Source organism: Terriglobus albidus, from assembly GCF_025685425.1.
Taxonomy (GTDB): domain Bacteria; phylum Acidobacteriota; class Terriglobia; order Terriglobales; family Acidobacteriaceae; genus Terriglobus; species Terriglobus albidus.
The window spans coordinates 1-87287 of record NZ_JAGTAS010000027.1 but is presented as its reverse complement, the minus strand read 5'-3'; the positions used below and the strand labels follow the sequence as shown (position 1 = coordinate 87287).

Genomic DNA, 87287 nt, shown 5'->3' with positions numbered 1-87287 from the left:
ACACCTCAGACCATGGATCCATCAGTACAACTGGCACCGACCTCATGCTAGCCTCAATCAAGCTCCACCCATCAGCAGATCCGGCCTCAAAGACAACAACCTGTTGAGACACCACAGCTAAAGCCGCGTCTTTGCCGGACTTGGTACGGCATGGCTAAAGCCATGCCCTTAAGCAAGGCATTCGCGCGTTGCGCGAATCGAGAAACAAAGTCGACGGAGTGAGCTTGTGATGGAAATTGCGATGTTTCGTTCCACCATGAGCTCTAAGAGATGAGGAGGCTCTTTGTCTTGCTTAAGGGCACGGCTTCAGCCGTGCCGTAATAACGGGCCCAAAAGTCGCGGCTTTAGCCGCTGAGGTACTTGCTTGACATCTTCGCTCAGCGAAATAGCTCACGTTACTGCCCTACGAGATGACAAAACAAAAATGTACTTCACCCTTATGCACGCAGCTTGTCCTGCAACTCCGTGAACGCTACCTTCACCTGCTCACCCGTCGCGAAGGTCTTCACCGTCGCCGTGCCGCTGGCCACCTCGTCCTCACCAAGGATGAGAATCGTCCGCGCCACGCGATCCGCTGCTTCAAAGCTCTTCTTCAGACGGAAGCTTCCATCGCCGATCTCAACCGTCAGCCCAGCACGGCGCAGATTGCGCGCCAGCTTCAGCGCAGCCGCATTTTGCCCCTCGCCCATCGGAGCGATGTAGGTATCCATCTTCTTTTCCGGAGCCGCATTGCCGGCAGCAGCTTCCGCCTCTGCCTGAGCCTGCAGCGTCAACACCAGTCGATCTTCGCCGATGGCAAAGCCAATGCCGGGAGCTTTTGGTCCACCGATAATCTCGCTCAGGCCGTCATACCGGCCGCCGCCCAGCAGCGCATTCTGCGTTCCCAGGCCGGTCTCCGTCACGAACTCGAAGGTCGTACGTGTGTAGTAGTCCAGACCACGAACCAGCCGGGGATTCACCGTATAGGGCACACCGCAGGCATCCAGTGCCGCCAGCACTTGCTCGAAGTGCGACTTCGAGCTCGCGTCCAGATAATCAGCAATCTTCGGCAGGCCGTTGATCAGCTCCTGATCGGCCTCTTCCTTCGAATCCAGAACGCGCAGTGGATTGGTCTCCGCGCGGCGCTGATTGTCCGGCGACATCTTGTCCTTGATCGGCGCCAGCGCATCACGCAGCGCGGTCAAATAGCGCGGACGATCGGTGGAGCTGCCCACCGAGTTGATCATCAGCTTCCAATCCTTCACTCCCAACTCATCGAGGAAGGTTGCAAGCATCTCCACGATCTCCGCATCGCGAACCGGCGACTCCGATCCCGATGACGATGGTCCGATGACCTCCGCTCCAATCTGGAAGAACTGGCGATAACGGCCCTTCTGTGGACGCTCACGGCGGAACTGAGGACCGATGTAATACAGCTTCTGCAACTGTCCGGTCTCACCCAGTTTGTGCTCAATATAGGCGCGCACAACTCCCGCGGTATTCTCCGGGCGCAACGTCAGCGACTGCGACTTCTCGCTCGCTGCACGCGCGCGGTCCTCCCAGGTGAACATCTCCTTGGAAACGATATCGGTCTCTTCACCAACACCACGGGCAAAGAGCTCCGTCGCTTCAAAGATCGGCGTGCGGATCTCACCGAAGCCGTAACGTGCGAAGACAGAGCGTGCGACCGAATCGATATGGTTCCAGAGCGCAGTATCAGGCGGCAGCAGATCGCGCGTGCCGCGGGGTGCTTTAAGCGTAGCCATCAAGGATTAAGTCTACCGGAATGTCTCACACGAGCCACCGAAGCAGTGGCCCATGTCCGGGGTCCCCAACGAACTTGTTCGTTGGGGTGGTGTCCCTCGGGACATGGGGCATTCGAGCTACACTCGAACCGTCTTTTCGCAGGATCGTAAAAAATTTGCGTTGCCCGCCCTTTTGCCGAGTACGAGGCAGATTTCTCCGCTATCGCTTAGTTTAGGCTCTCCCTTTCAGTAGAAGTTAAGGTCAACCCGCTACCTTTCATAGAGCACTCCTGTGCCGTTGGATTAGAGCCGTATGCCCCCTGCACTTCGTATCGTTATTCGCCTGCTCACACCATTGTTCCTGCTCTCCGCCGCATGGGCGCAGACCAGCTCGACCGTCAGCGGCAATGCCCTTGACACCACCGGAGCTCTGATTCCGCATGCTCACGTCACCCTGCAACGAGCCGATGGCGCCGCCCTCGAAACAGAATCCGACTCGTCAGGTCAGTTCCATATCGCGAACGTAAAACCGGGCAACTACACGCTGCGTATCGCTGCCGATGGCTTTCAGACATTGGAGAAGCCGCTCGCCATTCCATCGCAGACTCGCACACCGCTCCGCCTTACGCTGGCCGTGATGGGCGCCGTTGCCGACGTCAATGTAAATGCCGAGGAGCAAACGCTGCAGGTCAACACAGACACCAGCAATAATCAGAGCGCAACCGACGTCGATCGCGATGCCCTGGATCGTCTTCCCGTCTTCGACGGCGACTACATCACGACGCTCTCACGCTTTCTCAGCACCGATGCCGTTGGCACCTCCGGCGTCACGCTGGTCGTCAATGGAGCCGAAGCCAACGGAGCCGGCGTCACCGCCTCCGGAGTGCAGAGTGTCAGGATCAACCAGAATCCATACACCGCGCTCTACGCCTCGCCTGGGCGCGCGCGTATCGAGATCACCACCAAGGGCGGTACCGACCACTTCCACGGCTCGTTGAACGCGCTGGGACGCAAATCCATCTTCGACGCCCGCAATCCATTCGCCCGTACCAAGCCCGCAGAGAGCAGGCTCTTCTTCGAAGGCGCTGTCACCGGTCCTCTGCGCGTCGGTCGCAAGTCCACTTTCCTGGTCACCGGTAACCACGACAAGAACCACCAGCAGGCAGTCGTGCTGGCCGCAACACCTTCGGGGCAGGTACAGACCAACGTTCCTAATCCCACGACACACGACTTTTACTCCGCGCGCGCCTTTCACAACTTTCGCGAGGCCGACCAGTTCTGGATTGGCTACTCCTACGAGCGCCGGGCCGTACAGAACGCCGGGATCGGCGGCACTGTTCTCCCGGAGGCCGGCACCGATACCCGCATGTTCGAACACGAGATCAACCTGGGGTATACCCGCGTCATCTCACCGCAGCTGGTCAATCAGCTCCGCTTTCTCGTAGGCAAGAATGAAAACCGGGTGGACAGCATCACCTCCGCACCACAGGTGCTGGTCTCCGGCGCCTTTACCGGAGGCGGAGCACAGGCCGACTTCCGTCGCACAGAGAACCACGTCGATGGCGCCGATATCGTCACCTACACCAAGGGCAAGCACGAGCTGAAAGTCGGCATCGACATTCCGGATATCAGCCGCCGCGGCTTCGTCGACAAGACCAACGGGCTCGGCACCTACACCTTTGCCAGCCTCTCCAGCTACGCCGCGGGAACACCCTCTCTGTATGTCACCCAGCGCGGACAACCGCGGGTTGTCTTCTGGGAGACGATCTTCGGCGGCATCGTGGAAGACACCGTACGCCTGCGCCCCAACCTCTCCATTTCGGCCGGCTTCCGCTACTACTTCCAGAACTACTTCCACAACGTTCCCTTCAACGTCGCGCCGCGGTTGAGCTTCGCGTATGCGCCTTCCACGAAGGGCCGCACTGTGATTCGTGGAGGAGCGGGCCTCTTCTATGACCGCTCTGGGCCATCGCCTATCTCGGACCTGCTGCACTTCGACGGCGTAACGCTGCGCAAATACATCGTCTCGCGCCCCGCATATCCCTTCCCGGGTTCAGCGGTCGCCGCTCTTCCCACCAGCCTGGCTACGCTTGACCCGCGCGTTCGTATGCCGTCGACACTGCAGTTCAGCATCGGTCTCGAAGAGCAGATCACCAGGAGCAGCACGCTCAGCGTGACCTACGTCGGCATGCGCGGCATGAATCTCTTCCGCTCCATCGATGCGAATGCTCCTCTGGAGGGCACAAACATTCGTCCGAACCCAACGTTCGGTCAGATCCGCCTGGTGCAACCCGAAGGCTACGCCAAAGGCAATTCGCTGGAGATCAGTTTCCGCGGACGCCCGACTTCCTACTTCGCCGGTCAGGTGCAGTACATCCTGAGCAAGAGCTACAACAACACGCAGGGCATCACCTGGTTCCCTGCGGACAGCCATACTCCCTTGAATGACTGGGCCCGCTCCGACAACGATCGCCGGCAGAAATTCGACCTGCTCGGCACCTTCACCGCGAAGAAATGGTTCAGCCTGGGCACGGCACTCTCCCTATACTCCGGCCTTCCGGTCAATATCGTGACCGGCAGTGATACCAATGGTGATGGAGTGGCCAACGACCGCCCAACGGGCATCCGGCGCAATGCATTGCATGGCCCCGGCTATGTGAACGTCGACTTCAACCTGGCACATGACTTCGTCCTGACCAAGGACAAGAAGTCTGCGAAGACGTTGACCGTCTCAATCAACTCCTTCAATGTAGTGAACCGTGTAAACCCAACGACCTACGTGGGTGTGATCACCTCACCGTTCTTCGGCAAGCCGGTAGCAGCCCAACCCCCACGCCGTATGCAATTCAACCTGCAGTACAAGTTCTAGGGGCTCCATACCGTTATCAAGTTCGGCCAGAAACTGGTGGGAGCAGCGGGCTTCAGCCCGCTGATTAACAAGCATAAAAACGGGCTTTTAGCCCTGGGCCTTTTCTCCATATGGAAACAAAGGCCCAGGGCTAAAAGCCCAACATTCTTGATGCCCGTAAACCGTGGGCTAAAAAGCCCACGGCTCCCACCTATTCGAGCTTCGCTCGAATAGTTCACCCCCGCGAACCAAGTTCGCCCGGGACCCCGAATCTTCCATCCATTGCTAGCCAATGGATGGAGTACCCGGAGTATTGGTGCCCGAATTTGTTTGACACGCCCTAGGTTCGTCGATTCACCCAAGGCCCATCCATCCCGCTATCATGACAATCGATGGCAGCCCCAACCCTCTCTCTCGCCAACAAGGTCGCTCTCATCACCGGCGGATCCCGCGGCATCGGCGCGGCCACCGTCCGCATGTTTCGCCAGGCCGGAGCGCAGGTTGTCTTCAACTACCGTGCCGCCGCCACCCGCGCCACCCAACTCGTCGAAGAGTGCGGTACCGACGATACCTGCCCGGTCCAGCAGGAGCTCAGCACCATTGAGGACGGCCGCGCCCTGGTCGATGCTGCTGTCCGTGCCTTCGGCCGGCTCGACATCCTGGTCGCCAATCACGGCATCTGGCCACCACACGACCAGCCCATTGGCTCCATGGCCGAAGAACAATGGCGCACGACACTCGGCGTGAATCTCGACTCCATCTTCGGCCTGGTCTCCGCAGCTGCTGCACAGATGCAGAGCCAGCAGCCTGACGCCAACGGAACCCGCGGACATATTGTCCTGGTCGCCTCTACCGCCGCACAGCGCGGCGAAGCCTTCCACGCCGACTACGCCGCCAGCAAAGGCGCGCTGCTCTCGCTGACCAAAAGCCTCTCTTCCGAACTGGCGCCTCAAGGCATTCTGGCCAACTGCGTCGCCCCCGGATGGGTGCAGACCGAGATGAGTGCTGAAGCCCTGAACGGCCCTTCGGCGTCCAAGTATTTGGCGACGATTCCCCTGGGCCGTGCCGCACGGCCGGAGGAGATCGCCGGCCCGATCCTGTTTCTCTGCACGCCGCTGGCCGGCTTCGTCTCCGGCGAGATCTTCAACGTCAACGGCGGAGCAGTACTTGTCGGTTAACCTTTTCCGGGAGTTTGAATGCGCCTGAAGACCTGGTTCTCCACTGCCTTGCTCGCCATCGCCATCGCCCCTTGCGCCTCGGTCGCATTGGCGCAGTCCGCGTCTACCACCGAGGCCTCCGGCGAACAGAAGGCACGCGATCTGCTCGACAAGATGGTCATCGCGCTCGGCGGCGACGGCTGGCTTAACCGCCACGACTGGCTGCTGGAAGGTCAGGTCGGCTACTTCTTCCGTGGACAGCCCACCGGCGCCGTCACTGTCTTCTGGGACTTCCACCGTCAGACCGGCGGCCCCGAAACTGAAGTCGAACGCATCGAGTACACCAAGAAACGCGACATCGTGCAGATGTTCACCGCCAACTCCGCCGACGAGATCACCTTCCGCGGCAAGGTCGCTCTGCCGGAAGACGTCTCGCAGGACTATTTCCGTCGCCGGACCCACTCGATCGAAGTCGTACTTCACGACTGGCTGAAGAAACCCGGGACCATGGTCGTCTTCGAAGGCACCACCATGGTGCAGCGCCGCGTCGCCGACAAAGTGACCGTCATCTCGCCGACCAACGATGCCGTCACCATCGAGCTGGACGCCAACAGCCATCTTCCACTCGCCCGTACCTTCCAGTACCGGAATGAAAAGTACAAGGACTTCGATACTGATCGCGAAGAATACGATGGCTACCACAGTGTGCAGGGCATCCAGACGGCCTATACCGTCACCCGCTTCCGCAACGGAGACATGGTGAACCAGAAGTTCTACACCGACGTGAAGTACAACCAGAACCTCTCCCCGGAGCTCTTCGACATCCAGGCCACCATCGCCGCCAAACAAAAGGTCGGAAAGAAATAGCCCTCGCGGCGGGCCTGAAAACGAAATTCGGTAGAATCGGGGATGTTATGGAGACCGTAGCCACCCCGGAAGCGCAGGCAGTTGCCACGGCGAAGCGCACCATGGACATCAACGAAGTGATGTCCATCCTGCCGCACCGCTATCCTTTCCTGCTGATCGACCGCGTACTCGACCTTCAGGCGCGCGAACGCATCCTTTGCCTGAAGAACGTCACCCGCAACGAAGAGTTCTTCCAGGGCCATTTTCCCGGCCAGCCCATGATGCCTGGCGTGCTGATGGTAGAAGCCATGGCGCAGGCCGGCTGCATCCTGATGCTGAGCGAGTTTGAAGATCACAGCGATAAGCTGCTGGTCTTTACCGGCATTGATGAAGCCAAGTTCCGCCGCCCTGTCACTCCTGGCGACCAGCTCCATATCGAGGCAAAGGTTCTGAACTGGCGCAGCCGCGCCGTCAAAATGCAGGGCACCGTCCATGTCGACGGCAAGCTGGTCTGCGAAGCCGTCATAACCTCGCAGATGATCCCCCGCAACAAGAAGCAAGAGGGCGCGGAGTGAGTATTCATCCCACGGCGATCGTCGCCGAAGGCGCCGTTGTTCCAGCAAGCTGCAGCGTAGGTCCCTATTCCACGATCGGTCCGAATGTCGTTCTCGGCGAGAGCTGCACCCTGGTCTCCCATGTAGTTCTGGATGGCCATACGACCATCGGCTCCGGCAATCGCATTGCCCCCTTCGCCTGCATCGGCATCCCTCCGCAGGACCTCAAATACCGCGGCGAAGCGACGCAGGTGATCATCGGTGACAACAATGACTTCCGCGAGAGCGTGAACGTCTCCCGTGGCACCGCAGGTGGCGGCGGTCTGACCCGCATCGGATCCAACAACCTGTTCATGTGCTTCACCCACATCGGACACGACTCCCAGGTCGGCGACCACTGCATCTTTGCCAACAACGCCACGCTCGCCGGCCATGTCGTCGTGGAAGACTTCGCCACAGTTGGTGCCTTCAGCGCCGTGCATCAGTTCTGCTCCGTGGGCAAATACGCCTACATCGGCGGCGGCACCATGGCCACGCAGGACGTGATGCCCTATTCGCTGACCAGCGCTACCCGCGAGAACCATGCCTATTCGATCAATAAAGTAGGTCTGGAGAGACGCGGATTCACTCCGGAAGAGATCAAACAACTCCGTGCTGCATACCGCCTGATCGTCGGCTCCAGGCTGAATATGAGCGATGCCCTCGCGGCGATCCGCGAGAAGGTCGCTGCGGGCGAGTTCGGAGACAAGGTCGCCTACTTGTCGGAGTTCATCGGCCGCAGCCATCGCGGAGTCATTCGGTGAGCAAAAGCGGCAACGGGAAACTTGGATTGATCGCGGGGAACGGCAGGTTCCCCTTTCTCTTGCTCGATGCCGCGCGTTCGCACGGCCTGACGGTCGTTGTGGCTGCGATCAAGGAAGAGACCGAACCTGAGATAGACGAGATCGCCGCCCGCGACCCCGATGTGCGCGTGCACTGGCTCTCACTCGGTGAGCTCTCGAAACTGATCGAGACCTTTCAGAAAGAGGGTGTCTCCCGCGCTGTCATGGCCGGGCAGGTGAAGCACAAACAGATCTTCTCCTCCATCCGTCCTGACTGGCGGCTGGCGAAGCTGCTGCTGAACCTGCGTACCCGCAACACCGACATGCTTCTGGGCGCCGTCGCCAAGGTACTGAGCGACGAAGGCATCGAGCTCATCTCCTCCACCGCCTACCTGGAACCTCTTCTCGCCAAACCGGGTGTGCTCACCAGCCGGCATCCCGACGAGCAGGAGCTTGCCGATATCGAGTACGGCAGGAAGATCGCTCTCGGCATCGCCGGCTTCGACCTCGGCCAGACAGTCGTTGTTGCGGCCCAGGCCTGCGTTGCGATCGAGGCCATGGAAGGCACCGACGCCACCATTGCCCGCGCCGGGGAGATTTTTCGTACGCTCGAGGATGAGTCTTCTACGCTGGCCCGCCGTCTAACAGTCATCAAGGTAGCCAAGCCCCGTCAGGACATGCGCTTCGACGTGCCTGTGATCGGCCTGAAGACGATTCAGACCATGATCGCCGCGGGAGCAACATGTCTTTCCATCGAGGCCGGGCGCACCCTGATATTCGATCAGACCGCGATTGTTGCCGCGGCCAACGCCGCGAACATTACCATTTCGGTGACATCCGTCTGATAGGTCCAGGAATACACTGGTGACGCTTCACCCAAGGAGAATTGCAGCATGCGTAAAGGTTTGTTTGCCGCAGTCGTCATCGCAGGTCTCGCCCTGTCCGGAACCTTCGCTCTGAAGGCAAAGGCCGCAGGCGACTACCTTCCGGTCGGCTCGAAGGCGCCGGACTTCTCAGCCATCTCGCAGGAAGACAAAGCTGTCCACCTGAGCGATTACAAGGGCAAGTGGGTCGTCCTGTACTTCTACCCCAAGGATCAGACCACGGGCTGCACAATTGAGGCCCACAACTTTCAGCGCGATATCAAGAAGTACGAAGCCGCCAAGGCAGTCGTTCTGGGCGTAAGCCTCGACACCGTGGAGAGCCACAAGACCTGGTGCAGCAAAGACACCTTCGACTTCAAGCTCCTCGCCGACCCGGATCACAAGGTCATCGATGCCTATAACGTCCCCATCTCCGAGCGCGGCACCATGAAGTTTGCCGCCCGTACCACCTACCTGATCGATCCCAAAGGCAAGGTGGTTAAGGTGTGGGAGGTAAAAGACATCCCCAACCACTCCGAACAGGTGCTGGCCGAGATCGCAGCAGCACAGAAGTAGATCTCGTCGCTTTCCCAAAGAGGCCCGCTTCGGCGGGCCTCTTTTGCTGCTCGATACACCAGACATATTCGTTCGTGTTTTGTTCGAACCTAGACGACCTCCTTACCCAAGCTAGCGTTGGGAGGATGGGCACCCAGGCGGGTCATTGAGAGCAATGCTTATCTCACCCGGGTGCCCCACTCTCACGGAGTTAGGGTGGGTTAGGAAGCCCCATATTCCTCACGAATACAGACCCAACTCTGCCGACTCACCGTCGTACAGACGCAAAAAAGCCCGGGCCTCATTCGAGGAACCGGGCTTTTTTGCTTGCCTTAGGTTACAGAGTTACTTGGTGGCCTTCTTGGCGGACTTCTTAGCAGCCTTCTTGACGGCCTTCTTCGCAGTCTTCTTGGCGGCCTTCTTCGCCGGAGCCTTCTTCACAGCCTTCTTTACAGCTTTCTTTGCAGCTTTCTTCGTTGCCAAGGTATTACCTCTCTTCAATGATTTTTGAGCGCCCTTTTTAGCGGCGGCCTTTTGGGGGGTCGCCTTTCCGCCGCGTAGAGCGCTCGACTTCTTCGCGGCAGATTTCGTAGAAACTTTCTTCGCAGCCTTCTTCGCGACGACCTTCTTCGCGGCCTTCTTTGCGACAACCTTCTTGGCTGCTTTTTTCGCTACAGCCTTCTTAACGGATTTAGCGGCGGTTTTCTTTACCGCCTTCTTGGCTGCAGCCTTCTTCGGCGCGGCTTTCTTAGCGGAAGCCTTCTTCGCCGGAGCCTTCACTGCCCGCTGGGGAGCAGCAACAGGAAGCTCGGCCTCCTCCTCCGCGGGCTCATAGGTATGAACCGCGTCGGCTGGCGCCGCCGGAATGCTTGCCTCTTCGGCATGTGGGGCCTCGTGCAGCAGAGGCTCGGCGTCATCATCATCAGAGGTCACCTCGACCTCCTCTTCTTCATCGACTTCGTCGGGGTCGTCTTCGAGCTCGTCGTCGTAGTTGTCTTCTACAGCCGATGCGTGAAGCTTGATGATCTCGTCGTCGTAGGCCATATATCTCCTCCACCCTCTCCTGCAGTTATATAGATTGCAGCTCCGGCGGAACGAATTCTAGCTAAAGAATGCAACGATGAGGAAGCGTTGGCAAGAAGAAGTTGCGTTAGAGGAACTCTTTTTGCTTACCGGCGTCTCCTGGCGGTCGAGCTGGAAGGCCTCTTTGATGCCGTCGCACTCTTCTTCGAAGAGCTCTTTGCGGATGCTGATGACTTCGCACCCGATGCTTTCTTGCGAGTGCCACGCCCCTGTGGCGCAAGCCTTACCGGCTCACTCACGATGAGCGATTTGCCTGCGCTTACCTGGCTTGAACGCAGCATATTCCAGCGCCGCAACTGCTCCACGCTGACACCGAAGCGGTCTGCAACGGTGATCAGCGTATCGCCCCTGCGCATGGTGTAACGCTGAATATGGACGCTCGATGCGCTGGTGGTGCTCACCGGAGCCACTGGAATCACGAGCTCATCGCCCAGATCGAGCGCGCTTCCATCGGCGATGTCATTCACGCTGGCGATGTCGGATGCATGGACGTGGAAGCTCTCCGCGATGGAACTCAACGTTTCGCCGCCGCGCACCTCATGGAAGCGCCAGCTTACGCGCTTAGCTTCCGGAATGGCGCTGATGCGTTTCTGGAACTCATCCTTCGTCCCCGCCGGGATGTGGAGATCGAAGGTCATATCGCGCGGCGTAACCAGCCGCAACAGGCTCGGGTTCAGACCCACCAGCGTCGCGACCGATGAGTTCGTCACGTCCGCCACCAGGCGAAGGTCCACTTGTGAGCTCACCGTCACCGTGTCATAGACTGCGGGAGGCTCCGGATTGATCTCCGTCAGGTTGTACTGTTGCGGGTTCTTCGCCATGATGATGGCCGCGATGATGCCCGGCACATAATTTTTCGTCTCGCCCGGAAGATTGCCGCGCCGGTACAGCTCCCAGAAGTCTGCATAGCCTGTGTGCATGACTGCACGCTGCACATTGCCCGGACCCCAGTCATAGGCAGCAAGCGCCAGGTACCAGTCACCAAACTGGTTATAGAGCTCTTTGATGTACCGCGCATAAGCGCGCGAGGACTTCTCCGGGTCAAACCGTTCGTCCACCCAGCCGTTACGCGTAAGCCCATATGCGCCGGCAAATGGCATGAACTGCCACATGCCTCCCGCGCCGCTCTTCCCATTCAATGCCTGCGGCTGAAAGCCGGACTCGGCGACCGCAAGATAAATCAGGTCCTGCGGTACACCTTCCTCGCGCAGGATCTTCTGAATCATGTCCTTGTACTTGCCGGCACGCTCCAGCGATCGCAGCAGGTGCACGTGACCGCTGGGAGACTTGGTGAAGTAATTGATAAAACCGGCGACGTAATCATTCACCGCCAGCGGAAAGTCTGACGTCGTGGTGCGCAGTTCGGCATTCAATCTTGCGGTCAGCTCGGGATCGGGAGAGAAGGTCACTTCATTGGCCGCGTCCAGAGGTGCGGCCTCCAGCTTCGGAGAGAAACCGGTGCCCTGCTTCAATGCGTCCAGCTCCAGCGCATTCACGGCGGTGACCACGCGCTCGAACTCGTCATTGAGCTGCTGGATCGACCGGATATCCAGACCGCTGGTCAGCATCATGTCGACCGATGCATCGAAATCCATGCGCGCCGCGTCGAGTCTTCCGGCACGATAGTTCTGCAGACCGGAGTTATAGCTGCGATCTACCTGGTTGATGAGCTGCTGTACCCGCGTTGCCTGCGCGCGGGCAGCGTAGTCGGGAACCTGAGGAGCTGCGGCCGGCGCCGGCGTGGCCGTAATCGTCGGAGGAGCCTGCGGTGTGGGCGCCTTGACCGGCTGCTGCTGGGGACACCCCGTAAGAAACACCACGGGGGTGCAGGCCAGGCCCAAAAGTACTTTGCCGAATCGGGTCGGCATGGAGTTAGATCGACGCACGCAGTTCCTGCTCATTGTATGACGCCGGCTTCTCCCAATGGTTGCGGTCCTTCCAGCCCACGCGGATGTTAAGATGGAGGTTGAGGCTGTTCCCACCCGAGATGGATCCTAAATACATCCGAAACTTCGCGATCATCGCGCACATCGACCACGGCAAGTCCACACTCTCAGATCGTCTGCTGGAGATGACTGGCTCTTTGACCGCGCGCGAGATGCAGGCTCAGGTGCTGGATGCCATGGACCTGGAGCGCGAGCGCGGCATCACCATCAAGGCCCACTCGGTCCGCATGATGTACACCGCGCGCGATGGACAGACCTACCAGTTGAATCTCATCGATACACCCGGCCACGTGGACTTCAGCTACGAGGTCTCGCGCTCGCTTGCCTCCTGCGAGGGAGCGCTGCTGGTCGTCGATGCCTCGCAGGGCGTCGAGGCCCAGACCCTGGCCAACGCCTATCTCGCCATCAACAACGGTCTCGAGATCATCCCGGTCATTAATAAGATCGATCTTCCCAGCGCCGATATCCCGCGTACCAAGGAGATGATCGAGCAGGCGGTCGGCCTGCCCGCGGACCACGCGGTCCCGGTCTCCGCGAAGACCGGCCTCGGTGTCGACGAGATTTTGGAGTCTATCGTTCATCTGCTGCCATCTCCAAAAGGCGATAGCAACGCTCCCCTGCAGGCGCTGATCTTCGACTCCTGGTTCGATGCCTACCGCGGCGTAATCGTACTTGCCCGTATCATCAACGGCCGCATGTACAAGGGCCAGAAGATCAAGCTGATGTCGAACGGCAAGGTCTTCGACATTGAGAACCTCGGCGTCCTCACCCCCAAGCCGGTTGAGATCGAATCTCTCAGCGCCGGAGAGGTCGGCTTCTTCGTCGCCACCATCAAGAACGTCGCCGATACCAAGATCGGCGATACCGTTACCGACGCCAGCCATCCCGCATCGGAGATGCTGCCCGGCTTCGAAGACATCAAGAGCATGGTCTTCGCCGGACTCTACACCGTAGACTCCCATGAGCACACCCTACTGCGCGACGCTCTCGAGAAGTTGCGTCTGAACGACTCCAGCTTCTTCTTTGAACCGGAAAGCTCGGCCGCACTTGGCTTCGGGTTCCGCTGCGGCTTCCTCGGTCTTCTCCACATGGAGATCATCCAGGAGCGCCTGGAGCGCGAATTCAATCTCGATCTCATCACCACCGCCCCCGGCGTGCGCTACAAGATCACCATGACCGACGGCTCGGTCCTCGAGGTGGACAATCCATCGCGCTGGCCGGAGGTCACCTCAATCGAAAAGATCGAAGAACCGATCATCACCGCGATGATCATGACCAACGAAGAATATGTCGGCGGCATTCTGAAGCTGGTGGAAGAGAAGCGCGGTAAGCAGAAGAACTTCGAGTACGTCACACCGACACGCGTCATGCTGACCTACGAGCTGCCGTTGAACGAGATCGTGCTCGACTTCTATGACCGCCTGAAGTCCGTCTCGCGCGGTTACGCCTCGCTGGACTATCACCTCACCGGCACGTGGGTCTCGCCGATGGTGAAGATGGATATCCTCGTCTCCGGCGAACCGGTTGATGCACTCTCCATCATCGTTCACCGTGATGTCGCCTATGAACGCGGTAAGGCACTCGTCCACAAGATGAAGGAGCTGATCCCCCGGCAGATGTTCGAGGTCGCGATCCAGGCTGCGATCGGTTCAAAGATTGTCGCCCGCGAAACGGTCTCTGCTATCCGCAAGAACGTAATCGCCAAGTGCTACGGCGGCGACATCAGCCGTAAGCGCAAACTGCTGGAAAAGCAGAAGGAAGGCAAGAAGCGGATGAAGCGTATCGGCAAAGTCGACATTCCGCAGGAGGCCTTTCTCGCCGTCCTCAAGATCGGGGAAGACTAGGCTTGCACTGCCGTCCCGGACGATTGTCTCTTTAGATTCAGCAGGATCATTAACGGTGGTGTAACACGATCTGTGGAAAGCCTGCTCCCGGTCCGTAATGGGAAAAAGCCCAAAACCATCTCTGCCCCGCTGTCAAACAATTCCTTTAAATCAATGAAAACAAGTCCCTTACACGCCTACTCCGAACCATAGATAGTGCATTCTTCAACAACGGATCCGCGTTTTCCCGCCGATACCCAAAAGTGATCCACAGAATTTTCCACAGGAATACGCAAAGGGCCGGAGGATATCCTCCGGCCCTTTTGGTTTGGTTTCGCGGAATCTGTTTTACTTCTTCGGCGTCGTCGACGGATGCGGCGTCGTCGACGGACGCGGCGTTGCCGGCTTGGTGGCCGACGGAGCGGACGGCGGAGGAGCAGCAACACCGGACTGCGTGTTGTAGGCATCCACAACGGCCTGCGAGATATCGGTGTTCGGAGTCGCCCACATGACATTGCTCTGCTGGCTGCCGATGTCGATCAGGAGCGTGTAGCCATTCTTGGCAACATACTGCTGGGCTACCTGGCTTACCTTGCCGGCGATCTTGCTGATAGCTTCCTGCAGATCCTGGTTGTAAGCAGCCTGTGCATCCTCGGCATCGCGGTTGAGCTGCTTTTCCTTCGTGTCGATGGTGCGGGCGCGGCTGGCCTTCTCATCGTCCGAGAGGTTGGTACCGCTCTGGAGCTGCTTCTTCAGTGAATCGACCTCGCTACCCGCAGCTTCGATCTTGGCCTTGGTGGGCTCGTACTTCTTCTGGATAGTGGCGACTGCCTGCTGGCCCTCGTTGGTGGCCAGAACCACCTGCTCGAAGGCGATCAGAGCGATCTTCGCGGGAACGGCTTCGGGCTTCACCTGCTGCGGCGCCGCAGCGGGAGCAGCGGCCTGCGGAGCGGCGGTCTGTGCCAGAGCGGGAGCCGCGATGCCGGCGGCGATCGCGGAAATGAGAAGAACGTTACGATTCATGCGGATGGTGAAACTCCTTGATGGTCGATGTGACCCGTATACCTCTACACCTTGGTTCCTGCGTGCATGCGATGCGGCGACTCGACCGCTCTCCATCGTTCAGCCGGTTGTCGCGGGGGTGAAACGAGATGGCGCTGCTCTCAGGGAACTGACGAAATTATAGGCGGGCCGTTAGCACCGTGCAAGATAACGGGCACGCCTATGGAGCTATTTCACCGCTCGTCAAAGATCCCGCTGAACCCCGCCAAATCCGTTTAATCTCAGACTTCGCCGAGGAACTCCCTATGATTCGCTCCAGGAGTCTGGTGATGTTATTGATTGCGCTGGTCATCGACCAGAGCCGCAGAAACTGCCTCTCGACCAGTTCTTATCCCGGAGGAAGAGCGTCCATGGATGGTGCCGGCGGTGGAGATCAAGCTGATTGAAGCGGAGGGGAACGTTTGAAAGGAATCTTCCTGGCATAAAAGTTTGGTACCTCAGCGGCTGAAGCCGTGTCTTTGCCGGACTTGGTACGCATGGCTGAAGCCATGCCCTTAAGCAAGACGATCACGCATTGCGCGATCGATCACTCGGATGAACAAGTTCATTCGAGTGATTGGCGACGACTCTTAGAAAGTCTGCCTCACAATCTAAGAGATCGCTTCTATGTTCCCGCAACGCGCGAATGTCTTGCTTAAGGGGACGGCTTTCAGCGTCCCGTACCGGGAGGTAATAGGAAAGCGGCTTCAGCCGCTGAGGTACCAAACCTTTTATGCAGAGCTATTAGAAAGCAGATTCTCCGCTACGCTTTACCCCAAGCCAGCAAAGGCCAGGATCCCGCAGCTCCGAAAATGACAAACAAAGGGCTCTGCAAGGTTGGAAGAGCAGTGTGTTCCTTCGCCGTTTTTCTATCGATACAGTTCTAAGCCTGTGCGATCGGCGTGCTGGAGGGATCTGGTACCGCAATTACGGCGGCTACCGGGCGCTTCTGCTGGAAACACTGACGGCAGAGGACGGGGCGTCCTTGCGTCGGTTTGAAGGGCACGGTCGTCTCTACGCCACACTCGCTGCACTGCGTGCGCGTCTCAGTTCGAGTGTTAGGAGCAGAACCGGTTCCCCGCGCTGCCCGCTTCGCCTTGCAGGGCTTGCAGCGCTTGGGATCGTTCTTGAACTGTTTGTCGAAGAAAAATAGCTGTTCCCCGGCAGTGAAGACGAACTCACTGCCACAGTCGGAGCACTTCAGAATACGGTCCACAAACTCCATGGGGGCTTCTTTCGTTACTAACGTAAAAGAAGGCATCACGCCAGACAGCGCGTAGAAACCATAAACCTATTTCTTTGTCAGTGCTTGGGCCCGGAGAGCCGTGGAACCGGCTCCGTATCTTCCATTAGACGGCTTACTTACGCCGAAAGTCGCCGGGGACAAGAGAAGACCTCGACGGAGAAGTTCATCATCTTTCGATGGCAGGACCGCCGGCATCCGTGCCGCGGTCCTGCCGGTACTGCGGTTAGTCCTGCTCCTTGCGCGACTTCTTGCGGTTGCGCTTGCGGGCCAGGGCTTCCTTTACACGCCGCTTTTCACCCGGCTTCAGGTAGAAGGAATGACGCTTTACTTCCTTGATAATGTCTTCCTGCTGCACCTTGCGCTTAAAACGGCGCAGGGCATTTTCAAGGGGTTCGCCTTCTTGAACTCGAACCTCTGCCAATGGAGATACACCTCACTCCCGTCCCGATAAGGGATCATCTAAGAATATCTGATTTTCGGCCAATTGCCAGGAAATCCAGCGTTCTGCACCGGAAATGGTGCAACCGGATCATGCCATTCGCCGGGAGAAAAGCCACAGGGTCAGCAACGCCAGTTCGCCCACAAAAATTGCCTCCGCCAGGGTGAAGTTCGATGGCCTGGATGTAGCCACCACCAGCAGAACCATAGCCAATAATGCTACGCACACCATGGCCAGCCGCCGTGAGTAGGTGTAGCGAAAGACCGGCATCATCGAGCGGGCCGGCGCCTGCTCCGGCAGACGAGATGCGAGACGCGCCGCGAACCCCTCAGGCACGATGACATGCGGTCCACGGTCAAGGGCCTCCGCGATGCGGAGATCGAGATTCTGATTCCGGTCGAGATCTTCAGTCATGCCCTTACCCTTTCGTTGATCCTAACAGCGGATTTCGCTGTTTCCGGCTCCATCGCCTGCTCTACTCTCTGCTTCAGACGTGTGCGAGCACGGTGCAGATGCGTCCGCACGGTATTAATCGGGAGATTCAGCGTCAGCGCGATCTGTTCGTAGGTCTGCTCTTCCTGATGGAAGAGGATCAGCACGGTCCGCTCTACTGGAGTCAGCGTCATCATCTGCTGCTGCACCATCGACCAGAACTCTTCAGAGAGAAGCTGCTGCTCCGCCCCCGGATCCCGATGCGCCAGCCGATCTTCAAGCGTTGGACCGCCGTCCTCTTCTCCTGCCGACATGGGAAGCAGCGGGTCGTCGACACGGCGGCGGCGCTTCCACTCATCCTGCGCTACGTTCACCGTAATGCGATACAGATAGGTCGACAGCATCGCCTCACCTCGAAATGTGGGCAGCGCCCGGTACAGCCGCAGAAACACCTCCTGCGCCAGATCCTCCAGATTTTCCCGGCGGTTCACCAGCCGGGCAAGGGTGCGGAAGACCTGCTGCTGGTGTTCTTGCACGATCTGTTCGAATTGGGCGCTGGTCTGCAAAGTCGGTAGGACTGAGATTGTCGCCGAAAGTTTCACCCATATCGCCTGAAACTTTCTCATCGCCTTACAGTCTTACGCCCGCAGAACACAAGGAGGTACAGCAGATGGAAGTACTACACACCCCATTCGTTATTCCGGTAGCAGCCTTCGCCATGATCGTCATCCTCGGCGTCGGCGGTATGGTCTCGGGCTATCACGAAAAGAAACTCAAAGTGGAGCAACGGATGGCTGCGCTGCAGCGAGGCATTCCCCTCGAGCAAATCGAGAAGGTCTTCGGCGCGGTAGAACGTGCCGAGCAGGAACGTGGGGACCCTCTGCGCGGTATGAAGAATGCGCGCCGTGCAGCCCTGATTCTGATGGCCGTCGGCGTCGGCATCATCGCCACATGTCTTATGCTGACCCTGATTCTCCAGGTCCGGGAGATCCTGGCAGGCGCGGCCGGTGGTTTGATTCCGGTAGCAATCGGCATCGGATTCTGGATCGACTACAAGATTCAGGCGCGTGAGATGGAGCGCCTGGGTCTTGTCGTCGGCGAAGAGTGAGTAGAATCGAGCGCATGATCCGCTCCTATCAGGGAAAGACGCCCATTGTTGGCCAGGGCTGCTATATCGATCAATCCGCGCAGGTGATCGGCGATGTCACCTTCGGCGATCACAGCTCCGTCTGGATGAATGCCGTTGTCCGCGGCGACGTCAATGCGATCCGCATCGCATCGAAGACCAATATCCAGGACTGCGCCGTGCTGCACGGCATGCGCTATGTCCACCCGGTCCATATCGGTGAGTTGGTCACCATCGGCCACTCAGCCGTTGTCCATGGATGCACGGTCGAGGACGCTGTCCTGGTCGGCATGCACGCCACTATCCTTAACGGCGCACGGATTGGCGAAGGCTCCATCATTGCGGCAGGAGCCCTGATTCCGGAGGGCACCGTCATTCCGCCGCGTTCCCTGGTGGCCGGTCTGCCGGGCAAGGTCCGCCGCCAGCTCGACGACAAAGACCGCGAGATGATTCTGCAATACGCCAACAACTATCTCGACTACACGAAGATCTATCTGGAAGAAACCAAATAGTTGCTGGTTGCTAGTTCCTGGTTGCTAGTTGCGTTTCACAAGCCGGGTGCCCCACCCTCGCAACGCTAGGGTGGGTAAGGAAGCCCTGAAATTCCGATCAAAATAGAACTTCTTGTCGCCGACCCAATTTACGCCAGCGAGTTCCACAAGGCCAGACGGGCCTGTAGTGCTGCCTCCGCTGCATCCGCCGCTTCCTGCCAACGTACCGGATCATTTCCACACAGCTTGGCCACCATCTTCAGGGCCATTGGTCCGTGCTCGCCGCCATCGACTTCAATGTGCCGGTTCAGATACCAGAGGAAGGTTTCAAGCTTTGGCTGCAGCTCCGGTGCAAGCCGGTCGAGAAAGCCCTGGAACATATCCGGGATCAGGTCTTCGCGTCCGAAGGTAAACGCCGACGCGATGGTATGCAGCTTACCGGTCTCAATCAACGCAAAGGTTTGCCGCACGAACGCCGCCGCCCCCATGGGAGCAACAGCAGCGACCAGAGCTCTCTGTACGCCCGTGCCGCTACGAAGCAGTGCGAGGAAGGCATCGATGGACTGGGTCGAAGCTCCGGCCGAACGCATGGCGAGCAGATAAAGCTCGAAGTGCGACATGTGCTGATGGGCGTAAACATCGCTCTCCTCACCCAGAACGATCTGGTTCACCAGATGGCAGGAGACGGGATCCGGCGACGGCAGCCAGGGAACGTCGACACACGTCAGACCGCGCTGCAGAGCCTTCAGCAGCGACATGAAATCCCACACCGCATAGACGTGCGTCTCCATGAAGCGATGCAGATCGCCCATCGTGTGGAAGGAGGAGAAGAGAGGATGCGCAGCCAGCTCATTGTGCAGCGGCTGAATCCGTTGCTGAAGTTGCGCCAACTGGCCGGTGGCAAAGTCTACATTCACGTCGTTAAGCATCGCATGCTGGAGCATTTCCTGTAGGTGTACTGTAGGGTTTTCTCATCTATGGGCATTTTCCGCAATGAAAACGCCGCTGCACTCCTCTTCCGGGATACCCAGCAACAGGGAAAAGGCTCTATCTCAATTTCTTCTCTGCCACTTTCACTGCTTCCTCTACTACCTTGCGAGCGCGCTTCTCGCGGCTCTCCGGCGTGCGGTAATAGAAGATGGCCAGCAGGCTATTACGCCGCTGAACCTTTGTCATCAGTTCCCAGCCTCTCTCCGCCAGCGGATTCTCACGGAAGAGCATGACCAGGATAGGCGGCGTGATCTGCTCGCCCTCCATGGTGAGCATCACGCGCTCAAGGAACCGCTCCGTACGCTCTTTCAGGGCCTCCGGAGTTTTGGGCTCTGCCATATAACGCCCAATGTCATGTTTGGTCGAATCAGAAAACTCGTCATAAAACTTCTTGAGCGCGCGGTCTTTCTTCAGGTAGGGCACGAGCGTAGGCGGCACACCGAAGTCACGCTCCTCCAGATCGGGCTCCATGGTGATGGTGACCACGGAACCCGGCGCCGCTTTTGCCCCCTTCTGCATCGTCTTGTTCACCAGAAGAAAGAAACCGCCACCACCGCTTTTAGGAAAGAGCGAGCTGCGAAAGGCATGACCGTTGACATCCCCTCGCACCCGCAGCCGCTTCCGCTCCGGCCAGGCCTTCGCCGGATCAAAAGGAAGATACGCAACGACCCATCCCAGATTTCCCTGGAGATGCTCCAGCGTGGCTTTGAAGGTCTTGGGTTTGTTCTTCGACGGCGGCATGGAGGCCATTATATGAACGCCTTACTGAAACGGCGAGAAAGAATCTGTACCTCAGCGGCTAAAGCCGCATCTTTTCTAGCCCCAATATGGGACGGCTGAAGCCGTCCCCTTAAGCAAGACATTCGCGCGTTGCGCGAACCAAAAGGCAAGGTCGCGGAGTGAATGACAGAGCACGTGTTGGGAAATCAGCGTACGGTTCGCGAAAGTCTAAGAGTTGAGAATAGAGTTTCTTTTGTTTTGCTTAAGGGCACGGCTTCAGCCGTGCCGAAATAGCTGCAAAATGACCTCGGCTTTAGCCGCTGAGGTACCACTTTTCTTTCCAGCCTGAGCGAAGATTGGAACAACAAACGCAGATCTCTATCCGCGAGCGACGACGAATCGGGCCCAGCGCTACGTACTCAGCGACAGCCCATGCGCGACTGAAGTGAACTCGTTGCCTGTGCGCAGCTTGCCCTCACCGATCATGCGATGGAAGATAGCCCGCACCGCGGGGACAAAACTGGTGCCTCCCGTCAGGAACACACGATCAATCTGATGCGGCTGTACTCCAGTAGTGTCGAGCAGGCGGGCAACGGCTTGCTCAATCGCCTCTAACTCCTCGGCGATCCATCCTTCGAACTCACTGCGCTTCACCGTTGCCCGTAACTCGAGGTCGTCGTCCCGGAAGAAGAACTCGGCCGCCTCCTCAATCGACAACTGCACCTTCGTCCGCTGTACGGCCTGGTGTAATTGATACCCAAGATCGCGATCGATAAGCGTAATGAGTGCCGTGATCTTCTCCGGCTCCAGGGCGGAGCGTTCTGCTCGCGACAGGATCTCCATTACATTGCGTGTCCGCAGGAACGAGAGATAGTGCCACCGCTCCAGGTTGGCGAAGATCCAGTTCGGCACGGCGGGCAGCAGCTTCTTCAACGAGCGCGAAAGCGTATCCGCCCCCAGCGCCGGAGAGACCAGCTTGCGCACGATCTTTGCATCGAAGGCATCGCCCGCAAGTCCCAGGCCCGACGTTCCGAGCATCGATTTGCCGCGGTCTGCCTGCGAGCGGAACGATGGCCCCACATGCAAGAGTGAAAAGTCCGAGGTCCCGCCACCGAAGTCGCCGATCAAAATCAACTCGTCATGGTCCAGTGAGGACTCATAGCTGTAAGCCGCGCCGATCGGCTCCAGTTGAAAGCGCACCTCTTCGTATCCAGCAAGTTCAAAGGCATGGCGCAGACGTGACTCGGCAAAGGCATCATCCTCCTCCGATTCCGATCCCACAAAACGAACCGGGCGGCCCGCCGTGACGCTGCGCACAGGATGGCCAAACTGGCGCTCCGCGGCGACACGCACGTCCATCAGGATGCGCGCGATCAGATCTTCGAGGGTGTACCTGCGGCCAAAGACTTCCGTTCCCGTAAGCGACCGCGAAGGCAAATAAGACTTGAGCGACTGGATCAGCCGTCCCTGCGTCCCCGACGACTCATGATCGGCAGCAAGATAATGCTCGATGCCGCGCGGCCCGGTGTACGAGTGCACCACCGGACGCCCCTTCTCCCGCACCTGCTCCAGGTACAGCAGCGATCGGTACGACGGCGTCTCTCCCGTCGGCGCGACGAAGTGCGCGAGCGTCACTTCGCTGCCGTCTGCGCGGGCGATAGAGGTATTGGTTGTGCCGAAGTCGATACCGATGCGAAACGGACGCATCCGATCATTATTTCGCAGATTCGATATTTGTTTGGAGAGGACCCAAGGTGTATCGATCTATTCGAGATAGCCCATGCACCGGTGCCCATGTCCGGGGCACTCATATTGATCCTTTCTGAAGGATCATTGAGATGCAAAAACGGTCGCGCGTCGCGCGATACCCCACCCTTTGCGACGCTGTCGCAAAGAATGGGGCAACGAGTGCGTACCCGAGTTACGCCTTTAAGCCTGCCACCAGCTTTTCCATGTGGGCCACGTGGTGCAGGTCATGGCCGGCGATGGTCGCGACCTGCACGGAGAACGGTGTGAACCCGCGCTCCGGATGCGACGCTCCGCGCTGCTTCTGCTCGTCGGTCACCGTCGACAGGAATCTCAGGTTCCAGTCACGGAATGCCTCGTAGAACGCCACCGCGGTGGCATAGTCGTACGCCGCATAGTGCTCGGCCCACTTGTCCTGATCGAAGGGCTGCAGCACGGGGTTATCAACGGCCAATGTCTGGCGCAGACGGAAGCCGAAGGCCATCTCGCAGTCGGCCAGATGCGCAAAGATCTCGCGGATACTCCACTTACCCGGGGCGGGCGATGTATTCACCTGTTCCGCGGTCAGGCCCGCGACCAGAGCCTTCAGTTTCGCCGGCGTGGTGGCCAGCACGGTTGCGGGATCGTTGTCTCCGAGGGCGGCAGCATAAGGATTAGGAGTCATGGGGGAAGCATAGAGCAAACGATGATTGAATAAGAAATATGGCCAACATCGCCGGCAGCGAACAACAGGAACCGATTCGTCTGCCATGGAAGATCTTCTGGGTCGCCTTTGCTATACGCGTCCTCTACATGACCCTCGCGCATACGTACCGATTTCGTCCTGGGGAAGACCACTTTCAGTTCGGATGGGAGGCCGGCCGCATCGCGCGTGCACTGGTCAACGGGTATGGCTACGCTGACCCATTCTTCGGCCACACCGGACCCACGGCATGGCTGCCGCCTTTGTACACCTTCATCATCGCTGCCGCGTTCAAGATCTTTGGCGTTTATTCCCCTATGGCCGCCTGGTCGATTCTGACGCTCAATAGTGTCTTTTCGGCGCTTACTGCCCTGGCGATCTTTGAGATCGCCTATCGTTGCTTCAATCCGAAGGTTGCGATCTGGTCTGCCTGGTTGTGGGCGCTGTATCCAGCGGCGATGCAGTTTGCGGTTCGCTGGGTGTGGGAGATGACGCTCACCTGCCTCCTGTTTTCATGGTTGATCGTCATGACACTGCGCATGGCGGAGAACGGTGGAGGAAGCTGGCGACAATGGACAGTCTTCGGCGCGCTGGGTGGGCTGATCGCTCTCACGCAACCAACACCGCTGATGATGTTGCCTGTCTGTGTAATCTGGGTCTACCTGAAGGCAAAGGCACGATTCTTCCCTGCGCTGCAAAAGGCGGTCGCCGCAACGCTGATCGTCATCGCGTTTACGATGCCCTGGGTCGTACGCAACTACAGGATCTTTCACACCTTTATTCCCATGCGTGACAACTTCGGCGCCGAGAACTACATGGGCAACTCTGACTGGTCTGTAGGGTTTCCGTGGGGCGGCCTGATCTGGTATGGCCAGAACAAGCTGCAGCAGGAGTATGCCACCGCCGGTGAGATCGCCTTCGTGAAGGTACGCGGTGATGCCGCAAAGCAATGGATTGCTACCCATCGCTCTCGCTACTTCCAACTGGCTGCGCTTCGGACCTACATGTTCTGGGCCGGTGTGCCGCAGCCAATTGTTCCCCACAAGGAGTATGTCGAGTACGGACGCGAGATCAACTTCGCCTTCGGCAGCGTCGCCGGTCTGCTTGGCCTGGCTTTGGCATTAAAACGAAAAATCAAGGGAGCCTGGCTCTTTGCAGCAGCCTTCCTGCTACTGCCGCTGCCCTACTACTTTGTCACCGTACAGGCGCGGTTCCGGCATGTCTTCGAACCGCTCATCATGATTCTGGGAGTGTATCTGTTCCAGAGCGCTGAGAAGCGCCGGAAGGCGCCGACCGAAACCATGCCCTAGTGCACCATTTCCAGTGCAGCTTTTATGTGCTTAACGCAGAAAGCCCGGCAAGCTGCGCGCTTGCCGGGCGACTGAGAAGTTGTTCTTATAAAAAGGCTTAGGCCTTAACGACCTTACCGGACTTGATGCAGCTGGTGCAGACGCGGATGCGCTTGCTGGCGCCGTTCACAACGGCCTTCACGGCCTGCAGGTTTACGTTCCAGCGGCGGCGGGTAACGTTGTGCGCGTGCGAAATGTTGTTGCCGAACTGCGGTCCCTTGCCGCAAAACTCACAGGTCTGTGCCATGACAAATCTCCAGGTCGTCTCCCGACAATCAGGTTGGACGAAGGTGTTTTCGCGCAGTGGGAGGGCGTTTTCGCCTCGCTTTGGGCCGCCAGGCCTCCAGAACGGGGCCGCGGGCTTGCTGCGGAAGTTAAAGAATACCGTACTTCCGGTCTCCCGGCAATCAAGAGGACAGGCATACGGAGCACCCCGTATGCTTATCCCCAACAGGAGAAAGCACAACGCATGAAAGCCCTAATGCTTGAGGCGTATGAACATCTGCAGGTCATCGACATGCCCGTCCCGGCCGTTGCCGCCGACGAGGTTCTGATCAAGGTTGCGGCCTGCGGCATCTGCGGAAGCGACGTTCACGGCTACGATGGCGGTTCCGGCCGCCGCATTCCCCCCATCGTCATGGGTCACGAGGCTGCCGGCATTATCGCCGCAGTCGGCTCCGAGGTGCAGGGCTATAAGGCAGGCGACCGCGTCACCTTCGACTCCACCGTCTACTGCGGCAAGTGCGAGTTCTGCAAACGGGGCGAGGTCAACCTCTGCGACAACCGCCAGGTGATGGGCGTCTCCTGCGGCGACTACCGCCGTCACGGCGCCTTTGCCGAGTTCGTTGCCGTGCCCGAACGCATCCTGTACAAGCTGCCGGAAAACTTTCCCTTCGAAGAAGCCGCCATGCTGGAAGCCGTCGCCGTTGCACTGCACGGTGTCCGCGTCTCCCAACTGAAGCCCGGCAATTCTGCCCTGGTGATTGGCGCGGGGATGATCGGCCTGCTGACCGCCCAGGCCGCACGCGCTGCCGGAGCACGCTCCGTCACCATCGCCGACGTCGATGCTGCTCGCCTGCAGATGGCGGTTGATGTCGGGATTCCGGACACGCTGCATCTTTCGGGCAACGACCTGGTCGCCGAGATCCTGCGCCGTACCGGCAACCTTGGTGTGGACGTCGTCCTCGAGGCAGTTGGCCGGGCGGAGACCGTCGTTGCTTCGATCGAATGTGTACGCCGTGGCGGCACGGTCGGCCTGATCGGCAATATTCAGCCCGAGGTTCCACTGCCGCTGCAGCGCGTGGTCACCCGCGAGGTCCGCCTGCAGGGCTCTTGCTCCTCTGCCGGAGAGTACGTCGAAGCAATTCGCCTGATGTCAGAAGGAGCCATCACCGTAAAGCCGCTGATCTCAGCGGTCAGCACTCTGGAAGAGGCTGCTAACTGGTTTTCTCGTCTGCATGCGCGCGAGGCAGGCTTGCTCAAGGTCGTTGTTGCACCCGGGAAGGAGAATTAGCGTTGAGCGAGAACCTCTTCGATCTGACAGGACAGGTAGCCGTTGTTACCGGAGCATCGCGCGGCCTGGGACAGTACTTCTCTCGCGCACTCGGCCGTGCGGGCGCAAAACTGATCGTCACCAGCCGCAAGGCCGGCGACTGCGACGCTTTCGTGGAAGAGCTCGCCGGCATGGGCATCACCGCTCATGCGTTGACGCTCGATGTGCGCGACGAGAAGAGCATCACAGCCTTCGGTCCGGCTGCCGATGCCGTCTACGGCAAGGTCGACATCCTGGTAAACAACGCCGGATGCAATATCCGTAAGCCTGCACTCGAGGTCACGTGGGAGGACTGGAACACCATCCTCGACACCAATCTGCGCGGAGCCTTCTTCGTCGCACAGACCATCGCGCGCGGCATGATCACCCGCGGCTACGGCCGCATCATTAACGTCGGTTCAGTCACCAGCGTGCGCGGGTCTGCAGGGTTGGGGCCGTATGGGGCCAGCCGCGGTGGCATTAAGCAGCTGACGATGAGCCTTGCGGATGACTGGGGACCACATGGCGTGACGGTCAACGTGCTTGCTCCTGGATGGTTCAAGACCAACCAGAACCGCGTGATGTACGAAGACGAGGGCTGGGTACAGTATCTGGTCGAGCGCATCCCGCTGAAGCGGCCGGGAGCTCCTAACGATCTGGACGGCGCTGTAGTCTTTCTGGCAAGCGAAGCTTCCCGCTACGTCACGGGGCAGACGATTTTGATCGACGGCGGTATCTCAGTTGGCGCAACGAGAGCGCTGGTGAAGAAGAGCTAGGACGTACCCCCATCCATCGTGAAGCGCTGGACGGGATCTCCGAGCGGAGCTCGAATCGGTGGGAGCCGTGGGCTTTTAGCCCACGGTCTATCAGCTGAAAAAAATAATGGGCTTCAGCCCTGGGTTTTCTCTGTCTGTCAGGAAAAGGCCCAGGGCTGAAGCCCATTATTTTTTGATCCCTTGTCAGCGGGCTGAAGCCCGCTGCTCCCACCAGTCTCAGATCGAATGCATCGACGCGCTAGTCTCTAACGCCCGCCGCACATCAATCGGCTGAATCCGTCCAAGCAGGAAGGCATACGACAACACACCGATTACCAGATACGCCGCAGCGATACCAAACGCCCAGGTAAAGTTGTGTGTCGCCTGCACCGTATAGCCAGTCAGGATCGGCGCCGCGATGGCGGAGAGCTGGTTGGAGAAGTTCATGATGCCGCCCACCTTGCCGGTGCTGGTATTCGGCACCAGCAGCGAGGGCAGACTCCAGCAGATGGGCGATGCCGCGGAGAGACCACCGATCGCAATTGAGATCGGCACCAGCGCCGAAACAACATCATGCGCAAAGGCCGCACCCACCAACCCCAGGCCGCAGGTGGTCCCAATGAGCAGCACCGAACGTCGCACCGTGCTCGCATCTTTGCCGCGACGAATTAGAAAGTCGACCAGCACGCCACCGATGAAGAAGCCGCAGGCAGTTGCCACCAGCCACGGCATAGAGGTAAAGAGAAACGACTGCCGCAGCGAGATGTGCAGTGTCTCTGCAAGATAGGTCGGCAGCCACGTCAATAGCAGATAGAAGACGTAGTTGTATGCTCCTGCACCGATCGCCAGACCGATCACCTTGCGCTCGCGTAATAGCCGGGCCAGCGGAATCGGCGGAGCCAGGATCGCAGCCGCATCCTCTGTCGTCTCTGAGGTTGGATGGATTACGTTGCGCATGGTGAAGCGATCGGGCTCGCGATAGAGCAACGCAAATAGACCGAGATACGCAAACGAAAGGGCAGCCGTGAAGCCAAAAGACATCCGCCACCCGACGCGCAACAGCAACAGCCCGAGCAACGGCACACCGATTCCATTGGCTAATTTCGCCGCACTGTCAAAGATCGCCGTCGCCAGCGACCGTTCATGTTGTGGGAACCATGCGCCGACAGCCTTCGCATTCGCCGGAAAGGTCGGAGCTTCTCCGATACCAAGCAGCAGCCGTGCCGCAAAGAACAGCAGCACGCCGGGTGCAAACGCTGCGGCAATCGACGCAATGCCCCAGATCGCAATCGAGTAGAGCGAGACCTTACGCACACCGAAAGCATCGAGCACGACACCGGTTGGTAGCTGACACGCTGCATAGGTCCACGAATACGCCGCGGAGAGCTGGCCAAAGACCGAGGGTGTAATTCCGAAGGTCTGCACCAGCGCGTCGTGCGAGACCGAAAGATTGACGCGGTCAAAGTAGTTCACCAGGACGCCGACGCCAAGCAGCACTCCAACGGTCCAGCGATACGACGCAGCATTGCTGTTTTCAGTTTTCATCGGGCATCGCGACTCTATCACGCCAAAGCTACAGCTTGCTTACTACCCTCCACGGCAGCTCTGCGGTGTAATGCCTTCTTCGGCCATGCGTTCTCCCATGCATCACCCCATGCGGCGGGACGTCGCATAATCGAGGAGATGGCGATGGAGCACGAACACCACAGCAGCAGTCACCAGGGCGCGAAGCCTTCCCTTTTCAACATCGTCAGCCGGCCTCCGCAGAAAGATCCCGTCTGCGGCATGATGGTGAATCCGGAAACCGCTCCTGCGAAAGCCGAATATCAGGGCAAGACCTATTACTTCTGCTGCGCTGGCTGCGCAACTAAGTTCAAGGCCAATCCGGAAAAGTATCTGAACCCAAAACCTGCAGCGCCACCGACCGCAGCAGAAGCTGCCGCCGAATACACCTGCCCCATGGATCCCGAAGTCCGTCAGAAGGGACCCGGAAATTGCCCGAAGTGCGGCATGGCGCTTGAGCCTGCAGCCCCACCAGCTCTCACACGCACCGAATACACCTGCCCGATGCACCCGGAGGTTGTCAGCGATGATCCCGGGAACTGCCCCAAGTGCGGTATGGCGTTAGAACCCCGGACGGTCGACGTTGCAGAGCAGGAGAACCCCGAACTGACCGACATGCGCCGTCGCTTCTGGATCTGCGCCATCCTCACGGCTCCAGTCTTTATCGCCGCCATGAGCGGCATGTGGGCGGAACATCTCCTCGGCGGGCGCACGCTTCACTGGCTGGAGATGGCGCTCAGCACGCCGGTCGTGCTGTGGGGAGGATGGCCCTTCTTCGAGCGTGCCGTACAGTCCGTCCGCACACGCAACCTGAACATGTTTACTCTCATCGGCCTCGGTGTTGCCGCCGCTTATGGTTACAGCGTGGCCGCGCTCTTCTTTCCTGGCCTCTTCCCTGCTGCCTTTCGCGATGAGATGGGAGAGGCTCCGGTGTACTTCGAGGCTGCCGCCGTCATCGTGGTCCTGGTGCTGCTGGGTCAGGTGCTCGAGCTGAAGGCGCGCGCTCGCACCGGAGGGGCGATCCGCAGCCTGCTTGGTCTCGCGGCGAAATCGGCGCGGCGCATTAAGGCAGATGGAACCGAAGAGGATATTCCCCTCGAGCTGGTTCATGCCGGCGATCTCCTCCGCGTTCGCCCCGGCGAAAAGATTCCTGCCGATGGCGTGGTCACAGAAGGCGCCAGCTCTGTCGACGAGTCGATGATGACCGGCGAGCCCATCCCGGTCGAAAAACATGCCGGAGACCGCGTGACCGGAGCGACAGTCAACGGCACGGGAACGCTGGTGCTGCGTGCCGACCGTGTCGGCCGCGAGAGCCTGCTCTCCCAGATTGTGCAGATGGTCGCCCAGGCACAGCGCAGCCGCGCACCGATTCAGCGCCTTGCCGATCAGGTTGCAGGCTACTTTGTTCCCGCAGTTATCCTTGCGGCCGCACTCGCTGCCATCGCGTGGGCTCTCGTCGGACCACAACCGCGGCTGGCGCATGCCCTCGTCTCGGCCGTCGCTGTTGTGATGATCGCCTGCCCCTGCGCCCTGGGTCTGGCAACACCGATGTCGATTATGGTCTCCAGCGGTAAGGCTGCACACATCGGTGTGCTCTTTCGCAATGCTGAAGCCATTGAGACATTGCGTAAGGTCGACACCCTGGTTCTCGACAAGACCGGCACACTCACTGAAGGCAAACCTCGCATTACAGCCATCAAGTCCTATGGCATTGAGGAAGCTCACCTGCTGCGGCTGGCAGCCAGTCTGGAGAACGCCAGCGAGCATCCGCTTGCCGCCGCGATTGTTGCTGCGGCCAAGGAACGTAGCCTGGGCCTGATGCCGGTCACGAACTTCTCCTCCATCACGGGCAAAGGTGTCCGCGGCCAAATCGACGGTGCCACCATCGCACTCGGTAACAACGCTCTGATGCAGGAGCTGGGAATCGATACCTCCTCCACAGAAGCCGACAAGCTACGCCACGAAGGACAGACCGTCGTCTTCCTGGCGCAGGACAACGCCCTGCTTGGCATTCTCGCTGTCGCCGATCCCATCAAAGCCACAGCTCGCGAAGCCTTACGCAAACTCCACAACCAGGGTCTTGCAATTGTGATGCTGACCGGTGACAGCCGCACGACAGCGGAAGCTGTGGCCTCGCAGCTCGCAATCGATCAGGTCATCGCCGAGGTCCTGCCGGACGGCAAACGTCAAGCAATCGAGAAGCTGCAGCAGGCTGGACATGTCGTCGCCATGGCAGGCGACGGCGTGAATGATGCCATTGCTCTGGCAAAGGCCAATGTCGGCATCGCCATGGGGACCGGCACTGACGTGGCCATGCAGACCGCAGGAGTCACACTGGTGAAGGGCGACCTCAACGGTATTCTGCGCGCCTACCGGCTCAGCGAAGCGACCATGAGCAATATCAAGCAGAACCTCTTCTTCGCCTTTATCTACAACGCACTGGGCGTGCCGGTTGCCGCGGGAGCGCTGTATCCCGTCTTCGGCATCGTACTCAGCCCGATGATCGCCGCGGCCGCTATGAGCTTCAGTTCGGTGTCGGTGATTGCGAATGCGTTGCGGCTTAGAGCGACGAAGATTTAGAGGCTTATCGACAGGTTAAGAACCCATACACTGGGTGCCCCATCCATTGCGAAGCAATGGGTGGGAGATTCGCGCGTTGCGCGAATCCGTTTGGTGTTTGCTCGAACATCCCATCCATCGCGTATCGGAGTCCCCGGCGAACTTCGCTGGGGTGAGTGGCGATGGATGGGACACCCAGTGTATGGGTTGCGAAGGCGTTCGTGGCGTCGTAGATCACAGAGCTGCTTTCACCTTCTTTGGCAGCTTCTCGAAGACGCGGGTATGCGCCTGGCGCAGCAGTTCTTCCAATTCCGCTTTGCGGAAGATATTCCAACCCGTCAGCGCAATCCATTTCGCCCGCGCCAGGTAAGGCGCGGGCAACACACCTTCTATCTCCAGCAGCTCGTGAAACCGCTCCGGATCGGCCGCGAAGCTGAAGACCACCGGCTGGCGCCCCAGGCGGGACTCGTCGTCCAGATTGATGAGGGCGAACATCTTGCCGCCTTTGGCCTTATCGCCTACCCAGAAGACCAGGTTGTCGCCCCACTGGCGGGTCTCCGCCACATGAGGCAGGGAGCGCAGGAACTTGCGAACACCTTCGACATCCATGCCCGCAAGTATCCCACGCCCGCCTTCTATACTTGAAGGTGCGACATCATGACCTTTCCATCACTGCAGGAACAGCTTGACCTCATCACCAAGGGCGCGGCGGAGATCATTCCGCTGGAGGACCTCGCCAAACGCATCGAGAAGTCGATCGCGACCGGCACCCCCATGCGCATCAAAGCCGGCTTCGATCCCACGGCGCCCGATCTGCACCTTGGCCACACCGTGCTGATGCGTAAACTGAAGCACTTCCAGACCCTGGGCCACACCGTTATCTTCCTGATCGGCGACTCGACTGCCCTGATCGGTGACCCCACCGGCAAGAGCCAGACACGCAAGCCGCTCACGCGTGAAGAGATCGACGTCAACGCCGAGACCTATAAAGAACAGGTCTTCAGGATTCTCGATCCGGAAAAAACCGAGGTCCGCTACAACTCCGAATGGCTCGATCAGCTCGGCTACGCCGGCATCATCAAGCTGACGGCACAATTCACCGTCTCGCAGATGCTGGAGCGGGAAGACTTCCACAAACGCTTCCAGGAAGAGCAGCCCATCCATGTCCACGAGCTGCTGTACCCCATGGCGCAGGGCTACGACTCCGTCGCGCTGAAGTGCGATGTGGAGCTGGGAGGCACGGATCAGAAGTTCAACCTGATGCGGGGCCGTGACCTGCAGCGTACTCACGGACAGGCTCCGCAGATCATCCTGATGACGCCCATCCTCGAAGGTCTCGACGGCGTGCAGAAGATGTCGAAGTCGCTGGGCAATGCCATCGGCATCAAGGAGCCGCCGGGAGAGATGTACGGCAAGCTGATGAGCATCTCCGATGAGCTGATGTGGCGTTACTGGGTCTTCCTCACCGACCTGCCTCAGTCTGCCATCGACCAGATGCGGACCGATGTTGCCTCAGGGGCGCTGCATCCCATGCAGGCAAAGAAGAACCTCGCGCGCACCATTACAGCCGGCTTCCACTCCGAAGCGGAAGCGGCGCACGCCGAGGAGAACTGGGCCCGCACCTTCCAGCAGAAGGCCATCTCCGATGACCTGGAGGAGGTGGCGATCTCTCAGGAGGCGCTCGCCATCACGGATTCCAGCGTGCGTGTCGCAAAGCTTCTCGTCGCTCTCGGTCTCGCTGCCTCCGCAGGAGAAGCGACGCGAAAAGTAGCTGAGGGCGCCGTGCGGATCGACGGCAATGTCCATAAGGATGCCTTCCTGACGGTCGCCCAATTGCCTGCTCGCATTCCCGTGCGCCTCGGAAAACGCGCGAAGCTCGCAGTGATCGCCTGAGTGTGGCTATTCAGCAACTCGGGATGCCTGCTTTGACGGATCCCGGGTTGCTTTGCCGCCCCTACAATTATCAATCAAATCAATCACTTACTACAATGCCGTAAACCAGCCGCGACAAAGATGCATCCAACCGGGTCAGGAAGTCCAAGGAGGAACCCGTACTGATGGGGACCCGATCGATCGCCGCCGTTGCAGCACTGATTGTTTTTGCTCTTCCTGCTCTTTCACAACAGGACACCGCCGCCCAGAACCTGGCGCGCAAGGTCATGCAGACGGAGCTCGAGGCCGACCGCAACGACCAGACCCGGTGGCAATACCGCTCGCACTATCAGAAGCCCGGCGAGGATGCGCTCTTCTACGTCATTGAGACGGACGGCGGAGCAGTGAAGAAGAAGATTCGTACCGATGGCCGCCCCCTTACCCCTGCGGAACTCGCCGAAGAAGATCGTAAGATCACCGAATTCGTCGCCAGCCCCAGTGAACAGGAGAAGCAGCGCAAAAGCAGCCGCGAAGATGACAAACGTGCCGCGGACATGCTGCGCATGATGCCGGATGCCTTCTACTGGTCGATCAAGTCCGAAGGCCCGGAGACGGTCACCCTGGCTTTTGCTCCCAACCCCAACTTCACTCCACCCTCGATGGAAGCCCGCGTCTTCGCCGCCATGTCCGGCGAGATTGTCGTGGATAAAGCCCAGCATCGTCTGAAACTGATGCATGGGAGCCTCACCAATGACGTCACCTTCGGATGGGGTCTTTTCGGCCGCATGCGGAAAGGCGGCACCTTCTCGGTAGAGCGTAAGGAGGTCAAGCCCGGCGTATGGCTCATCGTCGAGACTCACATCCACATTGAAGGGAAGGCGCTGCTCTTCAAGACCATCTCTGAGCAGGAAGACGAGGTTAAGTCCGGCTTCCGTCTTACGCCCGACGCCATGACACTGCAGGAGGCTGCCGCTGAACTGAAATCGCAGCCACCAGATACGCTCGCGCGGCGGTAAGAAAAAAACACCGCTCACTCGACAAGGGCGCGGTCACCTCCGCGCCCTTTATGCTTGAGGGGACGATGGCAGGCCGAAACTATCCCCAGACCGACCGCGAGCTCCTTCGGCTGATTGAACGTTCTCCCGGCGGACGCGCAGGCTACAAACAACTCATCCGCGAGCTCGGCCTCGGCGGAGGTCGCGAGCGACGGTTGCTGCTCGAGCACCTTGCCCGCATGACTGCCAGCGGGGCGCTACAAAAAGTCAATCACGATCAGTGGGCGGTACCGAAGCCAAATGACCGTGGGCAACAGGGTAAGACGAGCTCCACCAGGCGTGGCAGATACCCCACGGCGGCATCGTTCAATCGCGACAACCTCGTCTCCGGCAAACTCGACCTGCATCGTGACGGCTTCGGTTTTGTTCGCGTTCCGGGCGAGGATGACATCTTCATTCCTCCGCCGGACATCAACGGAGCCATGCAGGGCGACCAGGTGCTGGTGGAGGTTGGCCCACCGCAGCGCGACGGCCGCCGGTCCGGACGCATCGCCCGTGTACTCAACCACAAGAACCCGACGGTCGTCGGCATCTTTCACTACGCCCGTCCGCAGAAGCGGAATGACTCGCCGTTGGTGCGCGGCAACTACGTCACACCGCTCGACGAGCGCATGACGCAGCCAATCCTCATCCCCGAAGGGTTGGAGGTCCCTCTACAGAGGGAGGGTTCCCCACATCGTGTACTGGGCGAGGAGGCCCGGGCACAGCTTGAGGAGGACTGGCGCAACCTCGAAGGCATGGCCGTCGATGTTGAGATCACCGACTTCCCCACCACTGCCCGTCCGGCAACAGGGCGGGTCATCGAGGTTCTGGGCGACAAAGACGCCTTCGGTGTCGACGTCGAGATCATTATCCGCAAGCATCATCTGCCGCACATTTTCCCGGACAACGTACTCGAAGAGGCTCGCGCGCAGGCGGCGGAGCTCAACGGAGAGTACATCCACGAGCTCGAATCGACGCCGTGGAATGGATTCGGAACACGTCCCGGTGAGAGCGGCCGCATCGACTTCCGTAGCTTCCCGATCGTCACCATCGACGGCGAAACCGCCAAGGACTTCGACGATGCCGTCCACGCCCGCCTTCTGCCCAGCGGCAACTGGGAGCTGCAGGTTCACATCGCTGATGTCGCTGAGTATGTCCTGCCTGGAAGCGCACTCGATCTGGAAGCTCGGCTACGCGGCACCAGCGTTTACTTCCCCGACCGCGCCATTCCGATGCTGCCGCAGGAGCTTTCCAGCGATATGTGCTCGCTGCGTCCGCACGAGAACCGGTTGGTCCTCTCCTGCGTGATGGAGATTGACCAGCGCGGCGAAGTGCTGCGCTACCAGGTAATGGAAGGCATCATCCGCTCCACGCAGCGCATGACCTACACCAACGTGCAGCGTGTGCTCGATGATGACGCCAACGCACTGCGGGAGTTCGCCGACCTGGTACCCGAGTTCAAGCGCATGGAGGCACTCTCACGGCTGCTGAATCGCAAGCGCGTACGGCGCGGCTCTATCGACTTCGATCTCCCCGAACCCGTCGTGCAGTTCAACGAGGCCGGTGAGATGCAGGGCATCGTGCGGTCTGAACGCATCTGGGCGCATCGCCTGATCGAAGAATTTATGCTCTCTGCCAATGAATGCGTGGCTACCTGGATTGAGTCGCAGGGCGTTCCCGGCATCTATCGTATCCACGAACCTCCTGATGCACGGCGCGTTGTCGAGTTCGAAGAGACGGCGGCCGGCTTCGGCTACTCGCTCGGGATCGGCAATCTGCCGGTGCGCAAGGTCCAGACACGCGGTGACCGTCGCGATGCGCGCGGCAGCGGACGCGCGGCAAAGACACATGAGGTCACGGAAGAGATTCCGGTGACGCCCCGCATGTATCAGAAGCTGACCGAGCGCATCGCGGGCAAGCCGGAGGAGCGCATCCTCGCCTACCTCATGCTGCGCTCTCTGAAACAGGCGGTATATTCCGAACAGAACGAAGGCCACTTCGCTCTGGCGTCACCGACCTATACGCACTTCACCTCGCCGATCCGCCGTTATCCGGACCTGATCGTGCATCGCATCGTCAAAGACCTGCTGCACAGCGGAGCCAATCCGATGGGTGGCGCCGTCCTGAGCGATAAGCCGTCGCCGTGGGCGAATCCCCGCTTTACGAAGCAAGCAACCGATCTGGAAGGCCCAATCATGGCCAGCGAGCTGGCCGCCATTGCACAGGAGTCGAGCGAGCGCGAACGCGGCTCCGAAGATGCCGAGCGCGAGCTGATCGAGTGGAAGAAGATCAAGTTCATGCAGGACCGCGTGGGCGAAGACTTCGACGCGATGATCCTGTCGGCTACAAAATACGGACTCTTCGTCGAGCTCGATGGTCTTTTCGTGGAAGGCCTGGTCCCGATCGACTCGCTGCGCGACGATCGCTACTACTTCAACGAAAGCTCACGCCGCATCTGCGGCGACCGCAACGGGCGCTGCTATGCCATGGGACAGAAGGTGCGGGTCCTACTCGATCGCGTCGATCGCGTGAATCGCCGGCTGCAGTTTGCCATTTTGGAAGAAGAGAGCGGCCCCGTCACGCCAGCGGACGGAGAGCGTCCGGCGAAGCGCGGAGCCCATTCGTACAAGCCTCCGAAGGGCGCCGGGAAGAAGCGCTCGAAGAAGTCGATTCAGCGAGAGAAGAAGGCAAAGCGGGGTAAGAAGAAGTAAGCAGCGTGCCATGACTCTGAGCGCTGAAGGGCGTTCTATATCAGCCTGGGGCAACGTCCCAGGTCTCTCCGGCCCATTGAAACCAAAGGGCTGAAGGCCCGCTCTATAACTCCGCGATTCGAGCTTCGCTCGAATATCCTACCCATCGCAAGGCGATGGATAGGATACCCGGTGCATGGGTTGATGAACCATGAATAGTTTGGCATTTCGTAGCACAGCGGAGAAATCTGCTTCTTGTACATCAATCTCCCTGGTAGAAGCAGATTCTCCACTCCCTTCGGTCGTTACGAAATGACAAACCAAATAAGTGCGCTTCGCGCACCTGAGACGCCCCACCTTCAGGGTTATCGCATATGCCGATGAATGCCATCGTAAAAATGGCGGATTCATCCCCTTGTAACGTGCTCCGCTGCACCTGATAATGGGCTCAGCCGTTCTCCGTTTTACAGTCCAGACGTAAGAAAGAGCCCATTGCCATGAGCCTTACCCGTCGTGTCTTTATCCAACGGATGGCGCAGCTCGGAGGCTACTCCGCTGCTTATTCCACAATGCATCTTCTCGGCCTGATGCCTGCCTCCGGCGCTTCCGCGCTGCCGGAGCTCCCCGCGGACTTCGGCAAAGGCAAAAAGGTCGTCATCCTCGGCGCCGGAATCTCGGGGCTGGTGACGGCGTATGAGCTGCGCAAAGCTGGCTTCAGCGTCACGGTGCTGGAGGCTCGTCATCGCCCCGGCGGACGCTCATGGTCTGTCCGCAAAGGCACCACCGTTGAGTTCCTCGACGGCACGAAGCAGGAGTGTACCTGGGAAGAAGGCCATTACCTCAATGCCGGGCCTGCACGTATTCCCTCGCACCACACGCACATCCTCGACTACTGCCACGAACTCGATGTGCCGCTCGAAGTGGAAATCAACTTTTCCCGTTCTGCGCTGATGCAGTCGGATGTATTGAACGGCGGGAAGGCAGTGGAAGAACGGCAAGTGGTGCATGATACCCGCGGCTACATTGCCGAGCTGCTCTCGAAGGCCATCAACAGGCATGCACTCGACCAGGAGCTGACGAAGGATGAAGCCGAGCGCATGTGTTATTTCCTGCGCGGCTTCGGCGACCTCGACAGGCAAAGCAAGTACACCGGCACGACCCGCGCCGGCTTTGTCACACCGCGCGGCGCCGGACCTGCTGTTGCGAAGCTGCACGATCCTCTCAAGCTCAGCGAGCTGCTCGCCGCCGATCTCTCCAAGGGCGTTTTGTACGAAGAGCAGATCGACTGGCAGGCGACCATGTTCCAGCCGGTCGGCGGTATGGACCGCATCGGCTATGGGTTTGCGAAGGCACTCGGAGACATCATCGTCTACGAAGCTCCAGTGACGGAGATCACGACCGGCGCGAACTCCGTCACCGTGGCCTACACCAGGAACGGTGCAGCGCAGACCCTCACGGCCGATTGGTGTGTCTGCACCATGCCTCTCCCTGTGCTGGCGAAGACGAAGAATAACTTCACCGCCGCCACGCAGAAGGCCTTCACGGGCATTCCCATGACATCCAACTACAAGATTGCCTGGGAGTCGCCGCGTTTCTGGGAGAAAGAAAACCGCATTTACGGCGGCATCAGTTTCCCCCGCCAGACAGTTGACCTGGTGTGGTATCCCTCCGACAAACTCTTCTCGAAGACCGGCATCATCATCGGCGGCTTCAACGTAGAACGCGACGATGTCACGCGCCAGTTTACGCCCTTTGGTGCGCTCTCACGCCAGGGCAAGCTCGATGCCTCCCGTGCCGCCGTGGAAAAGCTGCATCCGGGCAGGTCTTCTCTACTTACGAAACCGATCTATGTGAGCTGGGAGAACATTCCGCACTCGCTTGGCTGCTTCGCCAACAATCATCTCGATGGGACTGAGGCTGCCTACAGCCAGCTTGATAAACCGGAGGGCCGCACGATCTTCGCGGGAGATTATCTGTCGCATCTCGTGGGATGGCAGGAGGGCGCGGCGCTTTCGGGGCATCGCGCAATCGCGAGGATTGCTGCGGGATGAAGAGGTAGGTAATTTGTTATCCCGAAGGGATCTGCTTCTTGTATGGCAGAAAACGGTTCCTCGCGACCCCGGAAAGCAGGTCCTTCGCTACGCTCAGGATGACAAAACAAAAACCGGTTCGCGCGTTGCGCAGGTCCCTTTAGGGACCCGGGGCACCCAATGTGGTAGCTAGTCGCAGCCGGCGCCGAGGGCTTCCAGTGTTGGCTCTTCGGCGACGTCTTCCGTGACCGGCTTCATCTTGCCGTCAAAGAAATCCTCGACCGCGATCATCACGTCTTCGCCCACCTTGGCCTCGTAGATCGCTCTGCGCAGTGCGGCTCCGCCGGCTACGCCATGCGTGAACCAGCTTGCGAACTGCTTCATCTTGCCGATGGCGTCGCGGCGCGCTGACTCGCGGTCGCGCTTGCGGCGCTTCTCTTCGTCAGTCTCGGCACGGCCGGGCGTTGCGAACTCGATCTCCGGATGCTCCTGCTCGATCTCTTCGAGCAGCATCTCGAAGTAGGTCCGGATCATGCGGTAGCGATCCATCTCGGTCGGCTGATCGTAGCGGCCGGTCGCGGTGTACTGTGCGATCTGGCGGAAGAGCCATGGATTGGCCGGAGCGGCCCGGCCGATCATCACCGCATCGCAGCCAGTTGCCGCCACCATGGCGGCAGCATCCTCGGGCGTACGGATATCACCGTTGCCGATGACAGGAATCTTCACCGCGTCCTTCACCTGCGCGATCCACTCCCAGCGCGCCTGTCCGCTGTAACCCTGCTCGCGCGTGCGGGCGTGAAGTGCGACGGCATTTAGACCGCAGTCTTCGGCCATCTTCGCCAGCGGAACACACACGATATTGGCGTCGTTCCACCCCATCCGGAACTTCACTGTGAACGGAATGGTGACCGCGGAACGGATCGCCTGGAAGATCTCACCGATCAACGGCAGATCGCGCAGCAAGCCGCTGCCACCGTTGCAGGAGGTTACACGCTTCGCCGGGCAACCCAGGTTGAGGTCGACGATGTCGAAGCCGGCGTCTTCCACGATGCGGGCAGACTCGGCCAGCGTAACTGGATTCGATCCGAAGAGCTGCGCTGAGATCGGGTGCTCGTCCTCGTAGTAGGTCAGATAGCGCTTGCGTTTGGTTTCGCGCATGCGGGCCAGACCGTCCGCCGAGGTGAATTCGGTCATGATCAGGCCACAGCCCGACTGCTGGTTGGTGACCGTCTGGTTCACGTCGCCGGAGGAGTCCGGCGTAAACATGCTGGCGTTGCGGATGAAGCGGCGGAAGACCGTATCGGTCACCCCGGCCATAGGGGCAAGCACCGTCGCCGGAGCCACCCGGACCTTACCGATGGCGAACTCGGCAGGAACGGCGACGCCATTGTCGGGCATGACGTACTCGGTCGGGTTGTCCCAGTTCTTCTTCATCGTTGTTCGCGCAAAACCAAAGGCCCTCGCCGTAGCAAGGGCCTCGGCCTTGATGCTCGTTTGTACTTACTTGGCGGCCGCGCCGGACTTCTCGAACTTGCGGCGGAAGCGCTCCACGCGTCCGGCCGTGTCGATCAGCTTCTGCTTGCCGGTGAAGAAGGGGTGGCAGTTGGCGCAGATTTCGACCGTCAGGTCGCCCTTGTGCGTCGAGCGGGTCACGAAGGTGTTTCCGCAGGCGCACTTTACGTTCATGTCAGTGTAGTTGGGGTGAATTCCCTGCTTGGGCATTGCTAATAATCCTTTTCTTGTGTGGCCGGGCTGTATTGCGATAAACCGGCTTGTTTTTGTCCAGCTCCCGGGGGCGGTTCGCTTGCTGCGGCAAAGATCACGCAACATCGATGTGCCTGTCGACTACGGGCGCTTTGTTAAGTATAACCCGGGCAAAACCGGGGCTGCACCACGGGTGGTGCAGTGGGAACAAAGCCTTTTCGAATCTGGAACATCTCGCTGTTCGGAAGTTTTCCTAGATCGATGGGGGTTTTCCTAAGCCCGGCGGACAAGCATACTCATCTCATAGGTATGAGTGTCGTTTGCCCCATCTGCGAAGGAGCCGGTCTCCGCATCCTTACCCGGCCGGACGGGGAGCAGTACGCCACCGCCTGCAGTTGCCAGACGCAGCGCCGCGCCTTTGCGAATCTCGAACGTGCCCGTATCCCCCGCCGTTACGAGCACTGCACACTCGACAACTACGAAACCAGCTTTCCCAGCTCACACCGGTCGTTGCTCAAGGCTCACCTCGCGGCCAAAAAGTTCGTCGAGGGATATCCGATCGAAACTGACGGTTCCGGCCTTCTGATCACCGGGGCAATCGGTGTGGGGAAAACCCATCTGGCCGTCGGCATTCTGCAGTCGCTCATCATGGAGCGCGGAGCGACCGGACTCTTCTACGACTACCGTGAGCTGCTGAAGGAAGTGCAGCACAGTTACAACCCGAAGGTTGCAGCCACGGAGCTGGAGATCCTGAAGCCGGTCTTCGACGCCGAGATCCTGGTTCTGGACGAGCTTGGCGCCTCCAAGCCCACGGACTGGGTCTGGGATACGGTCGCGCACATCCTGAACACGCGCTACAACGACAAGCGCACCACCATCATCACGACCAACTACGCCAATCAGGCTCCGCTCGGCGTAGAGGCAAGTAACCCACGCAACGTAATGCGCGACGAGACTCTGGGCGACCGCATCGGCGAACGCATGCGCAGCCGCTTGCAGGAGATGTGCGTCATCGTGGAGATGCAGGGCGAAGACTTCCGCCAGAAGATCAAGCGGGCCACGCTGGCTTAACAATTGTTCGGGCGTGCTCAAAAGAGTGTCCAGCTTGCTGTGGGGACACAAGGCGGTTAGGACGGCTAGGCTACCAGAACTCCAATCACAATCAATACCGCGGCCGCGATGGCGACGGTGCGATAAATCGCCTCGTCCACGCGCTGTCTGCGGGTCGTCTCGGTCTGCATCTCTGCGCTCCTGAAAAAATTGCAAATGGGGGAAAGCTGAACGTGCGCTCTCTATATTTCTTTGAACGCAATCTTCCCTCTTTTAGATGCGCTTGCTTTGCAAAAATTTCGTGAGAATTTCCGAAGGTACCCAGGGCGCGTCTCACGCGCGTGACCGCGTGACCAAACCATGGGTCATCGCGAATTTGTCGATATGCCCCAAACGAATAACCAAGCGAATAACCTGGAGCGTTTTCCCTGTAGATGTAGTCCAGAGCCCTCCGCATCCTATGGGCGTTTTCCGCAATGAAAACGCCGCTGTACGCTCCTTCCGGGATACCCAGTAACAGGGAAAACGCTCTAAAATCGGTGCCATGGCTGACGACGCGCTCTTCACACCTCCGACCGAACCTCGCAGCTCCATGCGTACGCCGCTGCTGATCGGTGGCGGTGTCGTGCTGTTGGCCGTTGTGCTGATGCTCATCTTCGGCCACCACAAGGTGCAGGCGCCGACCACAGTAGCTCCGTTGGACAGCTACGCTGCCAATCTTCCGCTAAGCGGGATCGAGATGTCTGAGGCGACGTCGCCCTTCGCCGGCGGACGCTCAACTTATATCGATGGCAAGATCACCAACACGGGCACCCGGACCATCACCGGAGTAACGGTGCAGACGATCTTCCGCTCGGACGACGGGCAGACGGTCTCACTCCAGACCCTCCCCCTGATGCTGATCCGCACCCGGATTCCCTATGTGGACACGCAGCCCATCTCGGTCGCACCCATTGTTCCCGGCGCGACGGCCGAATTCCGGCTGATCTTCGAGGGACTCCCCCAAAGCTGGAACCAGCAGCAGCCGGAGCTGCACATTACGGGTGTGCAATCCAGGTAAACCCCGTGAATTTACTGCAGCATAGGGAATATTTTTCCCATCGTAATTGTTCGCGGCGCGGACAAATTGGCGTCATTTTCCCGTAAATTATAGATTCTAAAAAGGCCACCATTTTGGCACGATAGCTGCTCTAAGAAGTGTACGAAAGCGTTGTGACGGTGTTTGTTTTAGTAGAACCGCCGCGACTCTAAAAGGAGCTATCGATATGAAATACGCTCGTGCCTTTTCCGGTTTGTCTGCCGTCGTTTTGACCGGCGCTCTTGCTTTTCCGGCTTACGCTCAGCAGAACAGCGCCGCTTCCCCAGCTCAAGGTCAAAAGCAGGATGCAACGGATAACACAACGTACGCCACCGGTCAGCCGCTGCAGACAGAGTCGAAAGAGGGCTTTTGGGGACATATGAATCCCTTCGCCCGCAAGAAGTGGGTACATCGCCAGGTTGACCCGGTTAAGGACCGTGTCAATGAGCTTGATCAGCTCCAGGCCAAGAACGCCAATGACATCCGAGACGTAGATGCCCGCGCAACAGCAGGCATCAACAAGGCCCAGTCTGCTGCCGACCTGGCCGACCAGCACGCGCAGGACGCCGGCAACCGTGCCGATAAGGCCAACCAGATTGCCTCCAACGCCAGCACCCGTACGGATGCACTGCATGGCACGGTCCAGAATCTGGACCAGTTCAACAAGGTAAGCGACTCCGCCATTCCATTCGCCAAGGGCAGCACGAAGCTCGGACCGAAGGGCAAGGCAGAACTTGACGCGATGGCCGAGAAACTCGCTACCGAGAAGGGCTACATCATAGAAGTGCAGGGTTACAGCGGTTCTGGCGTAGCCAACTCGCAGGCAATGGCTGATTCGGTCGTCCGTTATCTGGTCACCGAGCATCAGGTCCCGGTTTACCGCATCTATAGAAGTGGCCTCGGCCGCAACACCGCCAAGGCTGAAGAGGGTCAGGAGAAGCCCATCCGCAACGGCGTGTACGTATCGCTGCTGCACAACAGCATCGCCAGCATGGATTCGAAGTCGGCGACCGCCGCTCCCGCAGCACCGGTTACGGGATCCTCGACGCCGGACACTTCGAACCGCTAAGTCTCTCCCCCAGAGCGCGGCGGGGCTCCTAAAGCCCGCCGCGAACCATCAGGATCGTTGGAACGCTGCCAATCAAGAGCGCGTCCACACCAAGCTCTCCTAACCAGAGAGAACCAAGGCAGATTGGCCCTCCTCCCGGAGGGCCGTTTTTTTGCTCAAAATGACTTCGCGACGGCTGCCTGGGCGACAGGAAAGCACAGCAGGCGCGTGGGTGTACTCCAGGCAGCCGTTTAGAGCATTTTCTCTGTTGCTGGTATCCGAGAAGGGGCGTGCAGCGGCGTTTCATCGCGCCCTATAGATGCGGAAGCCCCTATTTTCGTCATTTCGGAGCGTAGCGGAGAAATGACAAACAAAAAACGAACCCTATATGTCGATATGCCTAGGTGACCACTCCGAGGCAGCCCCTAAGGACGACCCAAAACCCGATCGTAGACATAACGGTCGCTGGTAGTTCCCAAGGCTTCGTTGTACAGCACCAGGGCGCCCATCGCCTCCTTCAGCTCCTCGCTGAAGCGGTGCAGATCGCGCAGATTGTCAGCCGTAGCAGGAATCTCGGCATGGCCGGCCTTCAGGAACTTCTGGTAGCCCTTGTCGACCAGGCGGGCGATATCGCCCTTGAGCAGCCAGCCCGGACGAACCGTAATCTCGGCTGTTCCGTCGGCTGCCGCACGGATCTCGGCCGCGCAACCGTACTTGGAGATCCGCTTTGCACCGTTGGCGCCGGCGGAAACATCAAACTTGTGGTTCCCCAGCGTGGACAACACGGTGTCGAACCTGGGCTGCTGCTGTGTCTTTCTGGCCATAAGCGGATAAACTCAACAATAGTGTCGCATATTGCTGCCCGCCTCGAGGCCGCCCGCGACAGGAACGGAAATCACAGTTTTGCTGACGGAAACCCAAATCTCCGGCGCCAACGCCTCTACCCTTGGCACCTCAGTGCTCGATCGGGTTGGAAATACACCGCTCGTCCGTCTGGACCGCCTGACAGCCAAGCTGCCCGGCATCGTCCTGTTGGGCAAAGCGGAGTGGGCGAATCCCGGCGGCAGCGTGAAGGATCGTCCCGCCTCGCACATCGTTCTCGCCGCGCAGCGCGAAGGCAAGCTGACACCCGGAAAGCACCTGCTTGACGCTACCAGCGGTAACACCGGTATCGCCTATGCCATGCTGGGCGCGGCCATGGGCTTCCCGGTCACGCTCTGCCTCCCGTCAAATGCCTCGCCGGAGCGTAAGAAGATCCTCGCTGCGTATGGCGCAAACATTGTTCTGACCGATCCGGCAGATGGCTCCGACGGTGCTATCCGCAAGGCGCGTGAGCTGGCCGCCGCTGAGCCTGACAAGTACTTCTACGCCGATCAGTACTCGAACAATAACAACTGGCTGGCACACTACAAGACCACCGCCAACGAGATCTGGCAGCAGACCGATGGGCGCCTGACGCACTTTGTCGCGGGCCTTGGCACCTCCGGCACCTTCATGGGCACCACGCGCCGCCTCCGCGAGCTGAACCCAAAGATCCAGTGCATCTCGATGCAGCCGGACTCGCCCTTCAACGGACTCGAAGGCCTGAAGCACATGCCGACGGCGATCGTGCCGCCGATCTACGATCCCAAGCTTGCGGACCGTCTGGTTGAGGCCTCCACCGAAGAGGCTTACGTGATGGCAAAGCGCATTGCCCGCGAAGAGGGCATCCTGATGGGCATCTCCTCAGCCGCCAACGTCGCCACGGCGCTGCACATTGCCGAGGAAGAGGTTTCCGCCGGACGCGAGGCCATCATCGTTACTATCTTCTGCGACTCCGCAGACAAATATCTCAGCGAACGGTTCTGGCAGGAATGAAACTCCACATCACACAAGCCGATTACGATGCCCTCCGCGCCCATGGCGAGGAGACGTATCCCCATGAGTGCTGCGGCGTCATGCTGGGCCACGCCAAAGACGACGGCAATCACGTCGCCGCGATCGTCCGCGCCGGCAATACCCGTACCGACAGCGCGCACAATCGTTACAACATCAGCCCGATAGAACTCATTAAGATTCAGCGCGAAGGCCGCAAACAGGGCCTGGACATCGTGGGCTTCTACCACTCGCATCCGGACCATCCGGCGATGTGGTCTTCGACCGACTTCGCCGAGGCTCACTGGTTCGGCTGCTGTTACGTCATCACCAGCGTCGACAAGGGTAAGGCCAACCTGACCAATGCCTTTCACCTCAGCGGCACCACCGAAGATGACAAAGCTTTTCAGCAGGAAGAGATTCTGATCACAGAAGCAGTTGGAGAAAACGCATGAAGATCAACATCCCGACACCGCTCCGGGCGTTCACGGACAAGCAAGCCACCGTGGAGGTAAACGGCGCCACGGTTCAGGCCGGGCTCGATGCACTGGTCGCCGCCCACCCCGAGCTGAAGAACCACCTCTTCACCCCGGACGGCAAGCTGCGCAGCTTCGTCAACGTCTACCTGAACGATGACGACGTCCGCTATCTGCCCGCCGCCGAGGCCTCCGCAGTCAGCGCCGATGACGAGCTCACCATTATTCCTTCCATCGCCGGCGGCAGGACTGGCCGTCCAGGCGTAAGCGCTTCGCGCGCTCTTTGTTGTCGCTAGACAGCATCCCTTCTGACATTTCCTTTTTTTGTCATCCTGAGCGAAGCGAAGGATCTGCTTCTTCGCCTTACGGCTCAGTCAGCCGAAGGACCACACCATGCCTACCATGCCTGATTTGAAAGAAGTCGCACTCCCGGAACTGTCGAACGATGAAATCTCGCGCTACTCGCGCCACCTGATCCTGCCCGAGGTGGGCTTTGAAGGCCAGCAGAAGCTGAAGGCCGCCAAGGTCCTGTGCGTCGGCACCGGCGGCCTGGGCGCTCCGCTTGCCTACTACCTCGCCGCTGCCGGCATCGGCACGCTTGGTCTGGTGGACTTCGACGTCGTCGACGCCAGCAATCTACAGCGCCAGATCATCCATTCGACCTCGACCGTCGGCCAGCTGAAGGTCGACTCCGCCGAGAAGAAGCTCAAAGATCTGAACCCGTACATGAACGTGGTGAAGCACAACGTCATGCTGCGCAGCGACAACGCCCTTGAGATCTTCAAGGACTACGACATCATCGCTGACGGCACCGACAACTTCCAGACCCGCTACCTGGTCAACGATGCCTGCGTGCTGCTGAACAAGCCCAACGCCTACGGCTCCATCTTCCGCTTCGAGGGCCAGGCTTCGGTCTTCGCCACGGAGGAAGGCCCCTGCTACCGTTGCCTCTATCCGGAGCCGCCACCGCCGGGACTGGTTCCGTCCTGCGCCGAGGGCGGCGTGCTGGGCATTCTGCCCGGTCTGGTCGGCGTGATTCAGGCCACCGAGGTCATCAAGCTGATCCTCGGTATTGGCGAGCCCCTCGTCGGCCGCCTGCTGCTCGTGGATTCTCTGTCAATGAGCTTCCGCACGCTGAAGCTGCGCAAGAATCCGAAGTGCCCGATGTGCGGAACGCACGAGATCAAAGAGCTGATCGATTACGACCAGTTCTGCGGCATTGCTCCGCCGACTACCACCGGCCCGCTGGAGGTAGCGCAGCACGCAGCCGTAGGTGACGTTCCTGTCCAGGACGGCATTCCGCAGATCACCGTGGAAGAGCTGAAGGCCAAGCGCGACCGCGGTGACGATTTTGTGCTGATCGACGTTCGTGAGCCGCACGAGTACCGCATCGCCAACCTCGGAGCTCCGCTGTATCCGCTGGGCGAGATCGGTTCCAAACTCAACGAGCTGGCGCAGTACAAGGACAAGGAAGTGTTGCTCCACTGCCGTTCCGGCGCGCGCAGCCAGAAGGCCGCACTCGAGCTGAAGGCTGCAGGCTTCTCCAACGTGAAGAACGTAGCCGGGGGCATCCTGGCCTGGGCCGAGAAGATCGACCCGACCATGCCGAAGTACTAAGTCCTGCTCATAGAAGCTCCCGATTCAGAGCCTTATGTATCCCGGGCTCTGTATCGGGAGTTTTTTCTTGCGCGAGTTCTGTTCTCTGAACCTTTGTTCTTTGAACCATTATTCTTCTTTGGTTGTGCTCGTAATCGGACCCACCGTGAAGTGGTCAAAGGTCACCTCAAACTCCTGCTTACCCGGAGCAGCCGCGACCATGCCAATTTTGACCGGTACGCGCGGAGGGAAGTACGCCATGCGCAGCATGGACCAGTTTTTGTCATCCAGGGAGAACTCGATCTTCACTGCATCATTCTGACGCTGCAACCGGAGCCATAAAAACGCGGGGCTATCCCGCCTGGGGATCACAGACCAGTCGGAAAAGTCTCGCGTCACCACCGCGCTGATGTTCTGCTTTCCGTTCACGAACTCGATGCCGGTTTTGATCCAGTTCTTTTCATCGATCCGGATCATGAGGCCCGCCTGGTGGTAGAGCTCATGATAGTGCCCCCTAACCCGTACCTTTGCCTCGAAATCCCCTGACTGTTCCTGGTACCGAAACGGCCCGTTATCCCGGATAAAGCCATAGTGGACGATGCGCCAGTAGTCGGTGCCCGCCGGTACAGTCTCCACTAACCGGCCGTCATACTCTTTCCAGGTCTTCGGCTCATTCTGCCAGGCACGCTGTTGAGCAAATAGGCTCAAGCCGGTAAAACACAATACGATCAACAAACCAGTGACGTTTTTCGCCATACGCTCCAAGCCTGAATCTTCAGCAAAGTAACAGCCCAAGGGTCGACATACCTTCATCAGCCCCACACGATGCGCGTATGGATTTCTCCTTCTACAACAATGTTTTATAGCGAGATCGTTCCTCCGGGACAACCCGAAGGAAACCTGGAAGCATCCAGAGCAACCAAGCATTAGTCGATGGATACCGCGCCGCGCGCACACTGAGCATCAGCGACGGGATCACCACGCAGCGGAGGATCTTCCGGTGAATCGCATCATGCGCAGCCCGTCTGTGCGAACGACACTTTCGTCGTTATTTCACGCCCTTCAGAGCGGTCTGCACGTTAGCATCACTCCCTCACACTTCTACTTCCCCGTGCCGGACCTGAACTCCTTTCGAGGCAAGGACTGGAAGGAACGCCGTCCCTGTAGCGGCATCGACTTCCATTTCGACGAGCAGATATACCGGTTGCAGCACGATCTGGCGCCCTATCTCGCCGAATGTAAGTTCCCCGAAAGCCCGATCTCCAACAATGGGCATCGCACGTTCCACTTCAACAATGGCTTCTTCGAGCATGTGGATGCAGAGATCGCGTACGCCTTCGTGCGTCGCAATAAGCCCCGCCGCATTATCGAGATCGGCAGTGGAAACACCACCATGGTGCTGGCCGCCGCATTGGGTGCCAACAAAAAAGAGGGCTTCCCGGGCGAGTTGATCAGCATTGAGCCACACCCGGCGCCGTACCTCAAACATGGCATCGATGGCCTGAATCAGTTGATCGAAAAACCGGTACAACAGGTTCCGCTTGAGTTCTTTCATCAGCTCGAAGCCAACGACATCCTCTTTATCGATTCCACCCATGTCGTCTCGGTCGATAGCGATGTGCTCTACGAGTGCCTGCGCATCCTGCCGGAGCTCCGCGAAGGTGTCCTGGTTCACCTTCATGACATCTTTACGCCCCTGGACTATCCGCAGAAGTTCGTGATGACCAATCTCTGCTTCTGGGGGGAACAGTACATGCTGGAGGCATTTCTCGCCTTCAACCAGGCCTTCCGCGTCGTGTGGTCCGCAAGCGCACTTCAAGACGGCTACTGGAACGAGCTTGAAACCGCCATTCCGGGATGGAAAGACAGCTACACCCGCATGCCGGCGCAGCTGAAGATCTACGCGCCTACGCTCGATGGAAAGAATGTGTGGCCGAACAGCTTCTGGATAGAGCGCGTTGCGCTGAAGCCGTAGATGGCGCCGCAAATGGCGTTACCTGATCTGGTACCTCGCGTAGACAGTCGTGATCGGGGTCCAATATTCTTTCAATCGATTTACTAATTCGTTGCTTCCCCCGTCCTGTCTTGCCCAAAAGAAATTGATTCGTGCAGATGTGCAGTAAGCACACGATTTCGAACCCCCTCTAATCCCCAAAATTGAGGCCCAAATTTGATGAATACCCAAAAGCTCTTAAGGCTTTTGTTCTGCGTGCTCGCGTTGTGCTTTGCCATGTCGTCGAGCGTGTACGCACAAGGCGGAAGTGCCGTACTGAGCGGGACCGTTACGGATCCCTCAGGCGCCGCCGTTCCCAATGCACGTGTAACTGCTACAAACACTGAGACCAACCTGGTGCTCACCTCAGAGAGCAATTCCTCCGGTCTCTATCGTTTCCCCACAATCCCGCCGGGCCACTACACCATCGCGGCTGAGGTCTCCGGCTTCCAGAAGTTTCAGCAGACCGGCGTGCTGCTCACCGTCAGCCAACAGGCTACGCTCGATATCGGTCTGCAGGTCGGCAGCGAGAGCGAAACCGTCAACGTCACCGCCGGCGCTGCCCTGATCAACACCACCAACGCCGAGGTCAGCAATACCGTCGGCGAACAGGCGATCCGCGAGCTTCCGCTCAACGGACGCGATCCTTCCAGCCTGGTACTGCTTTCGCCCGGAACCGTGAACGTGCTCAACACCGGCGCAGGCACCCTGCAGGGCGAGACCACCTTCCCCAATGAAACCGGCGCCTCCGCCGGCGGCGGACGCCAGGGCAGCACGCTCTATCTGCTGGATGGCGTGCCCAACATGGACACCTATATGGCGCTTGCGGCGCCTTCACCGAACGCGGACGCCACTGCCGAGTTCCGTGTCATCTCCAACAACTTCGACGCCCACTATGGCTTCTCTCCGGGGGCAGTCGTCAGCATCGAAACCAAGAGCGGCACGAATGCCTTCCACGGCGGGGCCTTCGAGTTCCTGCGCAACAGCGCGCTGAACGCAGCCGACTACTTCTCAAAGAAGGTCGATCCGCTGCGCCGCAACCAGTTCGGCGGATTCCTCGGCGGCCCGATCAAGAAGAACAAGCTCTTCTTCTTCGCGAACTACCAGGGCACGCGCCAGTCCACCACCGCCACCTCGAACAGCACCAACACGCCCACCGCCGCCATGTTGAACGGCGACTTCTCGGCGTATCCGAAGACACTCGGCGGCGGCTTCGTCAACAACCGCATCGATCCCAGCCTGTATAACCCAGCAGCCGTACGTATCGCCAACACGGCGCTGCCGCGCGGACAGGACCCGGCCAGCGGCCTGGTTTACTACACTGCCCCCGCGTCGGTGGAGAAGTTCGACGAAGGCACCGGCCGTCTGGACTACTCCATCAATGACAGACAGCGCCTCACCTTGCGCAGCTTTATCCAGTACTACAACCGCGCCGAGGCATCCACGCCCGGCAACATCCTGGCCATCGTTCCTGGCAAGCAGGGCAAGCTCTTTAACGAGGTGCTCAACCACAACTGGACCATCTCGCCCAGCATGGTCAACGCTCTGTCGCTCTTCTGGAACCAGGAGCACGTCTACAACGCAGGCACGCAGCGCGACAGCTCCGGCAACGCCTTCTGTCTTTCGAAGTACATCAACGTCAACGATCCCGCAGGCGCCTGCTACTCCGAAGGCCTGAACGCCAACGGCGGCTTCGGTACGCCGTACTCCGAGTACACGGGAGAGATGCGCCGGTCGTGGGGCTTCTCCGACTCCGTCACCAAGATCATCGGCAACCACACCGTCTCGTTCGGTGTAGACCTGTGGCATCAGCGCGCGCGTGAGTTCACCTACTATCCTGCTGCCCCGATCATCGGCTTCAACGGATACTCCACCGGCTCCGGCCTGGCGGACTTTCTGCTCGGCCGCGTCGGCACCTTTACTCAGGGCGCCGGCGAGATCGCCGATGTCTCCGGCAACCTGCTGGGAGCATTCGGACAGGACCAGTTCCGTCTGCGTCCGAACCTGACGGTCACACTCGGCCTGCGCTGGGATCCGAACCTCGCCCCCGCCTCCAAGGATGGCCGTGGCGCCGTCTACAACCCGGGGCAGCAGAGCACCGTCTTCCCCAACGCTCCGAATGGCCTTGTCTTCCCAGGCGACCGTGGCGTGCCCAACAGCTTGGCGCAGAACACCTACGGCTACTGGGAGCCTCGCATCGCGTTCGCCTACCAGGCCAGCTCGAAGACAGCCTTCCGTGCCGGCTTCGGTATGTTCACCGCGCCGCTGCCTTACTCGGCCTACAACCACGTGGCTGACGTAAGCCCGTTCAGCCCGACGTTCACACTGAACGGCAGCGCTTCAAACCCCATCAACTTCTCCAACCCGTGGGCGAACTTCTCGTCGACGAACTTCACCAGCCCCTTCCCGCCCTTCGCCTATGACAACGTGCGGCCTTCGTCGAACTATGTCTTCCCGGCGCAGACCACGGTACCGGCGGCCTTCCGTCCGAACTTCAAACTCGGCATGACGCAGAGCTGGAACGCGTCGGTCGAGCAGCAATTCAGCGGAGATCTGGTGATGCACCTCGCCTACGTGGGCAGCCAGTCGTATCACCAGACGCTGATCATCGAGGCCAACCCCGGCCAGACTGCGGCAGCCGTACGTGGAACACGCGCGCTGACGAACTACGGCCAGCTCCTCACCATCAACAGCAACGGCACCAGCAGCTATCACTCGCTGCAGGCGCAGTTTGAGAAGCGCTTCTCGCACAGCTTCCAGGCGCAGAGCAGCTTCACCTGGTCGAAGAACATCGACATCGCCGCCACCGGCAATGCATCGTTCACCGGCGGACTGGCGAACCCATATGACCTGCGCTTCAACCGTGGGCTCTCCGACCTGAACTTCCCGTTCGTCTCGGTGACTAACCTGGTCTACTCCACCCCGAAGCTGAAGGGATGGAACCCGATCGCCCGCAATGTGCTGGGCGAGTGGGAGATCAGCGGTATCTACACCATGCAGTCCGGCCGCCCGTTCAGCGTGAGTGGAGGCAACGGCAACAACAACTCCGGCGCGCTGGTCTATGGCGACCGGGCAGACCGCGTTCCGGGCGTTGTCGTACAGACGCACCAGGGCAGCAAGCAGGACTGGGTGCGGCAGTACTTCACCACAGCCGGCTTTACGCAAAATGCGGTAGGCACCTTCGGCAACTCCGGACGCAACATCCTGAAGGGGCCGGGCACCAACTACAGCGATGCGGCGGTGATGAAGAACTGGACGATCCAGGAGCGGTACAAGATCCAGTTCCGCTGGGAGCTCTTCAACGCCTTCAACCGCATCACCTTCGGCCAGCCCGACGCCAATCCGTCCAGCGGTACCTACGGACGTATCACGGCAACCGGACCGGTCAAGCCGCGCGTGATGCAGGGCGGCCTGAAGGTTACCTTCTAACAACAATCCTGAACCAAAAAGCGGATGTGCTTACCGGCACATCCGCTTTTTATTTAAGAAGACGCCGGGTAAGAAGGTCCGGTGAGACGACACTGGGTGCCCCAAATCTCGGCGACGCCGAGATTTGGGCATTCGCGCTCCGCGCGAACCGTCCTTCGCTTGTCATCCTGAACAAAGTGAAGGACCTGCTTTTATCGTCCCGCCAGAGATCTTCGGTAGAGAAGCAGATTTCTCCGCTCCCTTCGGTCGCTACGAAATGACAAACAAAAAGACAATTCGAGCTTCGCTCGAACAACCCACATAAGCGTCGCGTATCTACCCCAACGAACAGAGTTCGTTGGGGACCCCGGTATGTGGGGCACCCAGATCACTTTCCCTCCCATCCGTTTGACCACTCCAAACGCCTCCCCGTAGAGCATTTTCCCTGTAGGTGTAGAGTAGGGCTTCCGCATCTATGGGCGTTTTCCGCAATGAAAACGCCGCTGCACATCCCTTCCGGGATACCCAACAACAGGGAAAATGCTCTACCATGGCGCGGAAGCGTTCCATACTCCACTTCGTGAGCCGACACTCGCATGCCGTGGCCGCAGGACTATCTGCTCTATCACCTGGGACTCGGCTGGTCGGCCGCTCTCGCTGCTCTCCCGATCTTCACCTTGTTGCTTCTGCTGGGCGTTCTGCGCAAACCATCGTGGATGGCGGGTCTGTCGGGACTGACCGTGACCTTCGTGCTGGCCATCGGGGGATATCACATGCCCGCGCTGCAAGCCCTCAGCGCCGCGGCACACGGAGCGGCCTTCGGCCTCTTCCCCATCTCGTGGATCATCTTCTGGGCGATTGCCCTCTTTCGCATTACGGAGTCGACCGGCAAGTTCGACATCATTAAGGATTCCATCAGCCGCCTGACCCCTGACCTGCGGCTGCAGGCCCTGCTGATCGCCTTCGCCTTCGGAGCCTTTCTCGAAGGCGCCGCCGGCTTTGGAGCCCCGGTAGCCATCGCGGCGACCATGTTGACCGGCCTGGGCTTCTCCGCCTTCACCGCAGCCGCCATCTGCCTGCTGGCCAATACGGGACCGGTCGCCTTCGGATCGATTGGCATTCCGGTGGTCACGCTTGCCGGCATCACCGGCCTGCCCCTCGACAAGCTCAGCGGAGCGGTCGGCAGCTTCTGCGCACCTGTCTCGTTCATCCTGCCCGCCTACCTGATCCTCTCCATGTGGGGCCGCGTCGGTTTTGCAGGAGTCTGGCTGCCATGCCTCGCCGGTGGAGTCGCGTTCGCATCAGTGCAATGGAGCGTCTCGCACTACATCGGACCGCAGCTCACCGACATCCTCGCGTCGCTGACGGCGATCCTTGCCCTTATCGTTGTGATTCGCTTCCGCCGCACGGAGCAGGACACCTCCTATCTGCACCCTGGTGACATCGCGGATACGACGACCACAAACGGCTACACCGCCAGCCAGATCTTCGTTGCCTGGATGCCCTACGGCCTGCTGGTGCTCTGCGTGCTGCTCTGGGGCTATCAGCCCTTTCAGAAGCTGCTGAACCGCGGCAGCATCCTGATCCCCTGGCCCTATCTGCACAACATGGTGCTACGCATGCCGCCGCTGGTTGCGAAGGCCGCACCGTATCCGGCGGTCTTCAACCTGAACTGGTTCTCCGCCTCCGGCACCTCCTGCATGACGGCAACGGTGCTCTCTGCCCTGCTGCTGCGGGTGCGGCCGATGGAGTTCCTCCGCATTATCGTCTCGGTCGTACGCACACTTGCGCTGCCTACCGTAACCGTCACCTCAGTGCTGGCGATGGCCTTTCTGATGAACTACTGCGGAGCCACCGCCACATTGGGCCTGGCCTTCGCAGCAACCGGAGTGTTGTTCCCCTTCTTCAGCGCACTGCTGGGCTGGCTCGGCGTCTTCCTTACGGGTTCGGACACCTCAGCCAACGCCCTCTTCGGCAGCCTGCAGGAGGTCACAGCCAACCGCCTCGGCCTCGACGCCGTGCTGATGGCCGCAGCCAACTCCGCCGGCGGCGTGATGGGCAAGATGATCAGCCTGCAGACCATCGCCGTCGCTGCCGCGGCAACGAATATGTCGCTGCACGACCAGTCAAAGCTCTTCCGGTTTACGTTGAGGCATAGCGTCCTGCTCGCGGCTGTCATCGGCTTGCTGGCTCTGTTGTATGTGTATGTCTTTCACGTGCGGTGGCTGTAGTGGTTTCCAACTAGAACCATACTGTGGTATTCGGAGCTACCGATGATCCGCGACTTCCGTTTCGTTTATTCCCTTTTATTCGCATTCCTCTGTTGCACTCTCACTCCGGCGATGGATCGGCTGCCCTCTCCACCGCCTCTCGGTCGTCTCGTAGATGTCGGAGGATATCGCGTGCACGTCTACTGCACCGGCAAAGGCTCACCTGCAGTCATCATCACCGGAGCTGGCTACTCGTCCGATTGGGGCCTGGTACAGCCCGCCATTGCCTCGTTTACGCAGGTCTGCACCTACGATCACGCAGGCATCGCATGGAGTGATCATTTACCTGCAGGGGGGCCTGTCGATAGCTGTGCAACACGGGTGAACGAAGTCCACGAGGCGCTCAAGGCGCTCCACATTCACGGGCCTTACGTTATGGTCGGGCAATCACTGGGGGCACTGGTATCCCGTTACTTCGAGCGGACATACCCTCAGGAGGTCGCCGGGATCGTCACGGTGGACCATGCATTTTTTATCGTTCATAGATCCCTTCCTCCAGGTCCCCCATCTCTCTTTGGACCGCCGCAGAACGCACCAGCGCCTCATGTGATCCCGGAGGGTGCCACCATAGGGAGAGGGCATTTCGAGAAGCTCGACAGGAAAGACTATGAACTGCATCAATGGGCTGCAAGCCTTGGCGGAGCAGAGATCGCCACCAAATCTATGGAAATCGTCCAGGCCTGCACCTCAGAGATACAGGCAATGGCCGGGAACGATCCTCTCCCGATGAAAGCGCAGCCCATCATCGTTCTGCGAACACCACGCCCACTCATTACTCCAGAAGAGCAACTGCTTGCAATGTCTTCCAATAGCCAAGCCCGAGTCGCGCCTGAGAGTGGACACTACATCATGATCGATCGACCCGATCTTGTAATTCAGGCGATCAAAGACGTTGTAAATGCTGTTCGAAATCACACGCCCCTGGAGACGCAATAGGGCCGTTATATGGATGCCCCAACGAAGGCTGACCGTTGGAGCATGCAGGTTGTTCACATCGCCGCCACAGCCTTCGGCCGATACGCGCTTCCCCATTGTGATGGCTTCGGCCCCATCACGAACTTCACCGTCGCACCTGCCTGAATCTGTTCCCACGTCAGCACCGGTTCGGTCAGCGGCTTGCCGTCGATCGTCGCGGACTGGATGTACTGGTTCTCTGCCGAGTTGTTTTCTGCCTGTACCGTGAAGGTCTTTCCATTGGCCAGCTTCAGGCTCATCTGGCGGTAGAGCGGTGAGCCGATCATGTACTCTCCGCTGGCGGCGTTGACGGGGTAGAACCCCATGGCGGTGAAGATGAACCAGGCGGACATCTGGCCACAGTCGTCATCGCCGATCAGGCCCGCGGGCCCGGTCTTGTAGTGGGCAGCGGCAATCTGGCGGACGCGCTCCTGCGTCTTCCAGGGCTGGCCGGCGAAGTCGTAAAGATAGCCGTAGTGGTGGCTGGGCTCGTTGTTATGGTCGTTGTGGCCGCCGGCGAAGTGCTGGTCGAGATACTTTGCGTAGTTCTCGGCGCCGCCCATCAGGTCCATCAGGCCTGCCTGGTCGTGGAAGGCTCCCCAGGTGTAGACCCAGGCATCGCCCTCAGTCCAGCCGGCGATGGAACGATTCGCATTCGTGTCGCCGCCTTCGCCGCCGTTGATCGGCGCCCAGCTTCCGTCGCTGCGCTTGCCATTCATCAGGTGACGGGCAGGGTTGTAGAGATGGCGCGCATTGAGGGAGCGCTGCATCAGTTCCTTGTACTCGGCGTCTTTGCCGAGCATCTTGGCGATCTGCGCGACGCACCAGTCGTCGTAGCTGTCTTCAATGGTGCGGCTGGCGGCTTCGTCGATCTTGTCGACCGGGATATAGCCGAGCGTCTTGTAGTAGGTCAGGCCGGCACGCGCCTCATACGGAGTCTTGACTTCGCGGTCGAGCCAGCGGCGGGTCGTGTCTCCATCCGGAGGCACGGTCGCGTCTTTCCATGCGGCCTGCCACGCGGTCTGCTTGTCGAAGCCGTGGAAGCCTTTGCGCATCGCCTCGGCGACGAGCGAGTCAGCGTGGGTGCCGATCATGATGTTGGTGTAGCTGGGATTGGGCCACTTGGGCATCCAGCCGCCCTCTTTGTAGTCGTTCAGCAAGGCTGTGACCATACCGTCGATATGTTCCGGAGAGGTGAGGGTGAGCCAGCTCCACTCGGCGCGGAAGGTATCCCAGATCGAATAGGCCGTGTAACTGGTGCCTTCGTGCACTTTGTCATCAAAACCGGAGTAGTAGCGGCCACCCTCCGTCATGTTGCGCGGGAAGAGCTGCGAGCGATAGAAGGCAGTGTAGAGACGGATCTTGTCGGAGTCCGTCGCGCCCGTCACCTGTAGATGTCCCAGCTTCTCCTGCCAGGTGGCGTGCAGCTTCCGCTGCAGTGCTTCGAAGTTCCAATCCGGCATCTCGGCCTTCAGGTTGGCACGCGCCTGATCCAGGCTGATGAACGAGGTGCCTACGCGCAGCTCGACCAACTCGCCGGGAGCGAACTCAACGTAAGCGCCGCGATAGTCCTTCGCATCCTTACCGTAGGTCTCGCCCGCCTTGGGCAGCTTGCGGAACTGCACCACGAAGTAGCCTTTGAAGTTGGGCAGCGCGGCAGCGCCGGCATTGGGCATGCTGCCCGGCCCCAGGTGGGCGTCCATGCGGTGGGGGTTCCAGCCCGTGATCTCGCCCTTCGCGACATCCACCGCAGCCCAGCCGTTGATGTTGGGCCGTGAAGCCTCGACCAGGATGCGGGCTGCACCTTTCGCCGGGAAACGGAAGTGCATCATGCCGCAGTGTTCTGTCGCGGTCATCTCGGCCTTGAGGGTCTGGCCTTCGCCGGCATCGAGGGTGACGCGATAGATATCCGGATGCGACTGCTCGTCCTCATGGCGGAACTTCATGGCACGCGCTTCGGGCGTGGTGCGCAGCTCGCCGCCTACTTGCGGAATGACCGTGACATAGCCGAAGTCGCCCATCCACATCGCCGGCTGATGTGTCCCCATGAAGCCCGACATGGTGGTGTCATGCCATTCATATGAGAGCACACTGATCTTGTTCTGCCGCGTCTGCGGAATCCAGCCGGTCATGGCGAAGGGAGGCTCCACCAGCGGCAGCGTACGGCCATAGCCCTCCGGAGTCTTCTCACTACCGATCAACGGATCGACGTATTGCACCACGTCGGTTGGGGAGGGCTTGGCCTGAGCGAACAAGAGAGGGGAGACGGCAAGAAGAGCGACTGCGAGGTATTTCATGGCAGGGAAAGGATAGTTGAATGGTGGAATGGTTGAATAGTTGAATGGTTTCGGTTGGTTGAATTGTTTGATTGGCCCCGGTGAGTTTCACGGCTTGCTGAAAGAGAAACGCAGATTCCTCCGCGATGCGACGGGATGACAGAGGAAACACAAATGTGGCCCTCGTTTTTTTGTCATCCCGAAGGGATCTGCTTCTCTACCCAGGCCTTCGATAGAGAAACCGATGGTTGCGGTCGAGCAATTCAATCAGGGTCTCGGCTACACTCGGGGCACACGAATTTTGATCATTGAGGGAAATTGCCATGACACGCCGTAGCTGGATCGTCCGTCTCTCTTCGCTGTTGCTCGTTCCCGCAGGTCTCATCGCACAGCAACCCGCCACGCCTCAGAACCAGCCGACACAGCGTGTTCTGATCCATGTGCACTCCGACAAGCATGAGGACTGGCAGGCTGCTCTGAAGAAGGCTAACGATCTAATGGCTTCGAGCCCCAAGCCCTATGACACGCGCGTCGAGATTCTGGCTACCGGTGATGGGCTGAAGCTGGTGGATAAGAAGAGTGCGCTGGGCAATGACGTGACCAGCGCCGTTGGGAAAGATGTCAGCTTCGTGGCCTGCCATGCGTCGATGCGCTCCAACAAGATGGCGGATGATCAGTTGCAAACAGGTGTTGGCACCGTTCCCTCCGGCGGACGCGAGATTGCAGCGCGCAAGGCTGAGGGTTGGACGGTGATGGATGATAAGTCGTTGAAGTAGGGTCTCTGTCGTCCCACTTGGGTGGGAGCAGCGGGCTTCAGCCCGCTGGTATGCGATAGATAAACCTTCGGGCTTTAGCCCTGGGCTTTCCTGTAAACAAAACAGAAGGCCCAGGGCTGAAGCCCAATTCTTTTAAGCCCTATAAATCCGCAGGCTGAAGCCTGCGGCTCCCACCGATTCGTGCGTTGCGCGAATGCCCACATCTCGGCTCAGCCGAGATATGGGGCACCCGGAACATCGGCACATTTACCGATTCCCTACGCCTAGGTCGTTAGTCTTCCGCTTTGTCTTCGATGCGAAGCATCTGCAGGCAGAGCGGCTTTTCGAGCATGCAGTCCATCTTGGCAATAGAACGCAGCGCTCTCTCAACCACCGACGTCAGGCAGGGCTCGGTGGTTACAACAAAGGGCAGACGATCTTTCGGATAACCCGGGCGTTGCAGGATGGAGTCGATGTTCGCGCCTACCTTGGCCAGAGCTCCGGCAATCGCGGAGACAATGCCTGGCTTATCGCTCACCACGAAGCGCAGGTAGTGCGGGGCCAGGAACTCGCCTACCACTGCGCGCTTCCGCACCGGCTGATGCACCACATCGCACTGCTGCGCGACAGCAAGCAGATCACTGACGACAGCAACCGCCGTAGGATGCGCTCCGGCGCCATGGCCGCTGAAGACCACATCGCCACCGAAGCGGCCGCTGGTCACCACCATATTCTGGGTGCCGTGGCTCCACGCAATCGGCGACTCGGTCGGAACCACCATGGGGCCGACACGCGCGTGCACCACGCCATCCTGGACCTGGGCACGGCTTACCTGGCGGATGGTGCAGCCAAGCTCCTTCGCATAGTGGAAGTCGACCGCCGAGACCTTGCTGATGGACTGCGTCGGCACCTCATCGGGATTCAGTTCGGCATGCATCGCAACGCGCGACAGAATGCAAAGCTTGGCGCGAGCGTCATAGCCGTCCACATCGGCCGACGGATTCGCTTCGGCATAACCAAGCTTCTGCGCCTGGGCCAGCACCTCGGCGTACTCGGCGCCCTGCTCCATGTGACTGAGGATGAAGTTGCAGGTGCCGTTCACAATGCCGCTGATCCTGACGATCTCATCACCGCCAATGCCCTGCAGCGCGCCCGGGATAACAGGCACGCCACCGGCTACGGCAGCGCCATACAACAAGGAGACGCCCTTCTTCGCCGCCAGCTTCTCCAACGCAGCGCCGCGATAGGCGATCAACTGCTTATTGGCCGTCACCACGCTCTTACCGGCAGCGATGGCCTTCTTCAGCCAGCCTTCGATCGGTTCCAGACCGCCGATCAGCTCCACAACGACATCGACATCGCTCTTCAGGATGACATTGATGTCGTCAGTCCAGATCACAGTCTTGGGCAGCTTCTTCGCCTGCGGACGCGAGAGCTTGCGCGCGTAGTCGCGGTTGTAGACGTGCGTGACTTCAACGTCCGAGAACCGCCGCGCCGCCAGAACATCGGCTACACCGCCGCCCACCGTACCGAATCCCAGAATTGCTACCTTCGTCTTCGCCATACTCTCTCGTCAGTCTGTCACTAGTAGTCGATCTTCTTTTCACTTGCGGTCCAGGCGCGGAAGCTTTCTAGCGCCTCATGGTGCAGCAGTTGACGGATGGGAATAGCGCGCTGGTCGAGCGGCTTCTTCACCTCGTCGTACAGAAAACTGTCGTCAAATCCGACTGCGGCCGCATCGGCCGCGGTGTTGCCGTAGTAGATCGCCGAGCATCGCGACCAGTAGAGCGCCGCCAGGCACATGGGGCAGGGCTCGCAACTGGTGTAGACCTCGCAGCCTTCGAGCGAGAACGTCCCCAGCTTCTCGCAGGCGCGGCGAATGGCTACCACCTCGCCGTGCGCTGTGGGATCGTTGGTGCTGGTGACGAGATTCATGCCCTCGGCGACGATCTCACCATCCTTCACCACCACACATCCGAATGGACCGCCGCGCCCAGTGCGAACGTTCTCGGTTGCCAGCGCGATCGCGCGCTGCATGAATCTTTCGTGACCGTTCATGTCGTTTACAAATGCTTGAAAATGCACGATTGACGCGCAAAATCACGGCATAATCTGATTATGGCACAGGCCTTCCGATCGAACCGCGTTCTGCTCCCTCAACCGCAGCCGGCGACGTTGATTGTGGACGATGGCATCATCACTCGGATCGTCGCTCACGACGCCGTTCCGCCAGAGATTGAGGTCGTCGACTTTGGCGACCACGCTCTACTTCCCGGCCTGGTCGATGTGCACACGCATATCAACCAGCCAGGGCGCACCGAGTGGGAAGGCTTTGAGACGGCTACACGCGCCGCAGCCGCAGGCGGCTTTGTCACGATCGTCGATATGCCGCTGAACTGCCTGCCCGAAACCACCTCCGTCGAGGCCCTGGAACAGAAGCGCATCGCGGCAAAAGGGCTGGCCTACATCGACTGGCTTCCCTGGGGAGGCCTGGTCGGCCCGGGGGACGACTCCACCTCAAACCTCGATGACCTGGAGCCGCTGGTTGATGCCGGCGCCGCAGGCTTCAAGTGCTTCCTGATCTATCCCGGATGCGAGGGGCTGACGCATCTCTCGCTGGCGCAGCTTCGCCGAGCTGCCCCGACACTCGCGCGTCTGGGCAAGCCGTTGCTCGTGCACGCTGAGTTGGAAGGTCCGATCCTGGAAGCGAGCAAGGCTCTCTATGCCGAGCACGCCGACTGGTCGAAGTATGCGACCTATCTTGCGTCACGGCCGGATCAGGCAGAGCTCACCGCCATCCGCGCACTGATTGAGCTGGTGCGCGAGTTCCGCTTCCGGCTACACATTGTTCATCTCGCCACCGCACAGGCAGTGCCAATGCTTGCCGCAGCCAAGGCCGAAGGTCTGCCCATCACGGTAGAGACCTGTCCGCATTATCTCTGCATCAGCGCGGAAGAGATTGCCGATGGAGCCACCCAGTACAAGTGCGCCCCGCCCATCCGCAGTAAGGCCAACCAGGAGGGGCTATGGGAGGCGTTGCGCGACGGTGTCATCGACCTGATCGCCACCGACCATTCGCCGTGTCCGCCGGAGATGAAGCCTGCCGGACCGTTCGATAAGGCATGGGGCGGCATCGCATCGCTCTCCACGGCGTTTCCTGTCATCTGGAATGAAGCTCACAAACGCGGCTTTGGGCTGCAGGATCTGGCGCGGTGGTTTTCTACCGAACCTGCAAAGCTGTGCGGACTTAGCGCGACGCATGGAGAGTTGACGGCGGGACGGCCGGCAAACTTTACAGTCTTTGCACCGGAGAGTATCTGGACGGTGACCGAGCACCGCCTGCACTATCGCCATCCGATCTCACCCTATCTGGGACGTACGTTGAAGGGTGAAGTGATTGCGACGTATCTGCGTGGGGAGCCTGTATTTGCGGCAAACGAATTTTCGTTTGTGGCCCGGGGACGGGATCTGTCGGCATAGCCAGGTTTTCTGCTGTCATCCTGAGCGCAGCGAAGGACCTGCTTTCAGCTTACTGGGCAACAACAAGCGGGTCCTTCGCGTTGCTCAGGATGACAGACTCAAAAACAATTCGAGCTCCGCTCGAATCTCCCACATCTCGGCTGCGCCGAGATATGGGGCACCCAGTTCCCACCACAGCGTTAACGCTTTAACTTTTAACTTTCAACTTTTAACTCTTATCGAAGCGATATCTTCCGCCCCACACACTCGATCTCTGCGAAAATGACTTCCACCAATGAATCCTGTTCTTGATCACTGGAACACGCTGCCCGCAGACCAGGCCAAGGCGGAAATTCTGCCCGCTAATGGTTCACACGAATGGGCTGAACAGATGGCCTCGCACCGCCCGTATCCGAATGAGCAGACGCTCTTCGAGGTCGCTGATCATGTCTGGTATCACCTCGATGCCAATGCCCGGCAGCAGGCCTTCGACTCGCATCCACGCATCGGTCAGCGGCACGCCGCCAGAGAGGCGACAGAGAAGTCCTTGGCGTGGTCTTCGCAGGAACAGACACTTACCGACGATGAGCGCCTGAAGCAGGAACTGGCCGAGGCCAATCAACAGTACGAAGAGAAGTTCGGCCGCATCTTCATCGTCTGTGCCACTGGCAAGACGCAGCAGCAGATGCTCGACATCCTGCGTCAGCGTCTTGACAATGACGACGAGACCGAGTTCGACGAAGCCTCCGAGCAACAGCGCCAGATCACCCAGCTTCGCCTGCGCAAATGGCTCGCAGGCAATTGAAGAGTTCCATCACCATGTCTATCTCGACCCACATCCTCGATACATCGGCAGGCCGTCCGGCCATTCACGTTGCCGTCAGCCTGCTTCGCTTTGAAAACAACACCTGGAAGCCCCTCTCTGACGCGTGCACCGACAATGATGGCCGCGTCCGCGCTCTGCTTCCGCCCGAGACGCAGCTTACCGCTGGTCTCTACCGTGTCACCTTTTCTACCGGTGAGTACTTCGCCGCCCGCGGACAGCAGACGCTCTATCCCGTGATCGAGATTACCTTTGAAGTTCGCCCCGGCGAGCAGCACTACCACATTCCTCTGCTGCTGGCTGCGAACGGCTTCACCACCTACCGCGGCACATAATTTTTGTCATTTCTTAGCTCCCAAAGAAGCGGAGAAATCGCTTCTCTACCGTGTCATCACCGGGAGGATTATTTACTACCTACCGCAGCGGACTGTAAGGCTGTACCTTAGATGCCTATGGTCAAGCTCGCTGAAAACCGTTATGGCAAATCCCGCGTCCGCCTGTTGAAGGTCACGCGGCATGAAGGGCATCACCACATCGATGAGTGGACGGTGGAGGTGCTGCTACAGGGGGATTTCGTCAGCGCACACGTTGAAGGCGACAACTCGAAGATTCTGCCGACGGACACGATGAAGAACACCGTCTACTACATGGCGCATCGGTCCAACGCCACCTCCATGGAGCAGTTCGCCGAAGAGCTGATCGACTTCCTGCTCTCGCGCAATCCGCAAGTCCTTGCCGCTGAGGTTACGGTTCACTCCGCGCTGTGGAAGCATATGAAGGTTGATGGCAGCCTGCATCCCACGGCCTTCATCCGCGGCAGTGATGAGCAACAGACCACCCACGTCGTCCGTCATGAGCCTGGTGGATTCCAGATCACCTCCGGCCTTAGCAACCTGGTCATCATGAAGACGGCAAAGTCGGGATTTGAAGATTACATCGTCGATGAGCTCACGACGCTGAAGCCAACCAGCGACCGCATCTTCGCCACGGCCTGCACGGCGACCTGGAAGTACACCCACGCCGCTCCACTGCATTTCAACCAGTTGCGCGAGCGCGCCCGCGAGACCATGCTGCACACCTTTGCCGCCCATCACTCGAAATCAGTGCAGCAGACGCTCTATGCCATGGGTGAAGCGGTACTGGAAGCGGTGCCGGAGATCAGAGAGATCACACTCACCATGCCCAATAAGCACGCTCTGCTGGTGGATCTCGATCGCTTCGGCGTGAAGAACAATAACGAAATCTTCGTCCCGACAGACGAACCCCATGGGACGATACAGGCTACGCTTGTTCGCGTTTAGCGCGAACAAGCTCTAGTTGCTAGTTGCTGGTTCCTGGGTTGCTAGTTGATGTCGGCAGATCGACTGTGGTGGTTATCCTCCCACCCCAGCGTTGCGAGGCTTCACCCCAGCGAACAAAGTTCGCCGGGGACCCCGAGGGTGGGGCACCCGGGAAAAGCGGACTTCTAGACTTCAATGATGGCTCGAACAACTAGCAACCAGGAACCAGCAACTAGCAACTGCAATGAACGCTGATCGCATCCTTTCCCGCTGCCGCGAACTCGCCGCCATCACCGATATTCCCGGTGAGACCACGCGCACGTATCTTTCGCCGGCGATGCGGCGTGCGAATGAACAGTTGATGGCCTGGGCTGCGGCGAAAAGCTTCGCCACACGCTATGACGCTGCGGGGAATCTGCGTATTGTGCGTGCTGCCGCCATCGAAACCGAACGCACCTTCATCCTTGCATCGCATCTCGATACCGTTCCCAATGCCGGAGCCTTCGATGGTCCGCTCGGTATCGTGCTTGGCCTTGCGCTGTTGGAAGAGGCTCCGCCGTTACCCTTTCACCTAGAGCTCATTGCCTTCAGTGAAGAGGAAGGCGTTCGCTTCGGTTTCCCTTTTATCGGCAGCAGGGCGCTGGCTGGCGAACTCACGGACGATCTGCTGAAGCGCATCGATGGCAAGGGCACATCCGTGCGCCAGGCCATTACCGCCTATGGCCTGAACCCAGACGAGCGCAGCAAGGCGCGATTACACAGCGGGCACTTCGGCTATCTGGAATTTCATATTGAGCAGGGTCCTGTTCTCGAACACGAGGACCACTCGCTTGGGATTGTTACGGCCATCATCGGCCAGTCGCGGCTTCAGCTTGTCTTTACCGGCAAAGCCAACCATGCGGGCACAACGCCGATGCATCTGCGTCACGATGCCTTGGCGGCCGCTGCCGAATTTGTCCTTGCCGCCGAGAAGCTGGCCCGCGGAACTCCGGGCCTGGTGGCAACCGTCGGTCAGCTCTCGCCGCATCCGGGTGTGGGCAACGTCATTCCCGGCGAGGCAGTGCTCTCGCTCGATGTACGCCATGCAAACGATGCCATACGCCATGACAGTGTGGAGAATCTGCTGAAAACCGCCCACGCCATCGCCCAGGCACGCGGCATCGTCGTCTCCTTCGCGGCAAACCTCGATCAGCCGGCTGTTCCCATGGACGCGAAGCTGACCACCCTGCTCACCGAAGCGGCCGCGCCATGCCATCCGCTTTTCATGACCAGCGGAGCCGGGCACGATGCCATGATCGTCGCTCCCCACCTGCCGGCAGCTATGCTTTTTTTACGGACACCAAACGGTCTTTCCCACCATCCTGATGAAACCGTGCGCCCGGACGATGTACAGTTAGCCTTTGAAACCGGACTCCGGTTTCTGGAGCGCATCGCTGATGTTTAACCTGGGACACTCCCGCAGCCGCACCGCCGGCGACCACTTCCTGCTCACGCCGGACACCTTCATCCGCTCCCCCTTTCCGGGAATGCGCAATGCGGTCGCCATCGTGCACGTCTCACCGGCAGCAGGCGCCGGGTTTACCCAGTACACAGCGGAGCTGGCCGCCAACGGCGTACTTGGTCACGCAGCCGCACAACGCTTTCTGTACGTCCTCGGAGGCAGCATCTCTCTGACAGCCGAAGGCCAACGGTACACACTGAATGCGAACGGATACGCCTACATTCCCGAAGATCTGGAACACAGCATTACCAGCGCACAGCCGGCAAGGCTCGCCGTCATCGAGAAGAAGTATCAGGTACTCGACGGTGTGGAAGCACCCGCGCTTCTGATCGGCGATGAGACCAAAGTTGCCTCCGCTGCGCTGAACGGCGATGAAGATCTGCAGGTGCGGCCGCTGCTGCCCAGCGATACGGCCTTCGACTTCGCCGTCAATACCATGAGCTACAAGCCGGGCGCGGCGCTTTCGCAGACTGAGATTCATGTCATGGAACACGGCCTGCTGATGCTGACCGGCGGAGGCATCTATAAACTTGCCGATCAGTGGTATCCGGTGACTGCGGGCGACTTCATCTATATGGCTCCGTACTGCCCGCAGTGGTTCGGAGCGCTTGGCAAAGAACCAGCGAAATACCTCATCTACAAAGACTGGAACCGGCACCCGCTCGCATGAAGATCGCCGTTAACCTCGACCGTCTCTCGTCGGAGCTGGAAGATCTCGCCAGCTTCTCCGATGCTCCACCTTCCGACGATGGCACTGCAGTCACGCGCGTCGTCTTTACCAGCACCGATCTGGAAGCGCGCACCTTCTTGGAGACACTGGCTGAGAAGGCCGGCCTTAGCCTTCGTCGCGACGCGGTCGGCAATCTCTTCTTCCGCTGGGAAGGCTCTGACCCGTCACTCGCTCCCATCGGTACCGGCTCGCATACGGACGCGATTCCTCATGCCGGCATGTATGACGGCACGGTCGGCGTGCTCGGCGGTTTGGAAGCGATCCGCGCACTGAAGGAGACGGGCTTCCAGCCCAAACGCTCCATCGAGCTGCTGATGTTTACCTCCGAGGAGCCGACACGTTTCGGCATCGGCTGCCTTGGCTCTCGTCTGCTCTCAGGCACTCTGGCACCAGAGAAGGCCGATGCCTTCATCGACAAACATGAGCGGACGCTGGCGGAGGTTCGCACGGCTGCCGGATTCTCCGGCGGTCTCGATACCGTGAAGCTGCCCGCCGGCTACTACAGCCACTGGCTGGAGCTACATATCGAACAAGGCCCGCTGCTCGAGCGAGAGGGCCTGCCCATCGGCATCGTCACCGCCATTGCTGCGCCTGCGAGCTATAAGTTTCACCTGGAAGGCTTCGGCGGCCATGCCGGAGCTCTGCTGATGCCTGACCGTAAGGACGCGCTCTGCGCCGCTGCCGAACTGATCCTCTCGGTCGAGCGCAATACCCTGGCCACCGGCGCAATCGATACCGTCGGCACCGTGGGCACAGCGCAGATTCACCCCGGCGCGGTGAACTCCGTACCCAGCCGTGTCACGCTGGAACTCGATCTGCGCGACATCGATCCGGTGCGCCGCGAGTCTGTCATCGAAGCCGTCCGCCGCGATGTTGCCGCCATCCAGGCGAAACGTGGTGTCACCATCCGCGAAGAGCTGGTTAACGCCGACCCGCCGGCAACCAGCGATGCCATGATCGTAGCCACGCTCGAAGAGGTCTGTCGCGATGCCAAGATTCCGTACAAGAAGATGGTGAGCCGCGCCTACCACGACTCGCTCTTCATGGCGCGCATCTCGCCCATCGCGATGATCTTCATTCCCTGCCGCAACGGCGTCTCGCATCGCCCGGACGAATACGCCTCCCCGGAGGCGATCGGCGCCGGTGTCAGCGTCCTGGCAGCCGCTATGGCACGGCTTGCGGCACAATAGGAACACAGACGCGCATGCCGATTCTCTCCATCAATCCCTCGACAGGAAAAACGCTACGGCACTTCGATGCCCTGACCCAGGAACAACTGGAAGCCAAGCTGGCCCTCGCCGCCTCCGCCTGGAAGGCGTACCAGGAGGTGCCGCTGGAGCATCGCGCGCTGTGTATGCGCAAGCTCGCCTCTCTGATCGAAGATGAGACGGAAGAGCTCGCACGCCTGATGACGCTGGAGATGGGCAAGCCCATCCGTGCCGCCCGTGCCGAAGCACAGAAGTGTGCCACCGCCTGCCGTTTCTATGCGGAGAATGCGGCCAAATTTCTTACCTCCGAAGTTGTTCCAACCGAGGCCTCCAGCAGCTACGTCCGCTTCGATCCGCTTGGCGTCATTCTCGCCGTCATGCCCTGGAACTTTCCGCTATGGCAGGTCTTCCGCTTCCTGGCTCCGGCACTGATGGCAGGAAACGCCGGACTTCTGAAACACGCCTCGAATGTGCCCCAGTGTGCGCTCACCATTGAGGCGCTCACCCGCCGCGCCGGCTTCCCGCGTGGTGTCTTCCAGGCGCTTCTCATCGAGTCCTCTGATGTAGCCAAGGTCATAGAAGATCCGCGCGTCGCCGCCATCACGCTGACCGGCAGCAATCCCGCAGGTTCCGCCGTAGCCGCACAGGCAGGCAAGCTGATCAAGAAAGCAGTTCTGGAGCTCGGTGGTTCCGATCCATTCATCGTAATGCCCTCGGCCGACCTGAACGTTGCGATCGATAACGCCATCAAGGCACGCACCATCAACAACGGCCAGTCGTGTATTGCGGCCAAACGCTTCATTGTTCACGAGAGCATCTACAACGAGTTCCAGGAGCGTTTCTCCGTCGGTATGGATAACCTGAAGGTAGGTGATCCTCTCCTCGATGAGACCGACGTCGGCCCGCTCGCGACCTTGAAGGGTCTCGAAGAACTGGAGGCCCAGGTGAAGGCCTGTATCGATGCGGGCGCTCTGCTCATTACCGGCGGCGAGCGCATGCTGGTGGACCAGGGCAACTACTTCGAGCCAACCGTGATTGCCGGGCTGTCGCGTACAGCGCCGGTTTATCGAGAAGAGATCTTCGGTCCGGTGGCGCTGCTCTTCCGTGTGCACTCGGTGGACGAAGCGATTGAGGTTGCCAACGATACACCCTTCGGCCTGGGCGCCTCCGCCTGGACGCACGACCCGGTCGAGCAGCAGCGCTTTGTCGCTGATCTGCAGGCCGGCTCCGTCTTTATCAACGCCATGGTCGCCAGCGATCCGCGCCTGCCGTTCGGCGGTGTGAAACAGTCCGGCTTCGGCCGTGAGCTTTCAGCCGTAGGTATGCACGAGTTTATGAATCGGAAGACCGTTGTTGTGGCGTAGTAGATCATCAAACGAGTCCCACTAACGTTAAGAGCCAGAATCGCCTAGTCGCTCTATCCCTGGCCCGTATTCGGTGGGAGCAGCGGGCTTCAGCCCGCTGATTAAATGCATAAACATTGGGCTTTAGCCCTGGGCTTTTCCGAAGACAAAGGCCCAGGGCTGAAGCCCAACTTTCTCTTGTATCTAGTAAACCGTGGGCTAAAAGCCCACGGCTCCCACCAGGATCGAGCTCCGCTCGATACTCCGCCAAATTATGCATCTCACAACAAACAGAAAGGCGCGGCTGATAGCCGCGCCTTTCTCCATTTAGATTGCGTTTAGAAGTTGAAGCCCATCTGCAGGGTGATGCGGCGTACTGCGTTGCTGGAACCACCGGGACCCATGAAGCCGCCGCCACCGATGGCGTTCGAGCGGCCGAACTGCGGAGAGCTCACCGTACCGACCGGAGGTCCGTAGTTCACCACGTTCAGGAGGTTGTTCGCCTGAACGGCGAAGTTGACGGTGTACTTATGACCGGAGCTGGCGCCGCCGAACGGTCCACCCGGACCTCCCGGACCACCCCGATCACGGCCGCCACCGCCTCCCGGAGGAGGCATCATGCCGCCCTGCTGACGGCGCCCACCGTTGGGACCAGCGGCAGCGCCGGTCTTCTCACCAAAGCCGAAGACCTTGTTCAAACGCAGGTTGAAGTTCAGCGAAGCCGGACCTGTGCAGTTGTTGATGGGAATCTGGGTGTAATTTCCGCTCTGGTCTACGCTGTACCAGGCATTTGATTTCTGCCCGATCTGAAGAGCAGCGGCAGCCGTGCATGCGCCGGCGAGGTTGGCGCTACCGGCGTTGGCCCATGCGGGACGGTCGTTATAAACCGAGTCTCCGTTCAGATCTCTGCCGGCTAAAACGTTGTACGGCGTACCCGAACTCGCCATCATGAATGGGCTGGCAGAGAAGCCGTGCTTGAAATTAATGTTACCGGCCATCAGCATGCGGTTGCGCACGTCGAACTGAGTGCGGCCGTAGTCGGCTTTCGTGTCCGTCGCTCGTGATGGGATAAAGGTGGCGCCTGAGGCATTGCCGTTCACGAAGTTCAGCGAGTAGAAGCCGAAGAGAGAGACGGTATTGCTCAGCCGCATGTTGCCATTTACAAATATCTGATTCTGGTTGAAGACACCACCCGAATCGTAGCGATAGTTGATTGTCCCGGCGCTGGTGTTAGCAAAAGCACGGTTCAGGTACTGGTGCACGCCACGTGAGTTGAGATAGTTGACCGAGATGGAGGCCTTGCCTACCTGCTGGTCGACACCGCCGGCGAACTGCATAATGTAGGCCGAGCGAGTATCTCCGATGCTGTAGATCGTATTCTTCCCGGGCGTGCCGCCACCCCCGGAGCAAGCTTGCGGGTTGCTTGGACCGCAATCGAGAAATCCGCCTGGTGCGGCGCTGAACGTTGTGGTCTGAACATTGGTACCGTTCTGGCGAACCACGTTCATCACCTGTGTCAAATCGAAACGGTCATAGAAGATACCGTACCCGAGGCGTACTACTGTCTTCGGGGAGCCGTGCTTATTCGGGATACCCCAGGCGAGCGCGACACGCGGAGCGATGTCGTGATTCGAATCGATCTGATTCTGTGTCTCGAGACGCATGCCCGCGCTGAGCGTCAGGTTGGGACGGATCTTCCAATCGTCTTCCAGATAAAGGCCAACGTCTGTCACACGCGACGATACCGTCGCCTTATTGATCGTTGAGATGGCGTACTGGTTGACATGACCCTTCGAGTAGTCATCGATGGTGGCGTAGGTGAACGTACCGTTCTGGTTCGCCGTCGAGTAGGCGCTCTCGTCGGTGGTGCGCAGCCGCCCGCCGAATCGCACGAAGTGTTTCTGGAGTGCGATGGAGGTGTAGTTCTGCAGCTCGAAGTGGGTATCGGTCACATTCGAGTTACCGCTGGTCGAACCGCCGGTGCTCATGCCACCCGAGACATTAAGACCCGGAAGATTCGGATTCAAGGCCATCGCAGTCGAATTCGAACGCTGCCACTCAAAGCGGGTTTCATTCACCACCTTGGGGCTGATGATCTGCGAGTCGCTGATCTGGATCGTATCTTCCTGGTTGGTCGAATTCTGCCCGCGTGTGGGCAGGACGAACGTTCCGATGTTGTTGTTCTTGTTATTCCCCTGCTCGTGCTCGTAACGGAAGGTCAGCGTGTTCTTATCTGACAGCGCAAAGTCGAGGCGCGGACTGATCTGCCAGCGCTTCTGCGGATGGTTAATCGCGCTGCCGGAGTAATTACCAGTAAGGCAGCCTGAAGTCCCCGGGGCGCAGATCGTCGAGAGATCATTCAGATTCGTGGCATAGATCTGCACGTTATTGGCGATGATGTTGTTGTCTTCGATATCGCGATTGCTGCCGCTGACATTGAACGAGGAGGTCTTGGTCAGCGGGCCGCTCAGGCTACCCAGAAGAAAGAAGGTGTGATAGTCCGGCTGGTTCTTCACGAACGGGCTGCTGGTGTTCAGCCACTTCTGATTGCCCTGCACGTTGATGTTGCCGCGGAACTTGTCCGTACCCGGCTTGGTAAGGATCTCAACACGGCCGAAACCCAGCTTTTCATACTGCGCGGAGAAGGGGTTCTGATTGACGCGGATCTCACGGATAGACGACTTCGGAGGCAGCGTGCCACCGGTGAAGCCGTCGATGTAGATCTGGCCGCCGTTCGGGCCCGCCGAAGGTCCGGCAAGGGCGGAGAGCTGGTTCTGCAGCTCATCCGGATCATCAGAGAGCGCGTCCAGATCCTTGTCCTTGATGACTGTAGCGCTGGCATTCGAGTCGGAGTCCACGCTGACCTGGTTGGTCTGCGTGGTGACGTTCACTTCGGCGTTCGCTTCGGCAATCGCCAGTTTGACATCCAGATTGAGCGACTGCCCCGCAGCGACGCGCACGCCTTGACGGACAAATGAACCGAAGCCCGTCATCGTCACCGTGATCGAGTAGCTGCCTGCCGGCACATTCGAGATGGAGTAGCTGCCGTCTCCCTTGCTCTGTGCAGTCAAAGCCCTTCCGTTAGCCGCTGTCGCGGTAATCGTCGCTCCAGGCACCACCGCCGCATCGGGATCGGTCACCAGACCGCGAATTGTTCCCGTCTGCTGCGCCTGACCGGCGACACTCACTGCCAGAACCACCAGCAGCCAGACACACTTCCACCATGAGCGTTTCATCTCAGCTCCCAGGCACGACAAGTGCCCCACTCAAAAACAGTTCGTACTACGTTCGTTTGCTTTTCTACTTACTGCGCGTCCCCGCCTGCTCCGCCGCCCATGCTCCACGGCGCCAGGTTCATGGAACTGGCTCCGTTCGGCGCGGCAAGGATCGGCTCAACTCCGCTCAACATGGTCACCGCCGTAACGGTGTCCGCATTCGCTGCGCCGGTGCCGACGATCATCAGTGCATCGCCGTTCTTCACCGTTGCCAGCTCACCCGTTGGAAGACGCGACAACATCGATGCCAGGTCGCCACGAGGTCCACCACCACCCGGCCCACCAAAACCACGTCCACCACCTGCACCACCAGGGCCCATACCGCTGGCGCCTTCACCACCGCCCGCCGGCCGCCCCACTCCCTGCGGAGCACCACCACCTTGAGGTGCACCAGCAGGAGCTCCTCCGCCATTTGCACCGGCGCCGCCACCCGGAGCACCGGGCTGCGCTCCACGAGCACGCGCTGCAAGCATTGCCGCCATCTGTGGTGGCAATGCCCGGAAATCCGAATTTGAGGTCACCATAACCGTGACGTTCTTCTTGCTGGCGAGATCTTTCAGAACAATCTTGCCGCCGGCTGCATCCACGCTGGTCACCGTGCCCGCCAGGTTGCGGAAGGCCCCGCTCACGACCTCATCGGCTGCAATCGTGGTGCCGTCTTCGTTCTTCTCGCCACGTACGCGAAGCTGATCGCCTGGCCTGATGTCAGCCAGCGTGCCGGGTTTGGCGTCTTCGAACTTCACCGAATCGGCCGCGTACCGGCGGAAGATGGTCTTCGGTGTCGTTGTGATCTCGACAACCTTCTGGCCCTGCTTGATGGAGATAGAGCTGCCGTTCACCGCGTTGACCAGGCCACCCGATCCACGGCGAGCCCAGTCCGCCTGGGTCGCCGCATTGCGCTGGGCGATATCGCCAGACTTCATGAGAACCACACGAACAGCTGTGATCGCGGAAGCATCACCAGGGCCGCTGGCAAGCACGCGATCTCCGGTAGCGATATCCGAAACTGCGGCCGGCTGGGCGGTCTTCAGATCAGTGCTTCCAGGAGCAAGCTGCACCACCTTGGTGGTGTCACCAAGGGTTACGGTCACCGTTGCTCCCTTGTCTGTCGCCACCGTCACCGTCTTGCCATCGACACTCTTTACGGTGCCGAGCGCCGATGCATTCTGCGCGACAGCGCAGGGCGAAACGGTCATCACCACCGCGGTCGCGGTGAACAGGGTCGCCAGAAAATCTCTCTTGATTGCGAACATAGCCAAATCCTCGACGATCCACGCAGAGTCGGCTATTTCGCACAAAAAATCCTGCGTGCCGCACTGCAGTTGGGGAGTCTGCAGGGATTACGGTCGAACCGTCGCCGAAGTTTCACGAAATTTCTGGGGAAATTACGCTGAAACCTCCGGGGAAGCGCTCGTCTAAGAGTGTTTTCCTGTTGCTGGATATCCCGGAAGGGACACGCAGGGGTGTTTTCGTTGCGGAAAACGCCCATCAGATGCGGAAGCCCTATACCACACCCACAGGGAAAATGCTCTAATCGCGCCGCAGAACGGCCGTTGCCCCATCGTGCAGCGTTAGTGTACCGCCCTGGAGGATACATGTGCCGGACGAGAGAATCTGTTCGGTAACCAATGGGGCTGGAAGACGCACCTGTTGATCACCCAGATTCACCGCTACCGTAACCTTTCCCCGATGCATCATGAGCCATCCTTGTTGGTCATCGAACTCGACGCGGCAGGCTCCCGGCGCACCATCCTCGAGTTCCGGCAGGGATCGCCGTAACCGGATCAGATCCCGGTACCAGGCAAGCATCTGTGCATGTTCCCCAATCTCCGTCTCTTCCCAACGGAGGCGGCTGCGCTCGAAGCTCGCACGTTCGACAGGATCGGGTACATCTTCCGGCTTCCATCCAAACGCCGAGAACTCACGCCGCCGGCCCTCGCTGACCGCCTGGGCCATCCCAGGATCTTCATGGTCGGCAAAGTAAAGGAAGGGTGTGGACGCAGCCCATTCCTCCCCCTGAAAGAGCATCGGCACAAACGGTCCCAGCAACACCAGGGCTGCGGCGGCACGTGCACGATCCATCCCGGCAATCGCTGCAACCCGGTCGCCCTGGGCGCGATTGCCTACCTGATCGTGGTTCTGGATATAGCCCACAAAACGATGCCGGTCCAGCGCACCAGCGGGTCGTCCGTGGATACGGTTGCGATGACGCGAGTAGATGCCATCGTAGACGAAGGTCTCTTCCAGCGCTTTGGCAAGCTTTGCCAGGCCACCGAAGTCTTCGTAGTAACCACGTGTCTCTTGTGGAGCAATCGCAGTGAACAGCGCATGGTGAAAATCATCGCTCCACTGCGCATCGATGCCGTAACCGCCTGCTTCGCGCGAAGTCACGACACGGGGATCATTCAGGTCACTCTCGGCAATCAACGTGAGCTGCCGCCCGATCGCGGAGCTGAGATGTTCAACTTCAGTCGCGAGCTGTTCCAGAACATGGATAGCAGAACGGTCGACGAACGCGTGGACGGCGTCCAGACGTAAGCCATCCATATGGAAGTCGCGCATCCACATCAGCGCGTTGTCGAGGAAGAAGCGACGTACCTGGTCCGCGCCCCATTCCTCAAAGTTCACAGCGCCGCCCCAGGGTGTGTGATGAGTGTCAACCAGATACGGACCGAATTTTCCGGTGTAATTCCCTACCGGGCCGAAGTGGTTGTAAACCACATCCAGCAGCACGGCCAGGCCCTTGCCGTGAGCCGCATCTACGAAACGCTTTAACGCATCCGGTCCACCATATGGCTGATGCACGGCATACAGCGCTGCACCGTCATATCCCCAGCCAAAGGCGCCTGCGAACGCAGCCAAAGGCAGTAGCTCCACATGGGTAATACCCAGCTCGACCAGGTAATCGAGCCGCGCGATTGCAGAGTCCAGCGTGCCCTCCGATGTAAAGGTGCCAATATGCAGCTCGTAAATGACGGCGCTTGAGAGTGGCGGCGCCTGGAACCCCTTATCAGTCCACGCAAAGGCGGCGTGATCATAAACGCAGGAGAGGCCATGAACGCCATCCGGCTGCCACAACGATCGCGGGTCAGGCCATGGCTGATCGTCATTACCCACAGCAAAGCCATATCGGGTTCCCGGACCGGCATCGGAAACGTCCAGCCTCCACCAGCCATGATCGTCCACACTTGCCGGCGGCTGCATCTCGCGAAGTTCGTTATGAATGTGCAGACGGACACGTGAGGCGCGCGGTGCCCAGACTTCAAATCGATGCATGCTCTACTCCCGCACCAGCAGCGCCACAGGAAAGCGCTGCAGAAAGCTGGCGGTCTTCTGCCGTCCGCCATGTTCGATCTCGCCGGTCAGTACATTCTTCCAGCGGCCCTCGGGAACCTCGACCGTTGTGCCCGCCCAGCTATCCCCAAGCTTAATGCGCCATCGCGGAGCCAGTGTGATGACACTGTGATTCCGCAGATACGCGATGATATGGGCTGCCTTGGGCCCCTGCACCTCGAGCGGCGTGTAGGCCGCGGTTGGTCCGAACCACTCCGAGTGTTCCTTCCGCAGCCATAGCAACTTGTGAATCAGCCAAAGTTTCGGCAGACCTTCTTCACTGCGCTCCATCATCTCTTCGGGAGAGAGCGACTGTGCCTCCTGCAGGAGACGGCGGCGGAGATCGTAATCCACCGGCCGGCGATTGTCGGGGTCGACCAGCGAGTAGTCCCAAAGCTCTCCTCCCTGATAGAGATCGGGCACACCCGGCGCCGTGTACTTCAGCAAGGTCTGCGTCAGCGAGTTCATCCATCCGGCCTCGCGGACACGCTCCACCATCTGCTCCAGCTCGCTCAGAAAAGGCTGATGCTCGAGAATCCGTTCGATGAAGCGATGCAGTGCATCCTCGTACTCACGGTTATTGTTCGTCCAGGTGGTGTGCTGCTTGGCCTCACGCATGGCCTTGTCCATGTAGGCCGTCAGACGCTCCTTATCGATCGGCCACGCACCGATCATCGTCTGATAGAGGAAGTACTCCGTATTGCGGTCGGGATAGCGCTCACCGCGGAAATCAATATTCATGCGGGACCAGCGGTTCAATGCGGCGCGCCAGCGCGCCGGAATCTCCGTCAGTACCGCCAGACGCGCACGCACATCGTCAGCTCGTTTTGTATCGTGCGTAGAGAGCGTCGTCATGGTCTGCGGATGCGTCTGCTGCATGGTCGTACAGTAGCTGTGAAACTCTTCCACACTGAAGCCGTTGTGCGCCGGGTCCGCGCCGACTTCGTTCAATCCGATCATGCGGTTATAGGTATAGAAGGCTGTATCTTCCACGCCCTTGGCCATGACCGGCGAGGTGAATTGCTGAAAGCGCATGACGAACTCATTCTCGCGGAAGCCGCGCACCTTCAGCGTAAGAACATCGCCGACAAAATCGAAGAGACCCGAGTCAAGATCGGGACGGCGACGCTTGGCCTGGTTAATGGCCTGCCAGATGCGATAACGGTCTTCATCGGTAATGGTGTCGCGATCGGTAGCGACATAGGTGCGGTAGACCTGGAAGCAGCTTGCCACCTCGCGAATGACGCGGCGAATCTCGGCGCGGGTTGTATCGCGGCGATCGCGATTGTTCTCACAGATCTCCACGAACAGCGCCGCCAATCTGTTAACGTCCGATCCCAGCGCCTCCTGCGTGACATGGTGCTTCTTCTCATGCGCCACATCGTCAAAGTCGACGGGTTCATGCGTGAAGTCCGAGTAGATGGTGGTCATCTCTTCTAGACCGGGGCCGTACGCCAGCAAACCATTACACACATTCAGGAAGTCATATCCGCTGGTGCCGTGAATGGGCCACTCCTGCCGCAGCCACTCACCTGACTCAAGAATCTTCTCGCCGATGATCCACGCACCGGGAGCCTGTTCGCGCAAACGCCGGAAGTATCCCTCGGGATCGCGCAGGCCGTCGGGATGATCGACGCGAACACCATCGAGCACGCCATCTTTCAACCATTGCAGGATCAATGCATGGGTCTCTTCAAAGACATGTTCGCGCTCGACACGCAGGCCGATGAGCGTATTCACATCGAAGAAGCGCCGGTAACCAAGCTCCTGATCGGCCGTACGCCAGTAGGCAAGGCGATAGTTCTGCTGGTTCAGCAGATCGTCCAGGGCATCGATGTTGTTGTTCATATCCGCTACGGCCTGATCGATCGAACGGCAGATGTTGCCGTCTTCAGCGCATAGGCGTTCAAGCAGAGCGTAGATGACCGTTTTGTCACGGTGACGGTTGACGGCGACACTGCGGTCAGTGGCTTCCGGTGCAGGCAAGCGGGCAAACGAGTCGGCGATAAAGCTCAGCGTATCGCTACGTGCATACTCCGCGGCGCGCAGCAACAGGCCGTAGAGCGAGCGCGGCGCCACGGGAAACTCGTTCTTCATGTAGAGCACGACAAAGCCCGCACCCCGGCGTGCAACCTGAATCTGGCGATCGCTAAGGACCTTGCCGTACTGGTCGCCAAGGATCGGCACCAGCACCTTGTTCTGCAGCTTGGCCTCATCCGGATGCCAATTGACGTCAAACCACGTCGAGTAGCGTGACGCCGGTCCATTCTCCAGCACGTCCCACCAGAGCCGGTTTCCCGGCCCAAGCGCCATGTGGTTTGGCACGATGTCGAGGATCTGCCCGAGGCCAAGTTCGCCCAGACGCCAGCGCAGGCGTCCGTGGCCCTCGATACCTCCGAGCTCCTCGTTCACCGTCTGGTGATCGACAACGTCGTAGCCGTGCATGGACCCGGGGGCGGCCTGCAGATACGGCGAACAGTAAATATGGCTGATACCTAGATCGTGCAGGTAGTCCGCAATGGCGGACGCGTGGTCAAAGTCGAAGCCTGCATGCAACTGCAGACGATAAGTGGACGTGGGGATGCGGGCCATTCTTCTCTACTTTCCGTGATGGCATGTCTCGGTCCTTGGGACACACTTGATGGTCTGCTCCTTAAGAAGCCAATTTCTCTGCCGGGGTTGGATGCCTCCACGACTGGATAGGCCGCCCACCACAGAAGACAATGTGGAAAATCAGCAGCCTGCATATGGATCTATAGGACAATTGCCCGGCACTTCCGGCAGCACCGGCAACCCGCCGTAACGTGATGACGTCAGACGGCATCCAACGGAGTGAACGTCATGAACGAGGCACGACCCCCAGTGAAGAAGGCCGGAAGCGCAAACGATCCTCTCTGGTACAAAGACGCCATCATCTATGAGTTGCACGTCAAAGCGTTCTGCGACTCCAACCACGACGGCATCGGCGATTTTCCGGGGCTTGTCTCCAAGCTTGACTACTTGCAGGACCTCGGTATTACCTGCATCTGGCTTCTACCGTTTTTCCCTTCCCCGCTGCGGGATGACGGTTACGATATCGCAGACTATACCGCTGTCCATCCGGCATACGGCACCCTTGAGGATTTCAAGCTCTTCCTGAGTGAGGCGCACAGGCGCGGCATCCAGGTACTGATCGAGCTCGTCATCAATCACACCAGCGACGAGCATCCGTGGTTCCAGCGTGCACGCAAAGCTCCGGAGGGTTCCGTGGAACGCGACTTCTATGTCTGGTCGCACACCGATAAGAAGTATCCGGGCGTACCGATCATCTTCAAGGACACGGAAAAGTCCAACTGGACCTGGGATGACGAAGTTGGCATGTTCTATTGGCACCGCTTCTTCCATCACCAGCCGGATCTCAACTTCGACAATCCGCTCGTCTTTGACGAGGTGGTCAAAGCCATGCGTTTCTGGCTTGACCTCGGAGTCGACGGCTTCCGTCTGGATGCCATTCCCTATCTCATCGAACGTGAGGGCACGCGCTGTGATGCGCTACCCGAAACCCACGTCATCATCAAACGGATCCGCGCGATCATCGATAACGAATACACGAACCGCTTTTTGCTGGCGGAAGCCAACCAGTGGCCCGACGATGTCCGTCCGTTTTATGGCGATGGCGACGAGTGCCACATGTGCTTCCACTTTCCCCTGATGCCGCGCATCTACATGGCGTTGCGGCAGGAAGACAGACTTCCGATCACCGACATCATGACGCGCACGCCTCCCATTCCGGATAACTGCCAGTGGGGCCTGTTTCTGCGCAATCACGATGAGCTGACGCTGGAGATGGTGACGGATGACGAACGCGATTACATGTACCTGGCGTACTCGGCCGATCCGCGCATGCGTATCAATGTAGGCATTCGCCGGCGCCTGGCGCCGCTGGTGGACAACAATCGCCGCCGCATCGAGCTGCTTAACTCGATCCTGCTTTCGTTTCCGGGAACACCCATCATCTACTACGGCGACGAGCTCGGCATGGGTGACAACATCTACCTGGGCGACCGCAATGGTGTCCGCACCCCGATGCAGTGGTCGGGAGATCGCAATGCCGGGTTTTCCCGTGCGAATCCGGAGAAGCTCTATTCGCCCGTGATCATGGACCCGGTATGGGGCTACCAGACCATCAACGTGGAGGCCCAGCAGACGGACACCTCTTCCCTGTTGCACTGGACTCGCAACATGGTGGCATTGCGCAAGCTCTTCCAGGTCTTTGGCCGCGGATCGCTTGAATTTCTTACTCCGGATAACCGCAAGGTGCTGGCCTACATCCGGGAGTATGATGGCGAGCGCATGTTCTGCGTCGCCAACCTGTCGCGCTTCGCGCAACCGGTCTCTCTGGACCTGTCACGCTTTGCCGGGCTGATGCCGGTCGAGATGGTGGGCTACGTTCCCTTTCCCATCATTACGGATGCTCCATACCCCTTGACGCTGGCGCCCTACAGCTTTTTCTGGCTGGAGCTGCAGCCGGCGCCTCCACAGCCGGAACAGCCGGAGAAGGTAACCCAACAGCAGCAGCACGAACCGGCCCGCGATCTGCTGCTGATTACCGAGCCCGTAGGACATCCGGTAGAAGAAGTGCAGGGACCTCCCGAAACAGGTAACGATCCGGGTCGTGTCAGCAACTAAACTTGCTTGAGAGCACGATGTCTACGACCGCCGCCCCTCAACCTTCGACCAACGCCTCCCAGGCAACCGCGCCTGCACTCCTGCTTGCACTGCCGCCGCTTGATAGCGAGCAATTACGCGCCGCCTTCGGCCATCTGCGCCCTGTCCTCGCCGGCCTGCCGGTACTTGTTGCGTATCCCGGGGGAGGGGAATCTACCGACCTTCCGTTTTCGACCGTCGCCGTCACTCCCACCGCCGCCATTCCTCCCATACATTGGATCCACACGGCCGCGGAGTATCTCAACGCCTACAAGATGATGAGCGAGTATCAGGCTCCGCGCTGCCTTATGCTGGGCTCGGAATCATGGACGCTGGCGCCGCAAAACCTGCGAGCCATGGTCACCGTCGCGATGGAAAATGATACCGATCTGGTGCTTCCGCGCTACACGATGTCGCCCTACGATGCCCTGGTGAACAACATCATCCTGGCGCCGGTCACGCGGGCGTTGTTCTCCATCAAAGTACATACACCCCAGCCTCTCGATTTGGCATTCTCCATGCGCATGGCGGAGCGCCTGGCCGCGACAGCGCAGCGATGCACCGCAGCCAACCAGAACGATGCCCTGCTATGGCCTGTAGGGGAAGCCGCAACCGCCGGCTACAACACGCAGGAAGTCACGATGGATACGCGATCGTTCCCGGTCCCCGAGGTTACCGATCTTACCCAGTTGCTGACCATAGTGGCCGGCTCACTCTTCTCCGATGTGGAGACCCGAGCCACCTACTGGCAGCGTGCAAGGACACAGGCAACGGTAATCGGCAGTGAGCCTCTGGTCTTCAGTGGGGAGTCCCACAAGCCTGACGTCACCACCATGATTGAGACCTTCCGCATCGGTTACAAGAACCTTTCCGAGATCTGGTCGCTCGTGTTGCCGCCGAACTCTCTTCTCGGCCTGAAGAAGCTCTCGGTTCTGGAGGAACAGAACTTCGTCATGCCCGATGCGCTGTGGGTGCGCATTGTGTACGACTTCCTGCTGGCCTGGAGGCTGCGCACCATCAACCGCGCACACCTTCTGGGCGCTTTGACGCCGCTGTATCTGGCATGGGTGGCGGGCTACATCCTGGGTGGACGGAAAGAGGCCCACATCGAAGCATTAGCCGCAGCCTTTGATTCCGATAAACCATACCTGGTCTCGCGCTGGCGCTGGCCCGACCGCTTCACCCCATAACCAACGTTTTCTATTGATACGAGTTACCGAAAGGAGACAACGCGATGTGGCAACAGATTCAAGAGGCCCTCTCTGGCTCCGCCCACCGTGTCCTGTCGCGGCTGGCCAGCCTGCTGCCCGGTCTGCTGGCGTTAATGCTGGCGGTCCTGATCTGCACCCTGATCGGTGCGGCATTGGCATGGGTGGTGCGCCGCATCCTCATAGCGATCAAGTTTGACGAACGCATCAGCTCCGGGGCGCCTACCAGCGTCTCAGATTTCGCTCCACGGCGATCGGCAACGCTGCTGGTCTCGCGCATCGTGCTGTGGGGATTCGTTGTGCTCGGCTGCATCATCGGCATCTCCACGCTCGATGTCTCGGCTGACTCGAAGGATCAGATGACGACCTTCTTCCTGCCCTACGTGACCCACTCCGTAGGCGCCATCGTCATCTTCCTCATCGGCAATCTTGCCGCACGCTTCCTGGCGCGCACCGTGCTGATCGGCGCGGTCAATATGCGCCTGCAGTACGCCCGCTTCCTCTCGCTCGGCATCAAGTGGCTGGTGCTGGTACTCACCGCCGCTATGATCCTGGACCACCTGGAGATCGGCGGCAGTATCATCGCGCTGGCCTTCGGCATTCTGTTCGGCGGTATCGTATTGACGATGTCGCTCGCCATCGGTCTGGGATCGCGCGATATGGTCTCACGCTCGCTCGAGAAGACGGGGCCACAGGATGCGTTCCCAACACCGCCGCCACAGGAACGGCCGAAGGTACGGCATTTCTGAGCGCTATTGGATGAGTCAAGCCGGCGCCCCATGTCAGGTCCCAGGCCAACTTGTTTCGCTGGGGTGGTATCCCTCGAGGACATGGGTGTTCGAGCGAAGCTCGAATCTAGTGGGAGCCGTGGGCTTCAGCCCAACGGTGAATCCGGCTCAAAACATCGCAGTTCAGCAGGCTGAAGCCTGCTGCTCCCACCCATTGAAACCGCTTAGAGCTATCGCCAATCGTCCCGCACGGCCTGCTGCTCTTCCATCACCTTGTCGAAGTCGTCTGCCTTCTTGATCATGATGTCGCCGAAGGCTTCGCCCTGTCGGAGCAGCACCGCCTGCAGACGCACCAGCTCCAGCATGGCGAGGAACATGCAGATAAGCGCGCGCTGCGAGTGGGTGTTTAACAGCAGCTTGCGCAACGAGACCGGATGGTCTTCCATCACCATGCGGCGCTTCACATAGTCGATCATCTGCGCCACGGTCACGGACTCTTCGTCCACGTTCAGCACCGGGCGCTTCTTCATGCGGTCCAGAATCTCCTGGAAGACACGCACCAGATCGACCGTATCGGCCGCGATCTCGCGGTCGCCCTCGGTGATCTGCTTGAAGTCGCGCAGGCCCGGGTTGGTCCAGACCGCCTCTTCGATCTGCTGCTTCTGCAACAGCATCTGCGCCGCGGCCTTGAACTTCTCGTGCTCCAGCAGGCGTTCGACCAGTTCGCGGCGGGGATCTTCTGCCTCGCCGGCGGCGACCTCAGCGGCCTCGCGCGGCAACAGCATCTTGCTCTTGATATGGATCAGCAGCGAAGCCATATAGATGAACTCGCCCGCAGCATCCACGTCGGTCTGCTTGATGTGCTCGCAGTAGGCCAGGAACTGCTGGGTGATCTTCGCGATCGGGATGTCGTAGATATCGATGGACTGCTTGCGGATAAGGTCCAGAAGCAGATCCAGCGGCCCCTCATAGACCTGCCCGACAAGGATGGAGAACGGCGACTGCGATGCCTCTTCCTTCGCGGGGTCAGGGCGCTTGGGGTCCGCCTTCGCAGGAGCGGCTGCTGCAGGCTCAGCCATTGTCTGAGCTGGCCCTTGATCTGGACCCAGATCAGGGTTCTGACCTGCGGTCTCGGCCGCAGGAGCCTGCGTCGCCTCGGTGATGGTCTCTTCCGGCATTCGTTTTATTTTAGGTCGTTGCCCACGGCGGAAAAAGTGGGGGGAAATTCCTCCCACTTTGATCCGCGGCAGTTATAGCATTTTCCCGTTCCTGGGTATCCCGAAAGGGTGTGCAGCGGCATTTTCATTGCGGAAAACGCCCATAGAAGCGGAAACCCTACACTACACCTACAGGGAAAATGCTCTAGCGGCGACGACGACCGCCAGAACGGTTACCCGGACGCTTGCGACGGCCACCGCCCCCATTTCCGCCCGGCGCAGGCGGGGCGGCGCCATCACTCTTCCAGCTACGGTTCTCCAGAGCCAATAGAGCATCGATGTTGCCCAGGTCCAGATTCGCCAGATCAACCGGCCGATTACGCTCTTCTTTTTCGAGCGCCTTGTGGTCGGCCTCGATCCAGTTGAAGGCAAATCCCAGTTCCCGCTCCAATTTCCGGGCTTCCTGGCGCTCCTGCGGCATCACGTAGGTGGTCGCGGTGCCCGTTGCGCCCGCACGTCCCGTGCGGCCGATACGGTGCACAAAATCGTCAGAGGCGTTGGGCAGGTCGTAGTTCACCACGTGTGCAATGTGAGAGATGTCGATACCGCGCGCTGCCACGTCGGTCGCCACCAGGACGCGGTGGTTGCCATCGGCAAAGCTCTTCAGCGCGGCCGTACGCTGCGACTGCGAACGGTCGCCGTGAATCACAGTGGCATCGTGTCCCAGCTTTTGCAGCTTGCGCGAGATGCGATCGGCCCCATGCTTGGTGCGCGAGAAGACGAGGAAGCTGCCCTCGTGCTCCTTCAGTTCCTGATCCAGCAGCGCCTGCTTCTGATCCTGCATCACGACAATGGCCCGCAACGTGACGCGTTCAGTGGGCTTACTGGTCGTTCCGATCTTGATGCGGACCGGCTGCTTCACATAGTCCGACAGGATGTGCTCGATATTGGCATCCAGCGTGGCCGAATAGCACATGGTCTGGCGCTGACGCGGAAGCGCACCGACGATACGGCGAATCGAGGGCAGGAAGCCCATGTCGAGCATGCGATCGACCTCATCGAGCACCAGCATCTCAACGTGCTTCAGGCTGACCTCGCCGCGCTTGAGAAAGTCTTCCAGACGTCCCGGGGTTGCGACCACCAGGCGCGGACCGCGACGAAGCTGGTCGAGCTGCTGGCCCTCACTGAGGCCACCGACAACCAGGACAGAGTCCTTCTTGGCCGCCGGCTCGATCTTCGCGTAGCTCTCGATCACCTGCATAGCCAGCTCGCGCGTAGGCAACAGGATCAGCGCGCGCACCGGCTTTTTCACGCCGGCCGCGGGTGGCTGTGTCTCCATGCGGTGAATCAGGGGCACCAGAAAGCTGAGTGTCTTGCCGGTGCCGGTGGCGGCAGTGGCAAGCACATCTTTGCCTTCCAGAGCTGGAGGAATGGCGCCCGCCTGTACGGGGGTGGGAGTAATGAATTTTGCTACATCAAGACGCTGTTTTAACTCAGGTGAGATCGCGAAATCGGAGAAGTGCACCTTGTGTTTTGAGTCAGTGGAATGTGTTGTCAAAAAATGTCCTTTACGGGTGTGGTGTCTTGAACGCAGCGGTGGCACAAAAGGGCCAACCGGTAGAGCAGCACTGCGTTTTACGTAAGAAACCCATCGTCCGCGGGACGCGTGCTGTGCAACATGGCGAGGAAGGCCTTTGCCTTCCATCCAAGCCAGAGTAAGAACTGCGCTACAGCTCCGGTTGTGCTGGTCTCTGGCCACGGCACCTGCGGCGCTCCCCATCCACAACCTCTTCTTCAAGGGTACCATGCGTAGAGCATTTTCCCTGTTGCTGGGTATCCCGGAAGGGGTGTGCAGCGGCGTTTTCATTGCGGAAAACGCCCATAGATGCGGAAGCCCTACTCTACACCTACAGGGAAAATGCTCTAGCGTCCTAACTAATTGAGGCCAATCTATCCGATGGAGCATCAGAAGTTTTTAGATCAAGAAGGGACACAAAGCGAGGTCCGAAATGAAGCAAGTCCTGCGGTTTTTTGCCCTGGCCGCTTTAGGATGCATCAGTACAGCCGCCCTGGCAGGCGAGAAGTACCACATCAACACCCATCCCATTCCAGATAACACCGTGCTCCGCGGTGTGCGCATCATCGATGGCACAGGCGCCGCGCCCATGGAGGACATGGCGATTGTCATCCACAAAAAGAAGATCGTCGCCATAGGCCCCAATGCGCAGATCAGCACTCCCAGACACGCGGAAGAGCTGAACTGGAAGGGCAAGACTGTGATTCCCGGCTTGATCGATGGCCACGCGCACCTTGGCCTGGTGCGGCACGACAAGGCGGAAGGCTCAGCCGACGCCTACACCGAGGCCAATGTGGTGGGGGAGCTTTATCTGTACCAGCGCTACGGCGTCACCACTGTCAACTCCCTCGGCCTGAATCCCGACCTGGTCTACGATCTGCGCAAACGTCAGCGCCAGGGCCTGATCGGTGGCTCACGTCTGCTCACCGCCGGCCGCGGCATTGCCATTGAAGGCGGAGCTCCGCCCCTTACGGTAAAAGACGATGCCATCTATCGCGTCAAGAATCCGGAAGAAGCGCGTGAAGCCGTCCGCGCGATGGCGAAGCAGAAGGTCGATGTCATCAAGGTCTGGGTCGATTCACTGCGCGGCTCACGCCCAAGCATGAATCCCGCGATTTACAAGGCTGTCATCGATGAAGCTCACCAGCACCAGCTTCCGGTTGCAGCACATGTCTATTACCTGGCCGACGCCAAGGATCTGGTCGCAAGCGGCGTGAATATTCTGGCGCACTCCGTTCGTGATACCGGTGTAGACCAGGAGTTGATTGACGCGATGAAGGCCAAGGGCACCTGGTACATTCCAACGCTCGCCGCCGACGAGTCTACCTTCACCTATCTGGATCATCCGGAATTTCTGGATGGTACGTTTGTCCGTCTGGCCGCAGGTCCGGAGCTTTCGGCTCGCCTTGCTGACGCAGTCTATGAAGGCAAAATCGCTGCTGACCGTGGCACCATCATCAAGCGGCAGGATCTCGCCATCGCGATGCAGAATCTTCGCCGCGTTGCAGAGGCAGGCGTGAATATCGGCTTCGGTACCGATGCCGGAGCGCAGCCTGTACGCATTCCCGGAGTCAGCGAGCATCGTGAGTTGCAACTGATGGTGCAGGCCGGACTTACTCCCATGCAGGCCATCACCATTGCCACTTCAAAATCGGCGGCTATGCTGCACCAGGCTGATACCGGCACCATCGCGGTTGGAAAGACAGCGGACCTTCTGGTGCTGGATGGCGATCCGCTGACGCAGATCGAAAACACTCAAAAGATTGTCGGCGTGTGGCACAACGGGCAGCGCGTCGGTGAACTGGCGACGAAGTAAAACAAGCGGTCTTCGCTGAATCACCCCAGCGAACAAGTTCACTAGGAACCCCGAACGCTCAGCGACTGTCTGGATTGTCAAGGAAAGGTTGTTGGAAAAGGCGGAAAACGGTGAAGCTGTTTCCCTCTTTCCCACAACCACGGCTGCGGGCGAGTTTGGCTCAAGTAGTCACGAGGACGGGAG

The 87287-nt window shown here is 59.5% G+C and carries 70 protein-coding genes and 3 pseudogenes; 44 read left to right on the top strand and 29 right to left on the bottom strand.

Annotated features, from left to right (window positions below):
• Window positions 1-121, top strand: a pseudogene (locus tag OHL21_RS05315) (IS481 family transposase); the annotation flags it as partial.
• Window positions 122-437: 316 nt separating this feature from the next.
• Here the strand turns inward: OHL21_RS05315 and hisS are convergent.
• On the bottom strand, window positions 438-1745 hold the full coding sequence (hisS, locus tag OHL21_RS05310) for a histidine--tRNA ligase (protein ID WP_263416207.1): 1308 nt from the start codon (window positions 1743-1745) through the stop codon (window positions 438-440).
• 292 nt (window positions 1746-2037) lie between these two features.
• Here hisS and OHL21_RS05305 point away from each other — a divergent pair, with 292 nt between their 5' ends.
• The 7 genes from OHL21_RS05305 to OHL21_RS05275 all read left to right on the top strand — a co-directional run bounded on the left by OHL21_RS05305 (window position 2038) and on the right by OHL21_RS05275 (window position 9389).
• Window positions 2038-4593 carry a TonB-dependent receptor gene (locus OHL21_RS05305; protein ID WP_263416206.1) on the top strand — a complete coding sequence of 852 codons (2556 nt, stop codon included), beginning with the start codon at window positions 2038-2040 and terminating at the stop codon, window positions 4591-4593.
• Window positions 4594-4964: 371 nt separating this feature from the next.
• Window positions 4965-5750 carry an SDR family NAD(P)-dependent oxidoreductase gene (locus OHL21_RS05300; protein ID WP_263416205.1) on the top strand — a complete coding sequence of 262 codons (786 nt, stop codon included), beginning with the start codon at window positions 4965-4967 and terminating at the stop codon, window positions 5748-5750.
• 18 nt (window positions 5751-5768) lie between these two features.
• The gene (locus OHL21_RS05295; protein ID WP_263416204.1) at window positions 5769-6596 is read left to right on the top strand and encodes a hypothetical protein; all 828 of its coding nucleotides are present in this window, start codon (window positions 5769-5771) and stop codon (window positions 6594-6596) included.
• A 47-nt stretch (window positions 6597-6643) separates the two neighbouring features.
• Complete coding sequence (fabZ, locus tag OHL21_RS05290; RefSeq protein ID WP_263416203.1) at window positions 6644-7150, top strand: 3-hydroxyacyl-ACP dehydratase FabZ; 507 nt, start codon at window positions 6644-6646, stop codon at window positions 7148-7150.
• The gene (gene lpxA, locus OHL21_RS05285) at window positions 7147-7932 is read left to right on the top strand and encodes an acyl-ACP--UDP-N-acetylglucosamine O-acyltransferase (RefSeq protein WP_263416202.1); all 786 of its coding nucleotides are present in this window, start codon (window positions 7147-7149) and stop codon (window positions 7930-7932) included. Before fabZ ends, lpxA begins: the two co-directional genes overlap by 4 nt.
• A complete protein-coding gene (locus tag OHL21_RS05280; RefSeq protein ID WP_263416201.1) occupies window positions 7929-8795 on the top strand; it encodes an LpxI family protein in 867 nt (288 codons plus the stop codon). Before lpxA ends, OHL21_RS05280 begins: the two co-directional genes overlap by 4 nt.
• 48 nt (window positions 8796-8843) lie before the next feature.
• Window positions 8844-9389: a peroxiredoxin gene (locus OHL21_RS05275; RefSeq protein ID WP_263416200.1), complete on the top strand. Its 546-nt coding sequence runs from the start codon at window positions 8844-8846 to the stop codon at window positions 9387-9389.
• Window positions 9390-9713: 324 nt separating this feature from the next.
• Here the strand turns inward: OHL21_RS05275 and OHL21_RS05270 are convergent, their stop codons facing one another.
• Window positions 9714-10412 (bottom strand): hypothetical protein, encoded by a 699-nt coding sequence (locus tag OHL21_RS05270; protein WP_263416210.1) that lies wholly within the window; start codon window positions 10410-10412, stop codon window positions 9714-9716.
• A gap of 125 nt (window positions 10413-10537) precedes the next feature.
• Complete coding sequence (locus OHL21_RS05265; protein WP_263416199.1) at window positions 10538-12319, bottom strand: lytic transglycosylase domain-containing protein; 1782 nt, start codon at window positions 12317-12319, stop codon at window positions 10538-10540.
• 119 nt (window positions 12320-12438) lie between these two features.
• Here OHL21_RS05265 and lepA point away from each other — a divergent pair, with 119 nt between their 5' ends.
• Complete coding sequence (lepA, locus tag OHL21_RS05260) at window positions 12439-14241, top strand: translation elongation factor 4 (RefSeq protein ID WP_263416198.1); 1803 nt, start codon at window positions 12439-12441, stop codon at window positions 14239-14241.
• Window positions 14242-14568: 327 nt separating this feature from the next.
• Here lepA and OHL21_RS05255 read toward each other — a convergent pair whose 3' ends face one another.
• Complete coding sequence (locus OHL21_RS05255) at window positions 14569-15243, bottom strand: OmpH family outer membrane protein (protein ID WP_263416197.1); 675 nt, start codon at window positions 15241-15243, stop codon at window positions 14569-14571.
• A 284-nt stretch (window positions 15244-15527) separates the two neighbouring features.
• Between OHL21_RS05255 and OHL21_RS05250 the strand changes: the two genes are divergently transcribed.
• Window positions 15528-15668, top strand: coding sequence for a hypothetical protein (locus OHL21_RS05250; protein ID WP_263416196.1), 141 nt, complete (start codon window positions 15528-15530; stop codon window positions 15666-15668).
• Window positions 15669-16144: 476 nt separating this feature from the next.
• On the opposite strand, the gene OHL21_RS05245 is transcribed toward OHL21_RS05250, so the two are convergent.
• From OHL21_RS05245 to OHL21_RS05230, 4 genes are all read right to left on the bottom strand, one after another.
• Window positions 16145-16486: a zinc-ribbon domain containing protein gene (locus OHL21_RS05245; RefSeq protein ID WP_263416195.1), complete on the bottom strand. Its 342-nt coding sequence runs from the start codon at window positions 16484-16486 to the stop codon at window positions 16145-16147.
• Window positions 16487-16730: 244 nt separating this feature from the next.
• Window positions 16731-16928 (bottom strand): 30S ribosomal protein S21, encoded by a 198-nt coding sequence (gene rpsU, locus OHL21_RS05240; protein ID WP_263416194.1) that lies wholly within the window; start codon window positions 16926-16928, stop codon window positions 16731-16733.
• 108 nt (window positions 16929-17036) lie between these two features.
• Window positions 17037-17360 (bottom strand): hypothetical protein, encoded by a 324-nt coding sequence (locus OHL21_RS05235; protein WP_263416193.1) that lies wholly within the window; start codon window positions 17358-17360, stop codon window positions 17037-17039.
• Window positions 17357-18004 (bottom strand): RNA polymerase sigma factor, encoded by a 648-nt coding sequence (locus OHL21_RS05230; RefSeq protein ID WP_263416192.1) that lies wholly within the window; start codon window positions 18002-18004, stop codon window positions 17357-17359. Before OHL21_RS05230 ends, OHL21_RS05235 begins: the two co-directional genes overlap by 4 nt.
• A gap of 44 nt (window positions 18005-18048) precedes the next feature.
• Between OHL21_RS05230 and OHL21_RS05225 the strand changes: the two genes are divergently transcribed.
• Together OHL21_RS05225 and OHL21_RS05220 are read left to right on the top strand one after the other, a co-directional pair.
• On the top strand, window positions 18049-18486 hold the full coding sequence (locus OHL21_RS05225; RefSeq protein WP_263416191.1) for a DUF6249 domain-containing protein: 438 nt from the start codon (window positions 18049-18051) through the stop codon (window positions 18484-18486).
• A 14-nt stretch (window positions 18487-18500) separates the two neighbouring features.
• A complete protein-coding gene (locus OHL21_RS05220) occupies window positions 18501-19016 on the top strand; it encodes a gamma carbonic anhydrase family protein (protein WP_263416190.1) in 516 nt (171 codons plus the stop codon).
• A 128-nt stretch (window positions 19017-19144) separates the two neighbouring features.
• On the opposite strand, the gene OHL21_RS05215 is transcribed toward OHL21_RS05220, so the two are convergent.
• The 4 genes from OHL21_RS05215 to OHL21_RS05200 form a co-directional block, all read right to left on the bottom strand.
• Window positions 19145-19924, bottom strand: a complete 780-nt coding sequence (locus tag OHL21_RS05215) for a DUF3050 domain-containing protein (RefSeq protein WP_263416189.1) — start codon at window positions 19922-19924, stop codon at window positions 19145-19147.
• Window positions 19925-20042: 118 nt separating this feature from the next.
• Window positions 20043-20735, bottom strand: coding sequence for a YdeI/OmpD-associated family protein (locus OHL21_RS05210; RefSeq protein ID WP_263416188.1), 693 nt, complete (start codon window positions 20733-20735; stop codon window positions 20043-20045).
• A gap of 381 nt (window positions 20736-21116) precedes the next feature.
• Window positions 21117-22412, bottom strand: coding sequence for an Hsp70 family protein (locus OHL21_RS05205; RefSeq protein ID WP_263416187.1), 1296 nt, complete (start codon window positions 22410-22412; stop codon window positions 21117-21119).
• 214 nt (window positions 22413-22626) lie between these two features.
• Complete coding sequence (locus OHL21_RS05200; RefSeq protein WP_263416186.1) at window positions 22627-23115, bottom strand: DinB family protein; 489 nt, start codon at window positions 23113-23115, stop codon at window positions 22627-22629.
• Window positions 23116-23153: 38 nt separating this feature from the next.
• Between OHL21_RS05200 and OHL21_RS05195 the strand changes: the two genes are divergently transcribed.
• Complete coding sequence (locus OHL21_RS05195; protein WP_263416185.1) at window positions 23154-24443, top strand: ArnT family glycosyltransferase; 1290 nt, start codon at window positions 23154-23156, stop codon at window positions 24441-24443.
• Between the two features lie 97 nt (window positions 24444-24540).
• Here the strand turns inward: OHL21_RS05195 and rpmB are convergent, their stop codons facing one another.
• Window positions 24541-24729 (bottom strand): 50S ribosomal protein L28, encoded by a 189-nt coding sequence (gene rpmB, locus OHL21_RS05190; RefSeq protein WP_147645762.1) that lies wholly within the window; start codon window positions 24727-24729, stop codon window positions 24541-24543.
• 222 nt (window positions 24730-24951) lie between these two features.
• On the opposite strand from rpmB, the gene OHL21_RS05185 reads away from it, so the two are divergent.
• Both OHL21_RS05185 and OHL21_RS05180 read left to right on the top strand, forming a co-directional pair.
• Entirely contained in the window at window positions 24952-25995 is a 1044-nt protein-coding gene (locus OHL21_RS05185) for a galactitol-1-phosphate 5-dehydrogenase (RefSeq protein ID WP_263416184.1), read from the top strand.
• A gap of 2 nt (window positions 25996-25997) precedes the next feature.
• Window positions 25998-26789 carry an SDR family NAD(P)-dependent oxidoreductase gene (locus tag OHL21_RS05180; RefSeq protein WP_263416183.1) on the top strand — a complete coding sequence of 264 codons (792 nt, stop codon included), beginning with the start codon at window positions 25998-26000 and terminating at the stop codon, window positions 26787-26789.
• A gap of 216 nt (window positions 26790-27005) precedes the next feature.
• Here the strand turns inward: OHL21_RS05180 and OHL21_RS05175 are convergent, their stop codons facing one another.
• Entirely contained in the window at window positions 27006-28313 is a 1308-nt protein-coding gene (locus OHL21_RS05175; RefSeq protein ID WP_263416182.1) for an MFS transporter, read from the bottom strand.
• A 144-nt stretch (window positions 28314-28457) separates the two neighbouring features.
• Between OHL21_RS05175 and OHL21_RS05170 the strand changes: the two genes are divergently transcribed.
• Entirely contained in the window at window positions 28458-30911 is a 2454-nt protein-coding gene (locus OHL21_RS05170; protein WP_263416181.1) for a heavy metal translocating P-type ATPase, read from the top strand.
• 213 nt (window positions 30912-31124) lie between these two features.
• Here the strand turns inward: OHL21_RS05170 and OHL21_RS05165 are convergent, their stop codons facing one another.
• Entirely contained in the window at window positions 31125-31499 is a 375-nt protein-coding gene (locus OHL21_RS05165) for an MmcQ/YjbR family DNA-binding protein (RefSeq protein ID WP_263416180.1), read from the bottom strand.
• A gap of 48 nt (window positions 31500-31547) precedes the next feature.
• Between OHL21_RS05165 and tyrS the strand changes: the two genes are divergently transcribed.
• The 4 genes from tyrS (at window position 31548) to OHL21_RS05145 (ending at window position 38540) form a co-directional block, all read left to right on the top strand.
• Complete coding sequence (tyrS, locus tag OHL21_RS05160) at window positions 31548-32783, top strand: tyrosine--tRNA ligase (protein ID WP_263416179.1); 1236 nt, start codon at window positions 31548-31550, stop codon at window positions 32781-32783.
• Between the two features lie 164 nt (window positions 32784-32947).
• Window positions 32948-33778 carry a hypothetical protein gene (locus OHL21_RS05155; RefSeq protein ID WP_263416178.1) on the top strand — a complete coding sequence of 277 codons (831 nt, stop codon included), beginning with the start codon at window positions 32948-32950 and terminating at the stop codon, window positions 33776-33778.
• Between the two features lie 65 nt (window positions 33779-33843).
• A complete protein-coding gene (locus OHL21_RS05150) occupies window positions 33844-36510 on the top strand; it encodes a ribonuclease R family protein (protein ID WP_263416177.1) in 2667 nt (888 codons plus the stop codon).
• Window positions 36511-36986: 476 nt separating this feature from the next.
• A complete protein-coding gene (locus tag OHL21_RS05145; RefSeq protein WP_317889959.1) occupies window positions 36987-38540 on the top strand; it encodes a flavin monoamine oxidase family protein in 1554 nt (517 codons plus the stop codon).
• A 168-nt stretch (window positions 38541-38708) separates the two neighbouring features.
• Here the strand turns inward: OHL21_RS05145 and dusB are convergent, their stop codons facing one another.
• Together dusB and rpmE are read right to left on the bottom strand one after the other, a co-directional pair.
• On the bottom strand, window positions 38709-39953 hold the full coding sequence (gene dusB / locus OHL21_RS05140) for a tRNA dihydrouridine synthase DusB (RefSeq protein WP_263416176.1): 1245 nt from the start codon (window positions 39951-39953) through the stop codon (window positions 38709-38711).
• A gap of 66 nt (window positions 39954-40019) precedes the next feature.
• Window positions 40020-40241, bottom strand: coding sequence for a 50S ribosomal protein L31 (rpmE, locus tag OHL21_RS05135; RefSeq protein WP_147645775.1), 222 nt, complete (start codon window positions 40239-40241; stop codon window positions 40020-40022).
• Between the two features lie 291 nt (window positions 40242-40532).
• Here rpmE and OHL21_RS05130 point away from each other — a divergent pair, with 291 nt between their 5' ends.
• The 3 genes from OHL21_RS05130 to OHL21_RS05120 all read left to right on the top strand — a co-directional run bounded on the left by OHL21_RS05130 (window position 40533) and on the right by OHL21_RS05120 (window position 43420).
• Window positions 40533-41294 carry an ATP-binding protein gene (locus tag OHL21_RS05130; protein ID WP_263416175.1) on the top strand — a complete coding sequence of 254 codons (762 nt, stop codon included), beginning with the start codon at window positions 40533-40535 and terminating at the stop codon, window positions 41292-41294.
• A 523-nt stretch (window positions 41295-41817) separates the two neighbouring features.
• Window positions 41818-42333 carry a DUF2393 domain-containing protein gene (locus tag OHL21_RS05125; RefSeq protein ID WP_263416174.1) on the top strand — a complete coding sequence of 172 codons (516 nt, stop codon included), beginning with the start codon at window positions 41818-41820 and terminating at the stop codon, window positions 42331-42333.
• A gap of 205 nt (window positions 42334-42538) precedes the next feature.
• On the top strand, window positions 42539-43420 hold the full coding sequence (locus OHL21_RS05120) for an OmpA family protein (protein WP_263416173.1): 882 nt from the start codon (window positions 42539-42541) through the stop codon (window positions 43418-43420).
• A gap of 404 nt (window positions 43421-43824) precedes the next feature.
• On the opposite strand, the gene OHL21_RS05115 is transcribed toward OHL21_RS05120, so the two are convergent.
• Window positions 43825-44223, bottom strand: coding sequence for a hypothetical protein (locus OHL21_RS05115; RefSeq protein WP_263416172.1), 399 nt, complete (start codon window positions 44221-44223; stop codon window positions 43825-43827).
• Between the two features lie 79 nt (window positions 44224-44302).
• Between OHL21_RS05115 and OHL21_RS05110 the strand changes: the two genes are divergently transcribed.
• The 4 genes from OHL21_RS05110 (at window position 44303) to moeB (ending at window position 47346) form a co-directional block, all read left to right on the top strand.
• Window positions 44303-45256 (top strand): PLP-dependent cysteine synthase family protein, encoded by a 954-nt coding sequence (locus OHL21_RS05110; RefSeq protein ID WP_263416171.1) that lies wholly within the window; start codon window positions 44303-44305, stop codon window positions 45254-45256.
• Window positions 45253-45708 carry a M67 family metallopeptidase gene (locus OHL21_RS05105; RefSeq protein WP_263416170.1) on the top strand — a complete coding sequence of 152 codons (456 nt, stop codon included), beginning with the start codon at window positions 45253-45255 and terminating at the stop codon, window positions 45706-45708. The genes OHL21_RS05110 and OHL21_RS05105 overlap by 4 nt, the downstream gene beginning before the upstream one ends.
• Window positions 45705-46025, top strand: coding sequence for a MoaD/ThiS family protein (locus OHL21_RS05100; RefSeq protein ID WP_263416169.1), 321 nt, complete (start codon window positions 45705-45707; stop codon window positions 46023-46025). The genes OHL21_RS05105 and OHL21_RS05100 overlap by 4 nt, the downstream gene beginning before the upstream one ends.
• Before the next feature lie 97 nt (window positions 46026-46122).
• Window positions 46123-47346, top strand: coding sequence for a molybdopterin-synthase adenylyltransferase MoeB (gene moeB / locus OHL21_RS05095; RefSeq protein WP_263416168.1), 1224 nt, complete (start codon window positions 46123-46125; stop codon window positions 47344-47346).
• 108 nt (window positions 47347-47454) lie between these two features.
• Here moeB and OHL21_RS05090 read toward each other — a convergent pair whose 3' ends face one another.
• Entirely contained in the window at window positions 47455-48081 is a 627-nt protein-coding gene (locus OHL21_RS05090) for a DUF1349 domain-containing protein (RefSeq protein ID WP_263416167.1), read from the bottom strand.
• Between the two features lie 244 nt (window positions 48082-48325).
• Here OHL21_RS05090 and OHL21_RS05085 point away from each other — a divergent pair, with 244 nt between their 5' ends.
• From OHL21_RS05085 to OHL21_RS05070, 4 genes are all read left to right on the top strand, one after another.
• Complete coding sequence (locus OHL21_RS05085) at window positions 48326-49300, top strand: class I SAM-dependent methyltransferase (RefSeq protein ID WP_263416166.1); 975 nt, start codon at window positions 48326-48328, stop codon at window positions 49298-49300.
• A gap of 255 nt (window positions 49301-49555) precedes the next feature.
• Window positions 49556-52747 (top strand): TonB-dependent receptor, encoded by a 3192-nt coding sequence (locus tag OHL21_RS05080; protein ID WP_263416165.1) that lies wholly within the window; start codon window positions 49556-49558, stop codon window positions 52745-52747.
• Window positions 52748-53322: 575 nt separating this feature from the next.
• The gene (locus tag OHL21_RS05075) at window positions 53323-54957 is read left to right on the top strand and encodes an L-lactate permease (protein ID WP_263416164.1); all 1635 of its coding nucleotides are present in this window, start codon (window positions 53323-53325) and stop codon (window positions 54955-54957) included.
• 42 nt (window positions 54958-54999) lie between these two features.
• Window positions 55000-55932 carry an alpha/beta fold hydrolase gene (locus tag OHL21_RS05070; protein WP_263416163.1) on the top strand — a complete coding sequence of 311 codons (933 nt, stop codon included), beginning with the start codon at window positions 55000-55002 and terminating at the stop codon, window positions 55930-55932.
• 53 nt (window positions 55933-55985) lie between these two features.
• Here OHL21_RS05070 and OHL21_RS05065 read toward each other — a convergent pair whose 3' ends face one another.
• Window positions 55986-58247: a GH92 family glycosyl hydrolase gene (locus OHL21_RS05065; RefSeq protein WP_263416162.1), complete on the bottom strand. Its 2262-nt coding sequence runs from the start codon at window positions 58245-58247 to the stop codon at window positions 55986-55988.
• 302 nt (window positions 58248-58549) lie between these two features.
• On the opposite strand from OHL21_RS05065, the gene OHL21_RS05060 reads away from it, so the two are divergent.
• Complete coding sequence (locus tag OHL21_RS05060) at window positions 58550-59002, top strand: DsrE family protein (protein WP_263416161.1); 453 nt, start codon at window positions 58550-58552, stop codon at window positions 59000-59002.
• 271 nt (window positions 59003-59273) lie between these two features.
• Here the strand turns inward: OHL21_RS05060 and OHL21_RS05055 are convergent, their stop codons facing one another.
• Together OHL21_RS05055 and OHL21_RS05050 are read right to left on the bottom strand one after the other, a co-directional pair.
• Complete coding sequence (locus OHL21_RS05055; RefSeq protein ID WP_263416160.1) at window positions 59274-60545, bottom strand: homoserine dehydrogenase; 1272 nt, start codon at window positions 60543-60545, stop codon at window positions 59274-59276.
• Window positions 60546-60565: 20 nt separating this feature from the next.
• Window positions 60566-61039: a nucleoside deaminase gene (locus OHL21_RS05050; RefSeq protein ID WP_263416159.1), complete on the bottom strand. Its 474-nt coding sequence runs from the start codon at window positions 61037-61039 to the stop codon at window positions 60566-60568.
• A gap of 60 nt (window positions 61040-61099) precedes the next feature.
• On the opposite strand from OHL21_RS05050, the gene allB reads away from it, so the two are divergent.
• The 8 genes and pseudogenes from allB (at window position 61100) to OHL21_RS05010 (ending at window position 69346) form a co-directional block, all read left to right on the top strand.
• Window positions 61100-62461: an allantoinase AllB gene (allB, locus tag OHL21_RS05045; RefSeq protein WP_263416158.1), complete on the top strand. Its 1362-nt coding sequence runs from the start codon at window positions 61100-61102 to the stop codon at window positions 62459-62461.
• Window positions 62462-62735: 274 nt separating this feature from the next.
• On the top strand, window positions 62736-63245 hold the full coding sequence (gene uraD / locus OHL21_RS05040; RefSeq protein ID WP_263416157.1) for a 2-oxo-4-hydroxy-4-carboxy-5-ureidoimidazoline decarboxylase: 510 nt from the start codon (window positions 62736-62738) through the stop codon (window positions 63243-63245).
• A gap of 14 nt (window positions 63246-63259) precedes the next feature.
• Window positions 63260-63598 (top strand): hydroxyisourate hydrolase, encoded by a 339-nt coding sequence (gene uraH, locus OHL21_RS05035; protein ID WP_263416156.1) that lies wholly within the window; start codon window positions 63260-63262, stop codon window positions 63596-63598.
• Between the two features lie 111 nt (window positions 63599-63709).
• On the top strand, window positions 63710-64564 hold the full coding sequence (gene pucL, locus OHL21_RS05030) for a factor-independent urate hydroxylase (RefSeq protein ID WP_263416155.1): 855 nt from the start codon (window positions 63710-63712) through the stop codon (window positions 64562-64564).
• Window positions 64565-64784: 220 nt separating this feature from the next.
• A pseudogene (locus tag OHL21_RS05025) lies at window positions 64785-65987 on the top strand (allantoate amidohydrolase); the annotation flags it as partial.
• Window positions 65980-66714 carry a (S)-ureidoglycine aminohydrolase gene (allE, locus tag OHL21_RS05020; protein WP_263416154.1) on the top strand — a complete coding sequence of 245 codons (735 nt, stop codon included), beginning with the start codon at window positions 65980-65982 and terminating at the stop codon, window positions 66712-66714. The pseudogene OHL21_RS05025 and the gene allE, both read left to right, overlap by 8 nt.
• A complete protein-coding gene (locus OHL21_RS05015; RefSeq protein ID WP_263416153.1) occupies window positions 66711-67964 on the top strand; it encodes a M20 family metallo-hydrolase in 1254 nt (417 codons plus the stop codon). The genes allE and OHL21_RS05015 overlap by 4 nt, the downstream gene beginning before the upstream one ends.
• Before the next feature lie 14 nt (window positions 67965-67978).
• On the top strand, window positions 67979-69346 hold the full coding sequence (locus tag OHL21_RS05010) for an NAD-dependent succinate-semialdehyde dehydrogenase (protein ID WP_263416152.1): 1368 nt from the start codon (window positions 67979-67981) through the stop codon (window positions 69344-69346).
• Window positions 69347-69663: 317 nt separating this feature from the next.
• Here OHL21_RS05010 and OHL21_RS05005 read toward each other — a convergent pair whose 3' ends face one another.
• The 4 genes from OHL21_RS05005 to treY form a co-directional block, all read right to left on the bottom strand.
• Complete coding sequence (locus OHL21_RS05005; RefSeq protein WP_263416151.1) at window positions 69664-72561, bottom strand: TonB-dependent receptor; 2898 nt, start codon at window positions 72559-72561, stop codon at window positions 69664-69666.
• A 68-nt stretch (window positions 72562-72629) separates the two neighbouring features.
• The gene (locus OHL21_RS05000) at window positions 72630-73853 is read right to left on the bottom strand and encodes a DUF5666 domain-containing protein (protein WP_263416150.1); all 1224 of its coding nucleotides are present in this window, start codon (window positions 73851-73853) and stop codon (window positions 72630-72632) included.
• Window positions 73854-74130: 277 nt separating this feature from the next.
• Complete coding sequence (gene treZ, locus OHL21_RS04995) at window positions 74131-75876, bottom strand: malto-oligosyltrehalose trehalohydrolase (protein WP_263416149.1); 1746 nt, start codon at window positions 75874-75876, stop codon at window positions 74131-74133.
• Window positions 75877-75879: 3 nt separating this feature from the next.
• Window positions 75880-78525 (bottom strand): malto-oligosyltrehalose synthase, encoded by a 2646-nt coding sequence (gene treY / locus OHL21_RS04990; protein WP_263416148.1) that lies wholly within the window; start codon window positions 78523-78525, stop codon window positions 75880-75882.
• 270 nt (window positions 78526-78795) lie between these two features.
• Between treY and treS the strand changes: the two are divergent.
• From treS to OHL21_RS04975, 3 genes and pseudogenes are all read left to right on the top strand, one after another.
• Window positions 78796-80466, top strand: a pseudogene (gene treS, locus OHL21_RS04985) (maltose alpha-D-glucosyltransferase); the annotation flags it as partial.
• Between the two features lie 152 nt (window positions 80467-80618).
• The gene (locus OHL21_RS04980) at window positions 80619-81809 is read left to right on the top strand and encodes a hypothetical protein (RefSeq protein WP_263416147.1); all 1191 of its coding nucleotides are present in this window, start codon (window positions 80619-80621) and stop codon (window positions 81807-81809) included.
• 44 nt (window positions 81810-81853) lie between these two features.
• Window positions 81854-82576, top strand: a complete 723-nt coding sequence (locus tag OHL21_RS04975) for a hypothetical protein (protein WP_263416146.1) — start codon at window positions 81854-81856, stop codon at window positions 82574-82576.
• 209 nt (window positions 82577-82785) lie between these two features.
• Here OHL21_RS04975 and OHL21_RS04970 read toward each other — a convergent pair whose 3' ends face one another.
• The 3 genes from OHL21_RS04970 to OHL21_RS04960 all read right to left on the bottom strand — a co-directional run bounded on the left by OHL21_RS04970 (window position 82786) and on the right by OHL21_RS04960 (window position 85476).
• Entirely contained in the window at window positions 82786-83733 is a 948-nt protein-coding gene (locus OHL21_RS04970) for a segregation and condensation protein A (RefSeq protein ID WP_399257374.1), read from the bottom strand.
• A 184-nt stretch (window positions 83734-83917) separates the two neighbouring features.
• Window positions 83918-85270 (bottom strand): DEAD/DEAH box helicase, encoded by a 1353-nt coding sequence (locus OHL21_RS04965; RefSeq protein ID WP_263416145.1) that lies wholly within the window; start codon window positions 85268-85270, stop codon window positions 83918-83920.
• A 77-nt stretch (window positions 85271-85347) separates the two neighbouring features.
• The gene (locus OHL21_RS04960; protein WP_263416144.1) at window positions 85348-85476 is read right to left on the bottom strand and encodes a hypothetical protein; all 129 of its coding nucleotides are present in this window, start codon (window positions 85474-85476) and stop codon (window positions 85348-85350) included.
• 245 nt (window positions 85477-85721) lie between these two features.
• On the opposite strand from OHL21_RS04960, the gene OHL21_RS04955 reads away from it, so the two are divergent.
• A complete protein-coding gene (locus OHL21_RS04955) occupies window positions 85722-87104 on the top strand; it encodes an amidohydrolase family protein (protein WP_263416143.1) in 1383 nt (460 codons plus the stop codon).
• Window positions 87105-87287 lie beyond the last annotated feature (183 nt).

Bases quoted from the DNA above. Each gene is read 5' to 3' on its own strand.
- hisS (WP_263416207.1), bottom strand. From the start codon at position 1,745: ATGGCTACGCTTAAAGCACCCCGCGGCACGCGCGATCTGCTGCCGCCT.
- OHL21_RS05230 (WP_263416192.1), bottom strand. From the start codon at position 18,004: ATGAGAAAGTTTCAGGCGATATGGGTGAAACTTTCGGCGACAATCTCA.
- OHL21_RS05170 (WP_263416181.1), top strand. From the start codon at position 28,458: ATGGAGCACGAACACCACAGCAGCAGTCACCAGGGCGCGAAGCCTTCC.
- OHL21_RS05055 (WP_263416160.1), bottom strand. From the start codon at position 60,545: ATGGCGAAGACGAAGGTAGCAATTCTGGGATTCGGTACGGTGGGCGGC.
- OHL21_RS05115 (WP_263416172.1), bottom strand. From the start codon at position 44,223: ATGGCCAGAAAGACACAGCAGCAGCCCAGGTTCGACACCGTGTTGTCC.
- OHL21_RS05075 (WP_263416164.1), top strand. From the start codon at position 53,323: ATGCCGTGGCCGCAGGACTATCTGCTCTATCACCTGGGACTCGGCTGG.
- OHL21_RS04955 (WP_263416143.1), top strand. From the start codon at position 85,722: ATGAAGCAAGTCCTGCGGTTTTTTGCCCTGGCCGCTTTAGGATGCATC.
- OHL21_RS05195 (WP_263416185.1), top strand. From the start codon at position 23,154: ATGGCCAACATCGCCGGCAGCGAACAACAGGAACCGATTCGTCTGCCA.
- OHL21_RS05185 (WP_263416184.1), top strand. From the start codon at position 24,952: ATGAAAGCCCTAATGCTTGAGGCGTATGAACATCTGCAGGTCATCGAC.
- OHL21_RS05165 (WP_263416180.1), bottom strand. From the start codon at position 31,499: ATGGATGTCGAAGGTGTTCGCAAGTTCCTGCGCTCCCTGCCTCATGTG.
- OHL21_RS04980 (WP_263416147.1), top strand. From the start codon at position 80,619: ATGTCTACGACCGCCGCCCCTCAACCTTCGACCAACGCCTCCCAGGCA.
- pucL (WP_263416155.1), top strand. From the start codon at position 63,710: ATGCCTATGGTCAAGCTCGCTGAAAACCGTTATGGCAAATCCCGCGTC.
- OHL21_RS05120 (WP_263416173.1), top strand. From the start codon at position 42,539: ATGAAATACGCTCGTGCCTTTTCCGGTTTGTCTGCCGTCGTTTTGACC.
- dusB (WP_263416176.1), bottom strand. From the start codon at position 39,953: ATGAAGAAGAACTGGGACAACCCGACCGAGTACGTCATGCCCGACAAT.
- OHL21_RS05130 (WP_263416175.1), top strand. From the start codon at position 40,533: ATGAGTGTCGTTTGCCCCATCTGCGAAGGAGCCGGTCTCCGCATCCTT.
- lepA (WP_263416198.1), top strand. From the start codon at position 12,439: ATGGATCCTAAATACATCCGAAACTTCGCGATCATCGCGCACATCGAC.
- OHL21_RS05250 (WP_263416196.1), top strand. From the start codon at position 15,528: ATGATTCGCTCCAGGAGTCTGGTGATGTTATTGATTGCGCTGGTCATC.
- OHL21_RS05235 (WP_263416193.1), bottom strand. From the start codon at position 17,360: ATGACTGAAGATCTCGACCGGAATCAGAATCTCGATCTCCGCATCGCG.
- OHL21_RS05295 (WP_263416204.1), top strand. From the start codon at position 5,769: ATGCGCCTGAAGACCTGGTTCTCCACTGCCTTGCTCGCCATCGCCATC.
- treZ (WP_263416149.1), bottom strand. From the start codon at position 75,876: ATGCATCGATTTGAAGTCTGGGCACCGCGCGCCTCACGTGTCCGTCTG.
- moeB (WP_263416168.1), top strand. From the start codon at position 46,123: ATGCCTACCATGCCTGATTTGAAAGAAGTCGCACTCCCGGAACTGTCG.
- OHL21_RS05070 (WP_263416163.1), top strand. From the start codon at position 55,000: ATGATCCGCGACTTCCGTTTCGTTTATTCCCTTTTATTCGCATTCCTC.
- OHL21_RS05000 (WP_263416150.1), bottom strand. From the start codon at position 73,853: ATGTTCGCAATCAAGAGAGATTTTCTGGCGACCCTGTTCACCGCGACC.
- OHL21_RS05065 (WP_263416162.1), bottom strand. From the start codon at position 58,247: ATGAAATACCTCGCAGTCGCTCTTCTTGCCGTCTCCCCTCTCTTGTTC.
- OHL21_RS05225 (WP_263416191.1), top strand. From the start codon at position 18,049: ATGGAAGTACTACACACCCCATTCGTTATTCCGGTAGCAGCCTTCGCC.
- rpmE (WP_147645775.1), bottom strand. From the start codon at position 40,241: ATGCCCAAGCAGGGAATTCACCCCAACTACACTGACATGAACGTAAAG.
- uraD (WP_263416157.1), top strand. From the start codon at position 62,736: ATGAATCCTGTTCTTGATCACTGGAACACGCTGCCCGCAGACCAGGCC.
- OHL21_RS05050 (WP_263416159.1), bottom strand. From the start codon at position 61,039: ATGAACGGTCACGAAAGATTCATGCAGCGCGCGATCGCGCTGGCAACC.
- OHL21_RS05015 (WP_263416153.1), top strand. From the start codon at position 66,711: ATGAAGATCGCCGTTAACCTCGACCGTCTCTCGTCGGAGCTGGAAGAT.
- OHL21_RS05245 (WP_263416195.1), bottom strand. From the start codon at position 16,486: ATGGAGTTTGTGGACCGTATTCTGAAGTGCTCCGACTGTGGCAGTGAG.
- OHL21_RS05100 (WP_263416169.1), top strand. From the start codon at position 45,705: ATGAAGATCAACATCCCGACACCGCTCCGGGCGTTCACGGACAAGCAA.
- OHL21_RS05270 (WP_263416210.1), bottom strand. From the start codon at position 10,412: ATGGCCTACGACGACGAGATCATCAAGCTTCACGCATCGGCTGTAGAA.
- treY (WP_263416148.1), bottom strand. From the start codon at position 78,525: ATGGCCCGCATCCCCACGTCCACTTATCGTCTGCAGTTGCATGCAGGC.
- OHL21_RS05175 (WP_263416182.1), bottom strand. From the start codon at position 28,313: ATGAAAACTGAAAACAGCAATGCTGCGTCGTATCGCTGGACCGTTGGA.
- OHL21_RS05150 (WP_263416177.1), top strand. From the start codon at position 33,844: ATGGCAGGCCGAAACTATCCCCAGACCGACCGCGAGCTCCTTCGGCTG.
- OHL21_RS05275 (WP_263416200.1), top strand. From the start codon at position 8,844: ATGCGTAAAGGTTTGTTTGCCGCAGTCGTCATCGCAGGTCTCGCCCTG.
- OHL21_RS05060 (WP_263416161.1), top strand. From the start codon at position 58,550: ATGACACGCCGTAGCTGGATCGTCCGTCTCTCTTCGCTGTTGCTCGTT.
- OHL21_RS05155 (WP_263416178.1), top strand. From the start codon at position 32,948: ATGGGGACCCGATCGATCGCCGCCGTTGCAGCACTGATTGTTTTTGCT.
- OHL21_RS05145 (WP_317889959.1), top strand. From the start codon at position 36,987: ATGAGCCTTACCCGTCGTGTCTTTATCCAACGGATGGCGCAGCTCGGA.
- OHL21_RS04975 (WP_263416146.1), top strand. From the start codon at position 81,854: ATGTGGCAACAGATTCAAGAGGCCCTCTCTGGCTCCGCCCACCGTGTC.
- OHL21_RS05220 (WP_263416190.1), top strand. From the start codon at position 18,501: ATGATCCGCTCCTATCAGGGAAAGACGCCCATTGTTGGCCAGGGCTGC.
- OHL21_RS05215 (WP_263416189.1), bottom strand. From the start codon at position 19,924: ATGCTTAACGACGTGAATGTAGACTTTGCCACCGGCCAGTTGGCGCAA.
- OHL21_RS05255 (WP_263416197.1), bottom strand. From the start codon at position 15,243: ATGAATCGTAACGTTCTTCTCATTTCCGCGATCGCCGCCGGCATCGCG.
- OHL21_RS05125 (WP_263416174.1), top strand. From the start codon at position 41,818: ATGGCTGACGACGCGCTCTTCACACCTCCGACCGAACCTCGCAGCTCC.
- OHL21_RS05305 (WP_263416206.1), top strand. From the start codon at position 2,038: ATGCCCCCTGCACTTCGTATCGTTATTCGCCTGCTCACACCATTGTTC.
- rpmB (WP_147645762.1), bottom strand. From the start codon at position 24,729: ATGGCACAGACCTGTGAGTTTTGCGGCAAGGGACCGCAGTTCGGCAAC.
- OHL21_RS05105 (WP_263416170.1), top strand. From the start codon at position 45,253: ATGAAACTCCACATCACACAAGCCGATTACGATGCCCTCCGCGCCCAT.
- uraH (WP_263416156.1), top strand. From the start codon at position 63,260: ATGTCTATCTCGACCCACATCCTCGATACATCGGCAGGCCGTCCGGCC.
- tyrS (WP_263416179.1), top strand. From the start codon at position 31,548: ATGACCTTTCCATCACTGCAGGAACAGCTTGACCTCATCACCAAGGGC.
- OHL21_RS05005 (WP_263416151.1), bottom strand. From the start codon at position 72,561: ATGAAACGCTCATGGTGGAAGTGTGTCTGGCTGCTGGTGGTTCTGGCA.
- OHL21_RS05090 (WP_263416167.1), bottom strand. From the start codon at position 48,081: ATGGCGAAAAACGTCACTGGTTTGTTGATCGTATTGTGTTTTACCGGC.
- allE (WP_263416154.1), top strand. From the start codon at position 65,980: ATGTTTAACCTGGGACACTCCCGCAGCCGCACCGCCGGCGACCACTTC.
- OHL21_RS04970 (WP_399257374.1), bottom strand. From the start codon at position 83,733: ATGCCGGAAGAGACCATCACCGAGGCGACGCAGGCTCCTGCGGCCGAG.
- OHL21_RS05265 (WP_263416199.1), bottom strand. From the start codon at position 12,319: ATGCCGACCCGATTCGGCAAAGTACTTTTGGGCCTGGCCTGCACCCCC.
- OHL21_RS05210 (WP_263416188.1), bottom strand. From the start codon at position 20,735: ATGGCCTCCATGCCGCCGTCGAAGAACAAACCCAAGACCTTCAAAGCC.
- OHL21_RS05300 (WP_263416205.1), top strand. From the start codon at position 4,965: ATGGCAGCCCCAACCCTCTCTCTCGCCAACAAGGTCGCTCTCATCACC.
- OHL21_RS05010 (WP_263416152.1), top strand. From the start codon at position 67,979: ATGCCGATTCTCTCCATCAATCCCTCGACAGGAAAAACGCTACGGCAC.
- fabZ (WP_263416203.1), top strand. From the start codon at position 6,644: ATGGAGACCGTAGCCACCCCGGAAGCGCAGGCAGTTGCCACGGCGAAG.
- OHL21_RS05205 (WP_263416187.1), bottom strand. From the start codon at position 22,412: ATGCGTCCGTTTCGCATCGGTATCGACTTCGGCACAACCAATACCTCT.
- OHL21_RS05080 (WP_263416165.1), top strand. From the start codon at position 49,556: ATGTCGTCGAGCGTGTACGCACAAGGCGGAAGTGCCGTACTGAGCGGG.
- OHL21_RS05200 (WP_263416186.1), bottom strand. From the start codon at position 23,115: ATGACTCCTAATCCTTATGCTGCCGCCCTCGGAGACAACGATCCCGCA.
- allB (WP_263416158.1), top strand. From the start codon at position 61,100: ATGGCACAGGCCTTCCGATCGAACCGCGTTCTGCTCCCTCAACCGCAG.